The 115,343-nt window shown below is 52.1% G+C and carries 97 protein-coding genes and 2 tRNA genes (2 of these 99 running past the window's edge); 79 read left to right on the forward strand and 20 right to left on the reverse strand.

Annotated elements, in window-relative coordinates:
* The 40 genes from folP to cofC form a co-directional block, all read left to right on the forward strand.
* Nucleotides 1-506 carry the 3' portion of a dihydropteroate synthase gene (gene folP / locus AB8516_RS18250; protein ID WP_369163331.1) on the forward strand. 277 nt of this gene lie to the left of the window's left edge, so the window shows 506 of its 783 coding nt (coding positions 278-783); its start codon lies off the left edge, out of view; its stop codon occupies nucleotides 504-506.
* A gap of 18 nt (nucleotides 507-524) precedes the next feature.
* Nucleotides 525-1,871, forward strand: a complete 1,347-nt coding sequence (gene glmM, locus AB8516_RS18255; protein ID WP_369162623.1) for a phosphoglucosamine mutase — start codon at nucleotides 525-527, stop codon at nucleotides 1,869-1,871.
* 99 nt (nucleotides 1,872-1,970) lie between these two features.
* The gene (gene tpiA / locus AB8516_RS18260) at nucleotides 1,971-2,723 is read left to right on the forward strand and encodes a triose-phosphate isomerase (protein WP_369162624.1); all 753 of its coding nucleotides are present in this window, start codon (nucleotides 1,971-1,973) and stop codon (nucleotides 2,721-2,723) included.
* A gap of 36 nt (nucleotides 2,724-2,759) precedes the next feature.
* Entirely contained in the window at nucleotides 2,760-3,230 is a 471-nt protein-coding gene (gene secG, locus AB8516_RS18265) for a preprotein translocase subunit SecG (protein WP_108290290.1), read from the forward strand.
* 17 nt (nucleotides 3,231-3,247) lie between these two features.
* Nucleotides 3,248-3,332 (forward strand) — tRNA-Leu (locus AB8516_RS18270).
* Between the two features lie 199 nt (nucleotides 3,333-3,531).
* Entirely contained in the window at nucleotides 3,532-3,888 is a 357-nt protein-coding gene (locus tag AB8516_RS18275; RefSeq protein WP_069124689.1) for an NADH-quinone oxidoreductase subunit A, read from the forward strand.
* A gap of 48 nt (nucleotides 3,889-3,936) precedes the next feature.
* Nucleotides 3,937-4,413 (forward strand): NADH-quinone oxidoreductase subunit B family protein, encoded by a 477-nt coding sequence (locus tag AB8516_RS18280; protein ID WP_108290286.1) that lies wholly within the window; start codon nucleotides 3,937-3,939, stop codon nucleotides 4,411-4,413.
* A gap of 36 nt (nucleotides 4,414-4,449) precedes the next feature.
* Complete coding sequence (locus AB8516_RS18285; RefSeq protein WP_369163333.1) at nucleotides 4,450-5,145, forward strand: NADH-quinone oxidoreductase subunit C; 696 nt, start codon at nucleotides 4,450-4,452, stop codon at nucleotides 5,143-5,145.
* A complete protein-coding gene (locus AB8516_RS18290) occupies nucleotides 5,138-6,391 on the forward strand; it encodes an NADH-quinone oxidoreductase subunit D (protein ID WP_108290282.1) in 1,254 nt (417 codons plus the stop codon). The genes AB8516_RS18285 and AB8516_RS18290 overlap by 8 nt, the downstream gene beginning before the upstream one ends.
* Nucleotides 6,392-6,403: 12 nt before the next feature.
* Nucleotides 6,404-6,910 (forward strand): NADH-quinone oxidoreductase subunit NuoE, encoded by a 507-nt coding sequence (gene nuoE / locus AB8516_RS18295; protein ID WP_369162625.1) that lies wholly within the window; start codon nucleotides 6,404-6,406, stop codon nucleotides 6,908-6,910.
* A gap of 5 nt (nucleotides 6,911-6,915) precedes the next feature.
* Entirely contained in the window at nucleotides 6,916-8,190 is a 1,275-nt protein-coding gene (nuoF, locus tag AB8516_RS18300; RefSeq protein WP_369162626.1) for an NADH-quinone oxidoreductase subunit NuoF, read from the forward strand.
* Between the two features lie 25 nt (nucleotides 8,191-8,215).
* Nucleotides 8,216-10,573, forward strand: a complete 2,358-nt coding sequence (nuoG, locus tag AB8516_RS18305) for an NADH-quinone oxidoreductase subunit NuoG (protein ID WP_369162627.1) — start codon at nucleotides 8,216-8,218, stop codon at nucleotides 10,571-10,573.
* Nucleotides 10,574-10,576: 3 nt separating this feature from the next.
* On the forward strand, nucleotides 10,577-11,632 hold the full coding sequence (gene nuoH / locus AB8516_RS18310) for an NADH-quinone oxidoreductase subunit NuoH (RefSeq protein ID WP_108290274.1): 1,056 nt from the start codon (nucleotides 10,577-10,579) through the stop codon (nucleotides 11,630-11,632).
* Between the two features lie 11 nt (nucleotides 11,633-11,643).
* Nucleotides 11,644-12,132 carry an NADH-quinone oxidoreductase subunit NuoI gene (gene nuoI / locus AB8516_RS18315; RefSeq protein ID WP_108290272.1) on the forward strand — a complete coding sequence of 163 codons (489 nt, stop codon included), beginning with the start codon at nucleotides 11,644-11,646 and terminating at the stop codon, nucleotides 12,130-12,132.
* Nucleotides 12,133-12,173: 41 nt separating this feature from the next.
* On the forward strand, nucleotides 12,174-12,776 hold the full coding sequence (locus tag AB8516_RS18320) for an NADH-quinone oxidoreductase subunit J (protein WP_069124680.1): 603 nt from the start codon (nucleotides 12,174-12,176) through the stop codon (nucleotides 12,774-12,776).
* A gap of 7 nt (nucleotides 12,777-12,783) precedes the next feature.
* Nucleotides 12,784-13,089, forward strand: a complete 306-nt coding sequence (nuoK, locus tag AB8516_RS18325; protein WP_069124765.1) for an NADH-quinone oxidoreductase subunit NuoK — start codon at nucleotides 12,784-12,786, stop codon at nucleotides 13,087-13,089.
* A 190-nt stretch (nucleotides 13,090-13,279) separates the two neighbouring features.
* Entirely contained in the window at nucleotides 13,280-15,268 is a 1,989-nt protein-coding gene (gene nuoL, locus AB8516_RS18330) for an NADH-quinone oxidoreductase subunit L (protein WP_108340904.1), read from the forward strand.
* Nucleotides 15,269-15,280: 12 nt separating this feature from the next.
* Nucleotides 15,281-16,792: an NADH-quinone oxidoreductase subunit M gene (locus AB8516_RS18335; RefSeq protein ID WP_108290268.1), complete on the forward strand. Its 1,512-nt coding sequence runs from the start codon at nucleotides 15,281-15,283 to the stop codon at nucleotides 16,790-16,792.
* Between the two features lie 29 nt (nucleotides 16,793-16,821).
* The gene (gene nuoN / locus AB8516_RS18340; protein WP_369162628.1) at nucleotides 16,822-18,270 is read left to right on the forward strand and encodes an NADH-quinone oxidoreductase subunit NuoN; all 1,449 of its coding nucleotides are present in this window, start codon (nucleotides 16,822-16,824) and stop codon (nucleotides 18,268-18,270) included.
* Between the two features lie 61 nt (nucleotides 18,271-18,331).
* Nucleotides 18,332-18,408 (forward strand) — tRNA-Met (locus AB8516_RS18345).
* A 206-nt stretch (nucleotides 18,409-18,614) separates the two neighbouring features.
* The gene (locus AB8516_RS18350) at nucleotides 18,615-20,027 is read left to right on the forward strand and encodes a B12-binding domain-containing radical SAM protein (RefSeq protein WP_369162629.1); all 1,413 of its coding nucleotides are present in this window, start codon (nucleotides 18,615-18,617) and stop codon (nucleotides 20,025-20,027) included.
* The gene (locus AB8516_RS18355) at nucleotides 20,024-20,287 is read left to right on the forward strand and encodes a sugar transferase (RefSeq protein ID WP_369162630.1); all 264 of its coding nucleotides are present in this window, start codon (nucleotides 20,024-20,026) and stop codon (nucleotides 20,285-20,287) included. Before AB8516_RS18350 ends, AB8516_RS18355 begins: the two co-directional genes overlap by 4 nt.
* A gap of 603 nt (nucleotides 20,288-20,890) precedes the next feature.
* A complete protein-coding gene (locus AB8516_RS18360) occupies nucleotides 20,891-23,506 on the forward strand; it encodes a molybdopterin-dependent oxidoreductase (RefSeq protein WP_369162631.1) in 2,616 nt (871 codons plus the stop codon).
* Nucleotides 23,506-24,123 carry a 4Fe-4S dicluster domain-containing protein gene (locus AB8516_RS18365; RefSeq protein WP_369162632.1) on the forward strand — a complete coding sequence of 206 codons (618 nt, stop codon included), beginning with the start codon at nucleotides 23,506-23,508 and terminating at the stop codon, nucleotides 24,121-24,123. The genes AB8516_RS18360 and AB8516_RS18365 overlap by 1 nt, the downstream gene beginning before the upstream one ends.
* Nucleotides 24,124-24,134: 11 nt before the next feature.
* Entirely contained in the window at nucleotides 24,135-25,037 is a 903-nt protein-coding gene (gene nrfD, locus AB8516_RS18370; RefSeq protein WP_369162633.1) for an NrfD/PsrC family molybdoenzyme membrane anchor subunit, read from the forward strand.
* Between the two features lie 43 nt (nucleotides 25,038-25,080).
* Nucleotides 25,081-25,941, forward strand: a complete 861-nt coding sequence (fdhD, locus tag AB8516_RS18375) for a formate dehydrogenase accessory sulfurtransferase FdhD (RefSeq protein ID WP_369162634.1) — start codon at nucleotides 25,081-25,083, stop codon at nucleotides 25,939-25,941.
* A gap of 210 nt (nucleotides 25,942-26,151) precedes the next feature.
* Nucleotides 26,152-26,829 (forward strand): NADPH-dependent F420 reductase, encoded by a 678-nt coding sequence (gene npdG / locus AB8516_RS18380; RefSeq protein WP_369162635.1) that lies wholly within the window; start codon nucleotides 26,152-26,154, stop codon nucleotides 26,827-26,829.
* An 11-nt stretch (nucleotides 26,830-26,840) separates the two neighbouring features.
* Nucleotides 26,841-27,590: an electron transfer flavoprotein subunit beta/FixA family protein gene (locus AB8516_RS18385; protein WP_369162636.1), complete on the forward strand. Its 750-nt coding sequence runs from the start codon at nucleotides 26,841-26,843 to the stop codon at nucleotides 27,588-27,590.
* 2 nt (nucleotides 27,591-27,592) lie between these two features.
* Nucleotides 27,593-28,537, forward strand: a complete 945-nt coding sequence (locus AB8516_RS18390) for an electron transfer flavoprotein subunit alpha/FixB family protein (protein ID WP_369162637.1) — start codon at nucleotides 27,593-27,595, stop codon at nucleotides 28,535-28,537.
* 83 nt (nucleotides 28,538-28,620) lie between these two features.
* Nucleotides 28,621-30,273: an electron transfer flavoprotein-ubiquinone oxidoreductase gene (locus AB8516_RS18395; RefSeq protein WP_369162638.1), complete on the forward strand. Its 1,653-nt coding sequence runs from the start codon at nucleotides 28,621-28,623 to the stop codon at nucleotides 30,271-30,273.
* 26 nt (nucleotides 30,274-30,299) lie between these two features.
* On the forward strand, nucleotides 30,300-31,439 hold the full coding sequence (locus tag AB8516_RS18400) for a CaiB/BaiF CoA transferase family protein (RefSeq protein ID WP_369162639.1): 1,140 nt from the start codon (nucleotides 30,300-30,302) through the stop codon (nucleotides 31,437-31,439).
* On the forward strand, nucleotides 31,436-32,380 hold the full coding sequence (locus AB8516_RS18405) for a DMT family transporter (RefSeq protein WP_369162640.1): 945 nt from the start codon (nucleotides 31,436-31,438) through the stop codon (nucleotides 32,378-32,380). The genes AB8516_RS18400 and AB8516_RS18405 overlap by 4 nt, the downstream gene beginning before the upstream one ends.
* A complete protein-coding gene (locus AB8516_RS18410; RefSeq protein WP_369162641.1) occupies nucleotides 32,370-32,930 on the forward strand; it encodes an antibiotic biosynthesis monooxygenase in 561 nt (186 codons plus the stop codon). The genes AB8516_RS18405 and AB8516_RS18410 overlap by 11 nt, the downstream gene beginning before the upstream one ends.
* 173 nt (nucleotides 32,931-33,103) lie before the next feature.
* Nucleotides 33,104-34,132 (forward strand): LLM class flavin-dependent oxidoreductase, encoded by a 1,029-nt coding sequence (locus AB8516_RS18415; RefSeq protein WP_369162642.1) that lies wholly within the window; start codon nucleotides 33,104-33,106, stop codon nucleotides 34,130-34,132.
* Nucleotides 34,132-35,211: a hypothetical protein gene (locus tag AB8516_RS18420; protein WP_369162643.1), complete on the forward strand. Its 1,080-nt coding sequence runs from the start codon at nucleotides 34,132-34,134 to the stop codon at nucleotides 35,209-35,211. The genes AB8516_RS18415 and AB8516_RS18420 overlap by 1 nt, the downstream gene beginning before the upstream one ends.
* Nucleotides 35,211-35,708: a hypothetical protein gene (locus AB8516_RS18425; protein ID WP_369162644.1), complete on the forward strand. Its 498-nt coding sequence runs from the start codon at nucleotides 35,211-35,213 to the stop codon at nucleotides 35,706-35,708. Before AB8516_RS18420 ends, AB8516_RS18425 begins: the two co-directional genes overlap by 1 nt.
* 11 nt (nucleotides 35,709-35,719) lie before the next feature.
* Complete coding sequence (locus tag AB8516_RS18430; protein ID WP_369162645.1) at nucleotides 35,720-36,604, forward strand: hypothetical protein; 885 nt, start codon at nucleotides 35,720-35,722, stop codon at nucleotides 36,602-36,604.
* Nucleotides 36,591-37,364: a coenzyme F420-0:L-glutamate ligase gene (gene cofE / locus AB8516_RS18435; protein WP_369162646.1), complete on the forward strand. Its 774-nt coding sequence runs from the start codon at nucleotides 36,591-36,593 to the stop codon at nucleotides 37,362-37,364. The genes AB8516_RS18430 and cofE overlap by 14 nt, the downstream gene beginning before the upstream one ends.
* Nucleotides 37,364-38,326 carry a 2-phospho-L-lactate transferase gene (cofD, locus tag AB8516_RS18440; protein WP_369162647.1) on the forward strand — a complete coding sequence of 321 codons (963 nt, stop codon included), beginning with the start codon at nucleotides 37,364-37,366 and terminating at the stop codon, nucleotides 38,324-38,326. The genes cofE and cofD overlap by 1 nt, the downstream gene beginning before the upstream one ends.
* Nucleotides 38,323-39,030 (forward strand): 2-phospho-L-lactate guanylyltransferase, encoded by a 708-nt coding sequence (gene cofC / locus AB8516_RS18445; RefSeq protein ID WP_369162648.1) that lies wholly within the window; start codon nucleotides 38,323-38,325, stop codon nucleotides 39,028-39,030. The genes cofD and cofC overlap by 4 nt, the downstream gene beginning before the upstream one ends.
* 24 nt (nucleotides 39,031-39,054) lie before the next feature.
* Here the strand turns inward: cofC and thiS are convergent, their stop codons facing one another.
* Nucleotides 39,055-39,255, reverse strand: a complete 201-nt coding sequence (gene thiS / locus AB8516_RS18450) for a sulfur carrier protein ThiS (RefSeq protein ID WP_369162649.1) — start codon at nucleotides 39,253-39,255, stop codon at nucleotides 39,055-39,057.
* A 593-nt stretch (nucleotides 39,256-39,848) separates the two neighbouring features.
* Here thiS and AB8516_RS18455 point away from each other — a divergent pair.
* The 4 genes from AB8516_RS18455 (at nucleotide 39,849) to AB8516_RS18470 (ending at nucleotide 43,592) form a co-directional block, all read left to right on the forward strand.
* A complete protein-coding gene (locus AB8516_RS18455; protein ID WP_369162650.1) occupies nucleotides 39,849-41,024 on the forward strand; it encodes an acyl-CoA dehydrogenase in 1,176 nt (391 codons plus the stop codon).
* Between the two features lie 86 nt (nucleotides 41,025-41,110).
* Nucleotides 41,111-42,061: an MBL fold metallo-hydrolase gene (locus AB8516_RS18460; RefSeq protein WP_369162651.1), complete on the forward strand. Its 951-nt coding sequence runs from the start codon at nucleotides 41,111-41,113 to the stop codon at nucleotides 42,059-42,061.
* A gap of 15 nt (nucleotides 42,062-42,076) precedes the next feature.
* Nucleotides 42,077-43,006 carry an MBL fold metallo-hydrolase gene (locus tag AB8516_RS18465; protein ID WP_369162652.1) on the forward strand — a complete coding sequence of 310 codons (930 nt, stop codon included), beginning with the start codon at nucleotides 42,077-42,079 and terminating at the stop codon, nucleotides 43,004-43,006.
* 28 nt (nucleotides 43,007-43,034) lie between these two features.
* Entirely contained in the window at nucleotides 43,035-43,592 is a 558-nt protein-coding gene (locus AB8516_RS18470) for a hypothetical protein (protein ID WP_369162653.1), read from the forward strand.
* Between the two features lie 145 nt (nucleotides 43,593-43,737).
* Here AB8516_RS18470 and AB8516_RS18475 read toward each other — a convergent pair whose 3' ends face one another.
* The 4 genes from AB8516_RS18475 to AB8516_RS18490 all read right to left on the reverse strand — a co-directional run bounded on the left by AB8516_RS18475 (nucleotide 43,738) and on the right by AB8516_RS18490 (nucleotide 48,115).
* Nucleotides 43,738-44,910 (reverse strand): M24 family metallopeptidase, encoded by a 1,173-nt coding sequence (locus tag AB8516_RS18475; RefSeq protein WP_369162654.1) that lies wholly within the window; start codon nucleotides 44,908-44,910, stop codon nucleotides 43,738-43,740.
* Complete coding sequence (locus AB8516_RS18480; protein WP_369162655.1) at nucleotides 44,889-45,827, reverse strand: ketopantoate reductase family protein; 939 nt, start codon at nucleotides 45,825-45,827, stop codon at nucleotides 44,889-44,891. The genes AB8516_RS18475 and AB8516_RS18480 overlap by 22 nt, the downstream gene beginning before the upstream one ends.
* A 22-nt stretch (nucleotides 45,828-45,849) precedes the next feature.
* Nucleotides 45,850-46,806 (reverse strand): ketopantoate reductase family protein, encoded by a 957-nt coding sequence (locus AB8516_RS18485; protein WP_369162656.1) that lies wholly within the window; start codon nucleotides 46,804-46,806, stop codon nucleotides 45,850-45,852.
* 310 nt (nucleotides 46,807-47,116) lie between these two features.
* Nucleotides 47,117-48,115: a helix-turn-helix domain-containing protein gene (locus AB8516_RS18490; protein ID WP_369162657.1), complete on the reverse strand. Its 999-nt coding sequence runs from the start codon at nucleotides 48,113-48,115 to the stop codon at nucleotides 47,117-47,119.
* Between the two features lie 535 nt (nucleotides 48,116-48,650).
* Here AB8516_RS18490 and AB8516_RS18495 point away from each other — a divergent pair.
* The 18 genes from AB8516_RS18495 (at nucleotide 48,651) to AB8516_RS18580 (ending at nucleotide 75,945) form a co-directional block, all read left to right on the forward strand.
* The gene (locus tag AB8516_RS18495) at nucleotides 48,651-49,670 is read left to right on the forward strand and encodes a WD40/YVTN/BNR-like repeat-containing protein (protein ID WP_369162658.1); all 1,020 of its coding nucleotides are present in this window, start codon (nucleotides 48,651-48,653) and stop codon (nucleotides 49,668-49,670) included.
* Entirely contained in the window at nucleotides 49,670-52,039 is a 2,370-nt protein-coding gene (locus AB8516_RS18500; protein WP_369162659.1) for an RND family transporter, read from the forward strand. The genes AB8516_RS18495 and AB8516_RS18500 overlap by 1 nt, the downstream gene beginning before the upstream one ends.
* Before the next feature lie 123 nt (nucleotides 52,040-52,162).
* Complete coding sequence (locus tag AB8516_RS18505) at nucleotides 52,163-53,692, forward strand: DUF1302 family protein (protein ID WP_369162660.1); 1,530 nt, start codon at nucleotides 52,163-52,165, stop codon at nucleotides 53,690-53,692.
* A 37-nt stretch (nucleotides 53,693-53,729) separates the two neighbouring features.
* On the forward strand, nucleotides 53,730-55,031 hold the full coding sequence (locus AB8516_RS18510; RefSeq protein WP_369162661.1) for a DUF1329 domain-containing protein: 1,302 nt from the start codon (nucleotides 53,730-53,732) through the stop codon (nucleotides 55,029-55,031).
* A gap of 330 nt (nucleotides 55,032-55,361) precedes the next feature.
* Nucleotides 55,362-56,258, forward strand: a complete 897-nt coding sequence (locus AB8516_RS18515) for a xanthine dehydrogenase family protein subunit M (protein WP_369162662.1) — start codon at nucleotides 55,362-55,364, stop codon at nucleotides 56,256-56,258.
* Nucleotides 56,251-56,739, forward strand: a complete 489-nt coding sequence (locus AB8516_RS18520) for a (2Fe-2S)-binding protein (RefSeq protein WP_369162663.1) — start codon at nucleotides 56,251-56,253, stop codon at nucleotides 56,737-56,739. The genes AB8516_RS18515 and AB8516_RS18520 overlap by 8 nt, the downstream gene beginning before the upstream one ends.
* 4 nt (nucleotides 56,740-56,743) lie before the next feature.
* The gene (locus tag AB8516_RS18525) at nucleotides 56,744-59,818 is read left to right on the forward strand and encodes a molybdopterin cofactor-binding domain-containing protein (protein WP_369162664.1); all 3,075 of its coding nucleotides are present in this window, start codon (nucleotides 56,744-56,746) and stop codon (nucleotides 59,816-59,818) included.
* A 37-nt stretch (nucleotides 59,819-59,855) separates the two neighbouring features.
* Entirely contained in the window at nucleotides 59,856-60,800 is a 945-nt protein-coding gene (locus AB8516_RS18530) for an AAA family ATPase (RefSeq protein ID WP_369162665.1), read from the forward strand.
* A gap of 12 nt (nucleotides 60,801-60,812) precedes the next feature.
* Nucleotides 60,813-61,970: a VWA domain-containing protein gene (locus tag AB8516_RS18535; RefSeq protein WP_369162666.1), complete on the forward strand. Its 1,158-nt coding sequence runs from the start codon at nucleotides 60,813-60,815 to the stop codon at nucleotides 61,968-61,970.
* A 447-nt stretch (nucleotides 61,971-62,417) separates the two neighbouring features.
* On the forward strand, nucleotides 62,418-63,434 hold the full coding sequence (locus AB8516_RS18540) for an AraC family transcriptional regulator (RefSeq protein WP_369162667.1): 1,017 nt from the start codon (nucleotides 62,418-62,420) through the stop codon (nucleotides 63,432-63,434).
* Nucleotides 63,435-63,757: 323 nt separating this feature from the next.
* Nucleotides 63,758-64,738 (forward strand): WD40/YVTN/BNR-like repeat-containing protein, encoded by a 981-nt coding sequence (locus tag AB8516_RS18545; RefSeq protein ID WP_369162668.1) that lies wholly within the window; start codon nucleotides 63,758-63,760, stop codon nucleotides 64,736-64,738.
* Nucleotides 64,739-64,771: 33 nt separating this feature from the next.
* A complete protein-coding gene (locus tag AB8516_RS18550; protein WP_369162669.1) occupies nucleotides 64,772-67,219 on the forward strand; it encodes an RND family transporter in 2,448 nt (815 codons plus the stop codon).
* On the forward strand, nucleotides 67,216-69,219 hold the full coding sequence (locus AB8516_RS18555; protein WP_369162670.1) for a DUF1302 family protein: 2,004 nt from the start codon (nucleotides 67,216-67,218) through the stop codon (nucleotides 69,217-69,219). Before AB8516_RS18550 ends, AB8516_RS18555 begins: the two co-directional genes overlap by 4 nt.
* Nucleotides 69,220-69,246: 27 nt before the next feature.
* Nucleotides 69,247-70,557, forward strand: coding sequence for a DUF1329 domain-containing protein (locus AB8516_RS18560; protein ID WP_369162671.1), 1,311 nt, complete (start codon nucleotides 69,247-69,249; stop codon nucleotides 70,555-70,557).
* 163 nt (nucleotides 70,558-70,720) lie between these two features.
* Nucleotides 70,721-71,986, forward strand: coding sequence for a DUF3179 domain-containing (seleno)protein (locus AB8516_RS18565; RefSeq protein ID WP_369162672.1), 1,266 nt, complete (start codon nucleotides 70,721-70,723; stop codon nucleotides 71,984-71,986).
* Nucleotides 71,987-72,000: 14 nt separating this feature from the next.
* Nucleotides 72,001-72,648: a class I SAM-dependent methyltransferase gene (locus AB8516_RS18570; protein WP_369162673.1), complete on the forward strand. Its 648-nt coding sequence runs from the start codon at nucleotides 72,001-72,003 to the stop codon at nucleotides 72,646-72,648.
* A 320-nt stretch (nucleotides 72,649-72,968) separates the two neighbouring features.
* Nucleotides 72,969-74,627 (forward strand): NTP transferase domain-containing protein, encoded by a 1,659-nt coding sequence (locus tag AB8516_RS18575; RefSeq protein ID WP_369162674.1) that lies wholly within the window; start codon nucleotides 72,969-72,971, stop codon nucleotides 74,625-74,627.
* An 88-nt stretch (nucleotides 74,628-74,715) separates the two neighbouring features.
* Nucleotides 74,716-75,945, forward strand: a complete 1,230-nt coding sequence (locus tag AB8516_RS18580; RefSeq protein WP_369162675.1) for an NnrS family protein — start codon at nucleotides 74,716-74,718, stop codon at nucleotides 75,943-75,945.
* Nucleotides 75,946-76,198: 253 nt separating this feature from the next.
* Here the strand turns inward: AB8516_RS18580 and AB8516_RS18585 are convergent, their stop codons facing one another.
* Nucleotides 76,199-77,260, reverse strand: a complete 1,062-nt coding sequence (locus tag AB8516_RS18585) for an OsmC family protein (RefSeq protein WP_369162676.1) — start codon at nucleotides 77,258-77,260, stop codon at nucleotides 76,199-76,201.
* A 297-nt stretch (nucleotides 77,261-77,557) separates the two neighbouring features.
* On the opposite strand from AB8516_RS18585, the gene AB8516_RS18590 reads away from it, so the two are divergent.
* Nucleotides 77,558-78,028 (forward strand): hypothetical protein, encoded by a 471-nt coding sequence (locus AB8516_RS18590; RefSeq protein ID WP_369162677.1) that lies wholly within the window; start codon nucleotides 77,558-77,560, stop codon nucleotides 78,026-78,028.
* Between the two features lie 46 nt (nucleotides 78,029-78,074).
* On the opposite strand, the gene AB8516_RS18595 is transcribed toward AB8516_RS18590, so the two are convergent.
* The 4 genes from AB8516_RS18595 to AB8516_RS18610 form a co-directional block, all read right to left on the reverse strand.
* Nucleotides 78,075-79,118, reverse strand: coding sequence for an XdhC family protein (locus tag AB8516_RS18595; RefSeq protein WP_369162678.1), 1,044 nt, complete (start codon nucleotides 79,116-79,118; stop codon nucleotides 78,075-78,077).
* Nucleotides 79,119-79,336: 218 nt separating this feature from the next.
* Entirely contained in the window at nucleotides 79,337-81,691 is a 2,355-nt protein-coding gene (locus AB8516_RS18600) for a xanthine dehydrogenase family protein molybdopterin-binding subunit (protein WP_369162679.1), read from the reverse strand.
* A 24-nt stretch (nucleotides 81,692-81,715) separates the two neighbouring features.
* Nucleotides 81,716-82,204: a (2Fe-2S)-binding protein gene (locus tag AB8516_RS18605; protein WP_369162680.1), complete on the reverse strand. Its 489-nt coding sequence runs from the start codon at nucleotides 82,202-82,204 to the stop codon at nucleotides 81,716-81,718.
* Nucleotides 82,205-82,223: 19 nt separating this feature from the next.
* Nucleotides 82,224-83,093 (reverse strand): xanthine dehydrogenase family protein subunit M, encoded by an 870-nt coding sequence (locus AB8516_RS18610; RefSeq protein ID WP_369162681.1) that lies wholly within the window; start codon nucleotides 83,091-83,093, stop codon nucleotides 82,224-82,226.
* 437 nt (nucleotides 83,094-83,530) lie between these two features.
* On the opposite strand from AB8516_RS18610, the gene AB8516_RS18615 reads away from it, so the two are divergent.
* Genes AB8516_RS18615 through AB8516_RS18635 form a run of 5 tightly spaced genes read left to right on the forward strand, consistent with a single transcriptional unit; the run spans nucleotide 83,531 to nucleotide 87,483 of the window.
* Complete coding sequence (locus AB8516_RS18615) at nucleotides 83,531-85,099, forward strand: Re/Si-specific NAD(P)(+) transhydrogenase subunit alpha (protein WP_369162682.1); 1,569 nt, start codon at nucleotides 83,531-83,533, stop codon at nucleotides 85,097-85,099.
* 2 nt (nucleotides 85,100-85,101) lie between these two features.
* Entirely contained in the window at nucleotides 85,102-86,487 is a 1,386-nt protein-coding gene (pntB, locus tag AB8516_RS18620; RefSeq protein ID WP_369162683.1) for a Re/Si-specific NAD(P)(+) transhydrogenase subunit beta, read from the forward strand.
* Nucleotides 86,488-86,505: 18 nt separating this feature from the next.
* On the forward strand, nucleotides 86,506-86,811 hold the full coding sequence (locus tag AB8516_RS18625) for a monooxygenase (protein ID WP_369162684.1): 306 nt from the start codon (nucleotides 86,506-86,508) through the stop codon (nucleotides 86,809-86,811).
* 22 nt (nucleotides 86,812-86,833) lie between these two features.
* Nucleotides 86,834-86,980, forward strand: coding sequence for a hypothetical protein (locus AB8516_RS18630; RefSeq protein WP_369162685.1), 147 nt, complete (start codon nucleotides 86,834-86,836; stop codon nucleotides 86,978-86,980).
* The gene (locus tag AB8516_RS18635) at nucleotides 86,974-87,483 is read left to right on the forward strand and encodes a hypothetical protein (protein WP_369162686.1); all 510 of its coding nucleotides are present in this window, start codon (nucleotides 86,974-86,976) and stop codon (nucleotides 87,481-87,483) included. Before AB8516_RS18630 ends, AB8516_RS18635 begins: the two co-directional genes overlap by 7 nt.
* A gap of 51 nt (nucleotides 87,484-87,534) precedes the next feature.
* Here the strand turns inward: AB8516_RS18635 and AB8516_RS18640 are convergent, their stop codons facing one another.
* Complete coding sequence (locus AB8516_RS18640; RefSeq protein ID WP_369162687.1) at nucleotides 87,535-87,960, reverse strand: iron-sulfur cluster assembly scaffold protein; 426 nt, start codon at nucleotides 87,958-87,960, stop codon at nucleotides 87,535-87,537.
* The gene (locus tag AB8516_RS18645) at nucleotides 87,957-89,189 is read right to left on the reverse strand and encodes an aminotransferase class V-fold PLP-dependent enzyme (protein ID WP_369162688.1); all 1,233 of its coding nucleotides are present in this window, start codon (nucleotides 89,187-89,189) and stop codon (nucleotides 87,957-87,959) included. Before AB8516_RS18645 ends, AB8516_RS18640 begins: the two co-directional genes overlap by 4 nt.
* Before the next feature lie 347 nt (nucleotides 89,190-89,536).
* Between AB8516_RS18645 and AB8516_RS18650 the strand changes: the two genes are divergently transcribed.
* From AB8516_RS18650 to AB8516_RS18690, 9 genes are all read left to right on the forward strand, one after another.
* Complete coding sequence (locus AB8516_RS18650) at nucleotides 89,537-90,634, forward strand: LLM class flavin-dependent oxidoreductase (protein ID WP_369162689.1); 1,098 nt, start codon at nucleotides 89,537-89,539, stop codon at nucleotides 90,632-90,634.
* A 238-nt stretch (nucleotides 90,635-90,872) separates the two neighbouring features.
* Complete coding sequence (locus tag AB8516_RS18655; RefSeq protein WP_369162690.1) at nucleotides 90,873-91,790, forward strand: fumarylacetoacetate hydrolase family protein; 918 nt, start codon at nucleotides 90,873-90,875, stop codon at nucleotides 91,788-91,790.
* Nucleotides 91,791-91,841: 51 nt separating this feature from the next.
* Complete coding sequence (locus AB8516_RS18660) at nucleotides 91,842-93,101, forward strand: M20/M25/M40 family metallo-hydrolase (protein WP_369162691.1); 1,260 nt, start codon at nucleotides 91,842-91,844, stop codon at nucleotides 93,099-93,101.
* A 7-nt stretch (nucleotides 93,102-93,108) separates the two neighbouring features.
* The gene (gene cofH, locus AB8516_RS18665) at nucleotides 93,109-95,508 is read left to right on the forward strand and encodes a 5-amino-6-(D-ribitylamino)uracil--L-tyrosine 4-hydroxyphenyl transferase CofH (RefSeq protein WP_369162692.1); all 2,400 of its coding nucleotides are present in this window, start codon (nucleotides 93,109-93,111) and stop codon (nucleotides 95,506-95,508) included.
* 47 nt (nucleotides 95,509-95,555) lie between these two features.
* Nucleotides 95,556-96,431: a polysaccharide deacetylase family protein gene (locus tag AB8516_RS18670; RefSeq protein ID WP_369162693.1), complete on the forward strand. Its 876-nt coding sequence runs from the start codon at nucleotides 95,556-95,558 to the stop codon at nucleotides 96,429-96,431.
* 238 nt (nucleotides 96,432-96,669) lie between these two features.
* Nucleotides 96,670-97,866: a LeuA family protein gene (locus tag AB8516_RS18675; protein ID WP_369162694.1), complete on the forward strand. Its 1,197-nt coding sequence runs from the start codon at nucleotides 96,670-96,672 to the stop codon at nucleotides 97,864-97,866.
* 206 nt (nucleotides 97,867-98,072) lie between these two features.
* A complete protein-coding gene (locus tag AB8516_RS18680; RefSeq protein ID WP_369162695.1) occupies nucleotides 98,073-98,921 on the forward strand; it encodes a 3-hydroxybutyryl-CoA dehydrogenase in 849 nt (282 codons plus the stop codon).
* Nucleotides 98,922-99,614: 693 nt separating this feature from the next.
* Nucleotides 99,615-101,750, forward strand: a complete 2,136-nt coding sequence (locus AB8516_RS18685) for an ATP-binding protein (protein WP_369162696.1) — start codon at nucleotides 99,615-99,617, stop codon at nucleotides 101,748-101,750.
* Nucleotides 101,747-102,973: an HDOD domain-containing protein gene (locus AB8516_RS18690; RefSeq protein ID WP_369162697.1), complete on the forward strand. Its 1,227-nt coding sequence runs from the start codon at nucleotides 101,747-101,749 to the stop codon at nucleotides 102,971-102,973. The genes AB8516_RS18685 and AB8516_RS18690 overlap by 4 nt, the downstream gene beginning before the upstream one ends.
* 64 nt (nucleotides 102,974-103,037) lie before the next feature.
* Here the strand turns inward: AB8516_RS18690 and AB8516_RS18695 are convergent, their stop codons facing one another.
* The 3 genes from AB8516_RS18695 to AB8516_RS18705 all read right to left on the reverse strand — a co-directional run bounded on the left by AB8516_RS18695 (nucleotide 103,038) and on the right by AB8516_RS18705 (nucleotide 106,754).
* Nucleotides 103,038-105,113 (reverse strand): EAL domain-containing protein, encoded by a 2,076-nt coding sequence (locus AB8516_RS18695; protein ID WP_369162698.1) that lies wholly within the window; start codon nucleotides 105,111-105,113, stop codon nucleotides 103,038-103,040.
* 328 nt (nucleotides 105,114-105,441) lie between these two features.
* Nucleotides 105,442-106,080 carry a hypothetical protein gene (locus tag AB8516_RS18700; RefSeq protein WP_369162699.1) on the reverse strand — a complete coding sequence of 213 codons (639 nt, stop codon included), beginning with the start codon at nucleotides 106,078-106,080 and terminating at the stop codon, nucleotides 105,442-105,444.
* A 95-nt stretch (nucleotides 106,081-106,175) separates the two neighbouring features.
* The gene (locus AB8516_RS18705; RefSeq protein ID WP_108294556.1) at nucleotides 106,176-106,754 is read right to left on the reverse strand and encodes a polymer-forming cytoskeletal protein; all 579 of its coding nucleotides are present in this window, start codon (nucleotides 106,752-106,754) and stop codon (nucleotides 106,176-106,178) included.
* 457 nt (nucleotides 106,755-107,211) lie between these two features.
* Between AB8516_RS18705 and AB8516_RS18710 the strand changes: the two genes are divergently transcribed.
* Complete coding sequence (locus AB8516_RS18710; protein ID WP_369162700.1) at nucleotides 107,212-108,774, forward strand: hypothetical protein; 1,563 nt, start codon at nucleotides 107,212-107,214, stop codon at nucleotides 108,772-108,774.
* Nucleotides 108,775-108,817: 43 nt separating this feature from the next.
* On the opposite strand, the gene AB8516_RS18715 is transcribed toward AB8516_RS18710, so the two are convergent.
* The 5 genes from AB8516_RS18715 to AB8516_RS18735 form a co-directional block, all read right to left on the reverse strand.
* Nucleotides 108,818-109,192 (reverse strand): 4a-hydroxytetrahydrobiopterin dehydratase, encoded by a 375-nt coding sequence (locus AB8516_RS18715; RefSeq protein ID WP_369162701.1) that lies wholly within the window; start codon nucleotides 109,190-109,192, stop codon nucleotides 108,818-108,820.
* A gap of 210 nt (nucleotides 109,193-109,402) precedes the next feature.
* Nucleotides 109,403-110,374 (reverse strand): TAXI family TRAP transporter solute-binding subunit, encoded by a 972-nt coding sequence (locus AB8516_RS18720; protein WP_108294560.1) that lies wholly within the window; start codon nucleotides 110,372-110,374, stop codon nucleotides 109,403-109,405.
* Nucleotides 110,375-110,612: 238 nt separating this feature from the next.
* Nucleotides 110,613-111,965 (reverse strand): sigma-54-dependent transcriptional regulator, encoded by a 1,353-nt coding sequence (locus tag AB8516_RS18725; RefSeq protein WP_369162702.1) that lies wholly within the window; start codon nucleotides 111,963-111,965, stop codon nucleotides 110,613-110,615.
* Nucleotides 111,966-113,762, reverse strand: a complete 1,797-nt coding sequence (locus AB8516_RS18730) for an ATP-binding protein (protein ID WP_369162703.1) — start codon at nucleotides 113,760-113,762, stop codon at nucleotides 111,966-111,968. It lies immediately after the preceding gene.
* Between the two features lie 821 nt (nucleotides 113,763-114,583).
* Nucleotides 114,584-114,925: a TusE/DsrC/DsvC family sulfur relay protein gene (locus tag AB8516_RS18735; protein WP_369162704.1), complete on the reverse strand. Its 342-nt coding sequence runs from the start codon at nucleotides 114,923-114,925 to the stop codon at nucleotides 114,584-114,586.
* A gap of 364 nt (nucleotides 114,926-115,289) precedes the next feature.
* On the opposite strand from AB8516_RS18735, the gene AB8516_RS18740 reads away from it, so the two are divergent.
* Nucleotides 115,290-115,343, forward strand: partial view of a ferredoxin--NADP reductase gene (locus AB8516_RS18740; RefSeq protein WP_108294568.1) — the 5' portion only. 690 nt of this gene lie beyond the right edge of the window; the window shows 54 of its 744 coding nt (coding positions 1-54); it begins with the start codon at nucleotides 115,290-115,292; its stop codon lies beyond the right edge, outside the window.

Consider the following 115,343-nt stretch of genomic DNA (forward strand, 5'->3'; position numbering starts at 1 on the left):
GTGCCGGCATGATCAATGACGTCATGGCGCTGCAGGAACCCGGTGCATTGGAGACGGCGGCCGAGATAGCAGTTCCGGTCTGCCTCATGCATATGCAGGGGAAACCGAGAACCATGCAGGAGGCACCCCACTACGGGAACGTGGTGGACGAGGTCAGGCGATTCCTGCGGCAGCGTCTGGATGCGGGCGAAGCAGCAGGTATCAAGCGCCATAACATGATAGTCGATCCGGGGTTTGGCTTCGGTAAGTCACTTGAGCATAATCTGATCCTGTTGAAAGAACTGCAGGCGTTGGATGAACTCGCTGCCCCGGTACTGGTGGGGATATCAAGAAAATCGATGATCGGGTCGATACTCGGGAATCTGCCTGTGAACGAACGACTCATGGGGAGTGTCGCGGCGGCAGTGGTTGCCGTTATAGGAGGCGCCGCTATTATCAGGGTACATGATGTGCGTGAAACGGTTGACGCACTCAAGGTGGTGTCAGCGGTCAGATCCGCCATATAGCTAATCGAGGATGGTTTAGTGAGTCGGAAATATTTTGGAACAGACGGGGTACGCGGGCGATTCGGTGACGGGCCGATCACGCCTGAATTTGTGCTGAAGCTAGGCTGGGCCGTGGGCAGGGTTCTGGGTACAGAGGCCAAAAGCAGGGTGCTGATCGGAAAAGATACACGCATCTCCGGCTACTTGTTGGAATCGGCGCTCGAGGCCGGTCTGACGGCGGCCGGGGTGAACATCACCTTGTTGGGCCCCATGCCGACCCCCAGTGTTGCCTATCTGACCCGTACCCTACATGCCCAGGCGGGAGTCGTCATCAGTGCTTCCCATAATCCCTATCAGGATAATGGCATCAAATTCTTTTCGGCCGAGGGCCTCAAACTCCCGGATGAGCTTGAGACCGCAATCGAGGCGGAGATGGAGAAGCCATTGGTGACAGTCGACTCATCCGACCTTGGCAGGGCGGAGAAGATGGCGGCAGAGGGTCGCTACATCGAATTCTGCAAAAGCACGATTCCCCTCAAGACCCGCTTCAAAGGCATGAAGATCGTGGTCGATTGCGCCAATGGAGCTACCTATAACATCGCTCCCTATGTCTTCGATGAGATGGGTGCGGATGTGATTGCCATCGGAAACCAGCCCAATGGATTCAATATCAATGATGGTGTCGGATCGACCTATCCCGAGTACCTGAAACAAGCGGTGTTGGAGCATAAAGCGGACCTGGGCATCGCCCTGGATGGCGATGGTGATCGACTGATCATGGTGGATGATCAGGGCAATGAGGTGGATGGTGATGAAATCCTCTATATCATTGCCTGTTCCAGGATGAGGCATGGTGTGCTCAAGGGTGCGGTTGTCGGTACCCTGATGAGTAATCTCGGACTCGAACATGCGCTGAGGGAACATGGGGTGGTTTTCGAGCGGACCCAGGTGGGGGATCGCTACATCATGGAACGCCTCACTGAAAAAGGCTGGGTGCTCGGCGGCGAACAGTCGGGGCACATCATCTGCCTTGACCGCACGACCACCGGCGACGGGATTATTGCCGCCCTGCAGGTATTGGAAGAGATGTACGCGACAAACAGTACCTTGCGTGAGTTGTGTGCCGGTATGAGCAAATACCCGCAAAAACTGACAAATGTCCATCTCGGCAGCCGAAACCCGCAAGAGATCATGGATTCGGAACGGGTGAGACGATCGGTTCGTGAAGCTGAGGTCGAAATGGGCAGCAGTGGGCGGGTTCTGCTCAGGCCCTCGGGTACGGAGCCACTGATACGTGTCATGGTGGAGGGGAATGACGGGACAAAGGTTGACGACCTGTCAGACCATATCGCCGCCACGGTGAAGGAACTGGTCGTCAGCGAGTAAGAAGTGCGAAGCTGAGCGGGTTCGCCATCGATTGAGATTGATTTCAAACCCATTGACCGTTAAGCTAGCGCGCTTTCTTTTGATCGCAGGAGTGAAGGCATGCGTAGACCACTGGTTGCCGGAAACTGGAAGATGAACGGCTCTCTCGAGAGTGTTCGCAGCTTGCTTGACGGCATCAGTCGTGGTGTCGGTGATGTCAAGAGTGCAGAGGTGGCGGTCTGTCCACCCTATATCTACATACCTGAGGTGGAGAAACTGCTTTCGGGCAGCGATATCGCTTGGGGCGGCCAGGATCTGTCGACAGAGTCGTCCGGCGCCTATACCGGTGAGATTGCCGCCTCCATGCTCAACGATTTCGGATGCAAATATGTCATTGTGGGGCACTCCGAGCGTCGCACCTACCATGCCGAGAGCGATCAACTGGTGGCAAAGAAATACGCAGTGGCGCGTGCTGCCGGATTGGTACCCATCCTCTGCATCGGCGAGACGCTTGAGGAACGGGAAGCTAGCACCACAAACGAAGTCGTGGCCCGACAGCTCGATGCAGTGATTGCGCTTGAGGGAGTCGATGCACTGGCTGACGGTGTTATCGCCTATGAGCCGGTTTGGGCCATAGGCACCGGGAAGACGGCTACCCCCGATCAGGCGCAGGAGGTGCATGCGTTCATTCGTTCCCGGGTGGCTGAGAAGAGCAGTGAAGTCGCGGAAGGGTTGCGTATACTCTATGGTGGCTCCATGAAGCCTGGTAACGCCGCGGAATTGATCGGGAAGCCCGATATCGATGGCGGTTTGATCGGGGGAGCCTCCCTGACGGCCGAGGATTTCCTGGGTATCTGTACCGCAGCGGATTGAATTCGTGATAACAGGCCCTATTAGGACATTAAGCAAATGCAAACTATATTGACCGTGTTTCATATCTTCCTGGCCGTTGGCCTGGTGGGATTGATCCTGATACAGCACGGGAAAGGTGCGGACATGGGCGCTGCCTTCGGCAGTGGTGCCTCGGGTACGGTATTTGGTGCCAAGGGGTCCGCCTCGTTTCTGACCCGGACAACAGCCCTGCTGGCGACCCTGTTTTTTATCACCAGTATGGTGATGGCCTATTTTGCTTCCCAGAGAAACGAACAGGTCGGTGTCATGGAGGCACTGGATCAGGCGCCTGCAGTTCAGGTGGAGGAGGTTCAGCAGAGCGACATACCGCCTGTGCCGGTCGAGAGCGACATACCCGCTATTGTTCCGCCAGCTGAGGAGGCGACGCCTGCGATCGAGGCTGTGCCACCGGTCGAGCCGGCTGAGACGACCTCACAAACCGAGGCTGCCGCAACTGCCGAGGAGTCGAAGGAGCAGCTTAAGGAGTAAGTGTCGATTAGATTTTTGCCGATGTGGTGGAATTGGTAGACACGCTATCTTGAGGGGGTAGTGGCGAAAGCCGTGCCGGTTCAAATCCGGCCATCGGTACCAACAATGAAACGGTATTGGGTTATTTCTACCCAATACCGTTTTTTTATGGGTGCAAAAGTATAATAACTAATTGAATTTATTGGGGATATCACTTTTCTTGCTACTTGACACGATAATGCGGCAAAGGATAGACTGCGGGCCTTCCCTGGAATTCGCTTAAAAATATAATGATTGAACGACACGAGGGGGCAGCACACTGATGCTCGAAAACTATCTACCCATCTTGATATTTCTCTCTGTAGCCTTTGTGATGGGTGGTGTTGTAATAGCACTCGGTTTTCTGTTGGGTACAAGAAAACCCGATGACGAAAAACTCTCTCCCTATGAATGTGGATTCGAGGCATTCGAGAATTCACGCATGAAATTCGATGTGCGTTACTACCTGGTTGCCATCCTGTTCATCATCTTCGATCTTGAGATCGCCTTCCTCTTTCCCTGGGCTGTGGTATTGGATCAGATCGGTATGGTCGGATTCATCGCCATGATGGTTTTTCTCGTGATTCTCGTCATAGGCTTCATTTATGAGTGGAAGAAGGGAGCCTTGGAATGGGAGTAATCGGCCCGGAATCAGGAGAGTATTCACGACTGTTTGTGGAGGTGGATAGTGGGAATTGAGGGTATTCTGGAGAAGGGAGTCATTACCACTTCTGCAGATAAATTGATCAACTGGGCGCGCACCGGTTCGATGTGGCCGATGACTTTCGGCCTGGCATGCTGCGCGGTGGAGATGATGCATGCCGCAGCTGCACGGTACGACATGGATCGTTTCGGCATCATATTCCGGCCCAGCCCCCGGCAGTCAGACGTGATGATTGTAGCGGGCACCCTGGTCAATAAAATGGCCCCCGCTCTGCGCAAGGTCTACGATCAGATGGCAGAGCCTCGTTGGGTCATCTCCATGGGTTCGTGTGCCAACGGAGGTGGTTACTACCACTACTCCTACTCCGTCGTAAGGGGCTGTGACCGGGTGGTCCCGGTCGATATTTACGTACCGGGTTGTCCGCCTACCGCCGAAGCACTGCTGTATGGCGTGCTCCAACTTCAGGACAAGATTCGCCGTACCAGTACCATTGCACGCTAAGGTGGAGATAACATGAGCAGCAGTGCACAGAACGGGATGCATGATCGCCTTGACCGGCTGGCGGAGGATCTTACCCACGCATTTGAAGAGACAGGCTGCAGCGTGGAACGCAGCTGTGGCGAAGTGACTCTGGTGGTGCCGGCCGAACAGCTGGGCGATGTGGCGTTACGACTCAGGGATGACCAGCAGTTCGGTTTTGAGGAGTTGATCGACGTCTGCGGTGTCGACTATTCCACTTATGGTCAATCCGAATGGCAAACCGACAGCGCCCCCAATAGCGGATTCGGACGAGGTGTGACTCCGCTGGGAGAGTTGGAGTCGATGGAGTCGAATCGTTTTGCGGCCGTCTATCATCTGCTCTCCATCAGCCAAAACACACGATTGCGTTTGCGGGTATTTGTCGATACCGAACAACCGATCGTCGCCTCAGTAGTCCCAGTGTGGCAGAGTGCGGATTGGTTTGAACGAGAGGCATTCGATCTCTACGGCATCCTGTTCGACGGTCACCCCGATCTGCGACGAATTCTTACCGACTACGGTTTTATCGGTCATCCATTCCGCAAGGACTTCCCGCTTATCGGTCAGGTGGAGATGCGCTATGACCCGAATCTGAAGCGTGTCATTTACGAGCCTGTGAGCATCGATCCGCGTACTCTGGTACCGCGAGTGACACGAGAGGACAACCGCTATCTCGATGAGGATAGCGCCATGCAGGATGCCAGCGATGCCTGAGATCCATAACTACACCCTCAATTTCGGCCCTCAGCACCCCGCAGCCCACGGCGTTCTGCGCCTGGTGCTGGAGATGGATGGGGAAGTGATCGAACGCGCCGACCCGCATGTTGGTCTACTCCATCGCGCCACCGAGAAATTGGCCGAGAGCAAGCCCTACAATCAAAGCATTCCCTACATGGACCGCCTCGATTATGTATCGATGATGTGTAACGAGCACGGATATGTCAGGGCGATTGAAAAGCTACTGGGTATAGAGGCGCCTGTACGCGCGCAATATATTCGTACCATGTTCGACGAGATAACGCGCGTCCTCAATCATCTGATGTGGCTGGGCACCCATGCCCTGGATGTCGGGGCCATGACCGTTTTCCTGTATGCCTTTCGTGAGCGAGAGGATCTGTTCGACTGTTACGAAGCCGTGTCCGGCGCACGTATGCATGCGGCCTACTACAGACCGGGTGGTGTTTATCGGGATCTGCCGGATCAGATGCCCCAATACCAGGCCAGTCAGTGGGTTACCGGACGCGACGTAGAGATAAGAAACGAGGCCAGGCAGGGATCGGTACTCGATTTCATCGAAGACTTCAGCAACCGTTTCCCTGGGCTGGTGGATGAGTACGAAACCCTGCTGACCGACAACCGTATCTGGAAACAGCGTACAGTGGGCATCGCTGTCGTCTCGCCGGAACGGGCGATGCAACTCGGTTTTACCGGCCCCATGCTGCGTGGTTCAGGTGTGGCCTGGGACCTCCGCAAAAAGCAGTCCTACGCCGCCTACGATCAGGTGGATTTCGATATTCCTGTGGGGAAAAACGGCGACTGTTACGACCGTTACCTGGTGCGGATCGAGGAGATGCGTCAATCCAACCGTATCATCAAACAGTGCATTGATTGGTTACGGGCCAATCCGGGTCCGGTAATGCTGGATGACAACAAGATCGTCGCACCCTCAAGGAATGACATGAAGGAGGACATGGAAGGACTGATACACCACTTCAAGCTTTTCACTGAGGGCTACTGCCCACCCGTAGGCGAGGCGTATGCGGCGGTCGAGGCGCCCAAAGGGGAATTCGGTTGTTACATCATCTCCGATGGCGCCAACAAACCCTATCGGCTGAAGATACGCGCACCTGGATTTCCCCATCTTGCGGCCATGGATGAGATGGTCAAGGGACACATGTTGGCCGATGTGGTCGCGGTAATAGGCACCATGGATGTGGTGTTCGGTGAAATAGATCGTTAAGAAAGAAAAACCATGACGACAGCAACTGCAAATGAAAAAAAGGAACTCTTCACCCCCGAAATCCGGGCGGAGATAGACCGTTGGATCGCCAAATACCCGGCGGAGTGGAAACAGTCCGCCGTAATGGGTGCGTTGATGGTGGTGCAGGACCGTAATGGTGGCTGGCTTACCACGGAGTTGATGGACCAGGTCGCGACTTACCTGGATATGCCGCCGATCGCCGTCTATGAAGTGGCAACCTTCTACTCGATGTACGAGCTCAAACCGGTGGGCAAGCACAAGATCTGTGTTTGCACCAATGTCTCATGCATGACCAACAAATCGGATTTGATCGTGGAGCACCTGGAGAAGAAGCTCGGTATCGGTTTCGGCGAGGTGACTGAGGATGGCCGTTTCTCTCTCAAAGAGGTGGAGTGCCTGGGTGCCTGCGGAGGCGCGCCGATGATGCAGATCGGCAGGCAATATTATGAAAACCTGACCCCGGAGATCGTCGATGCGATCCTGGAAGGCCTGGAGTAAACCGGATGGCCAACGAAGTCTGTTTAAGAACTCTGGATCTCGAACGCCCCTGGCTGCTTGAGCAGTACCAGAGTCGCGGCGGCTACGAGATGCTTAAGAAGATCCTCACCGAGAAGATGGCCCCTGAAGCGATTATCGATGAGGTCAAGAAATCGGGATTGCGAGGACGCGGTGGTGCGGGATTCCCTACCGGACTGAAGTGGAGTTTCATCTCGCGCAATGCGCCTGGTCAGAAATATGTTGTTTGCAATTCGGATGAGGGTGAGCCCGGTACCTTCAAGGATCGGGATATTCTGCGCTACAACCCCCACCAATTGATTGAAGGGATGGTTATCGCCGGTTATGCCATCGGTGCGGCCCGTGGATACAACTACATCCGTGGCGAGTTCTGGGAGCCCTACGAGCGTTTCGAGCAGGCCCTGGAAGAGGCGCGGAAAGCGGGTTATCTGGGTAAGGATCTGCTGGGATCCGGATTTGACTTCGAATTGCATACCCATCTGGGTGCCGGCGCCTATATCTGCGGCGAGGAGACGGCCCTGCTGGAGTCCATCGAAGGCAAGAAGGGTCAACCCCGTTACAAACCCCCATTCCCGGCCCATTTTGGTCTCTATGGCTGCCCCACCATCATCAACAATACCGAGAGTCTGGCCTCGATTCCGATGATCATGGAGAAGGGTGGTGAGTGGTTCGCCGACATCGGAGTGAAAAACAGCGGTGGCTCAAAGCTGTTCTCCATCTCCGGCAATATCAATAATCCGGGTGTATTCGAGATTCCCATGGGTACGCCTTTCTCTGAACTGCTGGCAATGGCCGGTGGCATGAAGGATGGGCGCAAGATCAAGGCGGTCATACCCGGTGGATCCTCCGCCCCGGTTATTCCGGGTGATCAGATGATGGAACTGACCATGGATTATGACGCCATCGCCGGTGCGGGTTCGATGCTCGGTTCCGGTGCCGTCATCGTTCTGGATGATACCAACTGTATGGTCAAGGTCCTGGAACGCATGTCCTATTTCTACCACGAAGAGTCTTGCGGCCAATGCACACCCTGTCGGGAAGGCACGGGCTGGCTCTATCGGATTGTGCATCGTATCGAAACCGGCCAGGGCCGCCAGGAGGATCTGGATCTGCTGGATGACGTGGCGGATAAGATCAGCGGCAAAACAATCTGCGCCCTGGGCGATGCGGCGGCGATGCCGGTACAGGGAATGTTGCGCCATTTTCGGCATGAATTTCAGCATCACATCGATCATAAGCGTTGCATGGTCGGGCTCGGCTGAGGTCTTGAAGAGATAGAACACGAAGATGACAGATTCTACAGTCACCATTGAAGTAGACGGCCAAGCGTTGCAGGCAGAGGCCGGCAGCATGCTTATCGATGTCACCGATGCGGCAGGTATCCGTATTCCGCGGTTTTGCTACCACAAGAAGCTCTCTGTTTCAGCCAACTGCCGGATGTGCCTGGTCGAGGTGGAGAAGGTGCCGAAGCCATTGCCGGCCTGTGCGACGCCGGTCGCTGACGGCATGAAGGTCTACACCCGTTCCCCCAAGGCGCTGGCCGCCCAAAAGGGGACCATGGAATTTCTGCTCATCAACCACCCGCTGGACTGCCCGATCTGCGATCAGGGCGGCGAGTGTGAACTACAGGACGTCGCTATCGGTTACGGCCGGGATGTCTCCCGCTATAGCGAGGGCAAACGTGTCGTGGCGGACAAAAATATCGGGCCGTTGATTGCCACCGATATGACCCGTTGTATCCATTGTACCCGTTGTGTGCGTTTCGGTGACGAGATTGCGGGTATTCGTGAGATGGGGGCCACCGGTCGGGGAGAACACACCGTCATCGGTACCTACATCGAGAAAAGTGTGGATTCTGAACTCTCCGGCAACGTCATCGACCTCTGCCCGGTAGGCGCGCTGACCTCCAAGCCGTTCCGTTTCAATGCGCGGGCCTGGGAGTTGACCCAGGTGGATGCCATAGCCCCACACGACAGCCTGGGCTCGAATATCAATCTGCATCTGCGTGGCAACAAGGTCATGCGGGTACACCCCAGGGATAATGAGTCGATCAATGAAACCTGGATTTCCGATCGAGACCGTTTCAGCTACGAGGGGCTCTACAGCAGCGACCGTCTGACCGCGCCGATGATCAAGAAGGATGGCGAATGGAAGGATGTGAGTTGGGATATGGCGCTCGAGATGGCTGCGGCGAGTTTGGGGGAGATCAATACGGCCGATCAGATCGGTGCGTTGGTTTCACCCACCGCGACCCTGGAAGAGCTCTATCTGACACAGAAAATGATGAACGGAATGGGTTGCAACAATATCGACAGCCGTTTGCGCCAAGGTGATTTCCGCCTCGACAACAGTCTCAAACAGGTCAACTGGCTGGGTATGAAGATCGGTGAAATCGACAGTCTGAACGCCGCTCTCGTGGTAGGCGGCAACCTGCGCAAGGAGCAACCGATCCTGGCTCATCGCCTGCGCAAGGCTGCGTTGGCCGGCGCTGATATCCATCTCATCACGCCACAACAGCTGGAACTCAATTTCAAATCCCGGCAATCGATATGCGCGCCGGGTGAAATGGTCAAACGCCTGGCGGCGGTGGCCAAGGCTGCCGGTGTCAAAGAGGGCGGCGCGATCGGAAGGCTGCTCGACACGGCCGATGCGGATGAGTTCGCCAAGGCGGCTGCCGAGGGACTTAAAAACGGTGATACATCAGCCGTGATGTTGGGGGCCATGGCTCAATCGCATCCCGACTTCTCCCTGTTATATTCACTCGCGGCCACCCTGGCAGAGGCCACCGGCGCCAAGCTGTCGATCGTGCCGGCCGCGGTCAACAGTGTTGGTGCGCAGCTGGCCGGCGCAGTCCCCTACCTGCAGGCGGGCGGCAAACCGGCAGAGAGTACCGGCCTGGATGCGTTAGGCATGCTTCAGCAGCCACGCAGAGGTTATCTGTTGCTGGGCGTTGAGCCCGGTATGGATTTCTATAACGGCGCACTCTCGCAAACGGCATTGCAGAGCGCAGATACAGTAGTGGCCATCAGTGCCTATCGCAGCCCTGAACTGGAAGCCTGTTGCGATATCCTGTTGCCGATGGCGATATTCACCGAGACTTCCGGCACCTATGTGAATGCCGAAGGTGCCTGGCAACAGTGCCGGGGGGCGGTCAAACCCCAGGGTGAGGCGCGACCCGGATGGAAGATACTTCGTGTCCTGGGCAATTTGCTGAATCAACAGGGATTCGATTATACCGATCCCGGCGAGATAGGTGATGAGCTGCGTCTCCTGTGCGAGGATGTATCGCTGGATAACAAGATCTCTCAAGCAACGGATCTGGAACCAAGACTCGGCATGGATGGTCTGCAGCGTGGCGGTGATACGCCGCTCTATGCAACCGATCCCCTGGTACGCCGGGCAACGGCACTGCAGCAGACCAAGGATGCCGGCGAGGCGGTGATTCGGCTGCATCCGATAGAGGCCGAACGCCAGGGTCTCAACTCCGCAGAAAACGCATTGATCAAGCAGAACGGCTACCAGGCAACACTCCCTGTGGCATTGGACGATTCCATTCCACAGGGGTGTGTGTGGATCTCCACAGGATTGAGGGATACCTCAATGCTTGGCCAACCCTTTGGTGAAGTGACAGTGGAGAAGGCATAACCGATGGAATTCTTTATCAGCCTCTGGGGATCCCTTCCCGCCGAACTGCAGTATCTGATATGGACCTTGATCAAGATTATCGTCATCATCGCGCCGATAATGCTGTCGGTCGCCTACTTTACCTATGCCGAGCGCAAGATCATCGGTTATATGCAGGTTCGCATCGGCCCCAATCGTGTTGGTCCGAAGGGTTGGTTGCAACCGATCGCTGATGCGGTGAAGTTGATGTTCAAGGAGATCGTGATCCCGGCAAAGGCCAATAAACTGCTGTTTGTTATTGCGCCTGCAATTACCCTGGGACCGGCATTGGCCGCCTGGGCGGTTTTTCCCTTTGATGAAGAGCTGGTGCTGGCGGATATCAATGCCGGGCTGCTCTATATCCTGGCGTTGACTTCGGTCGGTGTGTATGGCGTCATCATTGCCGGGTGGGCGTCCAACTCGAAATATGCTTTTCTCGGTGCGCTGCGTTCATCGGCACAGATCGTCTCCTATGAGATCGCCATGGGTTTCGCCCTGGTCGGTGTCTTGGTGGCCGCCGGCAGCCTAAATCTGGGTGATATCGTCAGGGCTCAGGAGGGGGGGATCTTCTCCTGGTTCTGGTTGCCGCTGCTGCCCCTGTTCGGTGTCTATGTGATCTCCGGTGTCGCCGAGACCAATCGCGCACCCTTTGATGTGGCGGAGGGTGAATCGGAGATCGTCGCCGGTTTCCACGTCGAATATTCCGGCATGGTATTCGCGGTATTCTTTCTCGCTGAATATGCCAACATGATCCTGATCTCCGCACTGACGGCAGTCATGTTTCTTGGTGGCTGGCTTTCACCCTTCCATGGCTGGCCGCTGCTCGGTCCGTTGTTCGACTGGGTGCCGGGATTTGTCTGGCTGGTGATGAAGACGGCCATTTTCATGTTTCTTTTTCTCTGGTTGCGTGCCACCTTTCCCCGCTATCGCTATGACCAGATCATGCGCCTCGGATGGAAGGTGTTCATTCCGATAACCATTGTCTGGATTGCTGTTGTAGGTCTCGCTGTGGTCTATCAAATGCCCTGGTGGTTCGACTGAGGAGCCCTGCTATGAAAGTGCTTTCAAACTATCTTAAGAGCCTTTTCCTGCTGGAGCTGTTTCGTGGCTTGAGTGTCACCGGACGCTATCTGTTCCGTAAAAAGTTCACTGTGATGTATCCGGAGGAGAAGGCGCCGGTCTCACCCAGATTTCGTGGTCTTCATGCCTTGCGCCGCTATCCAAGCGGCGAGGAGCGTTGCATTGCCTGCAAATTGTGTGAGGCGACCTGTCCGGCGCTGGCCATCACCATAGAGGCCGAACCGAGGGAAGACGGCTCACGGCGCACGACCCGTTACGACATCGACCTGTTTAAGTGTATCTACTGCGGCTATTGCCAGGAGGCCTGTCCGGTGGATGCCATTGTCGAGACCCGCATCTACGAGTACCACTTCGAGAATCGCGGTGAAAATATAATGACCAAAGAGAAGTTACTGGCGGTGGGCGATAAATACGAGGCGCAGATTGCCGCCGATATCGAGGCCCAGTCGAAGTATCGCTAATTGACAGGCAACCTTTGAAACAGACAAGGGAAACCCAATAAATGACACTTGAAAAGCTGATTTTCTATGCCCTCTCTGCGGTGATCATCGCTGCAGCGATGATGGTTGTGACCCGGCGTAATCCTGTTCATTCAGCCCTCTTCCTGATTCTTGCGTTCGTCGCCTGCAGCGGCATCTGGCTGCTTGCGGAGGCGGAGTTTCTCGCCATCGTCCTGGTCCTGGTCTACGTGGGGGCGGTAATGGTGCTGTTCCTCTTCGTACTGATGATGCTGGATATCGACCTTGCTGTCTTGCGCGCGGGATTCATCAAGATGCTGCCGCTGGGTGTGATCATGGCGATCGCCATGGCTGCGGAACTGATACTGATCGTCGGCCCCGACAATTTCGGCCTGGAACAATATGCCGCGCCGGCCAGGCATGCGGCGGATTACAGCAATACAGAGGAGCTGGGTAGCGTGCTCTATACGGTCTATATGTATCCGTTCGAGATTGCCGCGGTGATTCTGCTGGTCGCCATTATCGCTGCCATCGGCCTGACGATGCGTAAGCGCCCCGACACCAAGTATCTCGATCCCGCCACCCAGGTGGTGGTCAAGCGCGATGACCGGGTACGGATGGTCTCCATGGATGCTGAAAAGGGATGATGTAGACATGATTGCACTTTCCGACTATCTCATTCTCGGCGCCATCCTGTTCGCAATCAGCATCGCGGGGATCTTCATCAACCGTAAGAACGTTATCGTTCTGTTGATGTGCGTGGAGCTGATGCTGTTGGCCGTGAACATCAACTTTGTCGCCTTCTCCCATTTTCTCGGTGATACCGCCGGACAGGTTTTTGTCTTCTTTATCCTCACTGTGGCCGCCGCCGAGGCTGCTATCGGCCTGGCCATTCTGGTGGTGCTGTTCCGCAGCAAGCGGAGCATCAATGTTGAGGATATGGATGTATTGAGAGGGTAGGGATTTATCAGTCCGCAAATGAACGCTAATAAACGCAAATGGTTTTTAAGTGTTTCATTTTCGGGACTTGGCTTAAAAGAGAACGAGTTTGAACACTAGGTATATTGGTTCGCTGGATGATATGTCAGATGCATTAACAATATTAGCGTTCATTTGCGTTCATTTGCGGACTTTTTAAAAAGAAACGGTTATGGAAAATATCTATCTGACAATTGTGCTGGCGCCGTTGGTGGGCGCCATCATAGCCGGCTTTTTCGGTGGTTCCATCGGTCGCAGCTGGTCTCATTGGGTGACAAGCACGGGCGTTGGCATCTCGACGTTGCTCTCGCTCTATGTGCTCAAGGGCTTCATGTTCGACGATGCCGAAATCTTCAACGGTTCCGTCTACACCTGGATGGTAAGCGACGGCATCAACATGGAGGTGGGTTTCCTGGTGGATCAGCTGACCGCAGTGATGATCAGCGTGGTGACCTTCGTCTCTTTCTGTGTCCATATCTACACCATCGGCTACATGGCCGACGACGCGCACAACTGGCCCAAGACAAGCCTGGCGGGGCGCAACTCCTATCAGCGCTTCTTCAGCTACATTTCACTGTTTACCTTCTCCATGCTGATGCTGGTCATGTCCAACAACTTCCTGCAGCTGTTCTTCGGTTGGGAAGCGGTGGGCCTGGTCTCCTATCTGCTGATCGGCTTCTGGTCGGTGCGGCCGACGGCGATCTTCGCCAACCTGAAGGCCTTTTTGGTCAACCGGGTGGGTGATTTCGGTTTCATTCTCGGCATTGCCGCCATCGCCATGTACACCAACAGCCTCGATTATGCCGAGGTCTTTGCCAAGGCACCGGGCCTGGCCGATACCCAGATCCAGATCTGGGGCGACAGCAACTGGTCGTTGATGTCGGTGATCGGTATCCTCCTGTTCATCGGGGCTATGGGCAAATCCGCGCAGGTACCGCTGCATGTGTGGCTGCCCGACTCGATGGAGGGCCCGACCCCGATCTCCGCCCTGATCCATGCCGCGACTATGGTGACCGCCGGTATCTTTATGGTGGCACGCATGTCACCCCTGTATGAGCTTTCGGAGACGGCGCTCAGCTTCGTGCTGGTGATCGGCGCCACAACCGCCTTCTTCACCGGTCTGATCGGTATCGTGCAGAATGACATCAAGCGCGTGGTGGCCTATTCGACCCTGTCCCAGCTGGGTTACATGATGGTCGCCCTGGGGGCCTCTGCCTACGCCGCCGGTATCTTCCACCTGATGACCCACGCCTTCTTCAAGGCACTGCTCTTCCTCGCCGCCGGTTCGGTTATTATCGGTATGCACCATGACCAGGATATCCGCAACATGGGCGGTGTGCGCAAATATATGCCGATCACCTACTGGACATCGTTACTGGGATCCCTGGCGCTGATCGGTTTTCCTTTCTTTTCCGGTTTCTTCTCCAAGGACGCCATCATCGAGGCGGTACACCACTCAACCATCGGTGGCTCAAGCTATGCCTATGTGCTGGTGCTGGCCGGTGTCTTTGTAACCGCCCTCTACAGCTTCCGCATGTTCTTCCTGGTCTTCCATGGCGAGGGCCCCCGGGACGAGCACGCCAAGGCGCATCTGCACGAATCGCCCAAGGTGGTGACGATACCGCTGATCCTGCTGGCTATTCCCTCGGTGATCCTCGGTTACCTGACTATCGATCCGATGCTGTTTGGCGACTGGTTCAAGGATGTGTTCCATGTTCTGCCTGAGCACGATACGCTGGCGGCGGTACAGGCGGTAGTCCATAGCGGCAATGGCATGCTGGCGCATACTTATGCGAGTCCTGCCTTCTATCTGGCCATGGCCGGCTTGGGTTTGGCCTTTTACATCTATATGTTGAATCCGGCATGGGCGGATAAGATCAAATCGATCGCGGCGCCCCTGTATACCCTACTGGACAAGAAATACTGGTTCGACGAGGCCTATCAGGTGGTTTTCGCTGCCGGCAGCCGCGGACTGGGCAAGTTTCTATGGCTGGTGGGTGATCGCGGTCTTATCGACGGACTGGCGGTGAACGGTTCCGCCTACTCGGTGGGTTGGCTCGCTTCGGTGGTACGCCATCTGCAAAGCGGCTACCTCTACCACTATGCCATTGCCATGATTCTGGGTCTGCTGTTGTTGCTGACCTGGTTTGTATTCTTGTAAAGGATCTTTAGCATGATTGCCGATTGGCCTATCTTAAGTCTTACGGTCTGGCTTCCGATCATCGGAGGTTTCATGGTGCTCGCCAGTGGCGACCGTGAGGCGAACGCAACCAAGTGGACCGCCCTGATTATCGCTATCCTGACCTTTATCGTCAGTCTTCCGCTCTGGTTCGCCTTCGACAGTTCGACCTCGGCGATGCAGTTCGTGGAGCGGGTGCCCTGGATACCCTCATTCGATGTAGAGTACTACATGGGCATTGACGGCATCTCCATGCCGCTGATCATCCTCACCACTTTCATTACCCCGCTGGTGGTCATCGCCGGTTGGGAGGTGATCAAGTATCGTCCTTCACAATACATGGCCGCCTTCCTGATCATGGAGGGGGTGATGGTGGGCGTCTTCTCGGCCCTGGATGCAATGCTTTTCTACGTGTTCTGGGAAGCCATGCTGATTCCGATGTTTCTCATCATCGGCATCTGGGGTGGCGCCAACCGGGTCTACGCCACCATCAAGTTCTTCCTCTATACCTTTCTCGGTTCCGTGTTCATGCTGGTCGCCCTGATCTACATGTACTTCCAGTCGGGCAGCTTCGATATCCTCGGCTTCCATACCCTTAAACTGAACCTGACCGAGCAAATCCTGATCTTCATCGCTTTCCTCCTGGCGTTTGCGGTAAAGGTGCCGATGTGGCCTGTTCACACCTGGCTGCCGGATGCCCATGTGGAGGCCCCGACCGGTGGATCGGTGGTCCTGGCGGCGATCATGTTGAAGATCGGCGGCTACGGCTTCCTGCGCTTCAGTCTGCCGATCACCCCCGACGCCAGCCACACATTGGATTGGCTCATCATAGGCATGTCCTTGATTGCGGTGGTCTACATCGGCTTCGTCGCCCTGATCCAGCAGGATATGAAGAAATTGATCGCCTATTCGTCGATTGCCCACATGGGTTTCGTCACCCTGGGCTTCTTCATCGTCTTCATCATCAGCCAGAACAACGCGGGCAGCGGCGCCGCCCTGGGCATGGAAGGCGGCATGGTGCAGATGATCTCCCACGGTTTCATCTCGGCGGCCCTGTTCCTCTGTGTCGGAGTGCTCTACGATCGACTGCATAGCCGCGAGATCAAGGATTACGGTGGTGTGGTGAACACCATGCCGGTGTTCGGCGCCTTCATGGTCTTCTTCGCCATGGCCAATGCGGGACTGCCGGGCACCTCCGGTTTCGTCGGCGAGTTCATGGTCATCCTGGCCAGTTTCCGTGCCGATTTCTGGTATGCCTTCCTTGCTGCCACGACCCTGATTATCGGTGCCGCCTACACTCTGTGGATGGTCAAGCGGGTGGTCTTCGGCGATGTCACCAACGAGGGCGTGGCGGCGTTGGAGGATATGAATCAACGTGAATATATCGTGCTGGGTACTCTGGCGGCGGCAGTGCTGCTGTTGGGTCTGTGGCCGGCACCCCTGGTTGAGGTAATGGATGCCTCCGTCAATAACCTGCTGCAGCATATCGCAGTGTCGAAACTTTAACTGGCGGAGCCCGACTCGGTAGCTTTCAAATGCAATTCGATACAACACAACTGATCCCGGTACTGCCGGAAATATCTCTGCTGACCCTGGCCTGTGTGGTGCTGGTGGTCGATTTGTTCATCCGCGAGAGCCAGCGTATCGTCAGTTACGGTATCACCCAGGTGGGCCTGATGATCACCGCGGCCGTTACCTTGCTCGTCTCCCAGCCGGATACCCAGATCATTTTTGACGGCAGCTACATTCGCGATCCGATGAGCGATCTGTTGAAGCTGGGGATACTGGTTATCAGCTTTCTTGCCTTTCTCTACGCAAAGGACTATCTGCGCGACCGGGATCTGTTCAAAGGCGAATTCTATACCCTGGGCCTGTTCGCGGTGCTGGGCATGATGATCATGACCTCCGCCAACAGTTTCCTGACCATCTATCTGGGCCTTGAACTGCTGGCGCTCTGTCTCTATGCCCTGGTGGCCTTCAACAGAAATTCACCCCATGGCGCCGAGGCGGCCATGAAGTACTTTGTCCTGGGCGCACTCGCCTCCGGTATGTTGCTGTATGGTATATCGATGATCTACGGCGCCACCGGCACGCTCCGCTTTGACGAGTTGGCGCAGTTGGTGGATAAAGGCGACCTGAATCAACTGGTGATGGTGTTCGGTATCGTTTTCCTGGTGATCGGTCTGGCCTTCAAACTGGGTGCGGTTCCTTTCCATATGTGGGTGCCCGATATCTATCACGGTGCGCCTACCGCGGTTACCCTGTTTATCGGCAGCGCGCCAAAGATTGCCGCTTTCGCTCTGGCGATGCGCCTGCTGGTGGATGGTTTGGCCGATCTGCACGCCGGCTGGGAGGGCTGGCAGGGGATGCTGATCATCCTCTCGGTGCTATCCATGGGCATCGGTAATCTGATCGCCATCGCCCAGACCAATATCAAACGTATGCTGGCCTATTCCACCATCTCTCATGTGGGTTTTATCCTGCTCGGAATCCTGGCAGGTACCAAAGAGGGTTATACCGCGGCGATGTTCTATACCCTGGTCTATGCGCTGATGTCGGCTGGCGGTTTCGGTGTGGTGATCGCGCTTAGCCGCAAGGGCTTCGAGGCGGAGAACCTGGATGACTTCAAGGGGCTCAATCAGCGTAACCCCTGGTTTGCCGGTATGATGCTGCTGTTGATGTTTTCCATGGCGGGAGTGCCTCCCACCGTTGGTTTCTTCGCCAAGCTGTTTGTGCTCGACGCCGTAGTCTCGGTCAATCTGACCTGGCTGGCCGTGGTGGGGGTTTTCTTTTCCATTATCGGGGCTTTCTATTACATCCGGGTCATCAAGCTGATCTATTTCGACGAGCCGGTGGATGAATCGCCGCTGACGGTGGGTATGGATACTCAAGTTATGCTTTCCCTGAATGGTCTGGCGATGCTGATTCTAGGCCTGTTTCCGGCCGGATTACTCTCGCTCTGCAGCAGCGCAATCGGCAACTGAGTTTTCTGCTGTAAAGGACTTGTCATCCGGCTGCAAGACGGGTAGTATGCCCCCTCCTTGATGCGGGGTGGAGCAGTCTGGTAGCTCGTCGGGCTCATAACCCGAAGGTCGTTGGTTCAAATCCAGCCCCCGCTACCAAACAAAAAAATGGAAAGCCAATCACTTAGCGGTGGTTGGTTTTTTTTTTATAAATTATGACTACTTTGCACTGAGTAATCGGCGATAATAGGTTGGTCGTTACTCGCCTCCATCTTGTGATGGGGCTGCCATCATTTGCCACGATTTAGCCCCTTTTACGCCATTCTGAGTCTGTATGCTGACTTCTCACTGCAGAGGAGTCCGTAATGAGAGCGAAGTTCATTCTACCGTCCTTGATTGAGGCGAAAGGCCCGTTCTGGCGACCGATCAAATATTCACTTTTCCCACCACTGGGTCTGGCGACGCTGGCTGGCCATATGAATTGCGACGATGAGGTGGAACTGGTCGACGAGCACGTGGAGGAGATCAGACTCGATGATGTACCTGACCTGGTGGTGATCCAGGTCTATATCACCAATGCCTATCGCGCCTATGCCCTGGCCGATCACTACCGCGGCAAGGGATGTCATGTAATACTCGGCGGTCTGCATGTGACTGCCATGCCACACGAGGCCAGCAGACATGCCGATACCATCGTGATAGGACCTGGAGACGAGGTTTTCAGCCAGTTCCTGGAGGACTTTCGACGTGGCAGACCACGTCGTCTCTACTACACGCTTCGACGGTCGTTTGAGCGGATCCCTGATCTGCGTCGTGATCTGATCAAGCGGGAACACTACCTGGTGCCCAACTCCCTGGTGGTGAGCCGGGGTTGTCCACACCACTGCGATTTCTGCTACAAGGACGCATTCTTTCTTGGCGGACGCTCGTTCTATACCCAGCGGGTCGACCGGGCATTGGCCGAGATCGAATCGCTGCCCGGTCGCCATCTCTATTTCCTCGACGATCACCTGTTGGGACATCGTTACTTCGCCAGTCAGCTGTTCGAAGGTATGCGCGGCATGGGGCGTCTGTTTCAGGGGGCCGCTACCGTCGATTCTGTTTTGCGCGGCGACCTGATCGAAAAAGCGGTGGAGGCGGGGTTACGCAGCCTGTTTGTCGGTTTTGAAACATTGAACAGCGCCAATCTAAAGGCTGCGAACAAACGTCAGTTTTCGCTCCGGGACTACTGGGCCGCGATCCGTCGACTCTCCGATCTTGGGGTCATGATCAACGGTAGCTTCGTGTTCGGTATGGACGAAGATGACGGGCAGGTTTTTCAGCGTACTGTGGATTGGGCGCTGGAGATGGGTTTGACCACCGCCACGTTTCATATCCAGACACCCTATCCGGGTACACGGCTTTTCGAGAAGCTGAAAAAGGAGGGGCGCCTGCTGACGGAAAACTGGGATCGATACAACACCCGTGAGGTGGTTTTCCAGCCGAATAATATGACCGCAGAGGCGCTCAAGGCCGGTTATGACGAGGCCTACCGTTCATTCTACAAATGGAGTTCGATTCTGCGCTCCAGCCTGGCGCACATCGATAGGCCGTCCCATGCGGTCAGGCAGTTCTGTTACAGTGCCGGTTGGAAGAAATTTGAGCCGTTCTGGAATGCGGCCATCAAGTTGAAACAACTGGGTGCCGCTCGCCCACTGCTGGAAACACTGCTCATGACGGAGCGGAGCGCCGCCACTCATCCGACGGGACCGGGACACTGTGCGCCGCTAAAGCGGTGAGCGGGAAGCGGGCCTTCGATCTGATTTTTGCGGCAATGGGACTGGTGCTCTTTTCACTGTTGCTGCTGATTATCCTGGTGCTGATACTGCTCGAATATGGCACTCCGGTTGTTTTTGCCCAGGAGCGTATCGGCCGGCATTTTCGACCCTTCACCCTCTACAAACTGCGCAGCATGCGCAACGGCAAGGTTACCCGGCCGCTGACCCGGGAGGATGCCCGTCGCCTGAATCTGTATGACGAGGATCTGCCCCGGTGTTGATTTGCATTGAAAAATGACCCGCTTTTTGTCCCCAGCACTGAGTCACTACAATTTCTATAACTTTCTGATTTAGAGTTACTATTTGTGGAATAAACTGTTAAATACTAGATACAAAAAAACTCAACAAATGTTGATCAATATTTAGTGCAATTCAACATCCATGGTCTCTATATCTACTCGAGTGGCTGTCTCTTTGCAGAGCAGTGTGATGGTGTCCTATGCAACTCGGCATCCCTCGCTTATTCGGTTGCGTGCATTCTGTGGATACTACAACCTGAGTCTAATGAATATTCGGTGATTTGATAGAGTCGTATCCTTGAGGAACTCAAGGGGGCGTTAGGTTGCTGTGTTGATCTCATCAAGTCCTTTACAGTCATAATCCCAATAAATTCAAAGGAATAGCAACTTTCTCGTTAAATCCTGGAACCTGCTTTATGCGCTATCAGGCTATTACTGTGCACTTTCAGGATTGCGTGACTTCTCGATGAAGTACTAGCGTGGTGTTATTCGCAAACAACAAGCATCGACAGAATGTGTAGGGCAGGAATTTGGCATGTTGCCTGATTCGACGGCCAAGCGATTTCACCAGTTAGGAGGCTCAATGTGAGTAGTTCGGAGAGAGTGGTTCAAAATTCGCTGAAACCCGGAAAGTGGGTACGCTCAACCTGCAAGATGTGTCTCCACTCTTGCACCAATTTGATTCATGTTACCGATGACGGGGTGGTCAACAAGATCGAGGGTGATCCCTCCAATCCGTCGAATAACGGCAAGCTTTGTCCCAAAGGCAACGCGGCCATTATGCGACATTACGATCCGCAGCGTTTCAAGCAGCCGATGAGGCGCACGAATCCCAACAAGGGGCCCGGGGTCGATCCGAAGTGGGAGCCGATCAGTTGGGATGAGGCCTTTGATATCTGCGCTCGGGAAATCGGTAAGTCATTGAAAGAGGATCCGAGAAAGATCCTGCCTTCACTGGAAGATTTCCAGAAGATGCATATCTGGACCTGGCCTTTATCTTTCGGCAATTTCAACTGTTTCCAGTCTGCGGGCACCATATGTGGCGGGGCCTATCATCCTGCCAATGGTTATATTCATGCCTCCTTTGCCTCGATCAATGACGTTAAATACTGCAATTATTGGATAAACGACGGTACGGGCGATGGCTTTTCGTCCCATTTGCATGCGGCCGCCTCTTCCTACCATATGGCCAATGCCCGTGTTGATCGCGGTATGAAAGTCGTGACCGTAGAACCACGGCTTTCCATCTCCGGCGCCAAGTCCGAGGAGTGGGTGCCGATTAAGCCCGCCACGGATCGTCAATTTGCGTTGAGTTTGAGCCACGTTCTGATCAACGAAGGGTTGTGTGACTGGAAGTTTCTGAAACAGGACACCAACGCGCCCTATCTGGTCGGTGAGGACGGGCTTTTTGTTCGTGACCAAGATGGCGAAATCTGGGTGTGGGATGACAAAGCGGACAAAGCCAAGCTGTGGAATGATGAAACCATTGGTGATTTCGCACTTACCGGTGAATTTGAAGTCGCCGGTAAAAGGTGTAAGCCGGCTTTCCAGCGATTCAAGGATATCCTGGATGGCTGCAGTCCCGAGGAGATGGAGAAAATCACCACAGTGCCGCCGGATACGGTCAGGCACATAGCACGGGAGTTTGCGGAGGCGGCCCAGATTGGCGCGACCATCGAGATTGATGGCCGCACGCTTCCGTTACGGCCGGCCGCATACAATTATTATCGCGGCGCCCAGGGACGCAAGAAGGGCATGCAGGCCAATCACAGTTATAAGCTGGTCAATTTTCTGGTCGGCAATATCGATGCGCCCGGCGGTCACTTGGGTGTGAACCTGGATGAAAAGACAATTGATTGGATGCGTTGCGAGCCGGGTGAGTGCGGCATGATGAAAGGCGAACCCCATCAATTGGGCGTGGTGCCGCCGATGAGTTACCCGCCAAATGAATACCATTTGCTGAGCTATTTTCCGGTAGGCGTAAATCCACCTCATTTGAATCTCAGTGTATGGAAGGACCCTGAGCAGTTCGGCATGGATTACAAGCCTGATGTGATGGTGATCTGCCACTCGAATCCGTTATGGGCAATGCAGGGGCCCCGCGCAGGCTGGTTCGACATCATGCGTAATATGCGTTTTATCGTTTGCTGCGACATTATCCCCACCGAGACCACCGATTTCGCTGATGTGATCCTTCCTTCCAGCGATGTGCTCGAGACCTGGAACATGACCATGATCGAGCCGCCTTTCACAGAAGGGCAGTGTCTTCGTCAACCTGCAGTGGAGGCATTGTACGACACCAAGAGCGAGGAGGAGATCTTTTACGAACTATCGGAGCGTTTGGAATTGGTCGACTCCTGGAACAATGTCATCAATATGGTGCTGGGATTCCATCAGGTACCGGAATTGATGCTTGAGGCCGGTAAGAAATACTCCGACAAGGAGATCGCCGAGCGCAAAGGCAAGCTTTGGAACGGCAAGGATCTCGACTGGTATATCGAGCACGGTCACTCTTCGACCTGGCGCCAGTCGAAGAAGGCCTATCGGCCCTGGGAGGGGATGCGACTGCTTTTTTATATTGAGGATATGGTCACCATTCGCGAGGATCTCAAGGTAAAAATGAAAGAAAAGGGTGTTCCCTTTATCGATCAATGGCCCTGGGACGACTATCAACCGCTACCGACACCGGATCTGGATCCGATTCACCAGGAGCCGCCTGAGTACGATCTGTACGGCTTCTTTTTCAAAGATATCCAGATGAATTTCGGTGAGAGTCTGAGTAATCCCTGGATCAAGGACATCGTCTATCGGGATCCCGTGCATACCTCAATCCTTTTGAATAGCGGGACAATGCAGGCCAAAGGGCTGGAGAGCGGCGATATTATCAGGCTTGAGTCGCCTCATGGCGGTCCCATATATGGTCGTGTCGCGGGTGTGGAGACCATGCATCCCGATGCGGTTGGCGTTTCCAATTCACTTTCACGAATCCGCACGGAAAATCGTGCTGTACGCCATGCAGGCGGACATTTCAACGACATGCTGCCGTATGACTTGAAGAATACCGATGGTGTCACCGGTCAACCGGAAACAGCCTGTCGCGTGAAGATCACAAAAGTGGATGACTGGCCGGAAAGTCTCAAGCAGGGCGGCACTGTGTATCAGATGGTTGACGAGATTGCGAAAGGCAAGGGGGCGCACTGATGGCCAGAATGGGTATGGTCTTTGACCTGAAACGGTGTATTGGCTGCAATGCCTGCGTAATTGGCTGTAAACAGGAAAACAGTCTGCCGGACGGTGTGTTCTTCACTAAGACGCTGAGTGAGGATTATGGTGTCTATCCGTCTGTCAAACGCGTCTATATTCCGACCTTGTGCAACCATTGCGAGGATGCTCCCTGTGAAAAGGTCTGTCCCAGCGGGGCAACTTACACTCGGGATGATGGCATTGTCATGGTGGATGGTGAAAAGTGTATCGGATGCGGGAGCTGTGCTGTGGCCTGTCCCTATGATCAACGCAGTCAGGTCTCAAAGGAGATGTTGGATAGGGGGCTATTCGGTGAAGGCCAATTAACCGATTTCGAGAAGCAAGGCTACGAGCGTTTCACACCGGGTACCGTTATCAAGTGTGACTTCTGCAGTAACCGGGTGGATGCCGGTCTTGATCCTGCCTGTGTGGTTACTTGTCCCACCAATGCACGTATCTTCGGTGATTTTGATGATCCGGACAGCAAGCCCAATCGGGTAATGCGTGAACGGGGTGGCGGTCAAACCCCACTGGCGGAAAAAAATACCAAACCCAAGGTTTATTACATATCCTAAAGGAGCGGATGATGTCGAATACAGATGCACCTTTGGTCGGCGATAGCTTTAAACTTGGTTACCGCTTCCAAAATTTCTGGGATGTGCCGATGGCCACAGCCTTTTTCTTCGGTGAGTTGGGTGCCGGTACCTTCCTGATATCGATGTACTTTGATTTTGTTGCCGGGATGATCTTCGGTCTGATCAGCACTGGTGTTGGAAAGCCGCTTTTTCATTTGACCCACATGGGTGTACCGGCGAAATCCTGGCGGGCGATGCTTCGTCCGGACCGTTCCTGGATCAGTCGTGGCTTGATATCCATTATGGTCTTTGTCCCATTCGGGATACTGGTTGTACTGGATCAGACTTTTGGCTGGTCCGGCGGGGGAGCCGTGGGCAAGCTGATTCAGCTTATCGCAGTCGCTGCCGCACTGCTGGTGATGACCTATCAGGGATTCGCGATGTCACACTCCTCATCCATAGCCTTGTGGAACACGGGTTTGATGCCGGTTAGCAGTATGACTTATGCCTTGCTCGGCGGTGCCGCCGTCACCCTGCTTCTGGGTAATGTATTGAACAGTTTGGTCGATGCTGATCTGGTGTTGTTGCAAAAGCTGTTGCTAGCTTTGCTGGTGGTAACGCTAGCCATCCTGTTGAGTCTGCTTCATGCCGCTTATCACGGTACCCGGGGTGGGCAACAGTCGGTGACATTATTGATCAAAGAGAGTTTCTCATTGCCCTTTTATACTCTGGTTTTAGGTGCCGGTATTCTTCTTCCGCTTGTTTTGCTGTGGTTCGGGGGGAGCGCATTAGTGTCGGTATTTGTGGCTGCGACCGGCGTATTGGTCGGTTTCTTCAGCTATCGTGTTTTAATCTTCAAGGCAGGTGTCTATGAGCCCCAAATTAGCTTTGCAGCCCGTCTTGGCCTGCACTAGAGCCGTTACTGCCAATATTGTGGATAACAGCGGGAAACCAGGCGTGCGGCGTGTAACATCACGTTACATTCCCGGGCCGGGTCAACCGGGTGTGGTGGAACAGAGTCCTGTAGTCGTTGAAGACGCCTTGACGTTGGATGTCGAGGCAATCGGTACTTATACCCTGATGTGGACGCCTACCGATAATGTGCAACTTATGGCTAGCGGGTATCTTTCAGGGCATGGCCTGCTGAGCGAGGAGGTTCCCAGTGCGGCACTTTCACTAGCTGCGGGTTTTGCCTTCACGGAAGGCTTGATTCAAAACCTGGATGATGTCGAGAGCCTGGCGGTATGTCCGGACAAGCCGGGCATCGTGCGCATGAAGCTCAAGAGTCCGGAAACGGTAGAAACACGAAGGCGCAACTTGGTGATGACGAGCTCCTGCGGGATATGCGGAAGCAGGGAAGTGGTCGAAAACAATACCTTTGGCCTGAATAACGTACCTGATCGAATGCGACTGATGGGTAGGGGGGTCGCAGAACTGATGGAGGAGATGCGGCAGCGACAGGCCATTTTCGATGAGACAGGCGGTGCGCATGCGGCAGCTGTGTTTACTTCTGATGGGCGTATTCATGCTGTAGCCGAAGATCTTGGGCGACACAATGCCCTGGACAAGGTTATCGGGGCTACTCTGCTGAACGGCGAAGGGTTCAAGGCACGAGGTGTTCTGCTATCCAGTCGCCTGAGTCTGGAGATGGTGACCAAAGCGGTGCGCGCAGGTCTGGAAATTGTTGCTGCAGTCAGTGCGCCGACTTCATTGGCGATAGAAGTGGCGGAACGGTTTGGTGTGACCCTGTGCGGCTTTGTACGCAAAGGGCGCTTGACGATTTATTCCCATCCACATCGAATCGATCCGTTAGGGTGATGGGTGTCTGCCGGTAACAGCAATTGTTGGCTACATTAACCAGGCGCTGACTGCGTATTCCTTTCCATTACACGATGCATGACCGGCTTCCTTGAGAGTCAACTTGTTCACCCTGGCGTTCAAGACGCTATCAGGCGTGATTAATAGTATTCATTTATAGTCCGCACTGCTGGCTGATTCGAGCGGATGTCAACATAGAGGAACCTGCAGATGTCTGATTCGTTGCCGATTGTCGCCGTATTAGGTGGTACAGGTGATCTGGGTGGTGGTTTGGCTTATCAATTGGCCAAAGCCGGTTATCCGGTCATTATCGGATCCAGGGGTGAGGAGAAGGCCAAGGCTTCGGCAAAAGCCATGTCGGATCGGGTCGGGACATCGGTAGACGGTAGAGAAAACAGCGCTGCCGCGACAATTGCCGATGTGGTCATAATGACGGTTCCTTTTGCCAGTCACGACAGTACCTTGAAAAGTGTCCGTGATGCGGTCCAGGGTAAGATATTTGTTGATGCCACCGTACCCCTGGTTCCACCAAAGGTAGCACGCGTCCAGCTCCCGGCGGATGGGCCGGCGGCTAAACAGTCCCAGATGTTGTTGGGTGAAAATGTTCGTGTCGTTTCCGCCTTTCAGAATATCGCAGCTACGCATTTGCAGTCAGACGATGGTCATCATAACGAATGTGATGTGTTGGTTTCAGGTAATGACCCGGAGGCACGGGATATGGTGGTCAAGCTTGCCAGGGATATTGGTTTGCGTGCTTGGCATGCGGGGGCAATCGACAATTCCGCTGTAGCCGAGGCGTTGACTTCGGTACTGATATTCTTAAACAAGCGCTACAAAATCAACGGTGCGGGTTTACGTATTACCGGCGAACCTGGTTCGGCAGTTTAAGGGATTGGCTGATGAAAGTACTGGTAGCTGTTAAAAGAGTTGTTGACTACAACATCAAGGTCCGTCCAAAAGCGGATGGATCAGATGTTGAGATAGCCAATGCAAAAATGTCCATGAATCCGTTTGATGAAATAGCCGTGGAAGAGGCGGTGCGAATGAAAGAAGCGGGTAGCGCTACAGAGGTGGTTGCTGTCTCCCTTGGTGAGACGGCATGCCAGGACATTGTCCGTACGGCGCTTGCCATGGGGGTGGATCGCGGCTTGCTGGTGGAGACCGATGAACGGTTGGAACCTTTGACTGTCGCCAAACTGCTTGTTGCTATCGTGGAGAGAGAGCAGTTCGATCTGGTTATTCTCGGTAAGCAGGCGATCGATGACGACAGTAACCAAACCGGTCAAATGCTGGCGGCGCTTTTGGGCTGGCCCCAGGCTACTTTCGCATCCCAAGTTCTGGTCGACGGTGATCGGGTGCAGGTTACACGAGAGACAGATACCGGCAGCCAAACCCTCTCTTTTCAGCCGCCGGGCGTGGTGACCTCCGATTTACGCTTGAACGAACCGCGCTATGTCAAATTACCGAATATTATGAAGGCCAAGAAAAAGCCCCTGGATAAGATCACGCCGGCAGAACTGGGTGTCGATATATCAGCTCGATTGGAGATTCTCTCTGTAGCTGAACCGGTACAGCGCAGTGGAGGCATCAAGGTTTCCGATGCAAAAGAGCTGGTGGAGAAACTCAGAAATGAAGCAAGGGTGATTTAATCGTGACGATACTGGTTATCGCTGAACACAATAACAGTGAACTCAATGCTGCAACCCTGGCGGCAATCACTGCTGCGACTCAAATAAGCGATTCAGTCGATCTGCTGATCGTCGGCAATGGCTGTTCGTCGGTAGCCGAGAGCGCCGCGAGAGTACGGGGAGTGAGTCGTGTGGCATTGGCGGATGCCCCGGAATATGAGCATCAGCTGGCGGAAAATGTCGCTCCATTGGTCGTCAGACAGGCTGAAGGATATACGCATCTGCTGATGCCGGCCACTGCTAATGGAAAGAACCTGATGCCTCGCGTGGCAGCACTGCTGGACGTGGCTCAGATATCAGACATTATCGCGATTGAATCGAGTGACTGCTTCCGACGTCCGATCTACGCGGGAAACGTCATCGCCACCGTGCGCTCGAAGGACCCGCTGAAGATTGTCACTGTACGTGCAACCGCCTTCGAGCCGGCCGTTGCAGAAGGTGGTAACGCACTCATTGATCAGATTGAGGCGAGCGGGGATACGGGCCTTTGCCGCTGGGATGGAGAGGAGCAGAGTGAATCGTCGCGGCCGGACTTGACTCAGGCCGAAGTGGTGGTCTCCGGCGGGCGCGGTTTGGGCAGTGCGGAGAATTTCCATCTGCTCGAGACCCTCGCCGACAGGCTTGGTGCGGCGATTGGCGCATCCCGCGCAGCCGTGGATGCGGGTTTTGTTTCTAATGATTTGCAAGTAGGACAAACCGGCAAGGTGGTTGCCCCCAAACTCTATATAGCTGTCGGTATTTCCGGTGCCATACAACATTTGGCCGGAATGAAGGAGAGCAAAGTGATCGTGGCTATCAACAAGGACGAGGATGCCCCCATATTCCAAATCGCCGACTATGGCATCGTTGGCGACCTGTTCGACATCTTGCCTGCCTTGTTGGCTGAACTTGAACGGAGTGTTAATTGAATCTGCCTTGCGGGGCAAAAAAAAGCGGGTCTTGGCAGTGATGATCAAATGCATGTTAACAGGCCCTAAAGCCGGAGCCTATGATGCAACGTGAGAGCATGGAATATGATGTAGTCATCGTTGGCGGTGGTCCGGCAGGATTGGCTGCTGCAATACGATTGCGCCAACTTGCCATGGCACAGAAAAGGGAACTCTCCGTATGTGTGCTTGAAAAAGGCGCTGAGATTGGTGCGCACATACTGTCAGGCGCTGTCATCGATCCCTGCTCACTCGATGAATTGATTCCCGATTGGCGAGAGCAAGACGCACCTCTGACCACAGAGGTCAATCATGATCTTGTCTATTTTCTGCGGAATGGGGAGAAGGCGTGGCAGGTGCCGAAACAGTTTGTCCCCGCCTCAATGCACAATCGAGGCAATTACATAGCCAGCCTGGGTAATCTATGTCGTTGGCTGTCTGAACGGGCAGAGACACTGGATGTCGATATATTTCCCGGATTTTCGGCTGCCGAGGTGCTTTACGGTGAGCATGCTGAAGTGGCTGGTGTCATCACAGGCGATATGGGATTGGCCGAAGATGGCAGTAAAAAGCCAAGTTTCGAGCCCGGTATGGAATTGCGCGCAAAATATACTCTGTTTGCAGAGGGTGCACGTGGTCACCTGGGTCAGCAGTTGGTCGTCAGGTATCAACTTGATGCCGGCGTGGGCGCACAGCACTATGGGCTGGGATTAAAGGAATTGTGGGATTGCAGTCAGCAAAAACATCAACAGGGATTGGTCATCCACGGCTCGGGTTGGCCATTGTCAGAGAGCGGCAGTGGTGGTGGATTCTTTCTGTATCACCTTGAGGACAACCAGATCAGTGTGGGCCTGATCGTCGATCTGAATTATCAGAACCCTTATGTTAATCCATACGAGGAGTTTCAACGTCTGAAACAGCACCCATTGCTCAAAGGTTATCTGACCGGTGGCCGCCGGGTGGCCTATGGCGCGCGTGTCATAAACAAGGGCGGTTTTCATGCCTTGCCCACCATGCACATGCCTGGGGCGCTTTTGATCGGATGCGATGCAGGCACCCTCAACTACGCCAAGATCAAAGGCACCCATACGGCAATGAAGTCCGGCATGCTGGCTGCTGAAACAGTGTTCGAGTCTCTTGCTGAAGGGGGTCGGGGCGGAGAAGATCTGTACGCTTTTAACGATCGCTTCAAGGCATCCTGGCTTTGCGATGAGTTGTATCGCAGCCGCAATTTCGGCACGGCACTGAAGAAATGGGGTTTATACTTCGGAGGGGCATACAATTATCTTGACCAGACCCTGTTTGGCGGCAAGTTTCCCCTGGATCTGCATGATGACACAGAAGACCGCGACACCCTGAAACACGCGGCTGACTGCAAACGGATCGACTATCCTAAACCGGATGGCGAGATCAGCTTCGATCGACTCTCTTCAGTCTATCTCTCCAATATCAGTCACGAAGAGGACCAGCCCTGTCATCTCAGATTGCAGGATAGTGTCGTTCCATTGGAAATCAATCTGGGACGTTACGATGCCCCTGAACAACGTTACTGTCCGGCCGGGGTCTATGAGATTCTCGACATGGAAGAGGGCCCCCAACTTCAGATCAACGCGCAAAACTGCATCCATTGCAAGACCTGCGATATCAAGGATCCTACCGCCAATATCACCTGGGTGACGCCGGAAGGCGGTGGGGGACCGAATTATCCGAATATGTGAGCCGATGATACCTGCCTGGAATGTCTATGACCAAGCGTAATCTTCCGTTGGCCGGATTTAAGGTCCTGGATCTTTCACGCATCCTTGCAGGGCCCTGGTGCACTCAATTATTTGGCGACCTTGGGGCGGAAGTGATCAAGATCGAGAGTCCCGAAGGTGATGGCACACGTCAGTGGGGACCGCCATTCTTCGATGGCAAATCGGCCTATTATCTCTCTGCGAACCGAAATAAAAAGTCTCGGGTGCTGGACTTCAAGAATCCCGGCGATCTGGCGGTACTGAAGGGATTGCTGCAATCTGCAGATGTGCTGATCGAAAACTTCCGTGCCGGTACTTTGGACAAGTTCGGTCTGGATGGAGCATCAGCGCTCAAGCTCAATCCGCAACTGATCTATTGTTCGATCCACGGATTCGAACAGTGCAGTGACTGGGGAGCCAAGCCGGGATTCGATGCGCTGATCCAGGCCATGTCAGGTTTGATGAGTATCACCGGAACCGAAGAGGGTGAGCCGGTCAAGGTTGGGGTGGCTATCAGTGATATATTGGCTGGGCTCTATGCCGGTAATGCGATTCTTGCTGCATTGCTGGAACGTCAACACTCCGGGCGGGGACAGTTGATAGAGATACCCCTGTTCGATACCCAGGTGACCTGTCTGGCCAATGTGGTTTCAAACTTCCTCACCAGTCGCGAGGTGCCGAAGGCATTGGGTAGCGCCCACCCCAATATCGTACCCTATCAGTGTTTTGCAACGCTTAGCCAACCGGTGATGATTGCGGTGGGGACTGATAAGCAGTTTGCCAGTCTGTGTCAGGTGATGGCTGTGGACTGGCATCAACAGGATGATTACCGAACCAACCCCCGGCGGGTGGAAAATCGTCATCGGCTGGTGCCCCTGATCCAGGCTTTGATGTTGACCCGCACCCGGGACGAGTGGCTGGCTATTTTTTCTGCCGGTGATTTTCCGCACGGCCCGGTCAACGATCTGGGTGATCTCTATGATCATCCCTATACCAAGGAATCCGGTTTATTCTTAACGCTGGATGACGGTCGTACACCCGCCGTGCGCAATCCGATCAGATTCTCCAGAACCCCTCTGGATCGGTATGAGTCACCGCCGGAGTTGAACGGGCATCCGGATGCCAAGTTTGATTGTCTCGACGAATGAAAAAAGAGACCCAGACTGTCCCGGTTTCGTGCATGCGTGGTGCGCAACTGCCAATCCCACTGGCCCATACCTACTTAGTGCTGACCGCTTTTTTTCTTGCCAGCAATCATGTCATTGGACGTGGTGTGCATGATGTCATTCCACCGGTGGGCCTCAATTTCTGGCGCTGGACAGCCGGGGCACTGATCCTGCTTCCCTGGGTCTTGAAGGGCGGTTCACCCGTCCGTGTGTTTCGTGGGAATATAACCACCTACATCCTGTTGGGCGGCTTCGTGACACTCAGCACCATGTTGATTCTGATAGCACTTCGCACAACCACTGCCGTCAATGTCTCTGTTATCAGCGTATTTCAACCCATACTGACAGTTATCATCGCCGCTACCTTTCTGGGTGAAAGGTTACGAACAGTACAACTTGCGGGCATCTTTGCCGCCTGTACCGGCGTCGCTGTCATGCTGTTTCACGGTAGCTGGTCGGCTGTCCTGGAGCTTGAAATCAATAGTGGTGATCTTTTGACCTTGTTGGCGGTATGCGGATTCTCTGCCTATGCCATCAATGTCTCCAGGATACCTTTAGAATTGAGTTCCCTGGAATCCCTCTTCGGCATTATCGTTACCGGTTGTATTATTCTGCTGCCTTTTTATCTGGTGGAAACAATCTGGTTTATGATCATGCCGATGGATTTGGCTACTGTTGGCGTGGTTTTGGTGCTGGCGCTGACAGTCTCGGTTTTTGGCATGTTGATGTGGAACCAAGGTAACCAGGCTGTGGGTCCCAGTCGCGCTGCGGTATACCTCAATCTCATTCCTGTGTTTGCCGCAATCCTGGCTGCAGTTTTCCTGGGAGAGCATGTGTATTGGTTCCATTGGCTTGGAGCGGGTTTTATCGGTCTGGGAATCTGGCTGGTGGTGAAACGGGTGGGTAACGGCGATGGTAAATGAAGATCTGCGGAAAGAGAGCGATCCTCCTGTCAGTATCATGATGTCACGCATGCCGTTGCCTGGAAAAGAACAGGAATTCGAGACATATCTCAATGGGATCACCGAGGCCGCCCAACGTCAGCCCGGGCATTTGGGGGTGAGTATCATTCGTCCCTCGGGTCAGGAGAGAAATTACTATATCCTGTTCAAGTTCGATAGACGATCAAACCTTGAACACTGGGAAAAATCTGATGAACGGGCCCGTTGGCGCAGCATCGCCAAACAGGTCAGCGAGAAGCCGAAGCGTCATATGGTAACCGGCCTCGAAGCCTGGTTCACTTTACCGGATCAGGCAATGGTGGCACCTCCCCCTCTTTATAAAATGGCTGTGTTGGCATGGTTGGCGATCTATCTTTTGATCAGCGGTCTATTATGGTTGATAGGACCGTTACTTGAACCCCATCCTCTGATGTTGCGTACCCTGATTCTTACCGGAATTGCGGTACCCCTCATGACTTTTCTGCTTATGCCATTGCTCACCCGGATCTTCAAAAACTGGTTGTATTCGTAACAGAAAACCATCCCAGGCCGCATCGCTTCGTCCTGTCTGAATGCTCTTGTGGTCAATTGGGGTGCGTTCAGGTCTAAGAGTCGACAACAAAGCTTGCATATACTCAGGCAGAACTCATTCGTTTATGCGATTCAGCAACCCGTGGTGATAGACCTGGAAGAGACGCCTATTTTATGTCTGTCTCATTTGAAATCGGTATCTTACCCAATCGGCCGGTCAGTGAGTGTTTATCGTTGTCCGGGCAAGCCGAGGAGTATGGCTATGGAGGGGTCTGGATTGCCGATTCCCAATGTGTAATGCGGGATGCCTACATACTGCTCTCGCAGATTGCGTTACAGACTTCCCGCATCCGGGTGGGCTCCGGGGTAACCAATGCCATCACCCGGCATCCTGCAGTACTGGCCAACAGCTGGGCAACCTTGCACGAAGTGTCCAATGGAAGAGCGATACTGGGTATCGGTGTGGGCGAAAGTGCCGTTCATACCCTGGGATTCAAACCTGACCGCCTGGCGGCCCTGGAAAATAAGATCACGCTGTTGCGGGCATTGATGAAAGGGCAGGAGGTGGAATATCAGGGATGCCGTTTTCACCTGGCCTGGTGTGATGTGACGGTGCCCATCGTCATGGCCTGTTCAGGTCCAAAATCCCTGCAACTGGGTGGCAGAGTTGCCGACGGCGTGCTGTTCCAGGTGGGAGCCGATCCTGCATTGGTGCGATATGCACTGGATAACATACGCCAAGGTGCTGAACAGGCGGGACGAAGGTTTGAAGAGATTAAACTGTATATGCGCGTCGCAACGGCAGTCTCACCACATCGGGATATGGCCCGGGATCAGATCAAGGGATATGCCTCGGTAGCCGCCGGGACAGTCTTCAAAACAGTTCCTCGTGAGTATTTTTCTGATGATTTGTGGAGCCAGCTCGAAGAGTTTAAAGCGAAATATGACTACTTTGAGCACGGTAGCAATCGGGCCAAACACCAGGCACTGTTGACCGACACGATTATTGATACTGTCTGTATCGCAGGTTCTCCGGAAGAGACGATTCCTCGCTTTAAGGCCATAGCGGATATGGGTGTCGACGCCTTTGTGTGGCCGGCCAATATGGAGGATGCGGGGCATTTTATTCAAACGTTCGCCGATCGGGTGATGCCGGCGTTTGCTGCCGAGGGTCAGGCGATTACAAAGCAGGTGAAACGGTAATGAACAACAACGAGAAGATGTTGGCAAGCGATGCTTTAGGATCCCGGTTATTTGTCATCGGCGGGATGTTGCTGATCGTAGCAGGGATGATTTTCGGCGATCTGTACGCTGTGTTCATATTGCATCCCAATGTGGATCGGATCTCAGCGGCTTTGGCAGGCGCCGCTTCGGCGATATCGAGCCATGACGTTGACACGGTGTGGCGGAATTTCGCTCAACTCGGCGGCTACCTTGAAAATGCCGGGACCAAGAAGGATACCCATGTTCATATTATCCAGGTTGGTTACCTGGCACTGCTGTTAGCGTTTCTGCAATCCCGGGTTCGTTTGAATGATCGTTTGAAAGTAGTGCTTGCACGCCTGTTTTTGGCTATGGCCGTGGTGTTGCCGGTATCCATTTTTCTGATTCACTATGTTGGCCTGGTCTACAGTCCGTTGGAAAGCATCGGATGGGCCAGCATCAGCGCTGACCTCTCTGGATTGATTTTGGCCTTCATTGTCCTGATTCAGCTATGGGGGCTCATGGGAAGTGCAAGGAGTCGACCTGAGGCAGCTCCCTTCTCTCCCTCATTGGGTGAAATCGGCTGGCTGTTACTGAAGGGTGGGGCTGTGTTGGTCCTGCTTGGGTTTTTATTTGGCGCCTGGTACGCAGGGGTGCAAATGCAAACGCATGAAGCACGCGAACTGGTCACCCTGAAAGAGATCATCGGGCAGGCGCATGGTGCGGATCAGGCAGCTACCGATCAATCCCTTCTGGCCTATGGCCGGTTACAGGGAGAGCGGGCGGTGTCTATAGCTGCTCATGCCCATATGGTGGAATTCGGCATTTTGGCGATGATGACATCGTTGATCCAGCCGTTCGTCTATTTGTCCCTGGCCTGGCGCCGCCGCATGGCTGTGTTGTTGCTCACCGGTGGAGCCTTGTTGCCGGTTGCCGTCTATGCCGAGATCTGGTTTGGATTATTGGCAGGCGGGGTTGCGGATATTGCCGGTTTGCTGGTCATCATCGCATTGACGGGTATGTTGGCGGGAGTCTTGCGTCATACGGGAGCCCTCGATAGCCAAGGGAGCCAAGCCTGATGAGCGCTACACAAAAACTCTTGACCTTAGCCGGCCTGGGTCTGGTCGCAATCAGTATGCTGTATGGTTTTTATTACGCCGTGTTCGATGAACATCAGACACTGGAAAAGATCGGTTTCTCTATGGCCAATGGTTTTGCCAAGGCGGCAGAGGGCGATCTTGCTGCGGCACAGACATCCCTGCAAGCCTATGCCGAAATCCGAATTGAGTATCTTCGGGAAGTGCACGGCCATGGCCATATGGCTGCGTTGGGCACCTTACTGATACTGATGGGGTTGTTTATTGATCACGTTATCAGGTCGCAGGCAAAGCGCTTATTGATTTCGTGGATGATGGTTGTTGGTGCGGTTTTGTTGCCGCTCGGTGCATGGCTCGATGTTTTAGTGCGGGCCCCTGTTCCTAAAGTGTTATCCGTGGCCGGTGCCTCCTGTCTTGTGCTGGGTATGGTGGGCGTGATTTTCAGCCTGTTATTCACCGCAACTGAAAACAATGATTGAGGTGTTCGGCCATGAGCAGGCATCTTCTGCTTGGCTTCCGAGCCTTTGATGCCCATGAGCTGCTGTGTCATTTCGCAGCCAGAGAGGCCGGTTACTATCAGAGCAGGGGATTGCGCATCTCACTACGGGATTTGACGTTTGATGGCCGGGCGCAGTCCTCGTTGCCATGTTTAAGTACTGCTTGTGCGGCGGGTCTGATGGAAATCCTGCAAGGGGTGGAGAGGCGATTGCTCTTGGTCGCCATGCGGCGACCGCTGTTCTGGCTTTACGGAGGATCCAACACAGAGAAGCTGGAGCAACTGGATGGTGGGCGGATTGCCGGCTATGTTGATTCTTCACCGCCTGCCCGTTTTTTAACCTGGAGACTGGCTGATGTTTCGTTTGATCAATATCCTGCCATCGATCCCGTGCGCGACGATCTGATGCGTCTTGGCTTGTTGTTGTCGGGGGAAGTTGATGCCGGCCTGTTCAGTTCTGCCGTGAGTCCTGCCTATTTGGAGGAGTTGGGCCTGAATAATCTGATCTCACCAGCTGACTTGCCGGAGTTTCCCACAACGGGTCTGACCACAGAGCGTTGGGTGATAGAGCGTTTTCCCGAATTGGTGGACGATATGGTGGCAGCCCATGCCGAAGCGATAGCGCTGTTACATGATGATGATTTCCTGGCTTCGGTGTTAGAACAACTCAACATACTGGGTGGTTCAGCCGGACTGACTTCAAACCTTCGCCGCGCATTGACTGATGATGGGCGTATTGCCGAAACATTTGATCAATCCCCACTCCTGAGGCACCTGGCTCACAGCATGTGCAGAGAGACTATAAAACCCGATTCCTCGACAATTTTTGATTTTACAGCCTTGAACAGGTTTCTTGAGTCGAATCATGATTGCCCATAACAATCATCACAATATTCAATTCCTGGCACTGGGTAATATCCCGTTAATCATGCCGGGGGACGATCTGGCATCGATTCTAGTAACAGCCATGCAGGATCACGGACCGGCATGGCAGGATAAGGATATCCTGGTGGTCGCTCAAAAGATCGTCTCCAAGGCGGAGGGGCGATACGTAAAGTTGGACAGGGTGCAGCCCTCTGCCGAGGCCCTTCGTTTGGCTCAGGTGTGTTTAAAAGACCCACGCCTGGTGGAATTGATACTCAGGGAATCGCTGTATGTGGTGCGGGCAGTGCCCCATGTGTTGATTGTCAGGCATCGTCTCGGTCATGTCAGCGCAAATGCCGCTATCGACCACTCCAACATAGATGACGGTCATCAACAGGTATTGCTTTTACCCGAAGACCCGGATGCCAGTGCACATGCCTTGCGGGAGAGTATTAAGCAACAGACTGGCCTTACCCTCGGTGTGGTAATCAATGACAGCTTCGGCAGGCCCTGGAGGATGGGTACCTGCGGTGTATGCATCGGTAGCTCAGGTATTGTGACGTTAAAGGATTATAGGGGTGCGCAGGATCTATCGGGTCAACCACTGGAGGTAACCGAAGTGGCATGGGGGGACGAATTGGCAGCAGCGGCTTCCCTGTTGATGGGGGCTGCCAACGAGGGCAGGCCTGCAGTGATCGTTCGTGGTCTTTCCATCACTGGCTCGGGAGACAGCAGTGATTTAATCCGTCCATTGGACAAGGACCTTTTTTTATAATGTCGCAAAACAAAAAAAAGTATCTGGCACTTTGTGGTGGTGTCGGTGGCGCGAAACTGGCATTGGGTTTAAGTCGGGTGCTTGAACCCGGTTGTCTTACCATCGTGGTAAACACCGGTGATGATTTCGAGCATCTGGGGCTATTGATATGCCCAGATATAGACACTGTCACATACACTTTGAGTGGAGTGGTTGAATCCCGGCAAGGATGGGGAAGGGCGGATGAAAGTTGGAATGTGCTCGATCAGGTTGAGCGACTGGGCGGTGAGACATGGTTTCGCCTGGGTGATAAAGATATTGCCTTGCACCTGGTGCGTCGTTCGTTGCTGGCACAAGGGCTCTCCCTGAGTGAAGTGACTGCACGCATCACGCGATCACTGGCGATCGATCATGCAATCATCCCCATGAGCGATGACCCGATACGAACCGAAGTAGTGGTGGATGGCGGTGTGATGTCATTCCAGCATTACTTCGTCAAAAAGCGTTGCCAGCCCAGGATTTTTGGTATTCGATATGACGGAGTGGAGAAGGCGAAAACCTCATCAGGTTTTATCGGCGCATTGAATGACAAGGAACTGGCCGGCGTGATTATCTGTCCGTCAAATCCCTTTTTAAGTATCGATCCTCTGCTGGCATTGCCGGGTGTCAGTGAGTTATTGCGAACGTTATCAGTCCCGGTCGTTGCAGTCTCCCCTATCGTTGGCGGTCGGGCGATCAAAGGGCCAACAGCAAAAATAATGCAAGAGCTGGATATGCCGGTAACACAGGAGGCCATTGCGGATCACTATCAAGGTCTGGTTTCGGGGCTGATGATCGATTCAGTCGACAAGGCGACAGCCTCAGAACTGAATAAGAGATTGGCCGTGCACACGAGTGATACCGTGATGACAAACACCACGCAGAAAGTCGCCTTGGCAAATCAATGCCTGGCATTCATTGATTCCCTGGATAAGAGCTCATGAGTGAGATTTGGGCCTTGGTGCCACTGAAAACCCTGGCGCAAGTTAAGAAACGCCTCGCACCTGCGCTGACTGCGGAATTACGCAGAGAATTGGTGCTGGCAATGGCACAAGATGTAGTTTCAGCACTGCTTGGTGTTGATCTCATCACACGTGTCTTGCTGGTAACCAATGAATCGAGTGCAACGCATTCATTCACAGCCATGGGAGCGGATATTTTTGAACCTGAACGGTTGGGGGAGTTGAATCCGGAACTGGAGCAGGCGGCAGCTTATGCGAAATCACAGGGCGCCGAAGTGGTTCTGATAGTCCACGCTGACCTGCCCTTGCTGACCGCATTGGCTGTGCGGGAGTTCGTTACTACTGCTTCACCCGCTATTCCCAAGGCAGCGGCCTGTAAAGCCGGTGCCGGAACCAATTTGTTGCTAACGGGTCTCCCACTGAAATTTCCGCTTGTTTTTGGATGCGACAGCCTGAGTGGCTTCAGACAAAAGTTTACTGCGCTTAACAGGAAAATGGATGTGGTCATGCATCCATTGCTCGCCTTGGATATTGATACGCCGGATGATTTGCAAACTCTCTTGAGTAAAATCAAAAAGGGTGATCCTGTTGGAAAAGCAACAAAAGAACTATTACTCAGGGAAACGCTTGATCGGGATAAGATTATGATGGAAACCAAGCGCTGGAGATTTACACGGACCTGTTAACAGAACCTGGTGAAAAGAATGAGGTTAGCCTCCGCCTAACATTTGAAAAGTCATTACTGCGTCACCCTCTTTCAACTTACACTCAGACCAAGTTTGGTTACAGACAATCCGGTTGTTTAATGCAATTACCGTGTTGGGCTCGAATGGGGGTAGTTGCTCGATCAAGCTGGCAAGAGATGTATTGTCCGGCAGTTGATGGGGCACGTCGTTCAGGGTGATATTCATGGGATGACCATACCGGCTGGATATTATGTAGGATGGATTACCTCATATTAGGACTTGTTGTATTAGATATTAATATACTAGTAGTTGGAAAAAACGTCTATACAATTGGCCGCTTGTCCACATAAATGAATTCTAAGCGTGATGATAAGTCGATAGCAAAACCCTTCGTCTACAGAATCCTGTCACCATGCAGGAAATGCACAAAGACAGTGACTGTTCTGTCATTTAATCAGATACACGGATGGCATGGAAGGTGCATTCTACAGCCTATTCAGGCTGGTAATCAGAATCTGTTGCACTACTAGTCAATGGCCACGCTTTGTCAGGCAAGACGGTTTTGCAATGCCAAAATAGGCTGAACTAAAGAGCCCTTTGTTGAATAAAATTTCCTTGGTGTTTTTTTCAGCGGCTCGAGTAATGCGTTAGTGGTGCTGTTGGAGGTGTATCTGCTAATCGTTGCCTCGCTATTACCTAATCAGTACCAGGTGTAGGAAAATCCATTGAAGAAAGATGCTGTTTTTTGTCCTTTCTCTGGGATTGATCGTAACAGGTATTAGGTTACCTCAGTTTTTAAATTGCCGGAGATTCTTGCTATGGCCGCCCTGCCCAATTGGGACGATATATTTCTTCTTGAGAAACAACTCGATGCTGATGAGCGCCTGGTTCGCGACACAGCGTATGAGTATTGCCAGGATAACCTCATACCAAGAGTGCTGAGCGCCAATCGGGATGAACGTTTCGATCAAGAAATACTTTCTGAGATGGGTGAGCTGGGTCTTCTGGGTGTAACGATCGATGGTTACGGTTGTGCTGGGCTGAACTATGTCAGTTATGGTCTTATTGCCCGCGAAGTTGAACGGGTGGATTCGGGTTATCGCTCTGCGATGAGTGTGCAGTCAAGCCTGGTCATGCATCCAATCAATGCTTATGGCAGCGAAGATCAAAAAGCGAAGTATTTGCCCAAGCTTGCGACAGCTGAGCTGATCGGCTGTTTTGGGCTTACAGAGCCGGATGCCGGGTCAGACCCAGGCGGAATGAAATCACGGGCAAAAAAAGTGGATGGCGGTTATCGTCTCAACGGTAGCAAAACATGGATCACCAATTCATCCATTGCTGATTTGTTTGTGGTCTGGGCGAAGGATGATGAGGATGTGATACGAGGCTTTCTTCTGGAGAAGGGTATGCAAGGATTGAGTGCACCCAAGATAGATGGCAAGTTCAGTCTGCGTGCATCCGTTACCGGAATGATCATGATGAATGATGTATTCGTACCGGACGAAAACGTTTTTCCCGAGATAACTGGTCTAAAGGGGCCTTTCGGCTGTCTCAATCGGGCCCGTTACGGAATTGCCTGGGGTTCCATGGGTGCTGCCGAAGCCTGCTGGCATGCCGCCCGCCAATATACCCTGGAGCGTAAACAGTTTGGTCGCCCTCTTGCCGCCACCCAGTTGGTGCAAACCAAACTCGCCAATATGCAGACAGAGATCGCACTTGGATTGCAAGCGGCGCTAAGGGTTGGCCGGATCATGGATGAAGGGATGTGGGATCCCACCATGATTTCGCTGATCAAGCGCAATAATTGCGGAAAGGCTTTGGACATCGCGCGTCACGCAAGAGATATGCACGGTGGTAACGGTATTGCCGATGAATACCATGTGATCAGGCATATGATGAATCTTGAGGCGGTTAATACCTACGAAGGCACCTATGACATTCATGGATTGATCCTAGGTCGGGCGCAGACAGGTATTCAGGCTTTTACCGGGTAGCTTTCGATTTGGACAGTTGTACTGGATGGTTGAGGCCGGTTACGGCGGATATCCATCGATACTGAAACCATGACTGGAGAGCGACTATGATGGCTGATGAATGTCAACCAGGAGACAGTGTCCTCAAAGAGGACGCGCCATGTGAACATTGCGGGATCTTTACCCTGGGCGGCAATATCCCGATCCAGGGGGCATGGCGGGACATCGCTTATACACCCGTGAGAGATAATATCTGGTCTGTCAGTGAGGGCATCTATCGTTCTATATTCCTTAAGGGACGCAAGGGTGTGGTCGCCTTCGATACCCTGACGACACCAGGTACGGCGCGTGCCTATGCCGCATCAGTGGGAAGAGTCTTTCCACGTAACCCAATCCATACCATCGTCTATTCCCATGATCATCTGGACCACACCGGCTATGCTGAGGATATGGCGCCTGAAGCCCACATTATTGCTCATGAGTTGTGCGATAAAGTTGTGCGCAGGCGACAATCGGACGGACAGTTGGCGGCAACGGAAACTTTTGTCGATGAGCGTAAGGCATTCAATATAGACGGCGTCGATTTTGAGCTGATCTACCCCGGACCCACTCATGGGGATGGGAATATCGCCGCCTATTTCCCTCAAAGCAAACTGTTGTTCATGGTGGATACAGTGATTCCAGGTGTCGGCTACACCTTTTTTCCAGACTGGCACCTGGCACCCTATGTACCGGTGATGAAACGCTTGCTCAGCCTCGATTGGGATCTGTTTGTTCCAGGGCATTTCTGGATCACTGATCGCCAGGGATTCATCGATAATCTCGCCTATTACGACCGAATGGCTGATATTGCACAACAGGCCATTTTCGACGATCTCGATCCGAATAACTTCGCCGAGGTGCAAAAGTACACTGAAATGAATCTACGTAGTGAGTTTGGAGAATTGTTTCGCTTTCAAGAGTACTGCGCCATGAATTTATCCCGTTATATGCAGCACTATTTAACCGGTGGCTGGGGAATTGAAGGTAACTGGCAACCCGATACTACACCGCTTTAAGCAAAGGGGATCGTTATGGAGGAACTGAATACCGGAATCTTTACCCATGACGGTGCCAGGCAGTATCTGGAACGTGAACCTGAATTGCATGTCGATCAGCTGTCGACAAGAATCTGGACGATTTGCGACGATGTACGGCGGACGCTGTTTATCGAAGCCGATAACAGTGTTATCGCCTTTGATACATTGGCTACACCTGGTGCTGCCCGGGCCTATCGAAAGGCTATTGCCGCAACAATACCCAATAAGCCTGTACAGACCATTATCTACACGCATGATCATTTGGATCATGCCGGGTTTGCTGCAGATCTGGCGCCGGATGCCGAAATTATCGCCGATGAAATGTGTGCCAAGGTCATCGAATTACGAAAGGCCAAAGGACAATTGCCGCCAACCCAATGTTTGTCGGGCAATCGTAACCGTCTCACGATTGACGGTTTTGAATTGATGCTGCTGAATCCCGGTCCAATCCATGGCACAGGCAATCTGGGCGCTTATTTCGAGCACGAAAAAATTCTCTTTTCATCAGATACATTGTTACCCAATGCGCGTTACGGATTGCTACCTGATTACCACATCTGGAATCTGGTCAGATTCATGCGGGAGTTCCAGCAGCTTGACTGGACCACTTTCGTGCCGGGCCGGTATGAGGTGACGGATCGCGCCCGGTTTGATAAAGGCTGTGACTTCTTCATAGCGGTCAAGGCCGCAGCCCAACAGGCTTTCGCGGAATTCGTACCCATCTGGGAATTGGATGCCATGGAGGCGTATGTGGGCGGCAAGCTACGTGAGCAGTTTGGTGATCTTGAGGGTTTTGATGAAAACATCGGTCTCATCGCTCTGCGGATTGTACATCACTATCTGATGGGTGGGTGGGGCCTTGAGGATACCTGGAATCCGGGAGTGCTCCTGGCGGATTCCTTAAATGATCCGATAGCAGAGTGAACGGATTGTCCGCATGAGGAATCTGTAAATGAGTATCTGGTCAGAAATGGATCAGGCAAGCAAATCATTCATATCCGGTTTTTTCAATGAATATGGTATTCGTATAATCAATATCACCAAGGGTGAAGACATCCGCAAAGATGAGGTCAGTCATGTGGAAATCGTCTTCGCTGCGGAGACCGATAGCGATGGCAAGGACACTGTGGTCTCCTTCAAGCTGACGGGACAAGCTTCGGATCTACATCGTTATATCTCCAGCATAGATTGTTCAACAAACCCCATTCTCGACTTGACGGCTTCAGGAGAGAAACTGGTGGCTGGAGCAGTCAGGGGACGATTATGGCATTTCGTCAATACCATCAGCCCTCGCGTTGCCAAGATTCATAAAGAACAATCGATATTGGCAACCCGCCCTTTGGGTAAAACCTTTATCCTAAACAATAAAACTCAGTTTAAAGTACTGAAAGATGATGGTGAGGGACATCTCACTATCGGCATTATCGATGGAGACGTCGTCAGGGAAGCCAAACTTTCGGCCAATGATCTGCTGGATGGCCTGTATGTTGGGATGATTGCGCCTGCCTGACGGAAAAGCTGTTTTCGCATTCACTGAGTGCATCGTCATGATTAATCATGACGACGTCAGGGTGGTTTGTTGTTATTTCTGAATTCCCGAGAAAGGGCAACCCAATAAGGGATATATGTTCGAGAATTAACCGTTTCAAGTAAGATTAGAAACTTGTCTCTCCACCCTCGTACCATTTCACCGGTACACTGGAAAGGGCTTCCCCTCCATCCCTGCCGACTCTGTAGGTCTCTTGAAAGTACAGCGAGTGAGTGCGGTCTTCAGTCATAAAATGGGGATGCATTGAGCAGACCATGTTCTCCGGCAGGATAAAGTCAAACCCTTCTCCGATACGCGGCATCTCGATCATGGTCATGCCGATGGAGTGACCGCAGACATGACCGGAGCGATAGCCTCGATCGAAGATGGGCTTCATACACGCCTTGGCAATCGATTCTGCATTGTTGCCCGCCTTCATATGCTCCTTGGCAAGTTCATGGAACTCCTGATAGGCCAGCATCATCTCCTGCATGGTCTTGTCGAGCCCGTTCGGGGCCAGCACGCGGGAAAACTCTACCCAATGACCACCTTCGCCGGAGATTTCCAGGCCGTACATCAAAGCATCGCTGTCCCGGACAGGGCGTTGGCTTGGGAACACCATCTGCGGGGTTAGGGATCCCGCTGGGCCGGTCAAAACCATATCCATGGTATTGCGGCCGCAACCGCGAGAGGCGAAGACATGTTCGGCCACACCCATCAATTCCGCCTCGGTTTTTCCGGGGGCATAGGCTTGGATGACCTTCAATACCCCCTCTTTGTTGACCGCCATGGAATGGCGTACTGATGCCAGTTCTTCTTCGCTTTTTTGGGCGCGTGCATAATCGAAGGGTATTTCAAAGTCGACAAGCGTGAAATCACAGGCTGCAAGGGACGAGTAATCGCGTACATTGATGATGTACTCGAGACCGTAGATGCCCACCTGTTTGGCATGCCTGGCTTTCAGGTAATCGGCCATCCAGTCCCCGCAATGAGAGGGGAATTCCCGCTGCTGCAGAAAAGTCGCACTGTGATCGCCTACCCAAGTGGCTTCCCGCGGGAAGACGCAGACAGGCTCGCCTTCCAGAGGGATGACCACGTATGCGTAGCGATGCAGAATATGGAATCCGCACATATAACGTACAGCGCCCTCAAAGCCGCTGTATTCACTGCCACTGACAATCAGGTGGTCCAGGCCGTGTTTTTCCATGGCGGCGCGAATGTTGTCATAGCGGCGTTCGATCTCCGCCTTGCTGGGGCGATACGGGTTGCTGTGGTCGGTCATGGTTTCAGGTTCCTCCATTCATCCTCGCGCCAGGAGTATTCCAGGCCTTTGATGATATCGGTCATCGCCTCGTTCAGTGGTGTGGGAATGCCGATTTCCTTGCCGATGCGTGCGATGCCGCCATTGAGGGCATCGATCTCCGTGCCTCGCATGTTGAGTACATCGGTAAGCATACTGGGCGGGTGTTGATAGGCTTTTTCCCGACCATAGTCCAGTAAGGCATCGGGATCGCTATCCAATGTGACGCCCAAGGCCGCAGCTATGGCCTTACCCTCGTTGACCAGTTCACGCATGATACGACGAACGCCGGGTTGATCACAGGCCACTCCATGAGGCAATCGAGTGAGCGCACCCATGGCGTTGGATGCCGAATTGAAGATCAGTTTGGTCCAGAGCGCGCCACGCGCGTCCTCCATTGGTACGATATCGGCGCCACCACGGTTAAGCGCATCAGCCAGCTTATTGACTTCATCCATACTGGCGGGTTTAGGCAGAAAAGGGCTGATCCAGCTTTTACCTCCGGTGTCGTGATTCACCACACCTGGTTCGGTGACATGGCCGGCGGGAAACGTGGTGCCGAGAATAACCCTGGGTACATACTCGGCAATGATCTCCTCATTGCCGATGCCGTTTTGCACGGAGCATACCGCGCCATCGAGGAAAATGGGGGCTGTCGCTTCCATGGCGGGACGGGTGTGCAGTGTTTTTGCTGCGATGATGCCGAATTCGCATGCGGGAATTTGAGTGGCGTCAGTACGGGCATTGACGGGCACGACGATGTCAGTCAGTCCGGTCAGTCGAAGACCGCTTTTATTAATGGCATCGACATGTGGCTCGCTAGGGTCATAGGCCCAGACTTCTACATCCTCAAGACGAGCGAGGTGGGCGGCAAACAGACTGCCAATCGCCCCGCATCCGATAATACATACTTTCATGCTTGCCTCGCTTAGTGTTTATTCAACCAGACTTCCAGCTGGACTCGAGTGCCTTGACCAATCGATACAGTGTTTCATTGATTGGTGCGGGTATGCCGGCCTTGGCCGCTTCCCGGACAATGGAGCCGGTAATCCAATCGACCTCCGTCATGCGTTTGGCGCGAACATCCTCCAGCATGGACGGAACATGGGCGTAGTCATCGTTGCCTGTTTGTCCATGGCTGGTGGCCTCGATATTCATTTCCCAGGGGTCCTCGTACAGATTGACACCTCGGGCAGCTGCCACGCGTTTTCCTTCATCCATGGCGGCATGGACCAAGTTGCCGAGATCCTTGATTTCACTGCAAGCCGCAAATGCCTTCACATGTGGAAGATCGGATAATGCAGCGACTGAATTCACCACCGCGTTGAAGATCAATTTTGACCATTGGGCCGGTTGCAGGTCAGGGAAGGCCTCGGCCTTCAGTCCGGAACGGTTAATCAGTGCTTCGACCTCTTTTACTTGTTGGTATCGAGCATTGCCTTCGGCCCATGGACCTAACCAGGTAGCCGTATCAAGCTCATATTCGACATGGGTATCGGAATGACGAAATCCGCTCATAAAGGTGACAGCGGAGATAATCGGCCAGTTACCATATTGGGCCACGAGCGCTTCGCATCCCAGCCCGTTTTGAACCGTCATTACCATGGCGTTGGGAAAGTGACCCTCAATGCGGCGGGCACTCTCTTCGACCGCATTGGCCTTGGTTGCGATAATGATCAAATCCACCTCGCCCAGATCGGCAGGATCGGTGGATGCGATGATTCTGCTGTGTAGATCGGATTTTCCACTGACCCGCAATCCCTTTTTAACGAGGTCGTTCGCGTGGGACTCGCGCCGGGTGAGTACGGTTGATTCGGCGACAGTGCCCAGGTGACCAGCGAAAAGGCTGCCGATAGAGCCTGCACCCAGCACACAGGTGCGTTTTATCGATCTCATTTTCGATGAGTTTCCCTTAGCTTAGGCAACGATCAGCATGGTAACGGTCTGCTGACAGATTCGTGCCTCTTGATTATTCCGGGGCAGAGCAAGAGGGCTAATATTCCCGGGTGATGGATTGTTTTTTGCAGCACACAATTGCAATGCTGATGGTGTGCTGCCAATCAGTTGGAGTCAGGCTAACGATACAGGTGAGGAAATTCTTGTTTAGCAATGCCGGTTATATTGATTGCCAGCGAACTCTCAAACAAAGAAATATTGATATGAAATTTGGATTTGATTGGGTAGATGGCGTCTGTCATCGACAGAATTATTGATCATTCTCGACACTGTCAGATGTTTTGACCTGTTCCAGCAGTTTTTTTCGTAATTTACTGGGTGTGACACTAAAGCGCTCTTTGAAGGCGCGACTAAAATGAGCGGAGTCGTTGAAACCCTTGTCGTAGGCTATTTCACTGATACTTTTTCCAATCATGGAGGCGTCTAAAATATCCTCACGGGCCGACTGCAGTCTGCGCTCCCAAATCCACTTGCATACCGTCGTGCCCGATTGCTTGAATAGATTGTGGAGATGGCGCATGGAAACCGCATTGGCCGATGCTACCTTTGCGGGGGTTAATTCGTGATCTGAGTAGTTCTCTTCGAGATAAGAGAGTATCCGGCACATCCGGGCGGCCTGCACACTGCCTTGCCTGGTCTTGTCCAGGCCGGATTCAGAACGTAATACCGCGCCTATCAATTCAAGGAGCTTGTCGGCAACGGTGTATTGTTCGGTCTCCGAGAGATTATCGCATTCCTCCTCAAGAGATTTTAGGAGTGAAATAACGATATGCACCAAACCATTGCCAGTGTAGATATGAGCACCGAACTCGCATACTTTTCTACCTAACACACGCTCGTGAAACGTCCGGTGCGGAATGCGCAGCAAGAGCCTTTTGCTTTTCTCGGGAAATACAATGGTATAGGGAAGGCCGCCCACCAGGACAGCGATTGAGCCCGGTTCTACTGTAAATTTTGCATCCTCCTGTTCTATTTCACTGATTCCTTCCAGTTGTGTGAGGATCAGAAAGTCAAATGCAGAGTCATCCTCGATATCCTCAAGACGCCTACGCACTGTGAACGGATCGCTTTCTGAAAGGTAGATATTCAGCCTCGCCAACTGGTGGCTGGTTATGGAGTAGTTTTCGAATTCCCCGGTATGCGGATATGCGGAAATGCGAAAAATAGCCCCCGAAGCAGTATTCAGGAGTGAATTGGATTTGCTGTCCTGCGTTAACGAAATATCGCTGGTATCAGTAGCTTTGTTCATGCCCACCTCTATTGATTGGGTTGGGTCTTGGCTCATCGGGGCTCAAATCCATTCAGCATCCCTAACAGCGAAGGTAATAGGGTTTACCCAAGCTGTCAAGGTGGAAAATCTTCAAAAAAAGAAAAGGTTAGCTAGCTGTAGTATGTCAAGGATTGTTACATTCCCGGCTCTGCCTGAATTCCTGTTTGACGTTAAAAAACATGTGCCTATCCCCATCACTTCAGTTCATGCGATGGCGGCCTGTGTCAGAAATAGATCGTGAATTTTTTACCTGTAGCGGGGAGATAGCCGTATAGCAGGTATTTGCGTTGCATTGCACCATTAAGACAGGGCTGCCCAGTGGCTGCACGGCTAGTCAAATGATTGAACCTTGTCAATCAAGATGTTGCTGTGGTTTCAGTTTAGCTTCGTAAATAGGCGAAAAATCAACTCTCCATAGCCAGGTGGCTTCAGGCACGATAAGGCCCAGATCCTAAGAAATATGATGCAAAAGAAGCTGGCATACATTCTGGAAACTCTATTATCCGCATCTATTGTGATTAGCTTGCTGTGGGTGGCGTTTTATGTCCATCCCAGTGCGGCGGTAAAGGATATCAAACCATCGCCGTTTGGAAAGCGCGAAAATTATTATGGTGTTGCAGCTCCCACCGGGGATGGGAAGTTGATTTGGGCGGTTGGTCGTAAAGGGCGGATTATTCGCACCGATGACGGTGGCAATAATTGGGTGATACAGAGCACGCCGGTTTCACACGTCCATCTTCAGGATATTGATACTTGGGATGAGCGCTCCGCTATTGTAGTGGGTGATCTCGGAGTAGTGATGGTGACCTCGGATAGTGGTGCATCCTGGCAGCGTAAGGAGCTTGAACTGCGTCAATTCGGTGAGCAACTGATGCGTGTCGCAGTGGATGAATCCGATGGCCGGGCCTGGATAGTTGGCGCCATGGGCAGTGTCTTTATCAGTGATGATCGCGGTGAGACTTGGCATATCACCCATCCGGAAGAGGATCTCTCTTGGAACAGTGTCTCAATCTCACCAGACGGTACGGTTTGGCTGGTCGGTGAATTTGGTCGTGTCAGTAGATCCGACGACGGCGGCACCAGTTGGCAGCAGATAGAGGCAGGTGCCGAGCAAAGCCTGATGGATATCACTTTCAGTGATAGCAATCTCGGCATTGCGGTCGGGCTTGCCGGAACCCTGTTACTGACCGAAGACGGCGGCGAAACATGGTCGTCAATACCCGATATCACGACTAATCACATTTACGATGTGTCCTGGGACGGGCAACGGTTTGTCGCCGTAGGTGATGGTGGAATCCTGCTGACATCAGATGCCGGTGGAGGTGACTGGCACGCAGGTAAACTGGGACCTGACAATTCACTCTGGTATACCGCGGTTGTTCCACTGAGTAATGGTTTATCGGATAGAGAATATCTTGCAGCCGGAGCCAATCTCGGCATCCATCAAAATGAACAGTGGATTCCTTATACGCATATGAAAAGAAAGCCTGAGGAGAGTGCCGATGCTGCGCAACAATCGAGGGCTACACTGTGATGGATCACTTTACCCAACTCGTGCTTCGTCATCGGTTGATCCTGGTAAGCCTGATCGGATTCATTTCATTGGTGTTGGGTTACTACGCCTGGCAGGTGGAAATTCGAACTATCTTCACTGATCTGCAACCCGCAAATCATCCTTATGTCCAGACCAACGACAAATATAAAAAGGCGTTTGGTGGCGTCAATGTCGTTAGCATTATGGTTGAGGTGGAACAGGGTGATATTTTTCAGCTTGAAGTGTTGGAGACGATCCAGGCATTGCAGAAGGGTTTGCAGCACATCGATGCGGTCAATCAATTTCAGATTATATCCCTGGCCAGCAAGAAGCTGAAAAGCGTTGCTGCAACTTCAGAGGGTTTCTTTGCAGAACCGCTTATGTGGCCTGGTATCCCGAAGACGCAGGCGGAGATCGATGCACTGCGCACTGCCACGGCGAATAATCCGATGGCCAGTGGAAACTTCGTTTCCTTTGATCTGAAAGCGGCACTGGTTACAGTGGACTTCATTGACCGGTTGATCGATTACGACAAAGTATATCCTCAGCTCAAAGAGCTCATAGCGAAGGTGCAGAAACCCGGCATGAAGATCAGTTTGGTGGGTCAGCCGGTTTTGGCGGGTATCGTAATTGAGCATTTGCCGGAAACCTTCAGCATAGTAATCGCTATCGTGGTGGCCATACTGGTAATCCTTCTACTGGCCAAGGGTACGATACGCGGTATGTTGTTGCCCTTGCTGTCAGCAACGATTTCGTGTGCCTGGGCGTTGGGTATTGTTCACCTTTTAGGGGTTAATCTCGATCCTTTGGCAGTGGTCATTACCTTTCTGATATCAGCGCGTGCGGTATCCCACGCAGTACAATTGATATTGGCATTCGACGCTGAACGGGCTGTTAACCACGAATTGAGCGCGCGTGATGCGGCGCGCATTTCACTGCGCAAACTTTTTCGTCCAGGCTTATTGGGGCTGGCAACCGATGCCGGGGCGATGGCAGTGGTTGCCTTGACGCCGATCCCCTTGTTGCAAAAGGCAGCGTTGATTGGAGCACTTTGGCTTGGCGCAATGGTGATCTGTACCATTATCCTGGTGCCTGTTCTACTATCCTGGACCCGGGTTCACCACGAGCATCGTATTCTTCCGTTTCGCATGGACCCTGTTTTTAATGGAATACTGGAGGCCTGTTCCAAACTGGCTACTGAAAAGCGTCACGCGACCACAGTGGTAATAGTTGCTTTGATGATTTTGGTTGGTTCCGGGTTTCTCGCCAAAGACATCACCATTGGCGATGCCAATCCGGGCTCTCCGATACTCTGGCCGGAATCCGCTTACAATCAAAATGACGCCTCGATCAATGAACGGTTCCCTGGAAGCGACCGTATGTTTCTGGTTGTGGCAGGTAAAGAAAACGATGTCCTGAAAAATCCTGGTGTACTGGATAATATCTCCCGTTTTCAGCAGTACATCGAAGCCCAGCCGGAAGTTGGCGGAACCATGTCCCTGGCCGATGTGATACGCCCGGTCAATATGCTGATGCGTGAAGGCAATCCACGTTTCTATTCCGTCGCATATGATCAGAACTTCAACGCCGAGTTACTGTTTTTGGCCATGGCGGGATCGGATCCGGGTGATGTCGACCGCTTCACGGACTACAAGTTTCGCAATGGTGCGATCCAGATGAATTTCAGGGATCACAAGGGCGATACCATTCGCACCGCCATCCAGGCCATCAAAGATTATGCGCAACTCAATCCCATGGAAAAAGCCAGCTTCGAACTGGCCGGTGGATTGATCGGTGTATTAGCGGCGGTGAATGAGGTGATTTTTTCCGGTCAATTACAAAGCATTGCCCTGGCCTTGCTTATTCTCTTTATCTTCTGTGCCATAGCTTACAAATCACCGCAAGCAGGCTTGTTTTTTCTGCCACTGGTGCTGCTTTCCAATACCATTACCTTTGCATTCATGGCATGGCACGGAATTGGGCTGAATATCAATACACTCCCGGTGGCGGCTCTTGGTATCGGGCTGGGTGTGGATTATGCGTTTTATATTGCTGACCGTGTAAAGGAACGCTTTGAGGGCGGTGCTGATCTTGCTGAGAGTATACATTTCGCACTGAGCCGTGCAGGACGCGGAGTAATTGTCACCGCGTTAACCATGGTTGTATCCGTCATCCTTTGGTTCTTTTTATCTTCATTACGTTTTCAGGCGGAGATGGGCATGCTGATTGCCTTATGGATGACTGTCTCGGCAATCACCGCTCTTATCGTGATTCCATCCATGATCCATCTTTTTAAACCGAGTTTTCTTGTGGGGAGCAGCACCCAAAACACACACCATCAATCGAATGTACTGTTCATGAGCAGATAACAAAGAGACCAAATCTTCACAAGAATGGGCTTGATATTCGATGGCGGATTATTTGACTAAAAAAGCTGACCGGGAGGTGTCGCCAAATCGGCATCACTTGTACCAACTTGAGAGAGGAGCGACATGAATAAACTAATAAGTAGAGGAGGATCGGCGGCAATTGCTTCAACACTGGCTTTCACCAGTATGACGGTAAGCGCCTTTGAAGTGGGTTCTTTGACTGTCAATGGTTATCTGCGGCAGTACATCAGTGTCAACCTGGAGGATCAGCCGGAAACCACCGATGATGATGCCTGGGAAACCCAGATGCTTCGAACATCGCTGTTTCTTGATGCCACTCTGCCGACAGGTCCGCTCAATTGGACCGGTCGTTTTCGGTTTTCAAAAGATGTTCAAACAGATTATGAAGATGATCTCGAAAACCTGACTGACTTGGGCGGTGGATTCAACAAAGCGGATTTTAAGGATGAATACGACGAGACCGAGCTCAAGGATGTGACAAGGGAACTGTTCTTCGATTGGGAGGTTAACGACCGTCTCAGTCTAAGAGTCGGAAAGCAGCAGGTTGTGTGGGGTGAGACCGACTTTTTTCATGCTACTGATGTCATTCATGGCTACGATTTCCGCTGGCGCTCTTTCCTGGTGCCGGAAAACCAGGATGTACGCAAGCCACTGGGTTTGATCGTTGCGAATCTACTGGTGCCTGAAGCCAGCGGTGAGCTGCAACTGGTTTATCGACCCGGCTGGGACGATGACGACGATGTGGGTAACCATATTCCTGCCTTCGGTGGCCGGTGGTCCCTGAACCGTAATAAGGGCTTCAATCTGATTGGCTCAGCGCCATTCGATTATCACCACGAAGAAGGCGATGTGGATGATGCGCATTACGGCGCACGCTGGTCAGGGAGCCTGGGTGAAGACGATGCTGTCAATTACTCGGTAAGCTACTACCACGGCCAGACCGGCTTTCAACAGGATCCGATCCTGGTTTGCAGCGATCAGTCGGCCTTCGGCACAGCAGCATGTACCGGACCTTTTAACGGCTTGGCTTTTATCCTGCCGGAAACGGACACCATTGGCGCCAGCGCCTCGGGTTATATGGCGGGTATAGATACAGTGTGGCGGGCTGAATTCGCCTATTCGCCAGACCGACCCTTGGGTACCGCCTTTGGTGAGATTGTAGAGATCGATGCTTGGAATTTCGTCTTTGGGATCGATAAGACACTGCGTTTGCAGAATGCGTTGGGTACCAGCAGCCCCAGTCTGTTTACCGTGCAAGTATTCGACTGGTATCTGCCCGATGTGGACGACGAACCGACAGCAGCGGCTGGTGGCGATGTAGTCATGAATTTTATCGGTTCAGGTAAATACGATGAACATAATGTCATCGCTTCAGCAATTCTAAACCTACCTTATGCCGGTGATCGCTGGACTGTCAGTTTGGTTGGTCTGGCGGATCTGACCAATGGTGGAGGTGCATTTATTCCAGCGGTCGAATGGGCGCCTGGTCCCAAATGGCGAATCAAACTCGAAGCTGACATCTTTTTCGGTGGCGATACTCAGACACCAGGTGGATTTCCGCCGGATGCCAGTGTATTCGGTGCTTTCGAGAACATGGATCAACTACTGCTGCGGGCGAGTTACCAGTTCTGACAGTGGGTTAAAAAAGATACTGAGGAGGATAAAGATTATGATCAACAGCGAGAAAAACCTGCTGAGATCGATAGTGGTAGGACTGGTTTTTTCACTGTCAACGACATCGGCCAGTGCTGAAGTTGCCGAAGGTACGGTGCTTAGCAAGAGTAATATTGATCAACTCTATGAAGATAGCTTTGACGGTCATAAGATAAAGGATCTTTTGACCGAGAAAATGGAGATGATGATTCGGGATTTTGGTATGGTCATGCGTCTCGAAAAATCGACAGATGTTAAATTTCCCAGCCATTATTGGGAGGCCAGCAAGGCAAATCAGGGTAAGGCGACATTGAGTGCTGATGGTAAGACAGTGGAAGGCTTTGTGGCCGGTATCCCCTTTGCAGATATAACCGAGGACGACCCGATGGCCGGCTGGAAGCTGGAGTGGAACCATTTCTATGCCAACCCTCTGATTGGTGACAGTTGGGCTGCCTCCGGAGATGTCTGGGTGACCACTAACGAGGGTGGTGTCATAGACAATTTTAAAGCGGTTAGCGCTAAGGCGATTATGGAAGGACGCACTGAGGGAGAAGCAAAAATTGCCGGTGACAATGATCATGCCAGTTACCTGCTGGTGTTGACTGAACCCTATGATGCGAAGGGATTGGGTGTATTTACCAAGCAGTACAATAATGGCAAACTGGATGACGGTTGGGTTTACATCAAAAACCTTCGCCGTACCCGCCGTACCGCTGGCGGTAAGGCCTGGATGGACCCGCAACCGAAAATGGATCTGCTCAATGACGACAATCAGACAGTCTTGGGCTTTCCCGCTTTCTATCAGGACTTCAAGCTGATTGGGAAGCGTTGGATCCTGGCTGTGGTGAATGCGCCGGATCCAAATGTCGCACATGATCCCAAGGATTTCATCGATCTTGATAATCCACCCCATTGGGTGCCGACAACGGACGCCAATCCATGGCAGCCCCGTGAGGTTTGGGTTGTTGAAGGAATACCACCGGAAGAACATCCTTATGGTAAAAAAGTGATGTATATGGATGTCAATTTTCCGATGTACTATCTGGCGGAAATCTATGACAAGAAGGGAGATTTCTGGCGCATCTGGCGGCAATCCTATTCACCCAGCAAGACGGCAAGTGGTGAACCGACCCTGGCCTTTATCATGACCCAGGCTATCGACTTTCAACGCCAGCGGGCTACCTTCATTAACATCGAGCATATGTTCACCAACTGGCTTGAGCAGAAATGGTTTAATCAATCGGTGTTGCAAAAGGCTGCTTCCGGTGCCTTTCAAAAGGAGCTTGACTCAGTCCGGCAGCGCTACCTTAAAAACTAGGATGCGTTGCTGAAGGTGCGCAATTGTTCGACTGTTTACGTGTCAAATATTGCGAATGATGAGCACAAAAAAAGGGCAAGGATGCCCTCAAAGCAATCACCAAAGTTTAGCTCGGATCTGTGCGGTTTTTCTATTGAATTTGAGACTAGACAAAGTCGGAGTAGAGCGCTTCGCAATGCTAGATATGGGTGGTTGATGATAGGAGTCGTGAAGCTTGGGAATAGTTTCACACCTCGGCTTGTATAATTTTGCTGATGTTTAAGTAGGGTCGCCGGAATAACCGGCATTGTGGCTCAGACTGATATTCAGCACCCGAACACGGGGAAGATCATGTATCCAGCACCATTTCGTTACCATCGTCCCGCATCTCTGAGCGAGGCTGTGGAAATGCTAACCGGACTCGGAGAGACTGCCAAGCCGCTTGCGGGTGGGCAGACCCTCATACCTATCCTCAAACTCCGTATGGATGAACCGTCGGACCTGGTGGATATCGCACGCTTACCGGCACTCCACTATTTGGACAATGCAGATGGTGTCATACGCATTGGCGCACTGGCCACACATGGACGTATTGGCAAGTCAGAGCTTTCTAAGGCGGTCCCGATACTTGGCGATTGTGCAAACGGCATTGCTGATGCGCAAGTCCGCTCCAAGGGAACCATTGGTGGTTCGGTAAGCGCCGCAGATCCCAGTTGTGACTGGCCTGCATTACTTCATGTGCTCAATGCAGAGATTGTCTGCCAGGGTGAGAAAGGGAGTCGTACCGTGTCGATTCGGGAATTTATCCAGGATTCCTACACCACGGCTCTAGTCGGCGGGGAACTGGTGACTGAAATACGTTTCAAAGCACCGCCGCCCAACAGTGGTGGTGCGTACATCGGGTTCAAAAAAGCGGCACCAGCCTATCCGGCCGCGTCTGCCGGTGTCCAGCTGACTCTCGCGGAAGGCAATGTATGTCAGGAAGCCAGTTTTGTTTTGGGTGCGGCAGGGCCGCGGCCTGTTGTATCGGCCGAGGCGGAAAGTCTGCTTCGCGACAAAACACTGAGTGCCGATCTGCTCAAACAGGCAGCCGAAATTCTGTTGGAGGCCTCCGATCCGCCTGCCGATTCCAGGGGATCGGCCGAGTTCAAGCGGGCTATGCTGCAGTCGATCTTTATGAAGGCCGCGTTTCGCGCCATTGAGCGTGCCGGTGGAGAACTTATCGAAGGGGGACCTGAGTATGTCTGATGAGGCGCAAACTGTATCGGTTGAGATCAGTATCAATGGTTGTCGCTATCAACGTGAAGTTGAGCCGCGCTTGCTGCTGGTGGAATTTATCCGAGAAGAGGTGGGACTTACCGGCACCCATATCGGTTGTGATACCAGTTATTGTGGTGCCTGCACGGTGATTCTGGATGGCGAACCGATAAAGTCGTGCACACTGTTTGCGGTACAGGCGGACGGCGGAGAGGTGGTTACGGTAGAGGGATTGGAGCAGGGTGAGGCGCTACACCCGATACAACAGGCGTTCTCGCAGCATCATGGCTTGCAGTGCGGTTTTTGCACGCCGGGTATGCTGATGTCTTCACTGGCGTTACTGGCAGAGAACCCGGCGCCATCCGAGAAGCAGATCCGCAAACAGTTGGGTGGGAACCTGTGTCGTTGTACGGGTTACCAAAATATCATAAAGGCGGTGCAAGCCGCTGCAAAAGATATGCAGGAGGGTTAGCTCCATGGAGATGAAATTCGATGGCAGCTTTGATGTCAACCTGCCCAGAAAAGAAGTCTTTGAGATTCTGTCCGATCCGAATAAATTCGCCCCGATGCTGCCCACTTTTCACAGCATGGAAATGAAGGACGATCGTACAGCCTTGGTGCGCATCAAGGTGGGTATCGGCAGGATCAGCGGCACAGCATCCACGGAATTGACCTTGGAGGAGGCAGATGCGCCCGTACGAGCGCGATATGTCGGAAGGGGTAAGGTCATGCAGGGTGCGTATCAGATGATTTCCGCCTTCGATCTGGAGGAGATACCGAATGGCGGTACCCGAATCAACTGGATGGGAGAGACTCAACTGGTCGGCAAGATTCTCTCCCTGGCCGGTGGTGGCCTGAGGGGTTATGCGGAGAAAGAGATCAATCGATTGATCAGCAGTCTTCAGGAAGGTTTAACACCGGGTGTCGAGCTGCCCAAGGCGAAGCCCAAGCGTGAAGGCTGGTTGGCCCGCTCCATTCGCAAACTGCGTCATCATGACGATGAGCCCCAAGCGGTTGAAGAGAAGGGAGAGCTCCCTGTCGCACAGGCGGAAGAAACGTTTGCATTACAGCCCAGGGAGGTGCAGGAGATACAGCAGCAGGCAAGAGAACGAATAACGCGCGCGCTTCAGGCCAACTGTCAACAACAGCCCCTGAGCCGAAAGGAGGATGGTCGTCTGATTCGTGGACGCGGGCTTTTCGTTGACGACTATAAACCGGCTGGCACGCTGCATATGGCGTTGGTTCGTTCACCTTATGCCCATGCCAGGATTAAGCATATCGATACATCGGCCGCTGAGGCATTGCCCGGGGTGATCTGCACCCTGAGCGGGGATGAGATAAGCAAGCAGTGTCAGCCCTTTCTGCAAATCGGTCCGGAGCCCTGTAGCGCGATCAAGGACTATCCTCTGGCCGTCGGAAAGGTGCGCTATCAAGGGGACCCGGTAGTCGCCGTCGTCGCAGAGTCACTTCGCCTGGCTCAGGATGCGGTTCAGTTGGTGGAAGTGGAATATGAGACCCTCGATGTCATCATTACCTGCGAGCAAGCGCTGCAGGACGAAGTGCTGGTACATGAGGATATGGGCACCAACATAGATTGGCAGGGTGTCTACGAGTACGGCGACCTGGACAAGGCGTTTTCCGAAGCCGCCCATGTCGTCAAGATCGATAAACTGCACTTTCATCGTTTCGGCAGTACGGCGGTGGAACCCAATGCGGTTGTTGCAACCTGGGATGACAGTCTGGGCGGCATTGACTATCTGGCCAATACCATCATGACAATACCGATCACCATGATCAGCATGGCGCTGGGCGTCAGTGCAGACCACATCCGTCTTCGCACCCACGATATCGGCGGATCGTTTGGCAATAAGATCGGCAACTATCCCTACATGGCGCTGGCCGCGCTGGCATCCCGCAAGACCGGCGGACGTCCTGTTAAGTGGGTTGAGACGCGCAGTGAGCATATGCAGGCCGGGAGTCAAGGCAGTGAACGGAGCTATTTCGATACCGAAGTGGCGCTTGACGAGAACGGCGTGATTACCGCGATCAAGTCCCGTCACGTGGATGATTGTGGCGCCTATCCCAGATACGAGCCCCTTGGCTGCGTGATATGGTCCCAGGTATTGCCGGCGGCCTATAAGCTGCGCAATATGCGTATCGACTTCTCCCAGGTGGTAACCAACAAGGGTCCCGCAGCGCCTAACCGGGGTTATTCCCGACTGCCCCATATGTGGTTTATGGAACGGGTGGTCGACATCTGTGCACATAAGCTGAATATTCCCGCCGATGAAATGCGTTTACGCAATTACATCAGGGAATTCCCATACGAGACGCCGAATGGCTGTGTTTACGATTCAGGGGATTTTGTCGCACTGCTCAACAAAGCCAAAGATCTGATCGGCTGGGATAAGTGGCGGCAGAAGCAAGCAAAGGCCAGACAGGAGGGATGCCTGATTGGAATTGGCATCGGAACCACGTTGGACTCGGGAACCAATAATTTCGGCCAATCGGTTATCGTCAATCCCGAATCACCATTTTCTGGCAATGCAGTGCCGGCGATGATCAAGCTCGATATCGACGGTTCGGTCAGTGTGGCGGTCGGCAGCTTTCCTCATGGACAGGGGCACGAAACCGTGGTTTCCCAGGTGGTGGCGGAAGAGCTCGGCATTATCCCGGAAATGGTCAACGTGGCGGTTGGTTTCGATACCGCGCGTAACGTCCACTCGGGTCAATGCGGCACCTATGCCAGTCAGTTCGCAGTAACAGGCTTGTCTGCCGTGCATGGCGCCACGGAGATGCTTAAGAAGGAACTGAAGGAACTGGCTGCGTTCTCATTGGAGGCCGCCGAGGATGATCTGGAGTTTGGTCTGGGCGATATGGGGCCGGAGGTAAGGGTAAAGGGTACCGACCGGGGAATTAACTTCTGGGCACTATCAAATCTTGTGAATGCCAACAGTGCCCGCCTTCCACAAGCTTTGCGCAGTCTCAACCTCAACTGTCGTTATACCTATCGACCACCTTTCGAGGTGCCTGATCCGAAGTCCAAGTTCGGTAACCTGACACTGACCTATGCGATGCAGACCCATTTGGCGGTTGTGGAAATCGATCCCGCAACCGGGCAGGTAAAAATACTGGATTACGGCATTGTCGACGATTGCGGCAAGATGATTAATCCGATGATTGTGGAGGGCCAGTTGCATGGTGGCGCTGCCCATGGGTTAGGCGCGGCATTGCTCGAGAACCTGCCCTATGATGAGAGCGGTAATGTACTGGCCGGATCCTTTACCGACTATGCGCCGATCACCATCAACAATGTCCCCGAACTGAAACTCGACCATATGGAATCACCCTCGCCATTCAGTTACAACGGTGCAAAAGGTATGGGCGAAGGGGGCGGAGCGCCTCTCCATGCGATCTCATCAGCGGTACAGGATGCATTGATCGACAAGGGTATCGTCGTGCGCGGATCTCACTGTTCGCCGAATATGATCTTCGAGATGTTGCAAAATCCCGATGGCGATCAGGTTGTGACAGTGGAGCGGCGGGCTTGATTTCCCTGTATGGCCATGACGCCATGGTGTCACTGATATGAGTGGACATCAGCCTGCGGCGCATCAGTTTGATTCCATAGAAGCGGTGGAAGCCCGCTTTGCGGAACAGGGCTACGTGACTGATCGCATGTTGGCCACAACGGTCTACCTGGCCGTGTCATTGGGTAAGCCTGTTTTTCTCGAGGGTGAGCCCGGGGTAGGTAAAACGGAGGTGGCCAAGGTTATTGCCGGTACGCTGAACACTGAGCTGATTCGCTTACAGTGTTATGAAGGACTTGATACGGCCCATGCACTGTATGAATGGAACTACCCGCGCCAGCTTCTTGAGCTTCGCTTACAGGAGGCCAGAGGGCTGAACCAGGAAGAGATTGGGCGTAATCTTTTCAGCGAAGAATTTTTATTGAAGAGACCCCTGCTGCGGGCGATCCAGAATGACGGTGTACAGACGCCTGTGTTGCTGATCGATGAGATAGACCGTTCCGATGAAGAGTTCGAAGCGTTTCTGTTGGAAGTGCTTTCCGATTTTCAGATCACGATCCCTGAGATTGGTACCATCGAGGCCCGTTGCCGTCCGGTTGTAGTGCTTACCTCGAATCGAACACGCGAACTTCACGATGCCCTGAAACGACGTTGTCTTTATCATTGGATCGATTACCCAAACTTTAGTAAAGAGGTACAGATCATTACAACGAGAGTGCCAGGCATAGAACCCAGGTTATCCGCGCAGATCTGTCGCTTCATGGAGCTGTTGCGTGACAAGGATTTTTATAAACGGCCCGGTATTGCAGAAACTATTGACTGGGCGAGTGCCTTATTGTCACTGAAAGTGACCGATCTTGATCATGCCTCCGCAGAAGCGACATTGGGCTGCATACTCAAATATAGGGGGGATATCGAAAAACTCAGAGCGTTGGGGATCGAAGACCTGGTGCAACAGGCCCGGGTCGTGAGTCACTATGAAGCCGTTTCATCAGGCACCTGACAGGTGATAGCTATGATCGGTCAAACTCAACATCATGAAACCAGTATGTTCAAACAGGTTGTGCATTTTTCAAGGGTGTTGCATAACGAGGGATTGTCAGTAAACCCAGCCAATCTGATCGATCTTTGCCGCTGTTTCGACTATGTTGATATACGGTCCCGGGATGATTTTTATACGGCGGCCTGCACCACACTGTTATCGAATCGGGAAGACCTGGATCTGTTCGACCGCGTGTTTGAACGGTTTTGGGATGGAACATTGAAGTTGGGTATCAACGATGTGGATGATCGCCCAGGTGAACCCGGTAGTGGAGAGGGTAAAAAGGAAGCACGCACTGAGCATTTGGATAGTGAGGCTGATGATCCGGCTGATAAAGGTGAAGCTGAAGCTGATGCCCTTTCCTACAGTGCCGATGAGATTCTGATGAAAAGGGATTTAGGCACATTGACGGATGAGGAGATCGATCAGGCCTCTCATCTGACAAAGGAACTGATAACGGCAATCGCAACCCAATGGAGTCGGCGCAAGGCGCCTGATAAAAGGGGAGTGGCGCCGGATTTCAGACGGATGTTAAGACGCAATGCGTTGCACAGTGCTGAGGGCTTTGCCGAGATGCGTTATCTTTCCAGGCGCATTAAGAAAAATCGATTACTTCTGCTATGTGATGTCAGTGGTTCCATGCAGCGCTACAGTAAATTTATGATCCAGTTTATCTATGGCTTGCGAAATAAGATATCGGATCTGGAGGTGGCGGTGTTCTCTACCCGGGTAACGCATATAACTGATTTACTTAGGCGTAAAGGAATCGAAGCCTCTCTCTCTTCGGTTGCTGAAAAGGTTCAGGATTGGTCGGGAGGAACAGATATTGGTGGTTGTATTGGCGAATTCAACGATCTTTATGCCGCTAAATTATTACGCTCCCGCTCTGTTGTTATCGTCCTTAGCGATGGTTGGGATCGTGGTGACGTGGATGTCATGCGTGAACAGATGTCACGCCTGAAACGGCGGGCTTATAAACTACTCTGGTTGAATCCCCTGTTGGGATCTCAGGGGTATCGGCCTTTGTGTCAAGGAATGGCAACGGCTTTACCCTATTTGGATTTTTTTCTTCCGGCACATAGTCTTGGGAGTCTTTCACAACTGGCTGAGACAATACGGAAGATGAACTGATTAGTAATAGGCTAAATGTCTGCCTATACTTAACCCTTAAAAATTTAGGGTGATTGTGATCAGTGTGACAAACCACATTTTATAACAATTGATCCCGGAAAATTGGGACATAATAAAAATTAAAGAAATATTAAAGAAATATTAAAGAAGCCATGATTAATGCCATCCTTGGTGTTATCAGAGCAAGGAAACAGAAATATGATTCTCTGTTTTCCTTAATTACCAATCGCTTAAAGCGATTGATTATGGCGGTGCGTCTTGTGCCGCTGGAACCTCTAAATAAATCAGAGGTTTTTTGATACTGAAAGACCGAGGGAAAGGTTGCGTTGGAGGAGAACAGGGAGTTCGTCCATTAGGTATTTACGTAAACCGGGGTGCGGTTCCGTCTGTCGAGTAGTTTGGACTGTTAAGCGAATTGCATACCCAAACAGGAGATGGACAACTGCCATGAGAAATGAATTAACATTTGGCCGGTCTCATCGCCGGCTTGAAAAATTTACACTGCATGCGACCCGCGATGTCGATCAGGCGCGAGAGTTGACCAGTCGTGTTTATTGTCCCCATCGACTGGATGCATCCAATCACAAGCAGTTCGATGCCTGTCATAATCATGCATCCATTGGGGCTTGTTCGCTAAACTATCTCGATTTTCGTGCAGATGTAAAAATCGAGCCTGGCTATATCCCGGGCTTTTACCTTTTCGAGATACCCATTAGTGGTAAGGCCAAGGTTGTAACCGGTAAAGACGAAGTATTGATTGGGCCGGGTACAGGGGCGGTCATAAATCCCGAACACTATACAGTTATGCATTGGGATAAGGAATGTCAAATGTTGATGTTGAAAGTGGATGAGCATGCGCTTATTCAGCAATTGGCTCACCTGTTACGTAGACCCATTAACGGATCTCTCTGCTTTGAACCTGCCTTGGATTCCAACCAGGGTATGCAGGGGAGTTGGTTTCGTTATCTTGTTTACTGTTTGGATGAAATTGAACACACTCCTCCAAAGCAGTTGAACAGCCCCTTATTCGCAGAGTTTCGCAGTACTTTACTGACAAGCCTGCTTTTGACTTTACCAAACAACTTTTCTGATGCACTACAGGCAAACGAAAAAAGAGTTACACCCAGTAACGTGCGAAGGGCCATGGAATATATTCACGATAATTACCACGAAGCCGTCACTATTGAACAGCTCGTGGAAGTGAGCAATGTCAGTGCCCGAAGCCTGTTTGATTGTTTTCGAAAATTTGTCGGGTGCACGCCGATGCAGTATTTGCGTAAGGTTCGTCTGGAAAAGGCTAGAGAATTGTTGCTGATCGGAGATCCGGACAACAATGTAACGCAGGTTGCAATGGCATGTGGATTTACCCAGCTAGGGCGGTTTTCGGCTTGGTACAAACAGGTTTATGCAGAGACCCCCTGCCAAACCTTTCGTTCTGCACAGTCATCGGATATTCAGGTTTAGAGGAAGCGCCGAACAAGTTGAGCGAACCAGATGTGAGTCACAACCCTTGCATCAAAGTGTCAATCACAGGTCATAGCCGTCCGATTGACGAGATAGGCAACGAATAGGCAAGTCTGTTTGGTTGCAGAATGAGCGTGCATGACTTGTTCGGCGTGTGCTTTGTTCTTTTAAATCCAAATTGGACCTTATGAGATAAAAACCCTTAAGATGTTGCATATTTCGTCCTAGCGTCGCGGTTATTGCATAGCAGGATTTCTCGCGACAACGAAAAATGCAGTCAAATGATCAAGTATTATTCCTATACAAACATACAAAGACACTGGGTGTCAGGGATTAGCAGCTGGCTTTGCCATCTGTATGGTTATAGCCGTCGCTGGCTTTGGCTTACTGTTTTAATCCCTTTGCTCGGTTGCGAAGCGCCATTGTTTCTTGAAGGTGTTGCGGCGCAACAAAAAGAGGCCACCCATCGTTCCGATATGTTTCAGGCGGCCGCGGCCAGTGACCGGGTGATCGTGGTGGTGGGCGCCATGGGTGTGGTGCTGACCTCACGGGATGGGGGTAAGACCTGGCTGCGCGAAATCTTGGCCGATAAGCCGTTTCTCATCGATGTTGCGCTCTGTCCGGATGGGACCTTCGCCATTCTGGATGTCTCGCGCAAGCTGTGGCTGGGAGACGGTCTGCCCGGGCAGTGGCAAGCCGTCGGCATCGACACCCAGGAAGCGTTACAGGCCTTGACCTGCGATGCCGAGGGGACATTCTGGGTGGTGGGTGGTTTCAGCACTATTCTCAGCAGCAAGGACCGGGGTGTCTCATGGCACACCACCTCGCTCGACGAAGATCTGCATTTTACCGGTATCCAGATCCTGGATGGGCAGCATGCTTTTGTTTCCGGTGAATTCGGTGCCTTGGCCCAGAGTCAGGATGGTGGGGAGAGCTGGCAGCCTCTGGCGCCGCTGACAGATGATTTTTACCCCCAGGATGCTTTATTCATTTCTTCACAAGAGGGTTGGGTGGTCGGACTTTCCGGTACGATTCTGCACACGCGCGATGGCGGCGGGAGTTGGCAACGGCAGGAGACCGGTACCGAGGTGCCGCTGTATGGCATCGCCCTGGGCGATGGTGTTTTACATGTCGTCGGCGGCAACGGCACCGTGCTGAGAAAAAGGCTCGAGCCCGGGAGTGATTGGCAACGTATCGATCATGGCAAGCCGATACGATTCTATCTTCGTGCGGTGACGCCTTTGGCAGAGGGTAAGGTGCTGATTGGAGGAGGCTATGGCGCCTTGCATATTATTTCGACTTAGCCGGATTCAGGCGGGCGGCGTGGATTCTGGATCATGAACAGGTTCACCGCAAAGCTGCATCGGATCGACGGTGTTATCTTTTCGTCACCGCGGGTGACGTTGGCGCTGATCGTGGCGGTGACGCTGTATTTCGCCTTTCAGATCCCCGGTGTGCGCATGGCCTCCGATTTTGCCGACCTGTTGCCCCAGCAGCACCCCTATATCCAACTGCATAACGAGATCCGCGATACCTTTGGTGGCGCCAACAATGTGATTGTGGCGGTTGAGGTGACCGAAGGGACGATCTTTAGCAATGAGACGCTGCAACGCATTCACCGTATCACACAGGCGGTGGATTCACTGTATGGCATCAATCACAATCTGGTGACCAGCCTTACCCATCGCAATACCCGCAAAGTCTGGTTGAATGAGGAGGGCACGGTTAAATCGGCGCCCCATTTTGATCCCTCGGTTGAGCACTACACCGACGATGAACTGGAAAAGATGCAGGCCGATGTCATCGCCAATCGCCGGGTGTTCGGGCTTCTGGTTTCGCCGGATCTGAAATCTGCGTTGATCCGGGGCACCCTCAACGAGGGTGAGCTTGATTACGAGAAGGTGTTCAATCAACTGCAGGCGATTCGTGACAAGGAATTCGCTGCCGGGGTGAAAATCCATGCGACCGGCAATCCTGTGCTGGTGGGGTGGGTCTCAAGTTACGCCGATCAGGTAGTGCAGATTTTTCTGTATACCGTGCTGATCATGCTGTTGCTGCTGATCTTCTATTTTCGCAAGGCCTACGGGATTCTTTTGCCCACGCTGGGTATCGTGTTGACCAGTATTTGGGGTCTGGGGATCCTCTCCCTGCTGGGCTACAACTTGGATCCTTTGATGCTGGTGATACCGTTTCTGATATCCGCCCGGGCGATGTCGCACGGCATTCAGCTAGTGGAGCGCTACTATCATGATCTTCAGATATTGCGAGACAGCAAGGCCGCGGCGCGCAGTGCGTTCGAAAACCTATTCCGCCCCGGCTCTTTGGGAGTGATCTCGGATGCTATCGGTCTGCTGCTGATCTCTTTGGGCTCGGTGCCGATAAACGATAAGCTGGCGGTATATGCATCCCTCTGGGCACTGTCGGTGGTGGTGACGGTGCTCATCATGGTGCCGGTACTGTTGGAGATCCTGCCGACGCCGCGCAAAACGGAGATCACGCACAATCTGATGCGGCATATCCTGCCCAAGGCGGCCAACTCGGTGACCAGTCCCGGCGGTGTCACGACGATTCTGGTCGGTGCGCTGATACTGTATGGCGTGGGCGGTTATTTTGCTTCCTGGGTGCAGATTGGCGAGGCCGAGCCGGGATCGCCGCTGCTCTATCTGGATCACGACTACAATCTGTCCTCGAAGGCGGTAAACGAAGCCTTTCCAGGTTCGGAAGAGCTTTATATTATCGCCCACACCGATGACAAAGGGGGCATCAAGCGGCCGGAAGTGGTCAAGGCTCTGGCTGATTTCGAGGCCTATATGCTGACAGACCCGGAGCTTGGGGCCGCCAAGGGTTTACCCGACCTGGTCACAGCGGTCAACCGGATCACCCACTATGACGATCCCCGCTGGCTGCTGGTGCCGGATGACGCCCGTGTGACGGGGGGGCTGATGTTCATGTATATGATGTCGAGCCCGATTCCCGGAGCCCTGCTGGAGTTTGCCGACACAGATGAGCAGAGCGCCAACCTGGTCTTTTATTACAAGGATCACCAGGGGACGACGATTCGACGAGCGATCCATATGGTCAAGCAGTGGATGGACTCAGCGGCGGCCCAGGTGGAAGGATTGACGATCAAATTGGCCGGCGGCCTGATCGGGGTGACTGCGGCAATCAACGAGGCGGCCTACGAAACCAATCTGGTGGTGATCCCACTGGTGTTGGTCTTGATTTTCGGTTCGGTGACCTTCTTTTACTGGTCGTTCCACGCGGGTTGGCTGATGATGTTGGCGATGTCGTTCGCCACCACCCTGACCTATGCCTACATGGGATTGAGCGGCATCGGTATCAATGTCAATACGGTGCCGATCATCGCGGTGGGGATTGGTGTGGGGATCGACTATTCCATCTACATCATGGACCGGATCCGGGCCGAGTATGAGCGGCTCGGCGATCTCAGGGCGGCTGTCAAACACGCCATCAGCACCACCGGCGTGGCAATCGGATTCACGGCGATAACGCTGATAGGCGGGGTAGTGATGTGGGTGTTCATCTCGGATCTGCGTTTTCAGGCGGATGCCGCACTGTTGTTGATCGTGATGCTGATCCTGAATGCGGTGGCGGCGATGAACCTGGTGCCGGCGTGGATTCTGAAATTCAAGCCGAAGTTCATCATGCAGGCGGCAGAAGATGGGAGTGGTGGGAGCGAAAGTAAACGGGAAGTCGAAAGTCCGGGTGAGACTGAGGCGAACCTACTCGATAATCCAAGAAAGATCGCGGGGGAGACAAGATGAATAAGCAAACAGTCCGAGGCGGTGTCAGCACCGTCACACCATGGGTCGCCATTTGTGTGGCAACGGCGCTGCCGCTGCAGGCCCTGGCCTGGCAATCCAAGGACGGCACCCTGGAGGTGCGCGGCTTTGTCGAAGACGCCACCTACGTTCGGGAAGATGTCGGTCTGACCAAACAGCGGTTGACCGGGCAGGTAGAGTTCACCAAGGATATGGGCGCGCGGGGTATTTTTTCCGAGTTTAGCGTGAACGGCACCTTCCGCGGCAGTTACGATGCGGTGTATGACCTGAAAGAGAAGGATTTCGGGGATGAGGCGGGGGGGCCTGTCTCCTTTCCTGCGCCGGCCAACACCCCGTTCTTTGCATCGCTGCCCGGTTCCCCGGGGTTTCCGGTGACAGCCTCGCCGGTGTATGCCGGGACGTTCGGTCCCCTGGGACTGGGTGATGGCGCCATTCCGTTGCCCGGCGCCAACCCAATGGCCGGCGGGACGGCGATCGCGGGGCCGGACAATCCCAACGACGGCTTGGTGCTGGCCGCCGAGGATGTCTACGACTATTCGGACGACGGCGTCATGCTTGCGACCCCGGTACGTCCTTGCGATACGGATGACCGAGGTTGTGAAGAGGGCATCGGAGACAAGGATCTGGATGAGTTGCGGTTTGCCGAATTCAATGATCGTGCGGATTTTCTGCGTGAACTCTACGTGGCCGGGACCGTACCCATGGAGGGCCATGAGGAACTGACGTTCACGTTCGGACGCCAGCAGGTGGTGTGGGGACGGACAGATCTGTTCCGGGTGTTGGATGTCATCAACCCGGTCGATTTTTCGCGCAACAATATCTATGATGAGTTGGAAGACAGCCGGATTCCGATGGGCATTTTGACCGTGGAGCATCGCAAGGGGGCGACAGAACTGTTCGAGGACCTGAACTTCCAGGTGGTATGGAAATGGGAAAAATTCCGGCCGCACAGTCTGGGCCAAGGCGGTCAGCCCTATCGCATCCTCGGCATCGGCAACGCATTACGTGCTCTGAAGAACTGCTGGGATAACGGCTGTACCGTGGGTAACTTCCCGGCTCCCGGGGTGACGGTGGATTTCCCCAGCCAGACCATCGGTATACGGGACGTCAATCTGCCGGACTGGGATGCGGGTGAGCTGGGACTGCGTATGGAAGGTGTTTACAAGGGGGTTGGCTTTTCCGTCAATGCCCTGCGTTACCGTTCTCAGCTGCCTTCATTGCGGGGCGGTATCGCATCGGATAATCCTTTCACGCCACCGGTTGAAAGCCAAGTCTGGCCCTACAGCCTGGCCTTCGATGTGGAATACCCGTGGATCACCCTGCTGGGCGGTTCATTGGATATCTATTCCGAACCGATGAAATCGGCGATCCGGATCGAGGCGGCCTATACCCGGGGCGAAGAGTTCCCGGATACCCTGAGTCCGCGGCTGTTCTCGGAATCGGACGTGGTCCGGTGGGTGGTCGGCATCGACCGGCCGACCTTCATTCCGTTCCTCAACGAAAGACGGGCGTTTCTGATCTCGGCGCAGCTGTTTGGACAGCATCTGCTCGATCACCGCACCGCCAGGACCAACAATATTGGTATTCCGACGACAGAGGAAGTCGGTTTCGTGGACTGGGAAAACAACTATATAGCCACACTGCTGATCCAAGGCAACTACATGAATGATCGCTTGACCCCCCAGCTGCTGACGGCTTGGGATTTCGAGGCAAAAAGTGGTGTGGTCGGTCCATCTCTCACTTATAAGCCGAGCAATAATTGGGTGATCACCGCTGGGTTCAACATCAAATTTGGTGATGGCGCCATCGCTGCGGATGACAACCGGTCGGCAGTGCCTTATTCTCCGTTCCCATTCCCTGCGCCTCAGATGAGTAGCACCGGCCTTAGCGGCTTCGAGCCGCTGGGTCGTTTTCGCTCCGGCCCGATCGGTAGTGCGATAAACGAGGATGAGTTCCAATTAACTGTCCGGTATCAGTTCTAAATTTACGTCCGAAGAAGGAGTGAGCAGATGAAAACCCTTTTTACCGCCCTCATGGTTTCATCGGTGCTAATAAGTAGCACCGTATTTGGAGCCATGGACGATGCTGTAATTGAAAAATCCTTTTACCCCTACAAAGATGGCCTGCCGACGGCCGAAGGTTATGAACCGGGTGTTGAGATAACACAGCAGAATGTTGAGGATTATAAGGCAATTCTCGATGATTTTATGTACCGCTATATCAAGCAGGGCTGGTACACGATAAAAACCTCACCCACCACATCCTTCGATTTATATCCGGGTTATGTGGAGGCAACCCGCTCTCATTCAGAAAGTGTCAAGCTAACCCCCGATGGATTGTTGGATGAGTTTGTGGCTGGGCGTCCTTTTCCGCAGGAGCCGGATACCAACGATCCTGAAGCGGGCCTCAAACTGGTATGGAATTTTCAACGGGGTTTCAATGCCGGAGACAGTGAAACCATCAAGCCGTTTTGGTGGACCTTCCGTAACATGAACAATGACAAAGTCGAACGTGTAATCAAGTTCGACTGGCACTTCCTCAACTGGAAACACCGCTCTCAGTTCGATCCAAAACCCGATATCGAGCCAAATCCGGGGCAAATATTCCGATCTATATACGGTAAGGTGCTTGAACCATTCGATCTGGCCAACACCCAGTTGCTTATCCATCGTTATGAGAACGATTTGAAACGTGACGATGCCTGGCTCTATCTGGGGTTTCAACGCCGAGTCCGCCGTTTGGCCACCGGGCAGATCACCGATGCCTTCCTCGGTACCGATGCCATGATCGAGGACTTTGAGGGGTATAACGGGCGGGTCTCGGACTATGAATGGAAATACCTCGAGACCAAGAACGTGCTGTTGCCGTTCTACAACCACAATGAGATGGAATTGTCCGACAACCCGGCCAACGACCCTGACGGTTTTCAATTCGTTAAGGTCACCGGCAAAGGCGGCTGTTTCCCCAAGGTGACCTGGCAGTTGCGCAAGGCCTATGTAGTGGAGGGGCGTCCTAAGGATTCGAATCACCCTCTGAGTAAGCGGATCATATATCTCGACGCGCAGACCGGCATCATGTCGGTGCTGCTCTCCTATGACAAGAAGGGTGATCCCTGGAAGTATTTCCCAATCGGAAAAACCCACTCCGACAATCACATTGCCCGCAACAAAGGAACCGGCGTGGCGATCGATGACTTTGCGGTGTTTCTCGACGAGCAGGCCATGCACTGCACCACCTTGCAGTTCAAGAGCGTAATCAATCCGGAAGAAAATCCGCCAGGCATCTTCAGCGTGCAAAATCTGCGCAAGCAGGGTCGTTAAAGACTCAGCCATTCACACCGCCTGGCAGACAGCTACAGCCAGGTGGTGTGGGATTGATGGATACAAAAAGAGGATGGAATATTATTAGCCTGAGAGTAGTAAGGCCAAATTCCGTCGATCCTCGTGATATGAGCCAAGCTTTTGACAATTCAAAGGTAGAGCTATGAGTAAAGAGAGTAGCGCTATTGCTGTTTGGAGGAGGCCGGCATTCTGGGTGGCCATGTTCCTGGCCCAGGCAGGAGCCTTTATCCTGTTCAAGGATCTGGCCGATATCAGCCAGTGGCTGGTTCAGTCTTCCCGCGAATTTACCATGAGTGTTTGGTATAACCGTCATGTTTTGGCGGCAGTATCGGTAGGGTTGTTAGTGGCCGCGCTGATCATCAGGGGCAGGCATCGGGCAGTTTGCTCCATTTCTCTGTTGTCACTGCTGGTGTTCCTGTTCGCCTTCAATTTTTACTCCGGAATGATTAATCCGAAGTTGATGTTTCGTGCACAGCAATTCGAGGCGAAATTTGTACCAGTCAAAGAAGCATCTGACTATCTGAGGCAAAGTCTGGAAAAGGCGCGGTTCAGCAAGGATGGGTATGTGTCAGTGGATGATATCGAAGTGCTTGTATTGGAAACCGATAAGGGTGCCTATGCCTACACGGACTACTATTTACTCCAGCCTCATGTTGTTAAGGGCGGCAAGATTGATGGCGAAGAGGTCATCATGACCTATTGCGGTTTGACCAACCTCGGTATTGCTTACAGTCCGGTCATCGGTGATCAAAAACTCGATCTTACGGTGATGACTCAGTTAAAGAACAATCTGGTTTTGTTTGATAAAAACAGCGGGGAAGCGATTCAACAGCTATGGGGTTCAATGGAGCGAAATCCTGACAAAGGGCGTATGAAAGAGTGGCCGACAATCCGCATGCCCTTTGCTTCCTACCGCAGGCTCTATCCGCAGGGAAAGGTCTTCGTGAATGAACTGCCGTCAATCAGCGAACATCCATTGCTGGCCCTGTGGGACAGGATGGTTCGACATGGCATGATGCATCCTGCGGTGAGTTGGCAGCATGATAGTCCTGACACACCCACGTTTCCCACTATCCAGTATAAAGACAAAAGATTGCCAATGAAGCAGATGATCTATGCGCTGAATGTCGAGGATGACTATGTGGTCTATACGAAGGAGTTTCTCAGCCAGATCGAAGGTCCGCTGAATGTGGAGATTGGCAACAGGATGGTTGTGATCGATTACAATATAGAGTTCGATGCGGTCACTGCCTTTTTCAACGATACCCAAAATCCGGTTCGCCAAGTGGATGTCTTCGGCAGAACGGCATCCGGTTTGAAATTGGAGCGCGTCAATACTTTAAAAAGCAATCTTTTCTGGTTTATCTTCGCGGAGTTTTATCCACATACGGATGTCAACCGGGTCTAAAGGAGGCAGATTATATGCAATGCCAATGCAAGACTCCGGAAGGTAATCCGCTCAGGGGGCGTTTCAACTCCTGGTTGTTGGAAAAATTTGAAGATGCTTTTCACGAAGAAGTCGGTGAACGCAAGGCGCATCTGTTCGCCAATCTGAAAGGTTCGGTCGTCGAAGTGGGTCCGGGCAATGGTGTGAATTTCCGTTATTACCCGAAGGATCTTTCAGTTATAGCCATCGAACCCAATCCGTATATGCATGAGCGTCTAAAAGAGTCTGCGCAAACGCATAACGTGGATATGGAACTGATTTCAACCAGCGCCGAGGTATTGGAGCTTGATGATGCCAGTATCGATGCCGTGATATGTACATTGGTCATGTGCACGATTACAAACCCAGAGATAGCCTTGGCCGAGGTGCATCGTGTACTCAAACCGGGAGGCCATTTTATTTTTATCGAGCATGTCGCGGCACCAAAAGGGTCAGGTCTGAGGATTGCTCAGGATCTTTTGCAAAGACCCTGGCGTTGGCTTTTCGAGGGTTGTCATACGAATCGGGAAACTGCCCGTCTGATTGAGGCCGCAGGATTCGACAAGGTTGAGTATGAGTGTTTTAAGTCAAAGATTATGCCGCCCCCAATTCTGCCGCAGATTGTAGGTGTGGCGATTAAATAATTAAGCTGTTTTTGTTACCTGATCAGTGTGTGTTTAGTTATTAAACATAGTTGCAGTTACGATAGGATTGATGCGTAAATTGCATAGTGTCATTTTACGCAGACACCATAATTTAAGTAACGCTCTCCTTGACATGGAATCGATAGCAGCAACAGCATGGACAATACCTGACTTATTCAGATGACCTGGTTTGCAGGGCTGCTGTGTTTATTTAACTCCTCCTCCTTTTCCTCCGACCAGGGGGAGTTTTTTTTTACTGGAATAAAGATGATCGATATCTTCTTTCTGTTTCCTGTTGATCCGGATAGTGGGTGTGAATAGTGCGATTCGGTCACATCCATCTGGTTGATGCGGAAGGTGCAATTCTTGCGCATACCCTGCATGTCGAGGGTGGTGTGCTAAAAAAAGGGCGCTTTTTATCGGAGGATGATTTACATGCACTTGGAAGAGCGGGCATTACCAAGGTCGTTGCAGCCCGCCTGGATTCTGATGACCTGCATGAAGATACGGCGGCTGATCGAATAGCCAGGGCGGTAGCTGTGAGCGGTCTTAGAATCGGTGCCGCTTTTACTGGCCGTTGTAACCTTTATGCGGAATCCAAAGGACTCGTGCTCTACCAGCAGGCGCTGCTCGATCGTTTGAATCTGGTGGATGAGGCGATTACTCTGGCGGCCTTGCCACCGTATCATCCAGTGGTATACCGGCAAATGGTAGCGACCATTAAAATTATCCCTTACGGTGTATCCGGACTGTTGGTGGAACGAGCAGAGGAGCTGCTCAAGGGGATTGCAGGTCTGATAAAGCTTGCGCCGTTCCAATCAAAAGCTGTAGGGCTGGTACAGACTCGATTAGCGGGTACCAAGGTAAAGTTATTGGATCGTACGCGAAATACGCTTAGAGCTCGTCTGGAGAGCTGTGGCAGCCGGCTTCACTCGGAGAGTCGTTGTGCACATGATCCCGCGGGCATAGCCGACTCTTTGCAGCAACTCCTCACTGCTGGATGCGATCTATTGCTGATTGCCGGTGCATCGGCCACTACCGATCGGCGGGATGTTCTGCCCATGGGGATTGAGTCTGCAGGTGGTGTGGTGGAGCGTCTGGGCATGCCGGTCGATCCGGGAAACCTGCTCGTAATGGGCCGATGCCAGGGTGACGTGCCTGTGTTGGGACTACCTGGCTGTGCCCGTTCGCCCGCTATCAATGGTTTGGATTTCGTATTACAACGACTACTGGCGGGATTGCCGCTAACTGCAGAAGAGATTGGTCGAATGGGGGGAGGGGGGTTACTGAAAGGCGTGCCGGGATTCAGATCCTTTCGTACTGATGTGGAACAGGGGGGGGCGGCGTTGGAGGAAGCAGTCTATCCTGCAGCACCGCGCATTGCGGCACTTGTCCTGGCTGCCGGCAGTTCTGACCGTATGGGAGAACAGAACAAATTACTCCTGTCAATCTCAGGCAAACCGATGGTCCGACAAGTCGTCGAGCAGGTTTTGGCCTCACAGGCAGATTCCGTCTCAGTTGTACTGGGGCATGAAGCAGGGCTGGTCGGCAAGTCACTGTCCGACATGGATGTTCACCTTGTAGAGAATCCATCCTTTCGGGATGGACTTAGCAGCTCATTGAAAGCAGGTATCGAAGCCCTGCCGAATGATGTGGATGGTGTTTTGGTTTGCCTGGCAGACATGCCTTGGGTCAATAGCAGTGACCTCAATCGTTTGATTGCTGGGTACAGTGAACCGGATGGGCGTTTGGTTTGTGTGCCGACCTGGCAAGGAAAAAGGGGAAATCCTGTACTTTGGGGAAAACGATTCTTCGATGAAATCATGGCCCTTCGTGGTGATCAGGGAGCCCGAAAGCTTATTGAACGACACATTGATGTACTCTGTGAGGTACCCATGTCTCAATCCGGCGTGTTGCGAGACATCGATAATCAGCAGGAAGCCGGTCTATTGGCTGGCTCATCGCTGAAGAACGGTTAGTTCTTAAATCACATGAATCAACGCCCGACTATCCTGTCCGATGAAATAGGGTGGTCAGAAAATCGGATCTTATATCGGATTCATAATCATGCCAGGCAAACAGGTGTTTTTCAAAATTCCTCTATTTAAAAGCGGCTTCAGACCCTTCTTTTTGCTCGGCTCCCTGTATGGTCTTCTACTGATGCTTTTCTGGCTGCCCCTGACAATTGGACTATCCCATGGGATAGGCGGCAGTAGTGGTTTCATGATATGGCATCAGCACGAAATGTTGTTCGGTTTTGTTGCTGCAATTGTATGTGGCTTCATCATGACGGCACTGCCAAGTTGGGCAAAATCAAAAGAGATTGACAATGGTAAGCTTGCTCTTCTGGTTGCAATTTGGCTGGCTGGACGAATAGCCGTAGTAGCCGGAGGGATGGTGCCTAAACCGCTTGTAGGTTTGATCGATCTTGCTTTTCCTGTTGCCTTTTTGATCATTGCCGGCCCTGAACTGTTTTATGTGAAGAATAGATTTTATCTCCTGCTTTTCCCCTTCCTCCTGGCATTTTTTTTCGGCAATCTGCTTTTTTATATTGGCATGATTCAATCAGATTTCCTGCTTGCAGGAAAAGGGATACGACTGGGTATATATACAATCATATTTCACTGTACGGTTGTGGGTGGTTTTCTAACACCGATTTTTACCGAAACAGCACTGCAGGAGAGTCATCCGGGGTGCCATGTTTTCGGGTATCGAATTTGGGATTGGCTCTCATTGATAACGATTCCGTTACTGGCACTGAGTGACCTACTTGAATTCGATCAGATCTGGCAGGCTGGTTTCGCCTTCTCAAGTGTATTCATCCATGGCATGAGGATGTCGGGTTGGCGGAGCTCCCGAATCCTTGATAAACCAGTGCTTTGGATTATGCACCTGGGTTACGCTTGGCTAGTCATTGCATTTGCCTTGAAAGGGCTGGAAGATCTCGGTTTGTTGACAGAAAGTGGGATTTGGGTCCATGCATTTACCGTTGGTACCCTGGGCTCACTGATGATGGGCTTCATGACCCGAATCGTGCTTCGGCACACGGGCCGACCGGTGACTCCCCATCCATTTCTGGTGGTTTGTTACTACCTGATGTTTGTATCAGGATTGGTGAGGGTTTTTGGGAGTGTGGCTGGTGCTAGCAGTCAATTGTTGATCCTAAGTGCCTTGTTCTGGGCCACGCCCTTTCTGGTATACCTGATTATATATGGGAAAATGTTGGTTCAGCCCAGTTTGCCAGCAAACAAGCCAGTGCAAAAGCATGAGGTTGAACCCAGTACTACTTCAATGTGAAATTGTGGGCTTGCTCTGAACCTGGCAGGATGACATTGAAAGGGTACTATAAGTCCTGAGCGTTGTGACAGCGTGTGACAGAGATCATTGAAGATGGGCAGTGAATAGGGGATGGGCAATGCCCAGCCTATACAATCTGCGAATTAATAACCGAAGTGGCTATGACATGGTTCGATGAATCTCTACTTTAGGTCTAGATGGAACTCGCTGGCATACTGACGCCCATGCCTGACTGATAGACTTAAGTGAATTCCTACAACACGAAGTGAGAACGGTTCGAACCACGGTAAGCTGCATGTAGATAGCAGCTCTGTTCACCCATAGCGACAAGCTTGCGTGCGGCATCATCATTTTCTGATGAATCTATAAAGACATGCGTATTAACCGGCCTGGCCTGCGCTGCAGTTTCACCGTCGGCCGTGGCGCTGGGCAGACTAAACCAAGTGTCTTGCACGATACGATAGTCCGAGAGATCTTGTTTGGCGAGATGTGCATATCGACCGAGCTGTGTCATGAAACAAAAAGATACCCCTGCAGCAACGTATGCGAGTGCACCCGGTGCACGTTCCGCACCACCGAATCTAGTGGATTCGTCGGCCAGAATTCGGTAAACCCCGCTAACAGGCTTTGACAATTGCACTAGTGTTTCCTTGATGCCATCGTCCCGTAACGAACATACGCCCCGTAGGTGCAAACTGCGTTTCTGTTCCATGGCAAGCCCTGATCCCGAACCCTGAGAGCCACCAGATACGATCATTAAGCCGTCTTCCCCCTTTGAGAGGATTTCCGGAAGATAGCTTTGTACAGAGGCAGGTTCTACGTTGTCGAACAGACACGCAGGGTCGTCAACTTTGTATCCCGTAGCGGCGATTGCTTTATCCAACTCTACATCAACACCGTTTTTGCTTAGCAGAAAACGACTGTTCAGGACACTGGACATAATGGCAATTGCTGGAGAGGCAGCCATGGCAAGCACGCCCAGTTCATTTAGCATACCCTTTGAAGTTTCCGCGTCAATTTCGAATTTGACCCGTACAGGCATGGCGGAGCCAGTCATTGTGCCTTTTGCAATGGAACCTTCCATGGCATAGTAACTGTCGACCGTGACCTTGATGTCGCCAACCGAGATGTTTCGCTGCCGCACTAGGGCCTGTACTTCCGAAACAAGTGAAACGGCCAGTCCGGTAGTGAAGTAGGCGAGGGGAAACGGTGCCAGGTCAGTGCCATTCAGCCAGGGCCCTTCGTCACAGACGATACGCCAGGTCGTGCCGGTCGGTCCGTACATGACAAGGGCTTCTTTCTGAAAACCTTCCATTGCACGTGTCACCGTCCGTACACGGATTTCTGTGTCGCTCGCTAAGTCTTCGAATGGTAACTCGGAGTTCGTTGCTGTCTTGAATACGAATGGATAGGGATTATCTAGGATGGATGACATGTTTCAATTGACCTCGCTAACGATAAAACCATCAGTAGATCGTAGCTCGTCTTTTTCCGGAGAATACCATTTGTGTGCATTATGCTTTGTTGTCAGCGCAAAATGCATTTTACTTGGCTGCTCTGCTGCACACAGGAGAATTATGGCTATATACGACTCATCCGGGTAACGAGAAACATGATGGTTTCATTGCAAATGTCTCAGCTGGGCCGTGAGTTACCTATCCCTTTCTACTTGGGAATGACTGCTTTTAATATGTTATGCTACCCATCTCGCCTGCAATTGGGATTAACTATGATAAATGTCGGCTGTGTATTATATACAAAAGGCGAAGAGCCAGGATCACTCAATGCCAAGTGGTGTCATCCTCTTTTCGGTAAAGGTGTATTTGGGACAGGAAAAGCAACAGGTGGACCAGTAGAAGGTTTCGTAGGCCGATATCAAATACAGTATTTTGATGCCGAAGGTAATCATATAGCAGGTTTTGAATTAGATATTAAAAAAGATAGCGAGTATTACGAGTTGGCGTGGATAGATAACGGAACAGTTCTAGATCGAGGTATTGGCATGGAGGTTTCAGAAGGTCTTGCTGCGGGCTGGCGCCGTATCAAAGATACACCTCCACAGGATTTTGAAACTCAGGAGTAACTTTCAGCTCAATGCCGCTAGCAGCTGAAAATCATTTTATTCACTGTCAGGCAGAACGTGTATATCTTTCCTGAATCAACTGCGCCAAGACGGAAACAGCTATTTCCGCGGGTGAACGACCACCAAGATTCAAGCCTGCCGGTGCGCGAATCCTATGTAGCAAATTGCCCAAACCGATTTCGGTAAGACGCTCAATCCTCTTTGAGTGGGTACGTTTACTACCCAGGGCGCTTATATAGAAAGCGGAACTTTTCAGGGCTGATACCAATGCCGGGTCATCGATTTTTGGATCGTGTGACAGCGTAACAAGGGCAGTTCGTTCATCCAATACCAGCTGGTTTAATATCTGATCCGGCCACTCACAAACCAGATTGATATCAGGAAATCTTTCAGGATTGGCAAATGCGCGACGCGGGTCGATGACAGTTACCTGATAGCCTGCTTCGGTAGCAATCGCTGCCAATACCTGCGCAATGTGCACAGCTCCGATAACAATCAAGCGGTATGGCGGTACGTAGCTGCGGACAAAAAGCGTATGATTCGCCTGTTCGATTTTACCGCTTCGCCCACTGCTCAACATTAAGCTGATTTTATCCAGCGAGTGCTTATCAAGACTCAATTGACCAATAGTGTCTGACTGTAAGTTGATGGCTGTTTTCCCGCCATCGTCCAATTGCGTGATCGTTGCGATAGCTTTGTTTTCCTTTCTCGCTTTTGGCAGCTGTTCCGCATAGATGGCGTTGGAAGCATTTTCCAGAAAAATCTGAATCGCCCCGCCACAGGAGAGGCCTACTTCCCATGCTTCAGCATCGCTGATTCCAAATTCGATCTGTTTTGGTTTACCACCATCCATCAACTCCAAGGCCTCAGTCACGACGGCACTCTCTATACAGCCTCCCGAGACCGAGCCGACAAAATTGGCCTGTTCATCGATCACCAAGTGGCTGCCGACGGATCGAGGGGATGAGCCCCAGGTTTCGATGACAGTGGCCAGAACGGTTTTTCGCCCTTCCTTCAGCCATTGTCCCATGGTATCGAGTTCATCACCCAATCCGATACCGTTATCGAAGGATATTGGAGGTTCAACCATTGTCATATGCCTGTTGCAGAATAAGGATTGATAAATCTACGCTTTCAATAGCTGTAATTCTACTCATGTATACAACTATTTTCGTATACGGACGTTAAAAAAACAGCCGTGGTCTCTCACCACGTAAAAATGTCAGTCAATATAGGACACTAAACCCGTCTCTGGATTACGGTATGAGCCGGAATGACAAAGGCAGGCGTTGGTAGTGCCAACAGGTACTAATTCGCGCGCTTTTCATTGAGCGCTTTAAGTATTTTCTCCGGTGTAATGGGAAGTTCCGTAATCTGAATACCGATTGCGTTGTAGATGGCGTTGGCCGTGGCTCCGACAGGCGCCACGAGGCCTGCCTCACCCACACTCTTCGCGCCAAAGGGACCATGCGGGTCGGGGTTCTCTATAATGATGTTGGTGATTTTCGGCATGTCCGATGGTCCCAACATTTTGTAGTCGGTAAATGAATTGTTCAACACTTTGCCGTCGGTGTCGAAATAGAGCTCTTCCGTCAATGCCATGCCAAGTCCCTGCTGTGCGCCGCCCTCGAGTTGTCCTTCCACCACAGCCGGGTTGATCGCTCTACCGATGTCATGACCATTGACCATTTCGATGAGCTTTATTTCCCCGGTTTCCGTATCCACTTCGAGTTCCACGAAACAGGCCCCGAAAGGGGGGGAGTTATGCATTGGATTAAAGCTTGAGTAGCCCAGAATCTGGCCGGGTATGGACTCCGGTGCGCCGGTCTGAGGATTGAGAAAAGGATAAACGCCACCGGAACAGATTTCCGCGGCAGCAACCTTCCTGTCCGGTGATCCTTTGACGAAGATCTGTTTGTCTTCGATTTCTAGGTCATCCGGGTTCGCTTCTAGCAGCGTGGCCGCACGTTCCAGCAATTGTTTCAATGCATCCTTACAGGCGGCCATCACGGCGCCGCCGCCGACATAGAGTGTGCGACTGGCATGAGCGCCGATATCATATCCCGCATCATTGCTGTCACCGACCGATAGTGATACGTCTTCTAGTGGAAATCCCAGCGTTTCCGCGGCAATTTGTCGCAATGTGGTATGGGAGCCTTGTCCCATGTCGGAGCAGGCGAAGGCGACCACGGCCGTTGCATCTTCATTGAGACGGACACTGCATACGGTGTGTTCAAGCAGCATCGGCATGGCGCCGCTGGTGTGAACCATGACAGCGACGCCTACACCGCGACGCTTGACGCCTGTTTGTTTGGCATATCTTTCACGTTTCGCCTTCCAATCTATTGCCTTTGCACCCTCGTCCAGCACCTCATCCAATGCACAGGAGGCATAGGGAACCCCTGCACACCAACCATCATCACCGACATCCTTATGCCATTTTTTGCGCCATTCAACAGGATCGATATTCAGTTCATTGCAGGCACGATCGACAAGTTGCTCCAATACAAAGTTGGTCTGTGGATTACCATAACCACGGTAGGCTCCACAAACCGGTTGATTGGTGAAATAGGATTCACCCTTATAGCGGAGTGCGCCGAATTTATAGAGACCACTTACCCAACCCCCTGTGGTAAAGGCGACACCGGAACCGTCTAAATAGTAGCCGCCCTTATAATTGACAAATTTTGCATCGCAGGCGACCGGGGCTCCGTCTTTCTTGAAACCCATCTTCATCCAATAGTCACCGGGGTGACGGCTTGGTGATGTCAGCCAATCCTCCTCCCTTGGAGACTGTACCTTGATCGGTCGTCCTGGTAGAGCCATGGCAAGGGCACAGATATGGGGTTCAAGCACCATACCCAGACGTGCGCCAAAACCACCACCAACCACGGTTTGTATGATTCTCACTCTGGACATCGGCAGATTGAACAGCTTTGCAATCTTCGGCTGCACACTTTTGGGCATCTGAGTGGATGTCCAACAGGAGAGCAATCCATCATCATCATAAAGTGCGATATAGCTGTTAGGCTCCATCTGGGCCTGTTTCTGTTTGCTGGTGTAAAAGTTGTCTTCTACGATAATATCGGCTTCCTTGAAACCTTCATCAGCGTCACCCCAGCCAAGAGTATTGTTGGGAAAGGCCGGCTCAGGAAGTTCAAAGGCCATGTTTCCAGGTTTTTGTGGCGTAAACTGGACTGCGCCTTCCTGGGACGACTCCGCTGCATTCAAATAGACCGGCAAGGGTTCATACTCGACCTTGATCCGCTCCGAGGCCCTTTCAGCAGCTTCCTCGGATGTTGCAACAATGGCAGCTATGCCATCACCATAGTGTTTGACATGGTCTGTTAATATTTTCTGATCTTCGATATCACCCAGCATCCCGCGCATATCTTTTGAAACCATGATGTCGATAACCGACTGATTATAGAATTTGGTTGTCAGATCTTCTGGGGCAAATACTTTGACCACACCAGGCATTTTTGCCGCTGCAGAGAGATCCAACGATTTTACCTTTGCATGGGCATGTTCATAACAACGGACGATTTTTGCATGTAATGTTCCTGGCAGATTGATGTCGGCGGCATAGACGGCCCTGCCTGTCACTTTTGCCTTGACATCGATCTTAATTTCGCTTTTTCCGACAGTTCTGAATTCGCTCATCTCAATTCCTCCGCATACCGGTCATCAACTGCCTGCCTGGGCCATTTTTTTACCGGCAAGCTGTACTGCCGTGACGATTTTTTCATAACCCGTACAACGACAGATATTGCCTTCCAGCCACTCGCGAATTTCATCTTCCGAGGGATTGGGATTGTTTTTTAGAAGGCCTACGGACTTAAGAACCATGCCAGGTGTACAGTAGCCGCATTGTACAGCTGCATTTTCCACAAAGGCTTCCTGGATGGGATGCAGGGTGCCGTCCGCAGTTTGTAATCCGGCTGCGGTTGTAATCGACTTCCCATCCATAGTGGCTGCCAGAGTCAGACATGAATTGATTACCTTCCGATCATCCACGAGCACAGTGCAGGCACCGCATTCACCGGTACCGCAGCCGTACTTGGTTTCGGGCATGTTCAATTCATCACGTAGAATGTCGAGCAGGGTTTTGTTGGGTTGGATGGTGAGTTGATGGGCGATGCCATTGACTTCCAAACTGATGCTGTGTTTTTTCATCGTGTTTTTCCGAATTCGATTAACTGAGACTGCATGCCTGTTCAATGGCGCGTCGTAGAAATACACCGGATACGGATTTCCTGTACTCGGCAGTGGAACGTTGATCATCGATGGGATTGATCTCATCCTTGACGGAGGCCGTGATTCGTTTCAAAGCTGTTCCATCAAGTTCTTGTCCGATCAGTTTTTTTTCCGTTTCGCGCAGGCGAATTGGTGTGGGAGCGACACATCCCATGGCGATACGGGCATCCGTGCATCTGTCGGTATCCATGACAAGGTTTACCGCAACGTTGAGCTTAGCGAGATCTTCATTGACACGGGTCAGGCGTTTGAATGCTGATGTGCTGCCGGATCGGGGAGCGGGTACTCTCAGTTCGATGGCAAGTTCGTCGGTGCGGCGTTCTGTTTTCTGGTAGGAGATCCACAGGTCATCGATGTCGACTTCTCTCTCTCCCTGTTTGCTGGCCAGCACGATCGAGCCGCCCAGCGCATATATGGCACAGCTGCAGTCACCCGCTGGAGATGCGCGCAATAGATTACCGAGCAGTGTGGCGCTGTTGCGGATTTGCGGGGTAGCAAAGATTTTTGCCGATTGCCAAAGTGCCGAATAGTGTTGCTTGACCGCCTTGGAATCCAGAATCTGAGCTATTGTTGTATTCGCTCCGATGCGTAATCCTTTATCCGGATCGAACGATAGATAGTCCAACTCCGGAATGGCTGAAATACTCATGGCATATTCAGTAGAGAAACCGAACTTCATTGCCACAAGAACATCGGTACCACCGGCAATGGGCGTGACACTATCGCGATACTCATCAAGGATATCCAGCGCTTCCGCTATGGTTTTCGGCGTCAGAAGCTCGAATTCAGTCAATATTCGGGTACTCATTGGGATTCTCCGGACCTGTATGTCATGCCATTAGCCCTCGATTACACAGAGGCAGACCTGGTAATAAACAGGCCATAAAATCCGGAAATATCACCCCCTGGTCTATTTCCGGTACGGAATCGGAAGTTTTCTTTTTTCGATTCCTTCACATTCGAAGGCTCAGTTCTCATCAAAATGGCGCAACAGCACATCTCCTATCCCTGTTGGCCTGTAAACAATTATTAAGAGTGGATGGTCCGGGAGACTATGCAAATTGCGCACAGTAGGCGCTTTTAATGCATAAATAATCTCCGGGACAGACCTCCGGGGGCGGATTGAAATCTGCCTCTTCATGGCCATGCACTGCCAGTCAACAAGTGAACCTGACTGAACAAGACGCACTCAGGGGGCGAATCTATTGTGAATTCAGGTAACTATTAGTACGGGGTTATGAATTAATGAATATCGGCGTGCCCAAAGAGATACACCCAAATGAAAAGCGGGTGGCACTGACACCTTCAGTGGCTCATAAGCTACAGCAGTTGGGGTTTTGCGTTCAGATGGAAAGCGGCGCCGGTCTGTCGGCTAGGTTCAGTGACGATGACTATCGGGATGCGGGTGTGGAAATCCTGAATGAAACTGAACACCTGTGGTCATCCAGCGATATCGTGTTAAAAGTCAGGGCGCCCGAGGAGCACCCGGGTTTGGGTATTCATGAAGGGGATCTCCTGGCCGAGGGGAGTGCATTGGTCAGTTTTATCTGGCCTGCCCAGAATGAAGATCTGATGCAGAGGTTGGCAAAGCGCAAGGTTAACGTATTCGCCATGGATGCGATTCCGCGTATCTCCCGAGCCCAGAAAATGGATGCATTGAGTTCAATGGCCAATATTGCAGGTTATCGGGCCGTGGTGGAGGCTGCCAACTCTTTCGGGCGCTTTTTTACCGGCCAGATAACGGCAGCGGGAAAGATGCCACCAGCCAAAGTTTTAGTCATCGGAGCCGGTGTAGCCGGCTTGTCGGCTATCGGTGCTGCCGGAAGTATGGGCGCTTTAGTACGTGCTTTCGATACCCGGCCGGAAGTTAAGGAACAGGTTGAAAGCATGGGCGCAGAGTTTCTGGAACTGAATTTCACGGAAGAGGGTGGTGGTGAAGGCGGTTATGCAAAGGTGATGAGCAAAGCCTTTATCGAAGCGGAAATGGCGTTATTTCATGAGCAGGCGAAACAAGTGGATATCATAATAACCACTGCGCTGATTCCCGGAAAACCGGCGCCAAAATTGATTACCGCCGATATGGTAAGGTCCATGAGAAAAGGTAGCGTTATCGTGGATCTCGCCTCGGAACAGGGCGGTAACTGCGAACTGACAGAACCGGGAGAAGTGGTTGAGAGACATGGTGTGACCCTTGTCGGCCATATGGATCTTCCGAGCAGGTTAGCCACTCAATCCAGTCAACTCTATTCCACCAATTTGTTTCATTTGCTCTCTGATCTGACTCCAGAGAATAACGGAGAGATTGTAATCAACATGGAGGACGAAGTGATTCGTGGCGCCACGGTCATCAAAGATGGCGAGATTACATGGCCACCGCCACCGCCACGACTCTCTGCAGCTCCGGCAAAACCGAAGCCGCCCGAAGCAATAATCCCACCCAGTACAGAAAGGCAACCCACACATTCCAAGGGTCTGACTACCCTGTTGGGCATTGCTATTGCACTGATAGCTGTACTTGGGGTGGGAGCTGTTGCGCCGGCATCCTTTCTTTCCCATTTCATCGTTTTTGTTTTGGCCTGTTTTGTGGGTTGGCAGGTAATTTGGGCGGTTACTCCGGCGTTACATACCCCTTTGATGAGTGTTACCAACGCAATCAGCGGCATCATAGTGATTGGTGCGTTATTGCAGGTAGGCTCAAGCAACCACATGGTGATGCTACTGGCTTTATTTGCTGTGTTGATTGCTTCCATCAATATCGTTGGCGGTTTTTTTGTGACCCAGCGAATGCTCAAAATGTTTAGTAGAGAGAGTTGAACATGAATGCAGGCGTTATAACTTCGGCCTATATTGCGGCAAGTGTGTTGTTTATCCTCAGCCTTGGCGGTTTAAGCAACCAGGAATCAGCAAAACATGGCAACCTGTATGGCATGCTGGGCATGATAATCGCTATCGTTGCCACGCTAGGCAATGGTATCGGTGGGTTGCAATGGATTCTTGCAGCCATGGTGATCGGTGGTGCTATCGGCGCTCTCTTCGCAGCCAGGGTTCAGATGACTTCCATGCCTGAGCTGGTAGCGATAATGCACAGTTTTGTCGGTTTGGCTGCTGTATTGGTTGGTTATGGCAGTTTTCTGGATCCAGCCGATGGGATGAGTCACAAGGAACATCTGTTTCATGAAGCGGAAATCTACATAGGTATCTTTATCGGAGCGATAACCTTCAGTGGATCGGTGGTCGCTTTTGGTAAGTTGCGTGGAATTATTCACAGCAAACCTCTTGCCTTGCCCGCCCGACATTGGCTCAATCTTGTTGGATTACTGGCTTGTATCTGGCTGGCCGGGGATTTTCTGGGCACCCAGGATATCCAAGCCGCAATAGTCCCTTTGGGAATCATGACGGTCATTGCATTGTTATTCGGGATTCACATGGTGATGGCAATTGGCGGCGCGGATATGCCTGTGGTGATTTCCATGCTCAACAGCTATTCAGGCTGGGCGGCAGCCGCGGCAGGTTTTATGCTGTCCAATGATCTGCTTATCGTTACCGGTGCATTGGTAGGGTCGAGCGGAGCCATTCTCAGTTACATCATGTGCCGTGCAATGAACCGGAATTTTTTCAGCGTTATCATGGGCGGTTTTGGAAGTGCCGGGGGAGGGAATGCCGCTGTTGAAGAAGGTGAGATTCAGCCAACGTCAGCTGTCGAGGTGGCTGAACTCCTGGGCAGTGCGGAAAATGTCATTATCGTGCCCGGTTATGGTATGGCCGTGGCGCATGCCCAGCATACAGTATCCGAAGTTACCCATGCGTTGCGAAAAAAAGGGATAAACGTGAGGTTTGCCATTCATCCTGTGGCAGGACGCATGCCGGGGCACATGAATGTATTACTGGCTGAGGCGAAGGTGCCTTATGACATCGTTATGGAGATGGATGAGATTAACCAGGAGTTTCAGAATACCGATGTTGTTTTGGTGATCGGGGCTAATGATATCGTTAATCCTTCGGCCTTGGAAAACCCGGATAGCCCGATCGCCGGCATGCCGGTACTGGAGGTCTGGCATGCCAAACGTACCGTGGTGCTGAAGCGATCCATGGCAACCGGTTACGCAGGTGTGGATAACCCGCTTTTCTTTCGCGATAACACCCATATGCTGTTCGGTGATGCACGTGACAGTGTCGATACCGTACTCAAGCAAGTGGCATGATTACCGGGGGGTCGTCAGATGCTGACACTGTTGTGCATAGAGTTTCCTTTTCAGGGTCCTTTCGGTGCAAGGCTGTCGGAAGAAATGCAGGATCTTGCCGCTTCAATAGCGGAAGAGCCGGGATTGATCTGGAAGATATGGACTGAGAGTCCTGACGAAAAGCGGGCTGGGGGTATCTATTTGTTCAGGGACCGGGTTGCTGCCCGTCGTTATGAGGAAATGCACAGCGCCAGGTTGAGTGACTTCGGGATGAAGGATATCAACATAAAGCGCTTTCAAGTCAACGAGGGACTCACGACAGTCACGCGAGGCCCGTTGGAATAAGCGGAAATACCCGGGAGTTTCCATGAGCGCCAGTCTGACGGACAAGATGGAAGACCATGCACTGGAATCGGTTCCCGAGGCGGATCGTATCGGTTGGTTGAAAATAAGCTGGAACACTACACGACAGTACAGGGCATGTCCGCACAAGAGGCGCCCCGGCAGGTGTTGAAAAACCCCGACAGTATTGCAGCCACATTTATGGTTTTCGCCGGTGCCATCGGGTTTGTTTTGATGTTTCTGGCGCAAGCCAAGGCGCAGGTTTTAAATGCGTACAGCTCATCTCTTTGTTTGAGTAATATGTCAGATGCCCTGCTTGGCTGGCGGCCGGGAAGGGTGACATTCGTGGTGCTGGCCAATGTTATCGCTTTATTGATGCTATACGGACATATCCTGGAATTGGTCGAGCAGTGGATAAAACTCCTGGGTGTTCTGCTCAGCGCCTTATCCAGCGTGATCATAATGGACTACTATATTGTCGCCAAACGCTTAGGTAAAGTTGATCCGTCTGAGCAGATTAACTGGGCGGGAGTCATCAGTCTGATTACAGCAGTTGTATTGGCCCATTGGGTTTTCAAACCATGGCAACCTATTGAAGTGCTGAGTTCGATTGCAACGGTTACCGTGGTTTACCCCATATTGCGCCTGCGGCTATTGAGACCGCGCTGTAAATAGGGCTGGTTTATACTCGCTCATGTGGCCGGGCTACACAAACGAAGCAATCAATCAGCTGCTTCGATCAAGTGCCTGATTGAGTGCTTTGAATGGCAGCAGAACACATTCATAACGGCTCTTGTGTCCGTGCACCGCTTTGAATACCGATAACGCCTGCCAGTGATGCTGAATTGGCAAAATGTTCTCTTTCAGTAATATTTCCAATTCTGTTTTAGCCATTTTGATATCATCGATATTTTTACCGGGTGCATCACGTCCGATCAAGGAAGCTGCTGCGCGACATAGCGCACATCCCCGAACCTCATGTGCCAGCTCCGTCACTCTGCCGCGGTCGTCCCAGGTTACATCGATAATCACGCGATCACCACAGAGTGGGTTATCCAGCTGAACCCGGGCATGGGGGTTTTCCAGTTGTCCACTGCCGATCGAATCCTTTGCCAGCGCCATAATCGGATCAGCGTATATCGGGTTGTTCAAATCAATATCCTCTGTGCTTCTTCAAGTGCTTGCAATAAGGCGTCAACATCCGATTCATCATTGTAAAGTGCAAGGCTGGCGCGGGTAGTGCCCATTAGACCAAGGAAACGCATCAGGGGTTCTGCGCAATGGTGTCCTCCACGTACAGCGATTCCGCGATCTGCAACTATTTGGCATAAGTCATGGGGATGGATGTTTGCCAGATCCATGGAGATCAGGCTGAGGCGCTCTTGCAGATCGCCGGGGCCGATCAACCGTACTCCGGGAAACAGACTTAAACCATCAAGCAGCTGGGCGGTTATTTGCTTTAAATGACTCTCCACCGCCGCCAGGTCAAGCTTCATCAGCCAGTTTGCGGCGGCAGCGAGGCCTACTGCCTGAGCTATCGGAGGTGTGCCCGGCTCAAATCGGGCAGGAATTTCGGCGGCTTCAAAGCTGTCGATCGTTACACTGTGAACCATGCCGCCGCCGCCGAATGGCGGCTTGAGGCATTCCAGTCTCTCGCGGCATCCCCAAAGCAGGCCTATACCCGTGGGGGCAAACATTTTGTGGCCTGAAAGTGCGTAGAAATCCACGCCTAAGGCATTGACATCGATGGGGCCGTGCTGCGCCATCTGGGCGCCGTCAAGCAATACGGCGGCATCCACCGAATGTGCAGCATCAATGATAAGTGCCAGATCGGTTATCGCACCGGTGACATTGGAGGCATGAGTGATCGCAACTAAACGGCAACGGTCGGTCATCAGGCTGTCAAGCGATTTCATATCGATACGCCCGTCTGCAGCCAATGGCAAAAAACGTAACTGTATGCCTGTGCGTTGAGACAGAATTTGCCAGGGCAGCAGGTTACTGTGGTGTTCAGCCAATGAGAGCAGAATCTCGTCCCCCGCTTTCAAATCGGCTGCCATAGCATTAGCCAGAAGATTAATGGCGCCTGTTGTACCGGAACTGAAAATAATCTCAGATGCGTCATCTGTGCCCAAATAATGTGCCAGGGTGGTGCGGGCATGTTGGTACGCATCGGTAGCCGTTTCCGCCAGGGAATATATGCCTCGGGATATATTGGCGCGACATTCACGTTCATGCAGGTCTACCGCCTGAATGACAGCCTCGGGACACTGGGTTGTGGCCGCATTATCCATATATCGAAGCTGCGGATGTGACGAGAATATAGGAAATTGCTTTTTTACTTCCGCGGGATCGAAAACCGGTGACTCAGGATTAGTCATTTGCATATCGGGTTGTTCCGCTCGTTGAGCAGGTTCATGTTGAATAAATCATACTGCTGGAATGGTTTTGACATAGATAAGCTCCGAACCCATTCTTTGAATTGTGTATGCAATTCGTACATTAAGTGATGTAAGTATGACGAAATATTAAGCGGTTAAAAAGAGAATCTTTCACTGCCGAATAGTGGCTTCCCTGTAATTGCGCTTACAGTCAATCAATCACTCTTCCAGGGGCAAGAACCGACAACTCTTGACGTTTCTAATATCTGCAACGAATTCCTTTTGTCAAGTGAATCGCTGGGATGCAGGTAAGACCGGCGATCCGTCATTAATTCTGGGAGAGCCTAATGAGCGCAACCGTGAGCCCGAAGGTGGGTGTCATCTTTAAATCCTATGAACCCCTGTCATCGATGCAGGCCTACGCGCGACAGACTGAAGCATCAAATATGAATGGTGGTTTCTGGATAGCAGAAGCCTACCACTGGTTTCGCCAATATGGGCTGGAGGCGAGAGGCTGTTTTACCACCTTGGCGGCAGTCTCGATGGTGACAGAAAAGATTCCCGTCGGATTGGGTATTACATCGCCGTATATGCGACACCCTACCATTCAGGCCTCCGAGGCTGCTGCTATTGATGAGTTGTCGAATGGGCGCTTCATAATGGGCATAGGTGTCGGCAAAGTGGGTATTGAATATCTGGAATACGATACCGATGTCATGAAACCGGTCCCTGTTCATCGTGAATCGATAGAAATTATGCGCAAGGTTTGGAGCGGCGAAGAGTATGCCTATGAAGGCAAGCTTTTCAAATCATCAATGCCTCAATATGACAGGGCTGCTGACGGATTGCGCACAGAAATACCGATCTATGTCGGTGCGACAGGGCCTTTTATGCAGAAGCTGTCGGGTAAGGAGAGCAACGGCATGTTGCTGGCAGGTCTGACATCACCCGCATTTGTCAGGTATGCCATCGATAATATGCAGCAGGGCGCAAAGGCGGTTAACCGCACAATACCAACGGATTTCCCTGTGGGCGGTGTTATTCTCTGTTCATGCTCGGAAGATGGTGACAAGGCCCGTGATGCAACCCGCAGTTACACCGGCACCTATATTGTCAACAAGATCCGGAACATCAAAAACGATGTCATCTTGGCTGGGTCCGGATTACCGGATTCCGCCTGGGATCCATTCCGAAAAGCGATTGCAGAAGGCACGCAGGATAATGTCACGCATCTGGTAACAGACGAGATGATGCGTAATTTTACAGTTATCTCGGGTAATCCCGATGATTGTCTGGAGATCACCCAGGAGTTGGTTGATGCCGGCTTGAACCTTCCTTTGTTGGAGGTAGTCGGTGATGATGAGGAGGATAACCTCGAGACCATTCGCCTGATGGGCGAGCATGTTGTGCCGAGGTTGCAGCCGGGTCCCTCTGCCGCTGGTTGATCAGTCAATCATTTTCATAGCCTATGCAATTAATTGTAACAGCCGGACAAAGACAATACCGGAGCAATGCCGGGTTCATTTTCCAGCTCCGGATTTGTCGGGAACCAGCGAAGTCCCGGTATAAATGTGCGGTACAGATGGTCGATTGCTTGGCATGAGTCATTAGTGTTGTTTGTCAATAACACGGGAATTCTTCAGCGGCGTTTTATCCCTGAAGTAGCTCGAGGTATATCGAATCATGAAGCTCGCAAGTATCAGAATTAAATCAAGCGGCAAACAGACAATTGCTGTTGTATTGGATGGTGTCTATCTCGATCTCCATCAAGCGAGCAACGGTGATTTACCTGATTCAATGATTGCTTTTTTGGAACAGGGGGCAGTCGCAATGACGGCTGCATGGTCAATTGCGCAAGAGGGCGGCACTGCACAATCTGCAATATATGATGCATCGGATGTGGAACTGCTCGCGCCTGTACCGAAGCCAGGCAAGATCATGCATACCTCATGTAACTTCTCCGATCATTTGTCTGAGCTGACAACCTGGGATGAACCGGAATGGCAATCACATAACTGGGGTGATTTTCACTTTGAACATCCCACTGGATTCCTGGAGGCGCCTTCGTCAGTGGTACCCAGTCATGCCAAGGTAAAGATTCCTCATTTCACCAAGCAGCTCGACTACGAGATCGAGGTGGGCATTCTGATCGGTAAGGAAGCATTTCGTGTAAAGAAAGAAGATGCTTTGGATTATGTTGCAGGACTGACAATTTTCAACGATCTTTCCGCCCGCGATATCCAAGCCAGGGAGCACTCCAACAAGGTCATCCTGTTGGGGAAGAGTTTTGACGGTTCCTGTCCGCTCGGTCCCTACTTGGTCACGATGGACGAAGTCGGTGAGTGTGATGACCTGAAGATGGTTCTGACACTCAATGGTGAGCAGAGGCAAAGCTCCAGCACTGCGAATATGGTTTACAAGGTTGCTGACTTAGTGGCTTGGTGGTCAAACACGACTCTTCAGCCAGGCGATCTTATCACGACTGGCAGCCCTCCTGGAGTAATAGCCGGAATGAAAAATCCTGTCTATCTGAAACCCGGTGACAGGATCGATTGCAATATCGAGAAACTCGGTACGCTGACAACATTTATCGACAGTTAGTGATCTGCACTGTCCGTAATGAGAACACAATAGAGAATTGATGTGACTACAGTGAATTCAAACTTAATAGCCAAAGCGATCGATCAGATTGACCGTGACCGGTTGGTACAACTGGTTATCGATTTGACCAATATCCCCAGCCCTACCGGTTATGAAGGTGACATGGCGCGCGCGGTACATGAAGTACTTGAGGGCTCGGGTTTTGATGCCACCCTGCAACCAATCGGTGATGAGCGCTATAACGCAGTAGGGCGATTACGTGGGGCGGGAGGTGGCAAGTCGATTATGTTTAACGGCCATCTGGATACTTCATTCGGTCCTGAGCAGGCCCATCGGGGTATCGGTTATGAGTGTAAGGGTACGCTGATTGACGACGAATGGATCTATGGTATGGGCACCTTCAACATGAAGAGTGCGATGGCTACCTATGTAGTGGCGACGGAGTCAATTCGTAAGGCCGGTATTCGGCTGGGTGGCGATGTAGTAATCGCAGGTGTTGCCGGCGAGATTGAAAAATCACCGGTCAATGACTTCGAGGGCCGTAAGTACCAGGGCTATGGTGTCGGCACCAAGTATGCGATCACGCATGGCGCAGTAGCGGATTTTTGCATACTGGGAGAGCCGACCAACATGATGTTGATTCCACGTCATTGTGGTACCACCTGGATCAAGATCACCGTGCCTGGGCACTTGATACACACTGCATGGTCGGACGTGGATAAAAACGCCATCAATAAAAGCCGGGTGATACTGGATGCCATTCATGAATGGATACCGGACTACGTGGCCCGAAATCAGCTTGGTGATTTCCATCCCCGCGTCAATGTCTCCGCTATCGAGGGTGGCTGGCCCTGGCGTGGTGCTCGCACACCGGATGGTTGTTCGATATACATGGATGTGCGGACCCTGCCCGATGCATTGCCGGTACAGGCTTATAATGAGGTGCGTGATTTGGTCAATGAACAGATCAAAGCAAATCCGCAACTCGAAGGCACCAAGGTCGATGTGTTCGTTTCTGCACCAGGCACATCAATAGCGGATGACCATGAACTGGTTCAGACCGTTATCGAAGCCCATAGAAATCAGCTGGGTGAAGCACCCAAGATGGGTATAGAAACCTGGTATAGCGATGCAGCACATATGAATCGCTATGGCATCCCTACCGTAAATTATGGTTCCGCCGGTCGAATTAGAACAGGTGGCGGTGGTTTTTCCACACATCAGGGAGAGCATGTTCATATTGGTGACATGGTGGACATCATCAAGGTTTATATCGAGATCTTGCTGCGCCAGTGTGGTGTAGTCGATTAATACGAATATGACCCATTCCACGGCCATTGTTTCGAAAGCGCTACAGGGAGCCGTGTTGTCAGATGAGGAGGCGCTACTGCTTTCTGATTACAAGGATCTGAGCCATTTGGTAAATACCGCGGCGGCGATACGGGACCGGGGTCATGGGTCCGTAGTCACCTATTCACCCAAGGTATTCATTCCGTTGACCAAGCTCTGCAGGGATGTCTGTCATTATTGCACTTTCGCTGAAACACCGAAGCGTTTCAAACACGTTTACCTGCAGCCTGACGAAGTGCTCGAGATTGCTGAACAAGGTGTACGGGCCGGTTGTCATGAAGCGCTGTTCACCCTGGGCGACAAACCTGAATTGAGATACCGATTGGCGGCCAGCGAGCTGCGGTCGCTGGGTCATCACTCAACCATCTCCTATCTTGCTGAGATGGCGCAAAGGGTATTTGATCAGACTGGCCTTTTACCTCATGTGAATGCCGGTGTCATGGATAAAGCGGACTTGCGGAAATTACGTGAAGTGTCTGTTTCCCAGGGTTTGATGTTGGAAAGCAGCTCTCTGCGACTGCTCGAGCCAGGCGCTCCCCATTATGGATCACCTGACAAGGTACCTTTCAGGAGACTAAAGACTATCGATGATGCCGGTGATATGGGTATTCCCTTTACTTCCGGTATCCTGGTCGGCATCGGTGAAACCCGGCAGGAGAGGATCGAGTCACTGTTGACGCTTAGAGCTCTGGCTGAATCGAGGGGGCATCTGCAAGAGATCATCATCCAAAATTTCCGGGCCAAACCCGGTACCAAGATGGCTGACTCGCCTGAGCCTGGTCTTGATGATTTACTTTGGACCATTGCCGTAGCGCGGATCATTTTCGGCGCCAAGGCAAACATCCAGGCGCCGCCGAATCTGTCACCCGGTTCCTTGGGTGATTTGCTGGCGGCAGGTATTAATGACTGGGGTGGTGTGTCACCGGTTACCAGTGATCATGTCAATCCCGAAGCGCCATGGCCACAACGGCAGATACTTGCACATGTAACTGAGGCACAGGGCATGCACCTGCAGCCTAGGTTGGCGCTCTATCCTGAATATGTCTCACGGATGACTGAATGGGTCGATGCTGGATTTCATCAAGCCTTATTGAGACTGGTCGATGCATCCGGTTTTCCAAGAACCGATAATTGGTTTGCAGGAGACGATGAACCTATTCCGAAATATACGCTTGGACCCACTGGTGAATATCGTGGTTTTTCAAGCAATGTCTTTCGTATTGCGATGCAGGCTGCCAGTGGGAAGCGGTTGGGTGAAACCGAGATAGCAGCGATGTTTGAAGCGCGTGGCAGGGATCGGGAAATGCTTTGCGCCATTGCGGATGAGCTGCGTGAATCGACAGTGGGGAATACCGTCAGTTACGTTGTGACCCGGAACATCAACTATACCAATGTTTGTGGTTTTCGCTGTGGTTTCTGCGCTTTTTCCAAGTGCCGCTCGAACAATGAACCTACATACGATCTGAAATTGACTGAGATACAGGCACATGTCAATGATGCCTGGCATCGGGGCGCGGTAGAGGTCTGTCTGCAAGGCGGCATTCATCCCAAGTATACAGGTGCAACCTATCTTAGGATATGCCAAGCGATCAAGGCGGTTCAACCCGATATCCATATTCATGCCTTTTCACCGCTTGAGATCATGCAAGGCGCGAGGACGCTCGGTATTTCACCCGGGCATATGCTCGCTGAACTCAAAGTGGCAGGTCTGTCATCCCTGCCCGGGACCGCAGCTGAGATTCTGGATGACGAAGTACGAAATATCATCTGCCAGGATAAGCTGAATACCGAGCAATGGCTTGAAGTCATGAAGGCCGCCCATGGCATGGGACTGCGCAGCACGGCAACCATTATGTTCGGTCATGTCGATCGGCCGATACATTGGGCGCGCCATTTGTTGCATGTCAGGGACCTGCAGGCGGAAACCGGTGGATTTACCGAATTCGTGCCGTTGCCTTTCGTACATATGGGGGCTCCGATCTATCGCCGGGGCGAGTCGCGTAAAGGTCCCACCTTCCGCGAGGCGCTGTTGATGCACTCGATCGCGAGGCTGGTTCTCTATCCCCATATCACCAATATTCAGACATCCTGGGCGAAAATGGGCAGAAACGGCGCCTTGGCCTGTCTCCAGGCGGGAGCAAACGACCTGGGAGGGACCCTGATGAGTGAAAGCATAAGTCGTGCTGCGGGTGCGAGTCATGGACAGGAATTGCCGCCTGATGAGATGGAGCAGCTTATCGCCTCGATCAACAGGCCTGCTCGCCAACGCAATACTCTGTATGGGGCTGTGGCCCCGGATCGCATCAGTGCATCAATGGCAGTCAAGGTGCAGGCGTTTGCGGCATTGGGGCAACCCTATACATTATGAAATATTGGCGTGGACTTACTGATGTCTAACCAGCACGGTGATTGATCATGACCAGACCCGAAGATCGTTTTGAATTCACTGCCATGCCGCACCGACCCAAGTGGCAACTGCCGGAAGGCAAGAGAGTAGCGGTATATACCGTGGTGAACGTTGAGGAATGGGATATCGAAAAACCCATCGCCCGGGAATACGTCACACCACCGGCGGGTGTGGTCACCGTGCCCAATATACCGAATTGGGCCTGGCATGAGTATGGCATGCGGGTTGGGATTTGGCGTCTCATGGAGGCGCTCGGTAAACGCAACCTAATGGCGAGTGCCGCAATCAACGCGCGCGTTTGCGAGGGTAGTGGAGAACCGGTTGCAAGGGCCCTGTGTGATGCCGGTTGGGCCTTGATGGGGCATGGATATTCTCAGGCCGCATTGCATATCGTGCCCGACCAGTATGAAGTCATCGCAAAATCATTCAAGCTGCTGCGCGATTTCAGCGGTAAGGCGCCGAAGGGGTGGCTTGGCCCGGGATTACATGAAAAGCTGGACAGCCTCGATATCCTTTCCGAGGTCGGTTTTAAGTTTGTGTGTGATTTTCCGATGGATGAACAACCGGTGGCGATGCATACTTCATCCGGGCCTATCGTAGCTATGCCCTATACCTTGGAGTTGAGTGACCTGCCGATGATGGTCGTACACCAGCACCAATCCCGGGTATGGCTCGACAGGGTCATTGATCAGTTCGACCGGCTTTATGCGGAAGGTGCCGAACAGCCGCGTGTCATGTCCATGAGTGTGCATCCGTACATCATGGGAGTGCCTCATCGTATCAAGTATTTTGAGGCGGGGTATGACTACATGAAAAAGCACTCTGACGTGTGGTTCACCACGGCAGAGGAGATCTATGACTGGTTCATGAGCAATCCTCAATAGCGCATTCAGGAACTATCCGGAAAGACGACTGCCTGGCGCTTATTTTGCTGAGTATTGGATTAGTGTTAACAGGCTCTAGGCTGTTTCAGTGCGGTCGTTGTCGCTGACAGTCAAACCCCGGGCATCGATAGGCAAGATGCCTGTAGAGGCTAAACCCTAGAATCAAGCCATCACCCAAGCGTTCAGCCCGGAGGTGGCTGCTCGCACATTTTCTCTTATATCCTCAGGGCGGCCAGTGATGAGCTTACAGATTCCCAATGACAAGATATGGATTAGCGAACTGAATAAAGACGAGACAGTCCGTGGCGGATTTGATCGTGATCGCACCGTTCGTTTTTACGATACAACCTTGCGTGATGGCGAGCAGGCGATTGGTGTGGTGTTTAATCCGGATGAAAAATTTGAGATTGCCCGCACATTGTCTGAGCTGGGCGTGGGACGTATCGAGTCGGGTTTCCCTAAGGTTTCTGCCGAGGACACCGAAGCGGTCAAGCGTATCCTGGAAGCGGATTTAACCTCGGAAATATGGGGATTCGCCCGATGTGTCATCAGTGATATCGATGCGCATATTGAGCTGGGGACGAAACAGGTATTGGTGGAGATTTCCACCAGCGATCTCAAAATGCAGGCTTATGGTTTTGATCGTAAAAAGGTCATGGAACGTTTGACCAATGCAGTCAAACATGCCAGGGATAACAGCCTCAGGGTTAATTTTTTTGCTGTTGACGCAACCCGGTCAGATACGGGTTTTCTGAAAGATGTCTACTCTACGGCGATAGAGACCGGTGCGGAAGAGATCTCGGTAGTCGATACCATTGGCGCCTGTGCACCCGAGGCTGTGGAAGCCCTGATTCATGATATCGCCAGTCATGTCGGGCCCGGAATCCCTATCCATTGGCATGGGCATAACGACTTCGGTCTCGCCACAGCTTCTGCCATTGCTGCGGTAAGGGGTGGCGCTACATGGATCCAGGGCACAGTGAATGGTATGGGAGAACGGGCCGGCAATGCGGATATTTGCGAAGTGGCCCTGGCATTGCAATGTCTGTATGACATGCCGGTGGAACTGGATTTGACCAAGGCGAGGGATGCATCGCGGGTGGTCAAGCAGGCCGGAGGCTACCAGGTGGATGGATGGAAGCCTGTGGTGGGCGAGAACCTGTATATCAGGGAGAGTGGCGCAGTAGCAAGTCAGTTCCATATACCGCAGGCAATAGAACCATACTCGGCAGATATCGTTGCCGCTGAGCGCGGCATCGTGCTGGGTAAAAAAAGCGGCCTGGCAAGTATTCAGTTGAAGGCTGAAGAACTCAATCTATCGGTTTCCGAGGAACGTTATCCAACCATTTTAGCAGCGATTAAGTTGCTGGCCACGTCGGAGGAAAGGCTGGTTAGTGACGAAGAATTCCGGCAGATAGTTGCCCGCAGTCAGTGAACGGGCAGAGGTCATCAATTTATACAGAATCGTCCAGTCCACGAGGATTTCGGGTGGTATGCCGAATTATGCGCTTGGTTGCCTGCAGTGGTACAAGCGATGGCGGCCCCTGACCGACAACCATCAGGATACTCACGGAGTGAGTGGACTGCTCTGCATCGTCACCTATCCATTGCTTTGGTTAACATAAAACAGTAGAGGATCTTATGCAGATTAAGAAAGTGGGTGTTGTGGGGGCGGGCACCATGGGTAACGGTATAGCCCAAGTGTTTGCCGCAGCCGGATTCAGCGTATTGATGCATGATATTGATGAAGCATCCCTGCAACGGGGTATGAATGCTATCAGGAAGAGCCTGGACCGATTATGGAACAAGGAAAAAATTACAGAACTGGATAAAAATGAGACACTGACCAACATCCAGGTGACGACACAACTCGAACAGATGGAGGATGTTGACCTGGTGGTTGAGGCGGCTAGCGAGAAATATGAAATCAAGTCATCGATATTCAGGACATTGGATCAATGTTGTAAACCGGAGGCAATATTGGCGTCCAATACATCCTCAATTTCATTAACTCAGCTTGCGGGGGAGACGAAGCGTCCGCAGCGAGTAATCGGTATGCATTTTATGAATCCCGTGCCGATGATGAAATTGATTGAGGTAATCCGGGCGCTTCAAACAGACGATGAAGTCAATCGACTTATCCATGAGTTATCCAAGCAGATTGGAAAAACACCGGTAGCGGTAAATGACAGTCCGGGTTTTATATCCAACAGGATTCTTTTACCGATGATTAACGAGGCAGTTTTCACCCTTCAGGAAGGGATTGCCTCCGTTAAAGCCATTGATGAAGTGATGAAATTGGGTATGAATCATCCTATGGGCCCTTTGGCACTGGCGGATCTAATTGGGCTTGATACCTGCCTCTCTATCATGGAGGTGTTACACGATGGACTGGGTGACAGCAAATACCGTCCCTGTCCTCTGCTTCGCCGCATGGTTGATGCGGGTTACTTGGGTAGAAAAAGCGCAAAAGGATTTTATGAGTATTAGGGCCTGTTAACACTAATCCAATGCACCCTGTTGTGCCTGAAAAAGCGCCGTTCGGTGTTGTGGCTCTTGACAAGGGAACAATCCTTCCCTGTGAGCACGCCTTGATCAAGGGCATGCTTGAACCCCTGAAAGTGAGCTATTCGGTTGCCGGGTTAATAGCGTTAAGTGTTGCCATACGGCGCTCTTTATTCCGTTACCGGATAAAATAGGAATCCAGTTCGTAAAGGCTTTGTGCTGAACAAGTAGCAGTGGTTGGGGCTTATCTCTCGTTGATTATACATCTGTCAATTCGGTCAGGAATGGCTGTTCTGAGTCTGCCATACCGGAAGGGTCAGGAGATGGTCATACTGCAGAGATCAAATTGAGTATTTTAAAAACAGGCTCTTGTTCCCTTTTGCACCGGCATCTGTAACGAAGTGATCCTATACCTCATTTCGATTCATAAACCATGATAAATTTATGGTATCTGCTGTGATGAAACCATATGTTGATATTGCGCAATAGTTTAATTCCTAATCCGGAATTATCTTTTTCCCCTCACTAAAGGTGTGAATGCAAAGGGCCGATACAGTATATATTGAGTGTGAGGCTGGCTGCAGTCATTCCCGTGGCAAACGGTATGTGTGAGTCTGAGCAAAACATCGATTATAGCCACATCGGATATAGTGGCGGTGCAGAGGTGTAATGACCGCTATGCCGAATGATATTTCACCAAAGAAGAATACCGAAATCCATGTGTTGCTGGTGGATGACGATCCCGACAGCGCAGAGGAGACTGTGCAGCTGCTGCTGCGGATGGATTCTCAACTGAGCATCGAGTACAAGACTGTTGAGCTGTTGGCGGATGCCCTCAACGAAATCGCCCAATCCCACTACGACCTGATCCTGCTGGATACCGGTCTGGCGGATATGCCGTCACCATCTGCCATACGCTCCTTGCGTGACGCCTTCTCTTACGCACCGATCATCGCCACCCAAAAATATGAGGATGCGGGGCTGGCTGCCATGTGGATGGGTGAAGGGGCGGACGAGTGCCTCTTCATGGGCGTGGTGGATGAGAGGGTGCTCAATCGGGTCGTTCAGTATGCGATCAAGCGCTACCATACCTACAGTAAACTGCATCAGCAAAGCCGTACCCACCATATCCTCAACAAGCTGTTGAGTCTGTCACTGCAGGAGATGCCATTCGAGAGGTTGCTGGAGGAGTGTCTGGAGGTCATTCTTTCCGCGCCACTCACCGATATGATGCATCAAGGCGCTATCTTCGTGGCTGAGAATGGGAGCGGGCAACTTAAAATGCTGGCCCATTCGAATCTTGATCCTCAAATTGTCGAGCTTTGCGAAACGATTGAATTTGGTCAATGTCTCTGTGGCTGTGCTGCGGAAAGCGGGGAAGTGCAGTTCGCGGATTGCGTCGATGATCGCCATGAAAACAGAGTGGAAGGTATGCAGCCCCACGGCCACTATAATGTGCCGATCATCTCTAAGGATCATGTACTGGGTGTACTGACGCTCTATCTCAAAGAGGGGCATATACGCAGTCAGGATGAAGAGTCATTTCTGCGTGGTGTGGCCGATACCTTGGCGGGTATTATCGAGCGGGCACGCACCAGCAATCAGTTGGCGCTGGCTCACGAGCAGAACAGCCGCCTGTTATCTTCATTGACCTCCATTCTTATCGGAGTGGACAACCAGGGCTGTATCAGCCATTGGAACGAACAGGCTGCACAGACTTTTGGCGTAGTGGCTGAACAGGTGCTTGGCAAGCCGATTGCCGCCGCTCCCATTGGTTGGGACTGGTCGCAGGCTGCCAACAATATCCTCACCAGTCTGGGTAGTGAAAAACAAGCTGACCGTTTTGAAGTGCGTTGTAAACCGGTGAGTGGAACCAATCGGCTGCTTTCGGTCTGTGCCACGCCATTCATAGACGAGAATGACGACAGTAACGGCTATTTGTTGATCGCCGATGATGTCACCGAGCAGAAGCAGCTCGAATCGGAGATGCAGCAGATGCAAAAGCTGCAGTCGATTGGACAGTTGGCGGCAGGGATTGCTCACGAGATCAACACACCGATTCAGTATGTCGGTGACAATATACGCTTTCTGCGTGAAGCGTTTGAGGATATTGCCGAGATCATCAACGATGAGTATGAAGTTGTCGACACTGCACGTAGCGGTACTGTGCCAACGGAACTCTTATCCCAATTGGACGATAAGATCGAAGAGGTGGATTTGGAGTACCTGCAAGAAGAGGTGCCCAAGTCGATCCAGCAGACTCTAGATGGAGTGGACCGTGTTGCAACCATAGTACGGGCAATGAAAGAGTTTTCGCATCCGGGTTCTGAAGAGAAGACGTTGACCGATATCAACAAGGCGGTTGACAGTACTGTGACCGTGGCGCGCAATGTCTGGAAGTATCATTCTGAGATGCAGCTCGAGCTCGATCCCTCCCTGCCCCAGGTCAGCTGCATACCTGGGCCGATCAACGAGGTCATTCTGAATATTATCGTCAATGCCGCTCATGCCATTACCGACAGGGTGGGGGATAACGGCGATATGGGATTAATTAGGATCACCACTGGTCACGAGGACAATTGGGTGGTGATCCGTATCGCTGATAGTGGGACCGGTATCCCCGAGGATGCGCGAGAACATGTATTCGATCCATTCTTTACCACCAAGGATGTGGGCAAAGGGACTGGCCAGGGGCTCTCGCTAAGCCACAAGATCATTGTCGATCAACACGATGGTGAACTGAGTTTCGAGACAGAGATGGGTGTCGGTACGACGTTTATCATCAGGCTGCCCCTAGAGAAGAAGATGGCATGATCGGTTCAACGGAAAAAAAGAAAATTCTGTTCGTCGACGATGAACCGAACGTCCTCTCAGGACTCAGGCGCAGTCTGCGAAGTCAGCGAAAGGAATGGGATATGGAGTTTGCCGGCAGCGGACAAGAGGCGCTGGCAAAGGCCGAAGAGATCCGTTTAGACGCTATAGTCACCGACATGCGTATGCCGGGCATGGATGGTGCGGAGCTTTTGGATTGCATCGCGAAGGGACACCCGCAGGTGGTTCGTATTGTGCTATCCGGGCAATCTGACCAGGAATCGGTGATGAAGACGGTGGGGCCTGCTCATCAGTACCTGAACAAACCTTGTGAGATCGATATTCTGAAAGGCACCTTGGCGCGCGCTTTTTCGTTGCGTGATCTCCTCGGTGAGAGTCACCTCAAGTCTCTGGTTTCCGGTATGCGTACGCTGCCAAGCCTGCCCGCACTGTATAGCGAATTGATGGTTGTCATTCAGGATCCGAACGCCTCGGTTGCCGATGTAGGGAGGTTGATTGCCAAAGATCCGGCGATGACCTTAAAGGTTCTACAGCTTGTCAACTCGGCCTTTTTCGGCCTCGGTCGCCATGTCTCAAATCCGGTTGACGCAGCTTCTTTATTGGGGCTTGAAATACTTAAACCGCTGGTACTGTCAATCGGTATATTCAAACAGTTCGAGGCGGACAAGCTCAATGTGAAGGAGTTTTCGCTGGATGCACTTTGGCTCCATAGTTCACGGGTTGGTTCACTTGCCAAGTTGATTGCCAGCGAGGAGGGAATGCAGTCTCCCGCCGTCGAGGATAGCCTGCTTGCCGGCATGCTGCACGACATCGGTAAACTGATCTTGATAGTCAATCAGCCCACCGAGTACCTGCAGTTTATAGAAGCGGGGCAAGCTGCAACGGAAGAACGGGTCGCTGCAGAGGAGGCGGTATTCGGCTCCACACATGGAGCGGTGGGTGCATACCTCTTAGGTCTGTGGGGATTGCCACAGTCGGTCGTGGAAGCGGTGGCCTTGCATAATCAGCCGGCATTGCAGGGGGAAAGGGTGTTCAGCGTGCTCAGCGTGGTTCATATTGCGAATGCATTGGTACATGCCGAAGCAGAGGATACCGTCTTAGACTCTCTGTTGGATCTCGACTACATCAATTCCATCAAGGTGACGGAAGAGCGTATCGAGATCTGGAAAAGGCTGGCTAGCGGATTAGATGACAATAGCAATTAAATCCATACACGCTGTCCGTTTTCTGCTGCAACAGAGTCGATTGAATAAGTGTTAGCCGGGTCATTTAGGCGCGTATATCCGCCGATTTGAGCAGAATGGCCTCGAGCCCATCTGCCGCCAGCGGTCGACTGAACAAGTAGCCCTGATAGCCATCGCATTGCCGCGCCCGCAGAAACTTCAATTGCTCTTCCGTTTCAACTCCTTCGGCGATCGCGCGGAATCCGAGTCGCCAGGACATCGCGAGTATGGTCTCGACAATGGCATCGTCGTTGGGATCGATGCCGATGTCGCGGATGAATGAGCGGTCTATCTTCAGTACATCAACCGGCAGCATCTTCAGGTAGGCGAGAGATGAGTAGCCGGTGCCGAAATCGTCGATGGAGATTTGAATGCCGAGTTTCTTCAACTCCACCATTTTCTTTCTTACATCATGAACATCTTCAACAAGGGAGCTTTCGGTCAGTTCAAATTCCAGTCCCGTAGGGTCCACTTCGGTATCGGTAATCGTTGATATTACCTGCTGAATGAAGTCCTTTTGCTGAAACTGCTTGGGACTGATGTTGACGGAAATCCTGCCGAAGGGTTTTCCCTTGAAACGTTGCTCCCATGCCTTGATCTGTAAGCAGGCTTCTCGCAATACCCACCCGCCCAATTGCAGTATCAGTCCGCTCTCCTCCGCAATGGCGATGAATTCACCGGGCAAGAGCAGGCCCTGGGTCGGGTGCTGCCAGCGAATGAGGGCTTCGGCACCCAATATCTCCTCTCTCCTCGAGATCGCAACCTTGGGCTGATAGTGCAGCACCAGTTGATTCCGGGTGATAGCGCTGTGCAGGGCGTTTTCCAACTCGAGCCTTTCCGAGGCGAGCATCTGCATACTGGGCAGGAAGAAGCGGAAATTGTTGCGGCCATATTCCTTGGCCTGGTACATGGCGGCATCGGCCTGCCTGAGGATCTCGCTGGCATCGTCTGATTCGGGTGAGATCAGGGCAATGCCGATACTGGGCGTGGAATGCAGGGTGTGGTTGCCGAGGTGATAGGGCTGGGCGAGGGCATCCAGCACCTTTTCCGCCACGTTTTGCGCCTCGATGGCTGTAATCTCGGGATCGGCGTGCAGGTCAGCCAAGAGAATGACGAACTCGTCACCGCCAAGGCGGGCGACTGTATCTTCCGCACGCAGCAGGTAGCGCTGTCGCTCCGCGACCAGTTTCAACAGCTCGTCGCCGATGCTGTGGCCGAGTGAGTCATTGATATATTTAAAACGGTCCAGGTCCAGAAAAAGTATGGCCCCGGTGAGCTCGTGCCGTTTGGCGTTTTCCAGCCGTTGTTCCAGGCGGTCCATAAAAAGTGCCCGGTTCGGCAGGTCGGTCAGGATGTCGTGCAGCGCCGAATATTGCATCTTCTCCGACTGGATACGGAGCAGTCGGTTTCCCAGAAACAGGCCGATCATGCCGAGTATCCATAAACCGCCATGCCAGCCAGCAATATTCAGGACTCGTGCATCTGCCTGGGCCTGCAATTCATCCAGTGGAATACGCACACTGATGCCGCCCATGATCTCCCCCGGTGCGGCATTCTCCTCCGGGTGGCAATTCATGCAGGAGGCCTTCGCCAGCCTGGGTTTGATCATGCGCAGGTAGGGTTTGCCATCGATCAGCGTCTCTTCACTCCATTCGGGCTGGCCGCTGCGCAGTTTTTTCAAGCCTCTGAGTTCCCAGCTGTCAGGTGCATTGAGCGGCCTGAGCGGATTCTCTTTGGTGGTATGTCCACGTATTCCATGAGGCGCCATCTTTGCCTCCTGGTCGTGAACCAGGCGGGTGAAGTAGGAGGAGTTGACCAGTGTCAGTTTGCGGCCGTCGGTGGTGGTCACATCCCGATCGGGTAGGTGGGCCAGATAGGGATTGGGGATGATGCCTTGGTCTACCGGCATATAGATGCCACCAACGCGGGAGACCACACTGCGATAGATCATGTCCTTCTCGATGGCGGCACGGGCCTGAGCGCCGGCCCGTTCGGGCACCATGCGCTGGTTCTGATTCAAATTCCATTCGAGCGAAAAGATGAACACGGCACTCCACAGCAGGGCTGCCAGATAGGTCCACAGGCTTAAGTTTTTGTTGTTGAACTTAAATCCTTGTTTCATCGGGGTCTGTTGATTTGTAACTATCCGTTGGTCTGTTGTGGTGTCATCGAGACGGTGCCGCACGAAATATCCCTGATCAATGATTTAGCATAACGGCAATTACGCGACCGACTTAAGGATTTTGCCCCGATTTGCATGATATTCATATTTACAAAGACCTGTTGCTTCGCTACAGAGCTATTGGCTTAGTGTTAACTGGCCTTAAGGTACTGAAACATATCTTGTTAATACGCTAAGGAGGACAGAGTGAGCTACCATCTGGTTGTATCGGGCATTGGCCGTTGAATCCGCTCGCCGTCATCTTGTTCGAACCGGCGAATTGTCCGGACTACGCCTTCTCTGACGGACCCTCTCCCTCGGGTTTCACACGCAGCAGATACTCCTGAATTCCATTACGCAGCAACATCGAGCGAACAACATGCAGGCCGCTCGCATATTTATCCAGATCGCCATAACTGTAGCGCGGAGCCTTGCGCTCGGGTGGATCGTGATCCAAGCGCGCCACGAGGTCATCTCCCAGTACGGAATAGCGCTGTGGCCGTCTGGACATGGCATTATGCGCCGAGTGGATATAAGCATGCAGCATGCCGGCAGGTGCCATTATAGCTGCCAGACGGGCAGTGAAGGCGTTAAACAGTGGTAGACTCAGATAGTTGAGCAGGTCCCAGCATAACACGGTATCGATCTTTTCGGCCCCGGCGTCGGTGATCAATGGCTCCACCTGGTGGAGTAGGGATTCCTTCTCCTGCGATTTCTCGCTTAGCCTGCTCAATGCCAGAGCCGCGTCGGCCACCAACAGACGGCACCTTCTACCCTGCAGCAGTGCCAGGATGCCCGGGCTGGCGGATCCTGGTTCGAGAATCACATGACGTGTGGTGCGATCGAACCGCGCCATCGTTTCATAAAACAGCGGTGAGGTGAACGGTTCATCGGCACCTCCCTGCATTGGTTGATTGGGTGAAGCCAAAGTGACCAATGTTATCGCATCATTTTATCGATCGTAACGCTGTCGGACAGGGCCTGCCGGTTCTCGGAAACATCTTTCCGTATGAACCGTCAGACTCATCCCGTGGATCCACTATTGACTTTTTTCTCAGCTGCTGAAGATTCACCGGCTTTGTTCGATCTGTTGATCTCAATGTTCTTGGATTTGGCGGAAGCCTGTTCCGGCTTAGCGGTTGCTGAAGGCGTTGCCGATTTACCGAAAGCCTTGTTGATCATCTCCTGATCCATATCGATGCTGCCCTTGAAGCGGCATCCCTCATCAAGACTGACCTTAGGCGATACGATGTTGCCGTGGACGTTGCCTGTCTTTCGAATAGAGACTCGTTCAGAACCGCAAAGATCACCATTCACCTTACCCTCTATGATGATGCGATGTGCCAGTACACTGGCGTCAACCTGACCCTTGGTGCCCACAGTGAGGCTTTTCTCCCGAAGCTGTATGGTGCCGGACACCTTGCCCTGGATGATCAAGTCCTCTTCACCGCTCAGGTCGCCGTTGATCTGAATCGATGGACCGATGACCGCCGCCTCACGAACACGGTTCTGGGGGTCGAATCTCTCCTCGGGTTCCCTTGCTTCGGTGGGTGGGATGCTATCGTTTTCGCTATGTGTCTCTCGCTTGTTTCTGTCAAACATATCCGAGTTCCTCTTATATTACTGTCTGAGCCTAGTTATCGTGCTTGCAGCACTGGCTGTTTTTCAAAGACTACATCAGCTGGGGCTGTAGAAAAGGGGAGTAGGTCTCATTGAGAGATGCACCCCGAATATCTGAAGAGATCCATACTTAAATATAGAACAGTTGAAGCAATGCAATGCAACCAAGATAGTAAGACTTATCCTGTTGATTAAGAAAGAATAATTAATGATTAGGGATATTGCGTTAATTACATTTGCAGTTGAATTGTGCAACTTCAGGGGGTATTGCCGCATTGTCCTCAAGTGTCGCTCTAATGCCGTAAAGTCCGTCAAACCTCAAGTCTCGACGCTATAGGCCGTTGTAGTCTGGAAGCTGTGCCGAACTGCTGTGGTTCACTTTAAATACCACACCATGTTGCCGCCATGAAACTAGCGCGATATTGAGAGATATGCCCCCATGAAAAGCCTGAACGCCAGCATCCTACTGCTGCTTTTTGCCCTACCGATGCTCTTCTCCTGCGATGATTCGTCAACATCCAACGCCATTGACGATTCCGTCGCCGAGCAGTTGATCGGGGTGGATGGCGGGTCGATTACGTCTTCGGACGGAAGGCTGAGCCTGCACTTTCCCGACGGCGCCTTGCCGGCTGAGAACACGATTACGATCAAGGCGGTAGACCCGGGTCAACTGGGCTCCGAGTTCAACGACATCGATGTCGATGTGGTCTACGAGTTGGGACCGGACGGCCTATCGTTCGATGAGCCGGTTTCGGTGACGCTGACCATGGATGCGCCGAGCGCCGATGACGCCGCCGGCAGGACCATCACCGCACTGCCCCTGCTGACGGCCAGCGGCGGTACGGTTGAAGCCGGCGGCAACCCTGACATTCAGTTCAATGACGACGGTACGCTGACCGCGACTGCCGAGATCATGCATTTTTCACAACTTGCTCATGCCGAGTCTATTGGGAGTAGCACGGTTAGGGTGTTCAGCAGCGGTTCGCAAAGTAGTACACATGTGGTTGGTCCTCCCTATATTCTTACGTCGTATAAGCAAGTTGAGCTGGCAGCAACAGTCGTATTGGAAAGAAGTGACGGTGTCAATCGCCTATCCAATTTGGGAGTCGATTTTGGTTTTGAAATTTCTGCAGTCGGGCCAGTTGCCCTTTGGAGAAACGATGGTAACGAAGATTTATATAAACTTATTTCGGTTCGGACCGGGATAAGGGGTAATTGGTCGCCGGATAGTATTGATACCGTGCTATTCGAAGATATTTTGAACGGCATGTCGCCCTACATTCTGGAGCCTAATCCCGATGCAGCAGGTAATTCGGGTAGTGCAAAATATGTGCCTCTTGTAATGGGAGACTATGATTATCAGTATAGGTGTACGGGTGTTGGAAGCGGGAGAATATACGAGAATATCACTTTAGACTACGATCTTTCGGGGTTGTCGGGTGAACAGGCTCTTGGTTATCTGTTCGGCAGTCTTTCTGCTTCGGAAGATAACTCCTCGCTGCAGTTCCAAACTTACCGCAACATTGAGTGTGTCGATGACTCAGAAGATGTGAGTGGTTGCACCGATCCGTCGGCAAGCAACTACAATCCGGCGGCCACTGTCGATGACGGCAGTTGCACCTATGATGTCGTTGAGCCGGGCGCTGTAACGATCGATTTATCCGCGACGAGTATCTCCGATGAACATCAGGTCGGGGTATCAGAGTGCGCACAGGAGGTGGGTACGCTGACCGTCACCAATACCAGTGGTGAGGCGTTGCTCATGGAACACACCTTTCCAGGCACGGCGCTGGTGGTGGTCAGCAGTTCGAACAACAATCCGGCCTACGTCGAGCCCGGTTCATCGGTAAGCTACACTTTTTATTTTGTATGCGAAGCGCCGGTCGATGCCGCCAGTGACTTTCAACTCGTTGCGACTCCTTTTGACGACGATGCAAATCCCGATACGGCAAGGGCGATCAGTTCCTCCGTCCCCGTTACAGTGACGGTAACCGGTAATTGAGCCTACGAGAGAGTTGCTATGGGTTTTATGATCAATCGCCCGATCAATTGTATTTGATGTATTTGAAGCGCGGATCGTCGGGGGTGCCCTCGAGGGCGCCCGCCGCGAGTCCGGGCTGCCACATGATCACCTCCTCGATCTTGCGCGCCAGTTCGAAATCCTTGTCGGTGATGCCTTTGGCGGAGTGGGTCACCAGTTTGACGATGACGAACGCATAGGAGACGGTCAGATCCGGGTGGTGGAACGCCGCTTCCGCCAGGTGGCCCACCGTATTCACCACCATCAGGGTACCCTTCCAGCCACTGGTTTTGTATTTTCGCCGGATCCAGCCTTTCTCCAGATACCAGTGGGGCAGCTCCTCCTTCAGCCGTGCCTCAGCCTCTTCGTCACTGTAGGTCTCGTCGTGTTTGTGTTCCACGCTATGCCTCCTGTCATGTCTTGCCGGATCAGGGCTGTTATTAAGACTGTAGATGATGACGAATTACGATCAACACTGAGATTATTATGGGTTGTTCCAGACCAGGTATCCGTCAATACGTCGAAAAAAGAAAAGCCGACCACATCGCTGTGGTCGGCTTTATCTCTTACTGCTACTCCTTTGCGCCCGTGGGCTCAGGAGCAGGATGGTTTACATCATGCCTTTATCTTTCCAGAACTTGATGGCGCCGGGATGCCATGGGGTGACAACGCCCTGGGTTCCGGTATCGAGGCTCATGTTCTTGAAGGTCTTTTTCTGTGCCTTCATGTGGGCCAGGCCTTCATCGGTGTAGATGATGGAAAGCATGTTGTAGACAGTGTCGTCCGATACCTTGGAGTTGGCCACCCATAGGGCCGAGTCCTGGAAGGAGGGGCTGTCCTTCTCTACGCCGCGATAGGTACCGGCCGGTACCGACAGTTGTGAGAAGTAGGGGTATTTATCGAAGAAGCCGCTATCCTGCGCGTCCTTACCCACATCCACCAATTCAATGTCATTGGTTTGGGCCGCCATGATAACGGCGCCGCTGGGGAAGGCCGTGAACAACCAGAAGGCATCCAGCTGATTGTTGCCGAATGCCTGAGCGGCATCGTTGTAACCCATGGCATTGCGTTCGACCTTGTCCCAGACACCCATGTGGGTGAAGAAGAGTTCACAGTTGGCGAATGCGCCTGAGCCGGCATTGCCTACACCAACCTTTTTCCCGACAAGATCCTTGGTGCTCTTGATGCCGGAGTCCTTACGCGTCACTAGCTGGGCAGGCGCGCCGTAGAGCCAGGCGACAGCCATGACGTCTTCATACTTCTTGGTGTCGTTCTTCATCTGGCCGTTGCGGCCGAGGTAAACATGGCCGGAATAGACTACGCCCATCTGGGCCTTGCCGGAGTTTACCTTACGCAGGTTTTCAACCGAGCCGGCTGAAGATTGTGCCTTGACCCGAAAATCCTTCGAGCTCTTGATGGGCTTGTAGACCTGGACGGCATTGGCGACGACCTGGAAGGTACCACCAGCCGGGCCACCGCTAAAAACCACTCGTTCTTTGGCTGATGCGGTGACAGGTAGCATCATACTGGCTGCAAGTAGGGCTGTACCTGCGGTCAGTACCGATCTGCGTGTAATATTCATTAAGAATCCTCCAGTTTTATGATTTAGTGATATCGAGATTCCGCCTATTCAGCGCAATGAATCGTATTCAGCAAAAGTCAGACCAGAATACTCCGATTGGTCACTCCGATCTAAGTTGATGATTGAATAAACAAAATAACGAAACAAGTACGACAACTATCTTTTCGGATGGGTGGAAACTCACCCATAAGCCGCACACCCGCGTGTGATATTCGGCCAAAAATCCCCACCAATCAATCTATTTGTATAGGCGTTTGTCGAGACCATACTTTTGCATCTTGTCATATAGGGTTTTTCTCGGCAAACCGAGCAGTTCCATGGTCTTTTTTATCACCCCGCCGGATTCGGAGAGGGCCTGCTCAATCATCGCCCGCTCAAAGACTTCAACATGTTCAGGCAGGGTCAAGGGAACACAAGGTGATGTGACGGATTTTTCATCCAGTTGCAGGCCGCATTCATCGCCAAGCAGCACGAAACGCTCCGCGGCATTGCGCAGTTCCCTCACATTGCCTGGCCAGTTGAAAGACATAAGTTTCTGGCTCATATTGTCCGGCATCGCCGGTGCGACCTTTCCGTAGCGAGCCGCAGCAACCAGCAGAAAGTGCTGGAACAATAAAGGTATGTCTTCACGGCGTTCGCGTAAGGGTGGGAGTTCCAGGGTTACGACGTTCAAACGATAGTAGAGGTCTTCCCTGAATTCGCCACGTTCAGCTGCAGCCTTAAGATCAACCTTGGTGGCTGCAACAATGCGGATATCCAATTCGATACTTTCATTGGAACCGATACGTTCAAGGGATCGTTCCTGCAATACGCGCAGCAGCCGGACTTGGGCGGGCAGGGGCATGGATTCCACTTCATCCAGAAACACGCTTCCATGATTGGCATATTCGAATTTTCCGATACGCAGGGTCTCTGCGCCGGTAAAGGCCCCTTTTTCATGTCCGAATAGCTCACTTTCGATCAGATTTTCCGGAATAGCGCCGCAGTTTACAGCGACAAAGTTCTTATCTCTTCGTTGGCTGTGCTCGTGGAGCGAACGTGCCACAAGCTCTTTACCGGTACCGGTCTCACCCATTAGTAATATGTCAGCAGCGGTATCCGCAAGTTGATTGATGGTATTTTTCAGCGCCTTCATGGCTGAGGTTTTACCGATAATGCGTGGTCCCAAGGAGTTTTGCGCATTCAGCTCGGTTTTTAAGGTTCGGTTCTCGAGGACAAGCCTGCGCTTTTCGAGGGCTCTGCGCACCGTATCCACCAGCCGCTCGGACGAAAAGGGTTTTTCGATAAAGTCATAGGCACCTTTCTGCATGGCATCCACTGCCATGGATATGTCTCCATGACCGGTAATCAAGATGACGGGTAGTGTGGCATCCATCTGTTGCAATCGCTGTAAAAGCGCAAGCCCGTCAAGACCTGGAAGGCGAATATCGCTGACCACAATGCCGCCGGTCTGGTTATCGATCAGTTTCAGGGCATCTTCCGCCTTTTCAAAAACCCTTACCTGGAACCCGGCCAGTTCAAGGGTCTGTTCGTTGGCTAGGCGGAGATCGATTTCATCATCGATAAAGAATACATCAGGGCTTTTACTCATTTATCTTTTTTCCGGCTCAGGCAGTGTAATAGTGAAACGAGCACCACCCATGTTTAGATTTTCAGCGGACAACTTACCATTCATGCTATCGATGATTCTGGCTGATATCGACAGTCCAAGTCCGAGCCCCGATTCCCGGGTTGTGTAAAATGGTTCAAAGATCATTTCAAGTTTCTGTTCATCGATCCCCGGTCCTGTATCGTCAACATGAATCATGATCCGTCTTTTATTTCGCTCCGTAGTAATAATGATAGTGCCTGGCGCATGGCTGCCGATCGCATGAATGGCATTGTTGATGAGATTAATCAATACCTGTTCCAGTTGTATAAAATCAACATGGGCGATGATGTTGCCGCCTACCCGGTCGGTATCGATAGTGATATCCGTATTTTTGAATTGCGGCCTTGATATTTCAATAGCGGTTTGAATGATTGGAGCGATATTGACCATTTCAAGTTGGCCGCTCGACTTACGTGAGAAAAATTTCAACTGGGAGCTGATTCTGGACATTCGGTCTGTCAGTTCGGCAATCCGTTGCAGGTTTTCGTCAGCCTTGCCATCTTTATCGATGGATAGAAATTTCCGTGCATTGTCGGCATAACTGCGGATTGCCGCCAAGGGATTGTTAAGTTCGTGACTGATACTGGCCGACATCTGTCCCAGGACGGCGAGCTTGGCGGTCTGAATAAGTTCACCCTGTGTTTCACGCAGGGTTTTTTCGGTCTGTTTGTGTTCATCTATTTCGTTCTGAAGATCGGCCGTTCTCAAAGAGACCTTCTTTTCCAGTTGCTTTTGTGCCTCCTGGTGAAATCGCTCACGCTCCTGATGTCGTCTGTTCCATTGCCAGACAAGCAAGCCGATCAGCATCATGGAAAGCGCCAACAACAGCATGGTAAACGCACTGACCAAGCTTTGCTGCCTTAAATCCTCCAGAGGGGTTAGGATTCGCATCGACCAGCCGGCTTCCAGCATGTCGTGATAGTTTGTAAGAAACTCATTCGCTGAGTCTTCCGTATTGATCTGGATAATACGACTGCTGTCGGATACTGTTTCCTTGTTTGCCAGCTTCAGGGCCTTGATGTTTGAATCCCCATAACGCCGACTTGCCTTTATGCGCTCTAATGACTTTGCGGATAACGGAACGATGCTGCTGTATAACCACTCAGGATTAGTGGTGATGAAAATAATTCCGTCCGGATCACTGACAATAAACTGTGATTGTCTCTCAGACCAATATTTTTCAATCTTGGAGAGGTCCATCTTAACGGCGATGACCCCAATCTTGTCTGCATTGTATATGATCGGGTAGGAGTAGTAGTAACCGCGCTTTTTGGATGTGGTTCCAAGCGCAAAGTAGCGACCTACTTTCCCCTGCATTGCTTCGGAGAAATAGGGGCGAAAACTGAAATTCTGTCCGACAAAGGGATTTTCGTCCCCCCAGTTGCTGGCAGCCAGTGTTAATCCGGATTTATCCATCAAGTAGGTGTCTGATGCATCAGTGATTCCATTGATCTCTTGCAGAAAGAGATTGACCACATCAATCAGCGAATCATTGGTTGGGTCATTCAACAACTCAACCAAAAGGAAGTTTTTCGCCACTAACTGGGGGATGAATTGATAACGGGATAATTGCGATTCAAAATGACCGACGAACTGCTCCAGTTGCTGCTGGTTATTGTAGCTCAGTTTGTGAATTCCGTTGTGCCAACTGATCCTATGTGATATCCAGAAGGTCAGCATAAGAATGCATAGGATGCCGATACCAACCAAATAGCGATTTTTAAGAACCTCAGGCATGAATGGTGGTTGAATCTTTATTATCAGAGCATTTCATTTTCAATATAATACGCAACCTGATCAACCGCTGCCTGATATTATTCCTCACCCCAGTGTGCAAGGGCCTATGGGGTGCGGGTGATTCCTCTGGAAACCAAAGCGAATGCCCAGGTGTTCCTGCAGGACCATAACGGTACACTGATGCTAGGGCCTGTTAACACTAATCCAATGCACCCTGTTGTGCCTGAAAAAGCGCCAATCAAGGCACACCCCAAGGGCACTTCCTTCGGGGCGCGAGGAGAGAAGTTTGGTTATCCCAAATGAATGACGAGCAACGCCGAGTGGCGCTTTTTCAGGCATACCCCAAGGGCACTTCCTTCGGGGCGCAACCCGAAGGGCTGGGGCTGTTTTCGCCCCCAGCGGCGTTATCATTCGCTCATGTAGAATAACTACACCACGCTCATTCTGCCTTGCTGGGCACGAAAACAGCCCCAGCAGGGCGTATTGGATTAGTGTTAACAGGCCCTAGCTACGAAGATGCATCCGAGCCGTTGTTGTATAAGCCTGGACGAAGGCCGATTCTAGAACTTGGACCCATAAATCAGCGGGTAATAGGGTCGGAATCGCCGGGAACATCTGGATTCCGGCATGCGCGGAATGACGGGATCAGTGAAGTCTACTCATAAATCCTAAGGAGGATCCTGTTATTCTGTTATGGATCTTTTCCGATCTCACGGGAATAAACAAGCCCGGCTCCGTATTTGAGGATGCCGGGCTGTGCAAGTCATTGAGCTGATGTGGTCGACAGGGGTTCACCCATTTTATAGAGACAAGATCAAGTCTCAGCTCAGGTAGGCTTTGGCCTCCTCGCCAGGATCGGGAAGTCCGGCGATACGCCAGATGCTGAGGCAACTCCCGAATAGATTATGGACCTTCCAGCGGGGTATGCCCGTGGCTCGGCATACCTGGCGCATATTGGGCAAGGCGCCCAGACTCAGATAGCGTTCACGGATGTGTCGCAGCACCTGCCAGTGTTGTTCACTCAGTTCTCCCACCCCCTCCTGCTGGGCCAGATCGCGGGCAAGCTGTTCGCTCCATGACAGATGATCGATGAGATAACCGCTCCCATCGAAAAGCGGGGGCGGGGAAGCGGTGTTGGTTGTCGGTGCGGCAGTCTGGGGCATGGCCTGGACCTCCTTCTGGGTTTTAATAAGTAAATATTGATTACCGGATAGTATGGTAGTCAGTTGGTTCTTACTAAAAATGATAAATATTAATTTTGTATCATGATTTGTGATGTATTGGTTTTTGCGCAGGATCGCGCCCATCACCTCGAATCCCAGTATTTCACCATACTCTATAGCACAATCCTCCCTGAGCAGCTGACTCACAGAGTATCTGATTGACTAGCCAACACGCCGATAAACCCCAATATTTACAACGATGAAGGATCTCGAATTTGAGGTTATACATGCTCATATTCAAGGAGAATACGGCACGCCCGGGCCGGTTATCCGAGGCGCATTAATCTGGTTGGAGATCTGAGCAGTGGAAAAGTGGCTGGAAGGTACGATAGTCGAGAAACGGCATTGGGCTGACAAG

This window comes from Candidatus Thiodiazotropha sp. LNASS1, from assembly GCF_964212655.1.
Lineage (GTDB): Bacteria > Pseudomonadota > Gammaproteobacteria > Chromatiales > Chromatiaceae > Thiodiazotropha.

Bases quoted from the DNA above. Each gene is read 5' to 3' on its own strand.
- AB8516_RS18420 (WP_369162643.1), top strand. From the start codon at position 34,132: ATGAACAACAACGAGAAGATGTTGGCAAGCGATGCTTTAGGATCCCGG.
- AB8516_RS18275 (WP_069124689.1), top strand. From the start codon at position 3,532: ATGCTCGAAAACTATCTACCCATCTTGATATTTCTCTCTGTAGCCTTT.
- pntB (WP_369162683.1), top strand. From the start codon at position 85,102: ATGAATGCAGGCGTTATAACTTCGGCCTATATTGCGGCAAGTGTGTTG.
- nuoH (WP_108290274.1), top strand. From the start codon at position 10,577: ATGGAATTCTTTATCAGCCTCTGGGGATCCCTTCCCGCCGAACTGCAG.
- AB8516_RS18530 (WP_369162665.1), top strand. From the start codon at position 59,856: ATGAGTGGACATCAGCCTGCGGCGCATCAGTTTGATTCCATAGAAGCG.
- AB8516_RS18405 (WP_369162640.1), top strand. From the start codon at position 31,436: ATGAAAAAAGAGACCCAGACTGTCCCGGTTTCGTGCATGCGTGGTGCG.
- tpiA (WP_369162624.1), top strand. From the start codon at position 1,971: ATGCGTAGACCACTGGTTGCCGGAAACTGGAAGATGAACGGCTCTCTC.
- AB8516_RS18610 (WP_369162681.1), bottom strand. From the start codon at position 83,093: ATGAGTACCCGAATATTGACTGAATTCGAGCTTCTGACGCCGAAAACC.
- AB8516_RS18685 (WP_369162696.1), top strand. From the start codon at position 99,615: ATGCCGAATGATATTTCACCAAAGAAGAATACCGAAATCCATGTGTTG.
- AB8516_RS18630 (WP_369162685.1), top strand. From the start codon at position 86,834: ATGAGCGCCAGTCTGACGGACAAGATGGAAGACCATGCACTGGAATCG.
- AB8516_RS18695 (WP_369162698.1), bottom strand. From the start codon at position 105,113: ATGAAACAAGGATTTAAGTTCAACAACAAAAACTTAAGCCTGTGGACC.
- AB8516_RS18600 (WP_369162679.1), bottom strand. From the start codon at position 81,691: ATGAGCGAATTCAGAACTGTCGGAAAAAGCGAAATTAAGATCGATGTC.
- AB8516_RS18690 (WP_369162697.1), top strand. From the start codon at position 101,747: ATGATCGGTTCAACGGAAAAAAAGAAAATTCTGTTCGTCGACGATGAA.
- AB8516_RS18470 (WP_369162653.1), top strand. From the start codon at position 43,035: ATGAGTATCTGGTCAGAAATGGATCAGGCAAGCAAATCATTCATATCC.
- AB8516_RS18555 (WP_369162670.1), top strand. From the start codon at position 67,216: ATGAATAAGCAAACAGTCCGAGGCGGTGTCAGCACCGTCACACCATGG.
- npdG (WP_369162635.1), top strand. From the start codon at position 26,152: ATGTCTGATTCGTTGCCGATTGTCGCCGTATTAGGTGGTACAGGTGAT.
- cofC (WP_369162648.1), top strand. From the start codon at position 38,323: ATGAGTGAGATTTGGGCCTTGGTGCCACTGAAAACCCTGGCGCAAGTT.
- AB8516_RS18565 (WP_369162672.1), top strand. From the start codon at position 70,721: ATGAGTAAAGAGAGTAGCGCTATTGCTGTTTGGAGGAGGCCGGCATTC.
- nuoI (WP_108290272.1), top strand. From the start codon at position 11,644: ATGAAAGTGCTTTCAAACTATCTTAAGAGCCTTTTCCTGCTGGAGCTG.
- AB8516_RS18410 (WP_369162641.1), top strand. From the start codon at position 32,370: ATGGTAAATGAAGATCTGCGGAAAGAGAGCGATCCTCCTGTCAGTATC.
- AB8516_RS18580 (WP_369162675.1), top strand. From the start codon at position 74,716: ATGCCAGGCAAACAGGTGTTTTTCAAAATTCCTCTATTTAAAAGCGGC.
- AB8516_RS18645 (WP_369162688.1), bottom strand. From the start codon at position 89,189: ATGACTAATCCTGAGTCACCGGTTTTCGATCCCGCGGAAGTAAAAAAG.
- AB8516_RS18285 (WP_369163333.1), top strand. From the start codon at position 4,450: ATGCATGATCGCCTTGACCGGCTGGCGGAGGATCTTACCCACGCATTT.
- AB8516_RS18605 (WP_369162680.1), bottom strand. From the start codon at position 82,204: ATGAAAAAACACAGCATCAGTTTGGAAGTCAATGGCATCGCCCATCAA.
- AB8516_RS18625 (WP_369162684.1), top strand. From the start codon at position 86,506: ATGCTGACACTGTTGTGCATAGAGTTTCCTTTTCAGGGTCCTTTCGGT.
- AB8516_RS18320 (WP_069124680.1), top strand. From the start codon at position 12,174: ATGACACTTGAAAAGCTGATTTTCTATGCCCTCTCTGCGGTGATCATC.
- AB8516_RS18455 (WP_369162650.1), top strand. From the start codon at position 39,849: ATGGCCGCCCTGCCCAATTGGGACGATATATTTCTTCTTGAGAAACAA.
- AB8516_RS18720 (WP_108294560.1), bottom strand. From the start codon at position 110,374: ATGAATATTACACGCAGATCGGTACTGACCGCAGGTACAGCCCTACTT.
- nuoE (WP_369162625.1), top strand. From the start codon at position 6,404: ATGACGACAGCAACTGCAAATGAAAAAAAGGAACTCTTCACCCCCGAA.
- cofE (WP_369162646.1), top strand. From the start codon at position 36,591: ATGATTGCCCATAACAATCATCACAATATTCAATTCCTGGCACTGGGT.
- thiS (WP_369162649.1), bottom strand. From the start codon at position 39,255: ATGAATATCACCCTGAACGACGTGCCCCATCAACTGCCGGACAATACA.
- AB8516_RS18465 (WP_369162652.1), top strand. From the start codon at position 42,077: ATGGAGGAACTGAATACCGGAATCTTTACCCATGACGGTGCCAGGCAG.
- AB8516_RS18395 (WP_369162638.1), top strand. From the start codon at position 28,621: ATGCAACGTGAGAGCATGGAATATGATGTAGTCATCGTTGGCGGTGGT.
- AB8516_RS18425 (WP_369162644.1), top strand. From the start codon at position 35,211: ATGAGCGCTACACAAAAACTCTTGACCTTAGCCGGCCTGGGTCTGGTC.
- AB8516_RS18480 (WP_369162655.1), bottom strand. From the start codon at position 45,827: ATGAAAGTATGTATTATCGGATGCGGGGCGATTGGCAGTCTGTTTGCC.
- cofH (WP_369162692.1), top strand. From the start codon at position 93,109: ATGACCCATTCCACGGCCATTGTTTCGAAAGCGCTACAGGGAGCCGTG.
- AB8516_RS18415 (WP_369162642.1), top strand. From the start codon at position 33,104: ATGTCTGTCTCATTTGAAATCGGTATCTTACCCAATCGGCCGGTCAGT.
- AB8516_RS18500 (WP_369162659.1), top strand. From the start codon at position 49,670: ATGGATCACTTTACCCAACTCGTGCTTCGTCATCGGTTGATCCTGGTA.
- nrfD (WP_369162633.1), top strand. From the start codon at position 24,135: ATGTCGAATACAGATGCACCTTTGGTCGGCGATAGCTTTAAACTTGGT.
- AB8516_RS18585 (WP_369162676.1), bottom strand. From the start codon at position 77,260: ATGGAAGGTTTTCAGAAAGAAGCCCTTGTCATGTACGGACCGACCGGC.
- AB8516_RS18385 (WP_369162636.1), top strand. From the start codon at position 26,841: ATGAAAGTACTGGTAGCTGTTAAAAGAGTTGTTGACTACAACATCAAG.
- AB8516_RS18550 (WP_369162669.1), top strand. From the start codon at position 64,772: ATGAACAGGTTCACCGCAAAGCTGCATCGGATCGACGGTGTTATCTTT.
- AB8516_RS18670 (WP_369162693.1), top strand. From the start codon at position 95,556: ATGACCAGACCCGAAGATCGTTTTGAATTCACTGCCATGCCGCACCGA.
- AB8516_RS18730 (WP_369162703.1), bottom strand. From the start codon at position 113,762: ATGCCTGAGGTTCTTAAAAATCGCTATTTGGTTGGTATCGGCATCCTA.
- AB8516_RS18525 (WP_369162664.1), top strand. From the start codon at position 56,744: ATGGAGATGAAATTCGATGGCAGCTTTGATGTCAACCTGCCCAGAAAA.
- AB8516_RS18490 (WP_369162657.1), bottom strand. From the start codon at position 48,115: ATGAACAAAGCTACTGATACCAGCGATATTTCGTTAACGCAGGACAGC.
- cofD (WP_369162647.1), top strand. From the start codon at position 37,364: ATGTCGCAAAACAAAAAAAAGTATCTGGCACTTTGTGGTGGTGTCGGT.
- AB8516_RS18735 (WP_369162704.1), bottom strand. From the start codon at position 114,925: ATGCCCCAGACTGCCGCACCGACAACCAACACCGCTTCCCCGCCCCCG.
- nuoN (WP_369162628.1), top strand. From the start codon at position 16,822: ATGCAATTCGATACAACACAACTGATCCCGGTACTGCCGGAAATATCT.
- AB8516_RS18510 (WP_369162661.1), top strand. From the start codon at position 53,730: ATGATCAACAGCGAGAAAAACCTGCTGAGATCGATAGTGGTAGGACTG.
- AB8516_RS18335 (WP_108290268.1), top strand. From the start codon at position 15,281: ATGATTGCCGATTGGCCTATCTTAAGTCTTACGGTCTGGCTTCCGATC.
- AB8516_RS18725 (WP_369162702.1), bottom strand. From the start codon at position 111,965: ATGAGTAAAAGCCCTGATGTATTCTTTATCGATGATGAAATCGATCTC.
- secG (WP_108290290.1), top strand. From the start codon at position 2,760: ATGCAAACTATATTGACCGTGTTTCATATCTTCCTGGCCGTTGGCCTG.
- AB8516_RS18540 (WP_369162667.1), top strand. From the start codon at position 62,418: ATGAGAAATGAATTAACATTTGGCCGGTCTCATCGCCGGCTTGAAAAA.
- AB8516_RS18650 (WP_369162689.1), top strand. From the start codon at position 89,537: ATGAGCGCAACCGTGAGCCCGAAGGTGGGTGTCATCTTTAAATCCTAT.
- AB8516_RS18350 (WP_369162629.1), top strand. From the start codon at position 18,615: ATGAGAGCGAAGTTCATTCTACCGTCCTTGATTGAGGCGAAAGGCCCG.
- AB8516_RS18290 (WP_108290282.1), top strand. From the start codon at position 5,138: ATGCCTGAGATCCATAACTACACCCTCAATTTCGGCCCTCAGCACCCC.
- AB8516_RS18485 (WP_369162656.1), bottom strand. From the start codon at position 46,806: ATGAGATCGATAAAACGCACCTGTGTGCTGGGTGCAGGCTCTATCGGC.
- AB8516_RS18590 (WP_369162677.1), top strand. From the start codon at position 77,558: ATGATGGTTTCATTGCAAATGTCTCAGCTGGGCCGTGAGTTACCTATC.
- nuoK (WP_069124765.1), top strand. From the start codon at position 12,784: ATGATTGCACTTTCCGACTATCTCATTCTCGGCGCCATCCTGTTCGCA.
- AB8516_RS18705 (WP_108294556.1), bottom strand. From the start codon at position 106,754: ATGTTTGACAGAAACAAGCGAGAGACACATAGCGAAAACGATAGCATC.
- AB8516_RS18365 (WP_369162632.1), top strand. From the start codon at position 23,506: ATGGCCAGAATGGGTATGGTCTTTGACCTGAAACGGTGTATTGGCTGC.
- AB8516_RS18675 (WP_369162694.1), top strand. From the start codon at position 96,670: ATGAGCTTACAGATTCCCAATGACAAGATATGGATTAGCGAACTGAAT.
- AB8516_RS18615 (WP_369162682.1), top strand. From the start codon at position 83,531: ATGAATATCGGCGTGCCCAAAGAGATACACCCAAATGAAAAGCGGGTG.
- AB8516_RS18710 (WP_369162700.1), top strand. From the start codon at position 107,212: ATGAAAAGCCTGAACGCCAGCATCCTACTGCTGCTTTTTGCCCTACCG.
- AB8516_RS18505 (WP_369162660.1), top strand. From the start codon at position 52,163: ATGAATAAACTAATAAGTAGAGGAGGATCGGCGGCAATTGCTTCAACA.
- AB8516_RS18460 (WP_369162651.1), top strand. From the start codon at position 41,111: ATGATGGCTGATGAATGTCAACCAGGAGACAGTGTCCTCAAAGAGGAC.
- AB8516_RS18475 (WP_369162654.1), bottom strand. From the start codon at position 44,910: ATGGAGGAACCTGAAACCATGACCGACCACAGCAACCCGTATCGCCCC.
- AB8516_RS18520 (WP_369162663.1), top strand. From the start codon at position 56,251: ATGTCTGATGAGGCGCAAACTGTATCGGTTGAGATCAGTATCAATGGT.
- AB8516_RS18655 (WP_369162690.1), top strand. From the start codon at position 90,873: ATGAAGCTCGCAAGTATCAGAATTAAATCAAGCGGCAAACAGACAATT.
- AB8516_RS18680 (WP_369162695.1), top strand. From the start codon at position 98,073: ATGCAGATTAAGAAAGTGGGTGTTGTGGGGGCGGGCACCATGGGTAAC.
- AB8516_RS18560 (WP_369162671.1), top strand. From the start codon at position 69,247: ATGAAAACCCTTTTTACCGCCCTCATGGTTTCATCGGTGCTAATAAGT.
- AB8516_RS18400 (WP_369162639.1), top strand. From the start codon at position 30,300: ATGACCAAGCGTAATCTTCCGTTGGCCGGATTTAAGGTCCTGGATCTT.
- nuoG (WP_369162627.1), top strand. From the start codon at position 8,216: ATGACAGATTCTACAGTCACCATTGAAGTAGACGGCCAAGCGTTGCAG.
- AB8516_RS18535 (WP_369162666.1), top strand. From the start codon at position 60,813: ATGATCGGTCAAACTCAACATCATGAAACCAGTATGTTCAAACAGGTT.
- AB8516_RS18430 (WP_369162645.1), top strand. From the start codon at position 35,720: ATGAGCAGGCATCTTCTGCTTGGCTTCCGAGCCTTTGATGCCCATGAG.
- AB8516_RS18595 (WP_369162678.1), bottom strand. From the start codon at position 79,118: ATGGTTGAACCTCCAATATCCTTCGATAACGGTATCGGATTGGGTGAT.
- AB8516_RS18570 (WP_369162673.1), top strand. From the start codon at position 72,001: ATGCAATGCCAATGCAAGACTCCGGAAGGTAATCCGCTCAGGGGGCGT.
- AB8516_RS18515 (WP_369162662.1), top strand. From the start codon at position 55,362: ATGTATCCAGCACCATTTCGTTACCATCGTCCCGCATCTCTGAGCGAG.
- nuoL (WP_108340904.1), top strand. From the start codon at position 13,280: ATGGAAAATATCTATCTGACAATTGTGCTGGCGCCGTTGGTGGGCGCC.
- nuoF (WP_369162626.1), top strand. From the start codon at position 6,916: ATGGCCAACGAAGTCTGTTTAAGAACTCTGGATCTCGAACGCCCCTGG.